Source organism: Pseudomonas sp. FW300-N2F2, from assembly GCF_017351655.1.
In the GTDB taxonomy this organism is placed as follows: domain Bacteria; phylum Pseudomonadota; class Gammaproteobacteria; order Pseudomonadales; family Pseudomonadaceae; genus Aquipseudomonas; species Aquipseudomonas fluorescens_AA.
The window spans coordinates 864,603-979,945 of sequence record NZ_JACNDQ010000003.1 but is presented as its reverse complement, the minus strand read 5'-3'; the positions used below and the strand labels follow the sequence as shown (position 1 = coordinate 979,945).

95 protein-coding genes, 3 pseudogenes and 1 riboswitch (2 of these 99 cut by a window edge) are annotated in these 115,343 nt (G+C 62.3%); of the genes and pseudogenes, 45 read left to right on the top strand and 53 right to left on the bottom strand.

Translation table 11 applies throughout. The features are described 5' to 3' along the window. A protein-coding gene (locus J4E63_RS24955) for a mandelate racemase family protein (RefSeq protein WP_207283637.1) crosses the window boundary here: on the bottom strand, positions 1–718 show its 5' portion. It extends 437 nt beyond the left edge of the window; 718 of the gene's 1,155 nt are visible here — the first part of the coding sequence; its start codon is at positions 716–718; its stop codon lies beyond the left edge, outside the window. Positions 719–1,231: 513 nt separating this feature from the next. On the opposite strand from J4E63_RS24955, the gene J4E63_RS24950 reads away from it, so the two are divergent. Together J4E63_RS24950 and J4E63_RS24945 are read left to right on the top strand one after the other, a co-directional pair. Continuing rightward, positions 1,232–2,227, top strand: a complete 996-nt coding sequence (locus J4E63_RS24950) for a TRAP transporter substrate-binding protein (protein WP_207283636.1) — start codon at positions 1,232–1,234, stop codon at positions 2,225–2,227. Between the two features lie 136 nt (positions 2,228–2,363). Beyond that, positions 2,364–4,271 carry an alkaline phosphatase D family protein gene (locus J4E63_RS24945; protein WP_207283635.1) on the top strand — a complete coding sequence of 636 codons (1,908 nt, stop codon included), beginning with the start codon at positions 2,364–2,366 and terminating at the stop codon, positions 4,269–4,271. A gap of 234 nt (positions 4,272–4,505) precedes the next feature. Here J4E63_RS24945 and J4E63_RS24940 read toward each other — a convergent pair whose 3' ends face one another. The 5 genes from J4E63_RS24940 to J4E63_RS24920 all read right to left on the bottom strand — a co-directional run bounded on the left by J4E63_RS24940 (position 4,506) and on the right by J4E63_RS24920 (position 13,450). Beyond that, positions 4,506–5,006 (bottom strand): methylated-DNA--[protein]-cysteine S-methyltransferase, encoded by a 501-nt coding sequence (locus tag J4E63_RS24940; protein ID WP_060739135.1) that lies wholly within the window; start codon positions 5,004–5,006, stop codon positions 4,506–4,508. 83 nt (positions 5,007–5,089) lie between these two features. Next, positions 5,090–7,825 (bottom strand): LuxR C-terminal-related transcriptional regulator, encoded by a 2,736-nt coding sequence (locus tag J4E63_RS24935; protein WP_207283634.1) that lies wholly within the window; start codon positions 7,823–7,825, stop codon positions 5,090–5,092. 364 nt (positions 7,826–8,189) lie between these two features. Beyond that, positions 8,190–9,554 carry a DUF1329 domain-containing protein gene (locus J4E63_RS24930; protein WP_060739137.1) on the bottom strand — a complete coding sequence of 455 codons (1,365 nt, stop codon included), beginning with the start codon at positions 9,552–9,554 and terminating at the stop codon, positions 8,190–8,192. A 25-nt stretch (positions 9,555–9,579) separates the two neighbouring features. Beyond that, entirely contained in the window at positions 9,580–11,436 is a 1,857-nt protein-coding gene (locus J4E63_RS24925) for a DUF1302 domain-containing protein (RefSeq protein ID WP_207283633.1), read from the bottom strand. 331 nt (positions 11,437–11,767) lie between these two features. Further along, complete coding sequence (locus J4E63_RS24920; protein ID WP_207283632.1) at positions 11,768–13,450, bottom strand: fatty acid--CoA ligase; 1,683 nt, start codon at positions 13,448–13,450, stop codon at positions 11,768–11,770. Positions 13,451–13,719: 269 nt separating this feature from the next. Here J4E63_RS24920 and J4E63_RS24915 point away from each other — a divergent pair, with 269 nt between their 5' ends. Together J4E63_RS24915 and J4E63_RS24910 are read left to right on the top strand one after the other, a co-directional pair. Beyond that, entirely contained in the window at positions 13,720–14,634 is a 915-nt protein-coding gene (locus J4E63_RS24915; RefSeq protein ID WP_207283631.1) for a glycosyltransferase, read from the top strand. Continuing rightward, positions 14,631–15,248, top strand: a complete 618-nt coding sequence (locus J4E63_RS24910; RefSeq protein WP_207283630.1) for a CatB-related O-acetyltransferase — start codon at positions 14,631–14,633, stop codon at positions 15,246–15,248. Before J4E63_RS24915 ends, J4E63_RS24910 begins: the two co-directional genes overlap by 4 nt. Positions 15,249–15,294: 46 nt before the next feature. On the opposite strand, the gene J4E63_RS24905 is transcribed toward J4E63_RS24910, so the two are convergent. Beyond that, positions 15,295–15,924 carry a LysE family translocator gene (locus tag J4E63_RS24905; RefSeq protein WP_060739142.1) on the bottom strand — a complete coding sequence of 210 codons (630 nt, stop codon included), beginning with the start codon at positions 15,922–15,924 and terminating at the stop codon, positions 15,295–15,297. A gap of 295 nt (positions 15,925–16,219) precedes the next feature. Between J4E63_RS24905 and J4E63_RS24900 the strand changes: the two genes are divergently transcribed. The 3 genes from J4E63_RS24900 (at position 16,220) to J4E63_RS24890 (ending at position 19,075) form a co-directional block, all read left to right on the top strand. Continuing rightward, the gene (locus tag J4E63_RS24900) at positions 16,220–17,185 is read left to right on the top strand and encodes a 2-hydroxyacid dehydrogenase (protein ID WP_207283629.1); all 966 of its coding nucleotides are present in this window, start codon (positions 16,220–16,222) and stop codon (positions 17,183–17,185) included. Positions 17,186–17,230: 45 nt separating this feature from the next. Further along, on the top strand, positions 17,231–18,229 hold the full coding sequence (locus J4E63_RS24895; RefSeq protein ID WP_060739144.1) for a class I SAM-dependent methyltransferase: 999 nt from the start codon (positions 17,231–17,233) through the stop codon (positions 18,227–18,229). A gap of 49 nt (positions 18,230–18,278) precedes the next feature. Further along, positions 18,279–18,400, top strand: a riboswitch (yybP-ykoY riboswitch). Between the two features lie 90 nt (positions 18,401–18,490). Next, entirely contained in the window at positions 18,491–19,075 is a 585-nt protein-coding gene (locus tag J4E63_RS24890; RefSeq protein ID WP_072410896.1) for a TMEM165/GDT1 family protein, read from the top strand. Positions 19,076–19,185: 110 nt separating this feature from the next. Here J4E63_RS24890 and J4E63_RS24885 read toward each other — a convergent pair whose 3' ends face one another. After that, the gene (locus J4E63_RS24885) at positions 19,186–20,001 is read right to left on the bottom strand and encodes a M48 family metallopeptidase (RefSeq protein ID WP_060739146.1); all 816 of its coding nucleotides are present in this window, start codon (positions 19,999–20,001) and stop codon (positions 19,186–19,188) included. A gap of 218 nt (positions 20,002–20,219) precedes the next feature. On the opposite strand from J4E63_RS24885, the pseudogene J4E63_RS31415 reads away from it, so the two are divergent. Together J4E63_RS31415 and J4E63_RS31410 are read left to right on the top strand one after the other, a co-directional pair. Continuing rightward, a pseudogene (locus J4E63_RS31415) lies at positions 20,220–21,500 on the top strand (HAMP domain-containing protein); the annotation flags it as partial. A gap of 15 nt (positions 21,501–21,515) precedes the next feature. Next, positions 21,516–22,358, top strand: coding sequence for a methyl-accepting chemotaxis protein (locus J4E63_RS31410; protein WP_370873798.1), 843 nt, complete (start codon positions 21,516–21,518; stop codon positions 22,356–22,358). 590 nt (positions 22,359–22,948) lie between these two features. On the opposite strand, the gene hisC is transcribed toward J4E63_RS31410, so the two are convergent. The 10 genes from hisC to J4E63_RS24830 all read right to left on the bottom strand — a co-directional run bounded on the left by hisC (position 22,949) and on the right by J4E63_RS24830 (position 30,921). Then, on the bottom strand, positions 22,949–24,001 hold the full coding sequence (gene hisC, locus J4E63_RS24875) for a histidinol-phosphate transaminase (protein WP_207283627.1): 1,053 nt from the start codon (positions 23,999–24,001) through the stop codon (positions 22,949–22,951). Position 24,002: 1 nt separating this feature from the next. Continuing rightward, positions 24,003–25,340, bottom strand: coding sequence for a histidinol dehydrogenase (hisD, locus tag J4E63_RS24870; RefSeq protein ID WP_192261478.1), 1,338 nt, complete (start codon positions 25,338–25,340; stop codon positions 24,003–24,005). Between the two features lie 123 nt (positions 25,341–25,463). Further along, a complete protein-coding gene (gene hisG / locus J4E63_RS24865; RefSeq protein ID WP_047228656.1) occupies positions 25,464–26,099 on the bottom strand; it encodes an ATP phosphoribosyltransferase in 636 nt (211 codons plus the stop codon). Between the two features lie 127 nt (positions 26,100–26,226). After that, positions 26,227–27,492, bottom strand: coding sequence for a UDP-N-acetylglucosamine 1-carboxyvinyltransferase (gene murA, locus J4E63_RS24860; RefSeq protein ID WP_018614024.1), 1,266 nt, complete (start codon positions 27,490–27,492; stop codon positions 26,227–26,229). Positions 27,493–27,514: 22 nt separating this feature from the next. Beyond that, positions 27,515–27,754, bottom strand: a complete 240-nt coding sequence (locus tag J4E63_RS24855) for a BolA family protein (RefSeq protein WP_007953556.1) — start codon at positions 27,752–27,754, stop codon at positions 27,515–27,517. Positions 27,755–27,868: 114 nt separating this feature from the next. Beyond that, complete coding sequence (locus J4E63_RS24850; RefSeq protein ID WP_072410951.1) at positions 27,869–28,174, bottom strand: lipid asymmetry maintenance protein MlaB; 306 nt, start codon at positions 28,172–28,174, stop codon at positions 27,869–27,871. An 8-nt stretch (positions 28,175–28,182) separates the two neighbouring features. Beyond that, the gene (locus tag J4E63_RS24845; protein ID WP_060739150.1) at positions 28,183–28,836 is read right to left on the bottom strand and encodes a phospholipid-binding protein MlaC; all 654 of its coding nucleotides are present in this window, start codon (positions 28,834–28,836) and stop codon (positions 28,183–28,185) included. Positions 28,837–28,847: 11 nt separating this feature from the next. Next, positions 28,848–29,315: an outer membrane lipid asymmetry maintenance protein MlaD gene (mlaD, locus tag J4E63_RS24840; RefSeq protein ID WP_003178020.1), complete on the bottom strand. Its 468-nt coding sequence runs from the start codon at positions 29,313–29,315 to the stop codon at positions 28,848–28,850. Then, complete coding sequence (gene mlaE / locus J4E63_RS24835; RefSeq protein WP_046063856.1) at positions 29,315–30,112, bottom strand: lipid asymmetry maintenance ABC transporter permease subunit MlaE; 798 nt, start codon at positions 30,110–30,112, stop codon at positions 29,315–29,317. The genes mlaD and mlaE overlap by 1 nt, the downstream gene beginning before the upstream one ends. Beyond that, entirely contained in the window at positions 30,112–30,921 is an 810-nt protein-coding gene (locus J4E63_RS24830; protein ID WP_092205009.1) for an ATP-binding cassette domain-containing protein, read from the bottom strand. Before J4E63_RS24830 ends, mlaE begins: the two co-directional genes overlap by 1 nt. Before the next feature lie 273 nt (positions 30,922–31,194). Here J4E63_RS24830 and J4E63_RS24825 point away from each other — a divergent pair, with 273 nt between their 5' ends. The 10 genes from J4E63_RS24825 to J4E63_RS24780 all read left to right on the top strand — a co-directional run bounded on the left by J4E63_RS24825 (position 31,195) and on the right by J4E63_RS24780 (position 38,199). Beyond that, positions 31,195–32,169 (top strand): KpsF/GutQ family sugar-phosphate isomerase, encoded by a 975-nt coding sequence (locus J4E63_RS24825; RefSeq protein ID WP_060739153.1) that lies wholly within the window; start codon positions 31,195–31,197, stop codon positions 32,167–32,169. Next, a complete protein-coding gene (locus J4E63_RS24820; protein ID WP_207283626.1) occupies positions 32,170–32,694 on the top strand; it encodes an HAD family hydrolase in 525 nt (174 codons plus the stop codon). A 7-nt stretch (positions 32,695–32,701) separates the two neighbouring features. Beyond that, a complete protein-coding gene (gene lptC, locus J4E63_RS24815) occupies positions 32,702–33,271 on the top strand; it encodes an LPS export ABC transporter periplasmic protein LptC (RefSeq protein ID WP_207283625.1) in 570 nt (189 codons plus the stop codon). Further along, positions 33,258–33,803: a lipopolysaccharide transport periplasmic protein LptA gene (lptA, locus tag J4E63_RS24810; protein WP_092205006.1), complete on the top strand. Its 546-nt coding sequence runs from the start codon at positions 33,258–33,260 to the stop codon at positions 33,801–33,803. The genes lptC and lptA overlap by 14 nt, the downstream gene beginning before the upstream one ends. Beyond that, a complete protein-coding gene (gene lptB, locus J4E63_RS24805; RefSeq protein ID WP_060739157.1) occupies positions 33,803–34,528 on the top strand; it encodes an LPS export ABC transporter ATP-binding protein in 726 nt (241 codons plus the stop codon). The genes lptA and lptB overlap by 1 nt, the downstream gene beginning before the upstream one ends. A 164-nt stretch (positions 34,529–34,692) precedes the next feature. Next, complete coding sequence (locus tag J4E63_RS24800) at positions 34,693–36,186, top strand: RNA polymerase factor sigma-54 (RefSeq protein WP_072410874.1); 1,494 nt, start codon at positions 34,693–34,695, stop codon at positions 36,184–36,186. 76 nt (positions 36,187–36,262) lie between these two features. Beyond that, positions 36,263–36,571 (top strand): ribosome hibernation-promoting factor, HPF/YfiA family, encoded by a 309-nt coding sequence (gene hpf / locus J4E63_RS24795; RefSeq protein WP_003178005.1) that lies wholly within the window; start codon positions 36,263–36,265, stop codon positions 36,569–36,571. Between the two features lie 12 nt (positions 36,572–36,583). Next, on the top strand, positions 36,584–37,048 hold the full coding sequence (gene ptsN / locus J4E63_RS24790; protein WP_060739159.1) for a PTS IIA-like nitrogen regulatory protein PtsN: 465 nt from the start codon (positions 36,584–36,586) through the stop codon (positions 37,046–37,048). A gap of 2 nt (positions 37,049–37,050) precedes the next feature. Further along, positions 37,051–37,908, top strand: a complete 858-nt coding sequence (rapZ, locus tag J4E63_RS24785; RefSeq protein WP_018613998.1) for an RNase adapter RapZ — start codon at positions 37,051–37,053, stop codon at positions 37,906–37,908. Positions 37,909–37,923: 15 nt separating this feature from the next. Further along, positions 37,924–38,199, top strand: a complete 276-nt coding sequence (locus J4E63_RS24780) for an HPr family phosphocarrier protein (protein WP_060739160.1) — start codon at positions 37,924–37,926, stop codon at positions 38,197–38,199. Positions 38,200–38,310: 111 nt separating this feature from the next. Here J4E63_RS24780 and J4E63_RS24775 read toward each other — a convergent pair whose 3' ends face one another. From J4E63_RS24775 to pmbA, 6 genes are all read right to left on the bottom strand, one after another. Then, positions 38,311–39,201: a ZIP family metal transporter gene (locus J4E63_RS24775; RefSeq protein ID WP_060739161.1), complete on the bottom strand. Its 891-nt coding sequence runs from the start codon at positions 39,199–39,201 to the stop codon at positions 38,311–38,313. Positions 39,202–39,220: 19 nt separating this feature from the next. Then, the gene (locus tag J4E63_RS24770; RefSeq protein ID WP_060739162.1) at positions 39,221–39,844 is read right to left on the bottom strand and encodes a superoxide dismutase; all 624 of its coding nucleotides are present in this window, start codon (positions 39,842–39,844) and stop codon (positions 39,221–39,223) included. 2 nt (positions 39,845–39,846) lie between these two features. Then, complete coding sequence (locus J4E63_RS24765; RefSeq protein WP_072410865.1) at positions 39,847–40,287, bottom strand: hypothetical protein; 441 nt, start codon at positions 40,285–40,287, stop codon at positions 39,847–39,849. Positions 40,288–40,314: 27 nt separating this feature from the next. Next, complete coding sequence (locus tag J4E63_RS24760; RefSeq protein WP_207283624.1) at positions 40,315–41,691, bottom strand: aspartate ammonia-lyase; 1,377 nt, start codon at positions 41,689–41,691, stop codon at positions 40,315–40,317. Further along, positions 41,684–42,079: a hypothetical protein gene (locus tag J4E63_RS24755; RefSeq protein WP_053118468.1), complete on the bottom strand. Its 396-nt coding sequence runs from the start codon at positions 42,077–42,079 to the stop codon at positions 41,684–41,686. The genes J4E63_RS24760 and J4E63_RS24755 overlap by 8 nt, the downstream gene beginning before the upstream one ends. A 279-nt stretch (positions 42,080–42,358) precedes the next feature. Next, positions 42,359–43,705, bottom strand: a complete 1,347-nt coding sequence (gene pmbA, locus J4E63_RS24750; RefSeq protein ID WP_060739165.1) for a metalloprotease PmbA — start codon at positions 43,703–43,705, stop codon at positions 42,359–42,361. Between the two features lie 108 nt (positions 43,706–43,813). Here pmbA and yjgA point away from each other — a divergent pair, with 108 nt between their 5' ends. Beyond that, positions 43,814–44,338, top strand: a complete 525-nt coding sequence (gene yjgA / locus J4E63_RS24745; protein WP_003197830.1) for a ribosome biogenesis factor YjgA — start codon at positions 43,814–43,816, stop codon at positions 44,336–44,338. A 156-nt stretch (positions 44,339–44,494) separates the two neighbouring features. Here the strand turns inward: yjgA and tldD are convergent, their stop codons facing one another. The 8 genes from tldD to mreB form a co-directional block, all read right to left on the bottom strand. After that, the gene (tldD, locus tag J4E63_RS24740) at positions 44,495–45,937 is read right to left on the bottom strand and encodes a metalloprotease TldD (protein ID WP_003197828.1); all 1,443 of its coding nucleotides are present in this window, start codon (positions 45,935–45,937) and stop codon (positions 44,495–44,497) included. Between the two features lie 5 nt (positions 45,938–45,942). Then, positions 45,943–46,806, bottom strand: coding sequence for a carbon-nitrogen hydrolase family protein (locus J4E63_RS24735; protein WP_207283623.1), 864 nt, complete (start codon positions 46,804–46,806; stop codon positions 45,943–45,945). Between the two features lie 138 nt (positions 46,807–46,944). After that, the gene (locus J4E63_RS24730) at positions 46,945–50,748 is read right to left on the bottom strand and encodes a YhdP family protein (protein WP_207283622.1); all 3,804 of its coding nucleotides are present in this window, start codon (positions 50,746–50,748) and stop codon (positions 46,945–46,947) included. A 60-nt stretch (positions 50,749–50,808) separates the two neighbouring features. Beyond that, the gene (gene rng, locus J4E63_RS24725; protein WP_018613976.1) at positions 50,809–52,266 is read right to left on the bottom strand and encodes a ribonuclease G; all 1,458 of its coding nucleotides are present in this window, start codon (positions 52,264–52,266) and stop codon (positions 50,809–50,811) included. Positions 52,267–52,322: 56 nt separating this feature from the next. Next, positions 52,323–52,919 carry a nucleoside triphosphate pyrophosphatase gene (locus J4E63_RS24720; protein WP_207283621.1) on the bottom strand — a complete coding sequence of 199 codons (597 nt, stop codon included), beginning with the start codon at positions 52,917–52,919 and terminating at the stop codon, positions 52,323–52,325. A 198-nt stretch (positions 52,920–53,117) separates the two neighbouring features. After that, complete coding sequence (mreD, locus tag J4E63_RS24715) at positions 53,118–53,606, bottom strand: rod shape-determining protein MreD (protein WP_003197820.1); 489 nt, start codon at positions 53,604–53,606, stop codon at positions 53,118–53,120. Further along, positions 53,603–54,742, bottom strand: a complete 1,140-nt coding sequence (gene mreC / locus J4E63_RS24710; RefSeq protein ID WP_207283804.1) for a rod shape-determining protein MreC — start codon at positions 54,740–54,742, stop codon at positions 53,603–53,605. Before mreC ends, mreD begins: the two co-directional genes overlap by 4 nt. A 141-nt stretch (positions 54,743–54,883) precedes the next feature. After that, a complete protein-coding gene (mreB, locus tag J4E63_RS24705) occupies positions 54,884–55,921 on the bottom strand; it encodes a rod shape-determining protein MreB (protein ID WP_002555108.1) in 1,038 nt (345 codons plus the stop codon). A 214-nt stretch (positions 55,922–56,135) separates the two neighbouring features. Between mreB and gatC the strand changes: the two genes are divergently transcribed. The 6 genes and pseudogenes from gatC to J4E63_RS24675 all read left to right on the top strand — a co-directional run bounded on the left by gatC (position 56,136) and on the right by J4E63_RS24675 (position 61,501). Beyond that, positions 56,136–56,423, top strand: a complete 288-nt coding sequence (gene gatC, locus J4E63_RS24700; protein ID WP_020297123.1) for an Asp-tRNA(Asn)/Glu-tRNA(Gln) amidotransferase subunit GatC — start codon at positions 56,136–56,138, stop codon at positions 56,421–56,423. Positions 56,424–56,439: 16 nt separating this feature from the next. Further along, on the top strand, positions 56,440–57,891 hold the full coding sequence (gene gatA / locus J4E63_RS24695; RefSeq protein WP_207283620.1) for an Asp-tRNA(Asn)/Glu-tRNA(Gln) amidotransferase subunit GatA: 1,452 nt from the start codon (positions 56,440–56,442) through the stop codon (positions 57,889–57,891). A gap of 143 nt (positions 57,892–58,034) precedes the next feature. Further along, positions 58,035–59,486 (top strand): annotated as a pseudogene (gene gatB / locus J4E63_RS24690) (Asp-tRNA(Asn)/Glu-tRNA(Gln) amidotransferase subunit GatB); the annotation flags it as partial. Between the two features lie 149 nt (positions 59,487–59,635). Continuing rightward, complete coding sequence (locus J4E63_RS24685) at positions 59,636–60,013, top strand: septal ring lytic transglycosylase RlpA family protein (protein ID WP_060739171.1); 378 nt, start codon at positions 59,636–59,638, stop codon at positions 60,011–60,013. 49 nt (positions 60,014–60,062) lie between these two features. After that, the gene (locus J4E63_RS24680) at positions 60,063–61,124 is read left to right on the top strand and encodes a calcium/sodium antiporter (RefSeq protein ID WP_103309004.1); all 1,062 of its coding nucleotides are present in this window, start codon (positions 60,063–60,065) and stop codon (positions 61,122–61,124) included. Further along, the gene (locus J4E63_RS24675) at positions 61,121–61,501 is read left to right on the top strand and encodes a carboxymuconolactone decarboxylase family protein (protein ID WP_025211835.1); all 381 of its coding nucleotides are present in this window, start codon (positions 61,121–61,123) and stop codon (positions 61,499–61,501) included. Before J4E63_RS24680 ends, J4E63_RS24675 begins: the two co-directional genes overlap by 4 nt. Before the next feature lie 136 nt (positions 61,502–61,637). On the opposite strand, the gene J4E63_RS24670 is transcribed toward J4E63_RS24675, so the two are convergent. The 5 genes from J4E63_RS24670 to kdgD form a co-directional block, all read right to left on the bottom strand. After that, positions 61,638–62,579: an AEC family transporter gene (locus tag J4E63_RS24670; RefSeq protein ID WP_192261468.1), complete on the bottom strand. Its 942-nt coding sequence runs from the start codon at positions 62,577–62,579 to the stop codon at positions 61,638–61,640. 262 nt (positions 62,580–62,841) lie between these two features. Then, complete coding sequence (gene garD, locus J4E63_RS24665; protein WP_192261467.1) at positions 62,842–64,395, bottom strand: galactarate dehydratase; 1,554 nt, start codon at positions 64,393–64,395, stop codon at positions 62,842–62,844. Between the two features lie 13 nt (positions 64,396–64,408). Then, entirely contained in the window at positions 64,409–65,773 is a 1,365-nt protein-coding gene (locus tag J4E63_RS24660; RefSeq protein ID WP_072341209.1) for an MFS transporter, read from the bottom strand. An 85-nt stretch (positions 65,774–65,858) separates the two neighbouring features. Then, positions 65,859–67,304 carry an aldehyde dehydrogenase family protein gene (locus J4E63_RS24655; RefSeq protein ID WP_072410836.1) on the bottom strand — a complete coding sequence of 482 codons (1,446 nt, stop codon included), beginning with the start codon at positions 67,302–67,304 and terminating at the stop codon, positions 65,859–65,861. Between the two features lie 116 nt (positions 67,305–67,420). After that, positions 67,421–68,332 (bottom strand): 5-dehydro-4-deoxyglucarate dehydratase, encoded by a 912-nt coding sequence (gene kdgD / locus J4E63_RS24650; RefSeq protein WP_014336610.1) that lies wholly within the window; start codon positions 68,330–68,332, stop codon positions 67,421–67,423. Between the two features lie 289 nt (positions 68,333–68,621). On the opposite strand from kdgD, the gene J4E63_RS24645 reads away from it, so the two are divergent. Beyond that, positions 68,622–69,005, top strand: a complete 384-nt coding sequence (locus tag J4E63_RS24645) for a hypothetical protein (RefSeq protein ID WP_060739178.1) — start codon at positions 68,622–68,624, stop codon at positions 69,003–69,005. 419 nt (positions 69,006–69,424) lie between these two features. On the opposite strand, the gene J4E63_RS24640 is transcribed toward J4E63_RS24645, so the two are convergent. The 4 genes from J4E63_RS24640 to J4E63_RS24625 form a co-directional block, all read right to left on the bottom strand. After that, positions 69,425–70,171 (bottom strand): FadR/GntR family transcriptional regulator, encoded by a 747-nt coding sequence (locus tag J4E63_RS24640; RefSeq protein ID WP_072410832.1) that lies wholly within the window; start codon positions 70,169–70,171, stop codon positions 69,425–69,427. Positions 70,172–70,448: 277 nt separating this feature from the next. Next, complete coding sequence (locus J4E63_RS24635) at positions 70,449–72,176, bottom strand: ABC transporter ATP-binding protein/permease (protein ID WP_207283619.1); 1,728 nt, start codon at positions 72,174–72,176, stop codon at positions 70,449–70,451. 251 nt (positions 72,177–72,427) lie between these two features. After that, entirely contained in the window at positions 72,428–72,988 is a 561-nt protein-coding gene (locus J4E63_RS24630; RefSeq protein ID WP_003177957.1) for a response regulator transcription factor, read from the bottom strand. After that, positions 72,985–74,244 carry an ATP-binding protein gene (locus J4E63_RS24625; RefSeq protein ID WP_060739181.1) on the bottom strand — a complete coding sequence of 420 codons (1,260 nt, stop codon included), beginning with the start codon at positions 74,242–74,244 and terminating at the stop codon, positions 72,985–72,987. The genes J4E63_RS24630 and J4E63_RS24625 overlap by 4 nt, the downstream gene beginning before the upstream one ends. A 231-nt stretch (positions 74,245–74,475) precedes the next feature. Here J4E63_RS24625 and J4E63_RS24620 point away from each other — a divergent pair, with 231 nt between their 5' ends. Continuing rightward, positions 74,476–75,195 (top strand): SIMPL domain-containing protein, encoded by a 720-nt coding sequence (locus tag J4E63_RS24620; protein ID WP_207283618.1) that lies wholly within the window; start codon positions 74,476–74,478, stop codon positions 75,193–75,195. 191 nt (positions 75,196–75,386) lie between these two features. Here J4E63_RS24620 and J4E63_RS24615 read toward each other — a convergent pair whose 3' ends face one another. After that, complete coding sequence (locus tag J4E63_RS24615; RefSeq protein ID WP_207283617.1) at positions 75,387–75,779, bottom strand: DUF6124 family protein; 393 nt, start codon at positions 75,777–75,779, stop codon at positions 75,387–75,389. A 1,238-nt stretch (positions 75,780–77,017) separates the two neighbouring features. Here J4E63_RS24615 and J4E63_RS24610 point away from each other — a divergent pair. From J4E63_RS24610 to J4E63_RS24570, 9 genes are all read left to right on the top strand, one after another. Beyond that, positions 77,018–78,619 (top strand): ABC transporter substrate-binding protein, encoded by a 1,602-nt coding sequence (locus J4E63_RS24610; protein ID WP_207283616.1) that lies wholly within the window; start codon positions 77,018–77,020, stop codon positions 78,617–78,619. A 255-nt stretch (positions 78,620–78,874) separates the two neighbouring features. Further along, a complete protein-coding gene (locus tag J4E63_RS24605) occupies positions 78,875–80,500 on the top strand; it encodes an ABC transporter substrate-binding protein (RefSeq protein ID WP_207283615.1) in 1,626 nt (541 codons plus the stop codon). 399 nt (positions 80,501–80,899) lie between these two features. Beyond that, positions 80,900–82,501, top strand: coding sequence for an ABC transporter substrate-binding protein (locus tag J4E63_RS24600; RefSeq protein ID WP_192261461.1), 1,602 nt, complete (start codon positions 80,900–80,902; stop codon positions 82,499–82,501). 170 nt (positions 82,502–82,671) lie between these two features. Beyond that, entirely contained in the window at positions 82,672–84,087 is a 1,416-nt protein-coding gene (locus J4E63_RS24595) for an OprD family porin (RefSeq protein ID WP_060739189.1), read from the top strand. A gap of 75 nt (positions 84,088–84,162) precedes the next feature. Next, complete coding sequence (locus J4E63_RS24590; RefSeq protein WP_207283614.1) at positions 84,163–85,758, top strand: ABC transporter substrate-binding protein; 1,596 nt, start codon at positions 84,163–84,165, stop codon at positions 85,756–85,758. Positions 85,759–85,832: 74 nt separating this feature from the next. Beyond that, positions 85,833–86,843 carry an ABC transporter permease subunit gene (locus J4E63_RS24585; RefSeq protein ID WP_053118417.1) on the top strand — a complete coding sequence of 337 codons (1,011 nt, stop codon included), beginning with the start codon at positions 85,833–85,835 and terminating at the stop codon, positions 86,841–86,843. A 10-nt stretch (positions 86,844–86,853) separates the two neighbouring features. Next, entirely contained in the window at positions 86,854–87,765 is a 912-nt protein-coding gene (locus J4E63_RS24580) for an ABC transporter permease subunit (RefSeq protein WP_060739191.1), read from the top strand. 10 nt (positions 87,766–87,775) lie between these two features. Then, the gene (locus J4E63_RS24575; protein ID WP_014336599.1) at positions 87,776–88,744 is read left to right on the top strand and encodes an ABC transporter ATP-binding protein; all 969 of its coding nucleotides are present in this window, start codon (positions 87,776–87,778) and stop codon (positions 88,742–88,744) included. Continuing rightward, positions 88,744–89,724, top strand: coding sequence for a peptide ABC transporter ATP-binding protein (locus J4E63_RS24570; RefSeq protein WP_207283613.1), 981 nt, complete (start codon positions 88,744–88,746; stop codon positions 89,722–89,724). The genes J4E63_RS24575 and J4E63_RS24570 overlap by 1 nt, the downstream gene beginning before the upstream one ends. A 200-nt stretch (positions 89,725–89,924) precedes the next feature. Here the strand turns inward: J4E63_RS24570 and J4E63_RS24565 are convergent, their stop codons facing one another. Both J4E63_RS24565 and J4E63_RS24560 read right to left on the bottom strand, forming a co-directional pair. After that, the gene (locus J4E63_RS24565; RefSeq protein WP_207283612.1) at positions 89,925–90,182 is read right to left on the bottom strand and encodes a hypothetical protein; all 258 of its coding nucleotides are present in this window, start codon (positions 90,180–90,182) and stop codon (positions 89,925–89,927) included. A gap of 413 nt (positions 90,183–90,595) precedes the next feature. Further along, on the bottom strand, positions 90,596–92,179 hold the full coding sequence (locus tag J4E63_RS24560; RefSeq protein WP_207283611.1) for a peptide chain release factor 3: 1,584 nt from the start codon (positions 92,177–92,179) through the stop codon (positions 90,596–90,598). 331 nt (positions 92,180–92,510) lie between these two features. Here J4E63_RS24560 and J4E63_RS24555 point away from each other — a divergent pair, with 331 nt between their 5' ends. The 6 genes from J4E63_RS24555 to J4E63_RS24530 all read left to right on the top strand — a co-directional run bounded on the left by J4E63_RS24555 (position 92,511) and on the right by J4E63_RS24530 (position 100,471). Further along, positions 92,511–93,227 (top strand): ABC transporter permease, encoded by a 717-nt coding sequence (locus tag J4E63_RS24555; RefSeq protein ID WP_207283610.1) that lies wholly within the window; start codon positions 92,511–92,513, stop codon positions 93,225–93,227. 25 nt (positions 93,228–93,252) lie between these two features. Next, positions 93,253–94,155, top strand: coding sequence for a glycine betaine ABC transporter substrate-binding protein (locus J4E63_RS24550; protein ID WP_207283609.1), 903 nt, complete (start codon positions 93,253–93,255; stop codon positions 94,153–94,155). Positions 94,156–94,170: 15 nt separating this feature from the next. After that, entirely contained in the window at positions 94,171–94,824 is a 654-nt protein-coding gene (locus J4E63_RS24545; RefSeq protein WP_060739198.1) for an ABC transporter permease, read from the top strand. Beyond that, positions 94,821–95,978: a betaine/proline/choline family ABC transporter ATP-binding protein gene (locus J4E63_RS24540; protein WP_207283608.1), complete on the top strand. Its 1,158-nt coding sequence runs from the start codon at positions 94,821–94,823 to the stop codon at positions 95,976–95,978. Before J4E63_RS24545 ends, J4E63_RS24540 begins: the two co-directional genes overlap by 4 nt. Before the next feature lie 477 nt (positions 95,979–96,455). Beyond that, positions 96,456–97,619 (top strand): type III PLP-dependent enzyme, encoded by a 1,164-nt coding sequence (locus tag J4E63_RS24535; RefSeq protein WP_060739200.1) that lies wholly within the window; start codon positions 96,456–96,458, stop codon positions 97,617–97,619. A gap of 326 nt (positions 97,620–97,945) precedes the next feature. Further along, positions 97,946–100,471 (top strand): sulfite reductase flavoprotein subunit alpha, encoded by a 2,526-nt coding sequence (locus tag J4E63_RS24530; RefSeq protein ID WP_207283803.1) that lies wholly within the window; start codon positions 97,946–97,948, stop codon positions 100,469–100,471. A gap of 132 nt (positions 100,472–100,603) precedes the next feature. On the opposite strand, the gene J4E63_RS24525 is transcribed toward J4E63_RS24530, so the two are convergent. From J4E63_RS24525 to ptsP, 4 genes are all read right to left on the bottom strand, one after another. Then, positions 100,604–102,145, bottom strand: a complete 1,542-nt coding sequence (locus J4E63_RS24525) for an alkaline phosphatase (protein WP_207283607.1) — start codon at positions 102,143–102,145, stop codon at positions 100,604–100,606. Between the two features lie 202 nt (positions 102,146–102,347). After that, a complete protein-coding gene (locus tag J4E63_RS24520; protein WP_207283606.1) occupies positions 102,348–104,090 on the bottom strand; it encodes a PTS fructose-like transporter subunit IIB in 1,743 nt (580 codons plus the stop codon). A 14-nt stretch (positions 104,091–104,104) separates the two neighbouring features. Then, on the bottom strand, positions 104,105–105,046 hold the full coding sequence (gene pfkB / locus J4E63_RS24515) for a 1-phosphofructokinase (protein ID WP_207283605.1): 942 nt from the start codon (positions 105,044–105,046) through the stop codon (positions 104,105–104,107). Continuing rightward, positions 105,046–107,910 carry a phosphoenolpyruvate--protein phosphotransferase gene (ptsP, locus tag J4E63_RS24510; RefSeq protein ID WP_207283604.1) on the bottom strand — a complete coding sequence of 955 codons (2,865 nt, stop codon included), beginning with the start codon at positions 107,908–107,910 and terminating at the stop codon, positions 105,046–105,048. The genes pfkB and ptsP overlap by 1 nt, the downstream gene beginning before the upstream one ends. Positions 107,911–108,198: 288 nt before the next feature. Here ptsP and cra point away from each other — a divergent pair, with 288 nt between their 5' ends. Continuing rightward, positions 108,199–109,194 carry a catabolite repressor/activator gene (cra, locus tag J4E63_RS24505; RefSeq protein ID WP_060739206.1) on the top strand — a complete coding sequence of 332 codons (996 nt, stop codon included), beginning with the start codon at positions 108,199–108,201 and terminating at the stop codon, positions 109,192–109,194. A gap of 20 nt (positions 109,195–109,214) precedes the next feature. Next, positions 109,215–109,991: a TatD family hydrolase gene (locus J4E63_RS24500; protein WP_207283603.1), complete on the top strand. Its 777-nt coding sequence runs from the start codon at positions 109,215–109,217 to the stop codon at positions 109,989–109,991. 101 nt (positions 109,992–110,092) lie between these two features. On the opposite strand, the gene J4E63_RS31405 is transcribed toward J4E63_RS24500, so the two are convergent. The 5 genes and pseudogenes from J4E63_RS31405 to J4E63_RS24480 form a co-directional block, all read right to left on the bottom strand. Further along, positions 110,093–110,797 carry a methyl-accepting chemotaxis protein gene (locus J4E63_RS31405; RefSeq protein ID WP_404943347.1) on the bottom strand — a complete coding sequence of 235 codons (705 nt, stop codon included), beginning with the start codon at positions 110,795–110,797 and terminating at the stop codon, positions 110,093–110,095. Positions 110,798–110,950: 153 nt separating this feature from the next. Beyond that, positions 110,951–111,154, bottom strand: a pseudogene (locus J4E63_RS31400) (HAMP domain-containing protein); the annotation flags it as partial. 1,270 nt (positions 111,155–112,424) lie between these two features. Then, positions 112,425–113,261: a regulatory signaling modulator protein AmpE gene (ampE, locus tag J4E63_RS24490; protein WP_207283601.1), complete on the bottom strand. Its 837-nt coding sequence runs from the start codon at positions 113,259–113,261 to the stop codon at positions 112,425–112,427. Beyond that, positions 113,258–113,818 (bottom strand): 1,6-anhydro-N-acetylmuramyl-L-alanine amidase AmpD, encoded by a 561-nt coding sequence (gene ampD / locus J4E63_RS24485; protein ID WP_092173299.1) that lies wholly within the window; start codon positions 113,816–113,818, stop codon positions 113,258–113,260. The genes ampE and ampD overlap by 4 nt, the downstream gene beginning before the upstream one ends. A 64-nt stretch (positions 113,819–113,882) precedes the next feature. Next, positions 113,883–115,343, bottom strand: the 3' portion of a protein-coding gene (locus J4E63_RS24480) for a DUF1631 domain-containing protein (protein WP_207283600.1). Its footprint extends 753 nt past the window's final position; 1,461 of the gene's 2,214 nt are visible here — the last part of the coding sequence; its start codon lies off the right edge, out of view — the gene reads right to left on this strand; its stop codon occupies positions 113,883–113,885.

Sequence of the window (115,343 nt, the reverse complement as noted above, 5' to 3'; positions counted from 1 at the left end):
CCGAGTCTTCCATCATCGGCTCTTCGAACCAGGCGAAATTCAGCTTTTGCAGGGCCTTGCCAATGGTCAGCGCATCCATGCGACTGTACCAGTGGTAACCGTCGAGCATCAGCGCGATGTCCGGCCCCACCGCCTCACGCACGGCGGCGCAGGCCTGGATGTCCATTTGTGGATTCGGCGCGAAGGAAATCGGCGGCATCCAGGTGTGCAACTTGATGGCCTTGTAGCCGCGCTGCACCAGTTTCTCGGCAAATTGGCCGTACTCGTCCGGTGTCGACAACCCACCCGGCAAATCGTCGCCGCACATCGTCGAGCCGTACGCCGGGACCTTGTCGCGATAACCGCCAATCAGTTTATGCACCGGCAACTTGAGCTTGCGCCCGGCCAGATCCCACAAAGCCTGCTCCACCAGCGCCAGCGCCCGGTCGGTGAACTGCCCGGCGCTGCCGCGCTGCCAGTGCGCCAGGTCTTGCCAGATGCTTTCACGGTCCATCGGATCGCGGCCCACCAGCACTTTGCGCACGAAGGATTCGATGATGTGCGGACGAATCAACTCAGGCGGGCCAAAGGCATAACCCTCGCTGCCATCGTCGCAGCCGATTCGCAGCAAGGCCATCTTGATCATGACCTCATCGCCCGGATGGGCGTGACCGGCGCTGTCCTGGGCACGGCGCGAAGGGGTGGAAAAGACTTCGACGTGAACGCCTGTGATTCTCATAGAAGGGAACACCCTGTTGTTATTGTTTATTTGTATGTCGTCATACAACGTAGCGGATTATTCTGACGTTTCACACGGGCTGTCAACCCACAAAATCAATAAAAATTAATGAAACATGGGACGGGACAGAGAAATGAGATTATTTTTCTTGAGAGAAATTTATAATGTCGTCATACCACACAGCAAAAGCAATACGACTCGCCCCGGGAGGGCCACAATGACGGGAGGACTGGAAACCGAGGCGGGAGAATAAAAATTGTGGGAGCGAGCTTGCTCGCGATAGCGGTGTACCTGGGCCGATGATGTTGGAGGTGCCGCCATCATCGCGAGCAAGCTCGCTCCCACAAGGGGGCCGTGAACACCCGCTCTCACCTGGCAGAAGCCCGATGGTTTGCCCGCCGGAACACCTCACCCGGCAGTGGATGGTTTTTCTCCTAGACTTGACGTTGTCTGCTGTACGCCGGGCTCCGAAGAGGCCCGTACGATGAATGTAAAGGCAAAGGGAATTTCGCAATGCTCAAACCTGTATGGAAAGCGCTCGCCTGCACCCTGGCTTTCGGCGTGTGGGGCACGGCCATGGCGGCTGAGCCGATTGTCATCAAGTTCTCTCACGTAGTAGGTGACCAAACGCCCAAGGGCCAGGGAGCGTTGATGTTCAAGAAGCTGGCGGAAGAGCGACTGCCGGGCAAAGTGAAGGTCGAGGTCTACCCCAACTCCACGCTGTACGGCGATGACAAGGAGATGGAAGCCCTGCTCCTGGGGGAGGTGCAGATCATTGCGCGGTCACTGGCCAAGTTCGATCAGTACACCAAGACCGTGCAGCTGTTCGACTTACCCTTTCTATTCGACGACATCGCCGCAGTAGACCGTTTCCAGCAAAGCCCCGAGGGCCAGAAACTGCTCAAGTCCATGGAAAGCAAGAACGTCACCGGCCTGGCCTATTGGCACAACGGCATGAAGCAGCTGTCGGCCAACAAGCCATTGCGCACCCCTGAGGATGCCCGTGGCCTGACGTTCCGGATACAGACCTCAGCGGTGCTGGAGGAACAGTTCAAGGCGGTGGATGCCAAAGCCAAACCGATGATTTTCTCGGTGGTGTACCAGGGGCTGCGCACCGGTCTGGTCCACGGCACGGAAAACACCTATTCGAACTTTTACAACCAGAAGCTCAATGAGGTGCAGAAATACGTCACCGAATCCAACCACGGCATACTCGACTACATGGTGATCACCACATCGGACTTCTGGAACGGCCTGCCGCCGGATATCCGCAGCGAGCTGGACAAGATCGTGGTCGAATCCACCGCCCATGCCAACCAGGAAGCGGAACGATTCAACCAACAGGACAAGCAGCACGTCCTGGACGCCAAGACCACCGAGATCATCACCCTCACACCGCAAGAGCGCAGTGTCTGGCGCGAACGAATGAAACCGGTATGGGCGAAGTTCGAGAAAGAGATCGGTCCGGACCTGATCAAGGCGGCCGAGGCTTCCAACAGCGCCCAGTGACATCACCAGGCTTGACACTTTCCTGTGGCGAGGAAGCTTGCTCCCTCGCCACAAAAGCACCCACTCCCCCATCCCCAGCGGCATAGCACATTGCGTTATGATCCCCGCCTCTCCCTGAACAGAGCTTTTTTCGCGAATGCTGTCGTCCACTCCAGACATGACCTCTACCCTGCCCCCTGTTCTGGTCGGCCCGCTGTTACGGCGCCTGGAGCCTGCGCGCCTGGTGATGTGGTTGGTGGGCACGCGAGCGTTGGCGTTGACGCTGCGCATTGACGGTGTCGGCGACCTGGCACTCGATGCATCACGTTGCACCGTGGTGCCGGTGGGGCAACGGGCGTTTGTGCACTTGATCGATGTGACGCTCGACGCGCCCCTACCCCAGGACGTGGCGATTGACTACGACCTTCTGGTGGACGGTGCACCCATCGCCGAGTGGGCGCCGCATCTGTTGTATGACGGCGCACAGTGCCCGAACTTCATGTTGCATTCGCGTATCGAGCAATTGGTCCACGGTTCCTGCCGTAAACCCCACTACCCGGCCAACGACGGCCTGCTCTGTGTCGACCGTCTGCTTGCGCAAGACCCGGCGCAACGCCCGGCTCTGTTGATGATGAGTGGCGACCAGGTCTATGCCGACGACGTCGCCGGGCCCATGCTGCGGGCGATTCATGGGCTGATCGAACGCTTGGGGCTGTTCGAGGAATGCCTGGACGGCGCCGTCGTGGAAGACAGCGCCAAGCTCTACCAACATCCGGCCAGTTATTACCATCGCGCCGATTTGCTACCGGCATTGGAGAGCAACGAAACCCTGCGCGAGCGCTTTTTCGGCGGGGCGCGCAAGCCGATCTTCACCAGCAGCAGCGCCGATAATCACTTGGTGACGTTCGCCGAAGTCATGGCGATGTACCTGCTGGTGTGGTCGCCGGTGCCCTGGACACTGATCGCTGTGCAGCCCCCCGAACTGACCGTCGAGCGGCGCCAGCGCTACGACCTGGAACAGCGACGCATCGACGCATTCAAGACCGGGCTGGACGGCGTGGCGCGGGTATTTGCGCACTTGTCATGCCTGATGATTTTCGACGACCACGACATTACCGATGACTGGAATCTGTCCGCGCAGTGGGAGGAAACGGCCTACGGACATCCGTTCTCCAAGCGCATCATCGGCAACGCCTTGATCGCCTACATGCTCTGCCAAGGCTGGGGCAACAACCCGGATGCCTTTGCGGACGTGCTCCCGCAAACCCTGGCCTTGAGCGACACCGCCCGCGACCGCTACCTCGACAGCGAACCACAGGATCAATTGATCGACACCCTGCTGGGTTTCCAGCAGTGGCATTACGTGCTGCCGAGCACCCCGGCCCTGGTGGTGCTCGATACCCGCACCCGACGCTGGCGCAGTGAGAACAACCTCAAGCAACCTTCCGGCCTGCTGGATTGGGAAGCCCTGAGCGAGTTGCAGCAAGAGTTGTTGGATCACCCCTCGGCCATCATCGTCTCACCGGCACCGATCTTCGGCGTTAAGCTGATCGAGACCGTGCAGCGGGTGTTCAGTTGGTGCGGTTATCCGTTGCTGGTGGACGCGGAAAACTGGATGGCCCATCGCGGCGCGGCCCAGGTGATCCTGAACATTTTCCGACATTCGCGTACACCGGGTAATTACGTGGTGCTGTCAGGGGACGTGCATTATTCCTTCGTCTACGAGGTGCTGATCCCACACCGCAAGGGCGGCCCGCGTATCTGGCAGATCACCAGCAGCGGCATCAAGAATGAATTCCCGCCCCTGCTGCTGGAATGGTTCGACCGCCTGAACCGTTGGCTCTACTCCCCGCGCTCGCCCCTGAACTGGTTCACCAAGCGCCGCAGCATGCGCATCGTCCCCCACACCCCGGAACACGCCGAAGCGGGCGAACGGCTGTGGAACAGCGCCGGCATTGGCCAGGTGTTCTTCAACGAACAGGGCCAGCCCACGAAGATCTACCAGCACAACGCCAACGGCCAACCACCGACACGCATGCTGCCTCCCAAATCCCCACCGACCTGAAAGCGCTGGCACAGCCAGCACCTAGGCAAGCTGACACTCCGCTTTCGCGAGCAGACTCGCTCCCACAGGGGGCTGGGGATGGATGCAAAATCCACAGTCACACCAAAACAACTGTGGGAGCGGACGGCACAGCCAGCACCTAGGCAAACTGACACTCCGCTTTCGCGAGCAAGCTCGCTCCCACAGGGGACTGGGGATGGATGCAAAATCTGCAGTCACACAGGGAGGTGGCAGTCAGAACGCCAACTGCAGGGTCTGTTGGCCTTCGAGGCTGAGCAGCAATTGTTTGGCCGCCAGGCCGCCAGCGAAGCCGGTGAGGCTGCCGGAGCTGCCGATGACGCGGTGGCACGGGGCGATGATCGAGATCGGGTTGCGACCGTTGGCGGCGCCGACCGCCCGGACCGCTGTCGGTTGGCCGATCTGGACGGCGATGTCGCGGTAGCTGCGGGTTTCACCGAAGGGGATGGTCAGCAGTGCGTGCCACACTCGGACCTGGAAATCAGTGCCGGCAAAGTCCAGCTCCAGTTCGAAACGGCGGCGCTGACCGGCGAAGTATTCCAACAACTGACGTTCGGTTTCCTTGAGGACCGGATGCTGGGTGTCTTCTTCCAAAGGCCCCAGGCGCACCCGGTTGAGCCGCTCGTTTTCCCACAGGATGGCCGCCAGTCTTGTCTCCCGGGCGACGAGGATCAACTGGCCGACGGGGGACGGGATGGTTTTGTACAGAGGCAACATCGAGGGATTCCTTGTCAAAGCCTTTGTGGCGAGGGAGCTTACTCCCTAGCCACAGTTTTTTCTCACCGCCCCCAAAACCTTGCTCAGCCCAACAGCCCCAACGCCTTTGCCCGCGCCACCGCCTGGGTGCGGCGCTCGACGCCAAGCTTGCTGTTGATGTGGCTGGCGTGGGTCTTCACGGTGTGCAGCGAAATGAATAATTGCTCGCTGATCTCCTGGTTCGAACAGCCTTGGGCAATCAGCTGCAACACCGCCCGCTCGCGACTGCTGAGGGTTTCGACAGGTGCCGCCGGGTCGACAGGCTGGGCCACCGTCGAGGGCAGGCGTTCGAGCAGATGTTCGCGCAACGTACTGGGCGGTGCATGCAGCAGTTGTTCGCGAAACCATTCACAGTGTTTGCCAAACAACCACTCGAAGGGCTGCAACACCCCGCCGCTGGCGGCTTCGAAAGCTTGGGCCAGGGTACGACGGGCTTCGGGCTCACGGCCGACGCTCAACAGCAAGGCGACCTTCTGGTTGAGCGCCATCACGCTGAGCATTTGCCGGCCGGTTTGCTGGCCGTGTTCAAGCAGGGCATCGAGTCGCCCTTCGGCAAGCATCGGTTGACCCCGGATGGATTCCAGCACCGCCTGCTGCAGTTCGACGTGCAGCGGCAGTTGCGGGTGGAATTCCGGCGGCGCGGCGGCCCGTTCGCCCGTGTAGGTCTGGCCCAAGCGGGCCAGCCAGGCTTCGGCCAGGTCGGTGCGACCCTGGGCCAGCCAGAGCTCGCATTTGACCAGGGTAATCATCGCCAGGTAGTAGATCGGCGGAACGTCCCAGATGTGCATCAGGCGCTCGGCTTCAGCCAGTTCGGCAAAGGCCCGGGCGAACTCGCCGCCATAGCCTTCGATACGCGCGATCACGCAATGACCGATCAGCACGCTGATGTCGCGGCAGGCGCGGGCTTCGGTGAGGCCTGCCTGCAACCGCGCCAGGCCGACCTGGGGTTGCATGCGCAAGGTCAGCAGGAACCCCTCGTACATGATCAACCGCGCCCGCACCGCATAAAGCCGCTGGGGCGATAATGCATGCAGACGTTGCAAACCCTGGTGCACTTCGTCCAGCGCCCGCAGGATTTCCCCCCGCGCCTGCAAGACCCGGGCACGATCGTAATGGGCCAGGGCCTCGAACAATGGGTTGCCGACCCGCTGCGCCAGCTCCAGGGAATCGCGGTTCAGGTTCCGGGCGCGCCACAGGTCGCCGTCGGCAATCGCCAGGTTCGACAAGGTGGACAGGCACATCAGCCGCTGGCCGTAGCGTTTTTGCGGCAGGCTCTCCAGGGCTTCGCTGCAATAACGCACGGTGGCCTCGCGATCGCCGCGGCCACGGGCGACGATGCCGCTCAGGGCCAGCCATTGGGCAAGCATGGATTTTTGCGCGGTGGCGGAAGGGGCCGGCAGGAAACGACTCAAGTGCGCGGCCAGCTCTTCGGCGGCGTCCAATTGGCAGGCCAGGCCCAATGCCCAGCTGTAGAGCACGATCAGCCGCGGCGTGCTGATGAGCAGGCTGTCGGGCAAATCCATTTTCCAGCGCAGCAACATGCCAACGTTCTGCTCGGCCAGCAGTTGCTCCTCCGAAAGGTTCTGCACCAGGTTCGCCGCCACGTCCAGGTGCCCGGCCCGCAACGCCTGTTCCACGGCTTCGTCGATCAGGCCCTGGGCGTTGAACCAGCGACAGGCCCGCAGGTGCAGGGTCGCGGCCGGGACCATGGCCGGCGCGCTGGGGCGACTGCGCAGCAGGTCGGAAAACAAGTGGTGATATCGGTACCAATGGCCGTGCTCGTCCAGCGGTACCAGGAAGACCTGGTGGGCCGCCAGGTAACGCAGGATTTCGCCACTGTCATGGGCTTCGCGCACGGCATCGCACAGCGCGCTGCAAAAACGTTCCTGAGGGGCCGTGTCGTAGAGGAACGCCTGCACCTCGGCGGGCAGGCAATCGATGACTTCTTCGAGCAGATAGTCGCGGATCAGCCCCTCCCCACCGTGCAGGGCCTGGGGCAGCAGGCCTTCGTTGCCGGCCTCGGAGGCGGCCAGCAACCAGAACCGCAGCCCGGCCACCCAGCCTTCACTGCGCTGGATGAGGTTTTCCAACGCTTCGCCGCGCAACGAGCTGCTGTGATGCTGGAGCAGGGTCAAGGCTTCGTCATGGGTCAGGCGCAGGTCTTGCTCGTTGAGTTCGAGCAATTGCCGCGACAGGCGCAGGCGCGCCAGGTGCCAGTCCGGACGCTGGCGGCTGGTGACGAGTACCAGCAAACCGTCAGGCAGGTGATTGAGGAAAAATTGCAGGCAGCGATCCAGCACCGGGCTTTGGGCCAGGTGGTAATCGTCGAGGACCAGCAACAAGGGATTGCGGGGCGATAAGTGCGCGGACAATTCGTCCAGCAAGCCATCGAGCCATTCTTCGAAGGCAAAGGGTTGATGGCGCTGGCGCATTTTCAGCAGCCCCAGTGCCCGGCCACCCAGTTGCGGGAAAAATGCCTGGAGCCCGTCGAGCAAGCGTTCCAGAAAACGTCCCGGATCGTTGTCCCGGGCACTGAGCCCCAGCCAGAGGCTTTGCCAATGGGCCGGCAGGCTCTGGCAGAACTCCACCGCCAGGGAGCTTTTACCGAACCCCGCCGGGGCACTGACCAACAGCAACCGCCCGCCGAGCCCGGCGCTCAAACGCTCGCACAACCGCGACCGCGCGACATGGCCGTCGGGCAAGGGCGGGCGGTAGAAACGCCCGTCCTGTACCGCGATGGCTGCGCGGGCAGAATCCGGAAGTGAAGACAAATCAGTCATGGCCGGCTCTTGTAGGAATGCGGGTGGCGGCGTTGCAGATGTCCGCAGACTAGCGGTAAACGAGAAGGTATTGAAGGGAGTGCTACAAATGGCTACAAAAAGACTACAAGCCGACCGACTTGAAAAAACTCAGGCAGCCAACGCTCTTGTGGCGAGGGAGCTTGCTCCCGCTGGGTTGCGAAGCAACCCGCAAGGCAGCGACTGCGTTGTACCTGACACAATGAGTAGGCTGGTTTGGGGCTGCTGCGCAGCCCAGCGGGAGCAAGCTCCCTCGCCACAGGGTTTTGTGTTGACTGATCGAACAAAAAAACGCCCCGAACCAGTCGGGGCGTTGTTTCGAGGATGCGGCCTCGGGTGGAGCGGTTTAGCGGATGCCGTCCTGGCGCAGTGCGTTCGGGGTAAAGTCGGCGGTGGTGGCGGTGAAGCCGAAGTCGTAGGCCGATTTCTCTTCGTTCTTCATGCCCAGCGCCAGGTAGCGGCCAGACTGCAGGTCGTAGAGGGTTTCCAGGGCGTACCACGGCACTTGCTTGTCGTAGTAGTTCTCGGCATGGGCCTCGGCCACGCGCCACAGTTGGCCACGACCGTCGTAGTGGTCGATCACCGCGGCTTGCCAGGTGTCTTCATCGATGTAGAAGTCACGCTTGGCGTAGATGTGGCGCTGGCCTTCCTTCAGGGTCGCGGTCACATGCCAGACGCGACGCAGCTCGTAGCGGGTCAGGTCCTGGTTGATGTGGCCGGCCTTGATGATGTCGGCGTACTTGAGTTGCGGCGAATCGATCCTGTAGCTGTTGGCGGCGATGTACAGCTCTTTCTTGCCTTCCAGTTTCCAGTCGTAGCGGTCCGGTGCGCCGTTGTACATGTCCAGGTTGTCGGAGGTACGCAGGCCGTCGGCGGCGGTACCCGGGCCGTCATAGGACACTTGCGGGGCACGGCGCACACGGCGCTGGCCAGCGTTGTAGACCCACGCCGAACGCGGCTCCTTCACTTGGTCGAGGGTCTCGTGCACCAGCAGCACGCCACCGGCCAGGCGCGCCGGCGCGGTCACTTGTTGCTTGAAGTAGAACAGGATGTTACCCGGGTTGGCCGGATCGAAATCCTTCATCTTGTCGCGGAACACGAACTGGTCGCGGAAGTACACCAGGCTGTACGAACCGTTGGGCTGTGGGGTGGCCTGGGTGACCAGGCGCGTCACGCTGCCGCCACGATAGCGGGTGATGTGGTTCCAGATGACTTCGACGCCGCTCTGGGGAATCGGGAACGGCACGGCCGTCTCGAAGTTCTCCAGGCCGTTGCCGCCGGAAACCAGCTTGGTGTTGACCGCATTCTTCTTGATGGAGGCGAACACCTCGTCCGGCACGGTGGCGCCGCGATGGGTCGGGTAGACCGGCATCTTGAAGGTTTCCGGGTAGCGCTTGAACATCGCGTACTGGCCCGGGGCGAGTTTGGCCTTGTATTGCTCGACGTTCTGCGCAGTGATGGTGAACAACGGCTTTTCAGTCGGGAACGGGTCGGCCAGGAAGCCCTTGCTGTCCACGGCACCGGCGTTCTTGGCCATGGGTTTCCAGGCCGAGATCGAGCCATCGGCATTGCCGGCCATCTCGGCGCCCATCGGCGTCAGGCTCTTGCCCAGCTTGTCGGCCTCGGCCGCGGGTACTGCCGCCATGACACTGGCGGCCAGCAGGGACAGCCCCAAGACACCGGCCTGCAACAGATTCTTTGTTACTTTCATAGTGTGTCGTCCTGAAATACGGTGCTTAGAAGGTCACGCCGACGCTGAGCGCCAGGAAGTCACGATCGTCCACAGTGCTGAAGTCGCCACCAAAGAAGTTGGTGTAGGCCAGGCTGGCGTTGTAGGTGTTCTGGTACTCGGCATCCAGCCCGAGGCTGACGGCTTTGCGGCCTTCTTCGAAGTTGCCGCCAGGGCCCGGCGAGTAACCCTTGACGTCATGGGACCAGGCCACGTTGGGCTTGAGGTTCACGCCAGCGAACACGTCCGGGTACTCCCAGATGGCGCGAGCGCGGTAGCCCCAGGACGTGGAGGTGGTGAAGCCGTCGTTGTTGCAGTTGCTGTTGACGTCGTTGATGGTCTGGCCGCCCCCCGTCGCAGTAGACGTATTGAGCGAGTTACAGAAACCGTTGGGCAGTTCACCCGGCCCGAACACCGGATCACGGCCATAGCGAGCGTCGGATTTGCTTTCCAGGCCACCGACATGGGTCACCCCTATTTCACCCACCAGGGTCAGGCGGCTGGCGCCCATGACTTGATCGAGGAAGTGCGTGAACGTGGTCTGGAACTGAGTGATCTCTTTACGGCTATAGCCGTGCAGGTCCTGGCCCGGCGTGCCCTGGAGCACCGATGCATTACCAAATCCGGGAAGTGGCGTCACACCGGCGAAGAGAATGTCAGTGGTGCTCAGTTGCACCGGTGCATTCGGCCGATAGCTGATCTCACCGCTCCACGCCGTACCGGTAGGCAGTGTCGTGGAGAAACTCAGGCCATAGAGGCGGATATCTTCCGGGTACTCGACGAAGTAGTTGGAGTTACCCGCCACGATCAGGGGACGCAGTGCCGCGATTGGCCCCGCGGTGTAGAACTGCTGCGCAGCCCCCTGGGCACTGAAAATCGGCGCACGGCTGTGGTAGTTCATGAAGTAGGCACCGAACTCGGTGTCCAGCGGTTCGAACATGTACTTCAACGATGCGCCCCACTGGCCGCTGTCGCGGGCATCGCGGTCCGGGCCACGACGTACCAGCACGCCTTCTTCGTTGATATCGACACCCTGGCCTTCCAATATTGGAAGAATGGCGCCCGGCAACGGAATGGTCGAACGTTTGTTGAGCACCCGCAGGTTATCGGTACAACCGTCGGCAATCACATCCGGCTGGGAGAAGAACGTACCGCAGTTATCCACCACGGTCTGGTCCCACTCAATCTGGTAGAACGCCTCGGCCGACAGGTTGTCGGTCAGGCTCTGGGACACGTAGAACATGTTGACCGGGATCAGGCCTTCCTTGATCTCGGCGCCAGGACGACGGAACGCGGACACGTCGACCGGGTTGATGGAGTTGATGCCGCCCTGGATGAACGTGCTTTCACCCCAGCTGACCACCTGCTTGCCCAAACGCACGGAGCCTGGCTGATCGGCAATGGAATAGTTGTGGTAGACGAACGCATCGAGGATCTGCCCGCCGGAGGACTTGGCGCCTTCCTTGCGGTTGCTGTCGCTGATGTCCTTGTACAGGCGGTGTTCGTCCTTGAGTTCGAAGTCGTACCAGTACTTGCCGCGCACGAACACGCCGGTATCGCCGTACTTCAGTTCCAGGTCATGGATGCCCTTGAAGATCTTCGAGAAGGTTTCCCCTCGCTTGAAGTTCAAGTGACCGTCATCGGAAGTCTGCGACAAGCCCTTGCCGCCATTGTTGACGCCGATCAGGTCCTTGTTGGCGTTGGCCGTAGACCAGCTCGCGCCGACCGACAGGGACGAGTCGAACTGGCCTTCGATTTCACCGATGTTGAAACTGACGCCGAATGCTGGCCCGGCGAGCGAAGAGGCGAGACTGACCGCCAGAGGCAGTTTTGCCCGGCGCCAGAACGTGGTTGCTGAGGTCATCGACGCTACTCCATGTGCATTATTGTTATGGCAATGGACATTTCAAAAACACCTCGGCGGCAGGGAGCGGCAGCGTCCCGATATCCGTCGAAGTCGCATCGCTCTTTCGTGCGTGCGCCCCGTTCTTGAGAATCCGTGAGCGGACTATAGCCAGCAGGTAGTACGGCTTGATCCCTCTAAAGTGTGATTTGCAGCCCGCGACCACTCTGGAACAGTCCTTTCGCCAGGCCGACAGATGTCGGCACGGCAAGGATGGCTGAAATTTGCGGTTTGACAAGGCAAGCGCTTGCTTGGTGGGGCTGCCGTGCCCTTTCGGGCACGGTAAAAAGGCCTAAAGCGTGGACAGGAAGGTGCTGTTGTTGCTCTGCCATTCGGTGATGTCGACGCGGATACGCTTCTTGTCGAGCTTGCCGACGCTGGTCTTGGGAATTTCCGTAACAAGGGCGATCTGGCTCGGGATCGCCCACTTGCTCAAATGCCCCAGCTCGACGAACGGCTTGAGGTGCTCCTTGAGTTCGCGAGCCCCGATCTCATGCCCTTCTCGAACCACCAGCAAGGCAAACGGCCGCTCGCCCCACTGCGGATCGGGAATGCCGACCACTGCTACTTCGCGTACCCCCGCATGACGACTGATGAGGTCTTCCAGGTCCAGGGAGGAGATCCATTCGCCACCGGTCTTGATCACGTCCTTGATCCGGTCGCGGATGTCGATGAAGCCCATGTTGTCCAGCGTGGCGACGTCGCCGGTATGCAGCCAGCCGCCGGCCCAGAGCTCGGCGCCCTTGTGCGGCTCGTTGAAATAGCCCTCGGTGAGCCACGGCGCGCGCAGCACCAGTTCGCCCTGGGTCTCGCCGTCGGCGGGCAGGAACCGTCCCTCGGTGTCGACGATCGCCGCCTCCACCAGCGGCCCCGGCACGCCGGCCTTGATCCGGTAGGTGGTGCGCTCGTCCTCGCTGCCGGCCATCAATTCGTCGTTGAGGTGGGCACAGGACACCAGCGGGCCGGTTTCCGACATGCCGTAGGCGGCGGTGAGCTGGATGCCCCGCGCCTTGGCCGCTTCGTACAGGCTGCGATTCAGGGCGCTGCCGCCAATGACGATCTTCCAGCCGCCGAAGTCGGTGTCCTGGGCGCCCTTGGCATTGAGGACCATTTGCAGAATGGTTGGCACGCAATGGGAAAAGGTGACCTTTTCCTTGCGCCACAGCTGGACCAGGAACTCGGGATCGTAGCGACCCGGATAGACCTGCTTGAGCCCGAGCATGGTCGCCACGTAGGGCAGGCCCCAGGCATGGACATGGAACATCGGCGTGATCGGCATGTACACGTCGTTGGTGCCCAGCAGCCGCACGCTGTCGATGGACCCCATGATGGTCGCCACGCCCATGGTGTGCAGCACCAGTTGCCGATGGGTGAAGTACACGCCCTTGGGGTTGCCGGTGGTGCCGGTGGTGTAGAACGTGGTGGCGACGGAGTTTTCGTCGAAATCCTGGAAGTCGTAGGTGGGCGCCGCGGCGGCCAGCAATTGCTCGTATTCACCCACCAGGTTCGGCAGGTCGGCGGTTTTTTCCGGCAGGTCGGTCAGCAGCAGGGTCTTGTCCACCGTGGTCAGGTGCCCGGCTATCGCCTGGTACAAGCCGACGAACTCGCTGTTGACCAGCACGAAGCGGTCCTCGGCGTGGTTCATGGTGTAGACGATCTGCTCCGGTGACAGGCGCACGTTGATGGTGTGGATCACCGCGCCGATCATCGGGATCGCGAACATGCATTCCAGGTAGCGATGGCTGTCCCAGTCCATCACCGCCACGGTATCGCCGGCCTTGACCCCCGCCTCGGTCAACACGTTGGCCAGGCGCGCGACCCGTTCGATCAGCGTCGGATAGCTGTAGCGCAACTGGTCACGGTAGACGATCTCGCGGGTTTTCTCGTAACGCGTACCGGACATCAGCAGCCGCTTGATCAGCAGCGGGTATTGATAGGCGCCTTCGGCTGGAGGAATAACGCGAGTCTGCAACATAAGAGTCCCTTTTCTGACTGCACGGTCTTGGCTGGAAGCAAGCACTCTAGAGCGCTTATACACGGATCAAATCAGCCAAAGGAATGATTTGATCCGCGCGCAAATACTAGCCTTGAGCCATCTCGCCCCCAGGTTTCGCAAGCATCGCGCAACCAAACTTGTCGGATCGGGGTCCAACAGCGGGCATAGGTATCACGCTTGCTACAAAAGCCTATGGGGAAAATGCCCTGGCAGGTCTTCAGCATGCCACCACTTCTTGACAGAAAATAATGAACAACGAACTGACCTCTTCCCAGGTCCCCGCGCCTCAAGGTGCGCCGCTTGTGTCGATCGTGGCCCCTTGCTACAACGCCGGGAAGTACCTGGAAGAGGCGATCCACAGCCTCTTTGCCCAGGACTACCGGAACGTTGAGGTCATCGTGGTCGACGACGGCTCCACCGACGACAGCCTGGCCAGGCTCCGGCAGTTGCAGCGAACCTACGCTTTCCAGCTCTACTCCCAGGAGAACCAGGGTGTGAGCGCGGCACTCAACCACGGGTTGAAATATGCCAAGGGCACGTATGTCGCCACCCCGGACCTTGACGATGTGATGCTGCCCCATTCGATCCGGGTCCGCGCCCAATACCTGGACGAACACCCACAGGTGGGCTGTGTCGGCGCGCTGGTCATCTACATCGACAGCGATAGCCGGACCATCAAGGAGCAACAGCGCGACCACATCCAGGTGCACACCTTCGATGACCTGCTGCGCAACGCCGCGGTCATCGGCGCGCCCACGGCCCTGTATCGCATGAGCGCCCTGCGGGACGCCGGTTTTTACGATCCGCAGCTAAGGGTCCAGGATTTTCAGATCACCCTGCGGATCGCCCGCCAGGGTTATGAGATCCATGAACTGCCGATCTGCGTCACGCGCTATCGGCGCCACCCCAATAACCTCTCGAGAAAGTACCGCTTGATGCTCAAGACGGACCTGCAGGCCATCGAGCCCTATCGGGACCACCCCGCCTACCAGTCGGCCCGCACGGTGCTGGTGCACAAAGCGCTGAAGTACGCCGTGGTCGAAGACCGGAAAGAAGCCTGGCGACTGTTGCGCAGCATCCCCTGGCGCCACTGGAACAAAACCAGTTTCAAACGCCTCAAGCGACTGGCCCTGCGAATGCCGATGACAAGGTCCCGATCATGAAGTTCTTGCAGAAACTCAAGGAACGCAAAGTACGAAAGCACCTCAAGCGCCTGGAAAAACTCGAACGAGCACCGGAAAAAATCCGTCTGCGTTATCCGAAGTACCAGGTCGGCGTAGGCACCTACGGCATTCCCGAGGTGATGGAGTTCGGCGACGACACGGTCCTCGAGGTTGGTTCCTATACGTCGATCGCCGAAGGGGTGAAGATCCTGTTGGGTGGCGGGCATCGCACCGACTGGGTCAGCACGTTTCCATTCCCACTGATGATCGATGAAGCCCGGGACATTCCCGGCAGCAACCCGACCAAGGGCGACGTGGTGATTGGCAGCGACTGCTGGATCTGCGCTGACGCGATGATCCTGTCGGGCGTGACCATCGGCCATGGCGCCGTGGTCGCCGCCGGCGCGGTGGTGACACGCGATGTCGAGCCTTACGCCATGGTGGGCGGCAACCCGTGCCGGTTCATTCGCTGGCGCTTCGAGGAGCCAGTGCGTCAGGCCCTGCTGGAGTCGGCCTGGTGGGAATGGCCGATGGAAGAGGTCAAGGCGGTGTCACCGCTGCTGTGCAGTGACAACATCGACGCTTTTCTGGATTACGCCCGCCAACGGCATTGATCGCCCCACACCCGCATGGAAGCGATCAGAGAAAAGATCAGAGCGGTCAGTGCGCCTCGGTAAACGCCAGTTTCACCCCGATGGCGACGAGCACCGCGCCCATGGTCCGGTCGAACCAATGGCCCATGCGCGCGAAACCGGCGCGCACCCGTTGCTGGCTGAACAACAGCGCCACCAGGCAGAACCAGACGGCCGTCGCCACCGCCAGGTACACGCCGTAACCGGCCTGGATCGCCAACGGCGTGTGCGGGTTGATTACCACGGTGAACAGCGACAGGAAAAACAATGTCGCCTTGGGGTTCAGGCCGTTGGTGACAAACCCCGAAATGAACGCGCCGCGGGCGGTCCGCTCACCGACTTCCTTGTGCAGGTTTTCCTCGGCCGGCTTGGCCGGTTGCGCCCGCAGTGCCTTGAAGCCGATGTACAGCAGGTACGCGGCGGCAGCCCACTTCAGTGCGTTGAACAGCACGATCGATTGCGACACGATCAGGCCGATGCCCAGCAACGAATAGCCCACGTGCAGGAAAATCGCCGTGCCGACGCCCAGCGCCGTCCAGGTCCCGGCGCGTCGGCCATGGGTCACGCTTTCGCGCACCACCACGGCAAAATCCGGCCCGGGGCTGGCAACAGCCAGCAGGTGGATCAGGGCGACGGTGAGGAATTCGGTGAGGTACATAGGGGCTCCTTGGCTAACTCAATCTCGAAACGAACATCAACTTTCTGGGGAGTGAACATGTGGCGAGGGGATTTATCCCCGCTGGGCCGCGAAGCAGCCCTGATACTTGAACACTCGGTGTGTCAGGCAAAAATCATTTCCAGGGCTTTTGGGACTGCTTCGCAGTCCTGCGGGGATAAATCCCCTCGCCACAGGGTTCCTCATGATCCCCAATATCGCGCCAGACCAAAGCAACAAACCATCTGATAGGCTCGCCACATTACGCCTTCGGTTCTTGACATAAAAGGTACAGCTGATGACGAACACCGCCCGCGCCGTTTTCCTCGACCACCCTTCCCTGGACCTCGGCGACCTGGACCTGAACCCGTTGCGCAGTTGCTTCGGCGAACTGCAACTGTTCGCCCGGACCACGCCGGAGCAGGTCATCGAGCGGCTCAAGGGAGCCACTGTGGCAATCACCAACAAAATCGTGATCGATGCCCAGGCCATGGCGGCCAGCCCTGAACTGAAGCTGATCCTGATCAGTGCCACGGGTACCAACAATGTCGACCTGGCGGCCGCCCGTCACCACGGCATCACGGTGTGCAATTGCCAGGGCTACGGCACGCCGTCGGTGGCCCAGCACACCCTCATGCTGTTGCTGAACCTGGCGACGCGCCTGGCCGATTATCAAAAAGCGGTGGGGGAAGGTCGCTGGCAGCAGGCTTCGCAGTTCTGCCTGCTGGACTATCCGATTGTCGAGCTGGAAGGCAAGACCCTGGGCTTGCTCGGCCATGGCGAATTGGGCAGCGCCGTCGGGCGGCTGGCCGAAGCCTTTGGCATGCGCGTGCTGCTGGGGCAGATCCCTGGGCGCCCGGCCCGGCCCGACCGCTTGCCGCTGGAGCAATTGTTGCCGCAAGTCGATGCCCTGACCCTGCACTGCCCGCTCAACGAGCACACCCGGAACTTCATCGGCGCCCGCGAACTGGCGCGGCTCAAGCCCGGCGCATTCGTGGTCAATACCGCCCGTGGCGGCTTGATCGACGAACAGGCTCTGGCCGAGGCACTGCGCAGCGGTCACTTGGGAGGCGCCGCCACCGACGTGCTCAGCGTGGAGCCGCCGCCCCAAGGCAACCCGCTGCTGGCCGGCGATATCCCACGGTTGATCGTCACCCCACACAACGCCTGGGGCAGCCGCGAAGCGCGGCAACGGATCGTCGGCCAAATGAGCGAAAACGCCCAGGGCTTTTTCAGCGGTACAGCGCGGCGTGTCGTCAGTTGATAAACTGCCGCACTTTTTTTTACCCGCTTTATCAAGGAGCAGACCATGGATCCGCGCAGTGAAGTACTGCTTCGTCAGGCCGAGTTATTCCAGGGTTCGGTGTTGTTGGCCGGCCTGCCCGCCGACGATTTGCTCGGCCGTTTGCCAGAAGCCCATGGCTGGTGCTGGCATGCCGGCGATCAGGCGGCGCTGGACGCTCGTTTTCCCGAGCGCAGCCACTTTGGCGTGACCGTGCCCGAGCGTGCGTTCGACACCGCCGTGGTGTTCCTGCCCAAGGCCAAGGACCTGACCGACTACCTCCTCAATGCCGTGGCGGCGCGCCTGGCCGGGCGCGAGGTGTACCTGGTGGGGGAAAAACGCAGCGGCATCGAAGGCGCGTCCAAGCAGCTCAATCCGTTCGGCAAGCCGCGCAAGCTCGACAGCGCCCGGCACTGCCAGCTGTGGCAGGTCACTGTCGCCAACGCGCCCGAGGCCAAGCCCCTGGAAAGCCTGGCCCAGACCTACGAACTGCCCCTGGCCGAAGGCCCGCTGAAGGTTATCAGCCTGCCGGGGGTGTTCAGCCACGGTCGCCTGGACCGCGGCAGTGCGCTGCTGTTGGAACACCTGGATAAACTGCCCAGCGGGCATTTGCTCGACTTCGGCTGCGGCGCCGGGGTGCTGGGGGCGGCGGTCAAGCGGCGCTATCCGCATAACACCGTCACCCTGTTGGACGTGGATGCATTTGCTGCCGCCAGCAGTCGCCTGACCCTGGCCGCCAATGGCCTGGAAGCCGAAGTGCTGACCGGTGATGGTATCGACGCCGCACCGATGGGTTTGAGCGCGATCCTGAGCAACCCGCCGTTCCATGTCGGCGTGCACACCGATTACCATGCCACGGAAAACCTGCTGCGAAAAGCAGCCAAACATCTGAAAAACGGTGGCGAACTTCGGCTGGTTGCCAATAGCTTCCTCAAGTACCAGCCACTGATCGAGGAGCATTTGGGCGTTTGCGCGATCAAGGCCGAAGGCCAAGGCTTTCGCATCTACCGGGCCAAACGCGGTTGAAGTTTTTTAGGAAACAGTACTTGCTCAATCGGGTTTGCCTAGGCAGAATCCGGTCCGTCCTAGGGGAGTAGTCTCCCGCGAGCGCCATGCTCGCCCGGCATACGTCAACATACTTGGTCAGCAGACCATGGCGTATGCGGCCCAAGCGTCCACGCAGATGGTCGCTGGGTTTGACAAGACCTATGACACGCACACCTTACCCGGGGCGGGAAGGCTGTACGTGTCATAGCCGTGTCGACCCGCCCCTTTAGGAAATCCCTGATGCTGGACTCACTCCTCGTACCTACGGCGATCGTTGCGCTGGCCGAAATCGGCGACAAGACGCAATTGCTCGCGCTCATCCTGGCGGCTCGCTTTCGCAAACCCTGGCCGATCATCGCCGGCATCGTCGCCGCGACCCTGGCCAACCATGCGGCAGCCGGCGCGGTCGGCGCCTGGGTCAGCGGTTTTTTCTCCAACGCGGTCCTGCACTGGATATTGGCGGCCAGCTTCACGGCCACGGCACTGTGGACGCTGGTCCCGGACAAACTGGACGATGAAGAAGCCAACACGGCACGCCGGTTCGGACCGTTCCTGACCACACTGATTGCGTTCTTCCTGGCGGAAATCGGCGACAAGACCCAGATCGCCACGGTGATGCTCGCCGCGCAATACCCGGAGTTGTGGCTGGTGATCATCGGCACCACCGTGGGCATGTTGATTGCCAACGTGCCGGTGGTCCTGGCGGGCAATTTCGCCGCCGAGAAGCTGCCCCTGACCCTGATCCGCCGCCTGGCCGCCTCGGCGTTCTTCGTCCTGGCGATCGTGGCGGTGTACAAGGCGATGCAAAGTAGTGGGTGGGTTTGATACCGCGTCATCGTTCATCGCGAGCAAGCTCGCTCCCACAGGGGCTGCAGATCATTGTGGGAGCGAGCTTGCTCGCGATGAGGCCGGCAAGCCTCACCACATGACAATGCTTACTTCTTGGCCTGCTGATACAGCGGCATCACCTTCGGAATCGCCGCTTGCAGCGAAGCGATACGACTGCTCGACGACGGGTGGGTGCTCATGAATTCCGGCGGCGCGCCTTCGGAAGCCTTGGCCATCTTGTTCCACAGGGTGATCGCCGCATTCGGGTCGTAGCCGGCGCGGGCGGCCAGTTCGAGGCCGATCAGGTCGGCTTCGTTCTCGTTGCCACGGCTGTTGGGCAAGGTCATGCCGTAGTTGGCGACGGTGTCGGCCAAGGCCAGGCTGTCCTGGCCGAGGCCGAACAAGGCACCGGCGCCCTGCTTGGCCATCTCGATGCCATAGGCCTTGGACATCGCTTCGCGCCCGTGCTCGCGCAGGGCGTGGGCGATTTCGTGGCCCATGATCGCGGCGATTTCAGCGTCGGTCAGCTTCAACTGGTCGATCAGGCCGGTGTAGAACATGATCTTGCCGCCAGGGCCACAATTGGCGTTGAGTTCATCGCTCTTGATCAGGTTCACTTCCCAGTTCCACTGGGCCGAATCCGGGCGGAACACCGGCGCCTGGGCAATCAAGCGATCGGCAATGACCTGGATGCGCTTGGCATCGTTGCTGGTCTTGTCCAGCGCACCCTGGGCTTTGGCCTCACCCATCGTCTTTTGATAGGACTGGGCGTACATCTGGTTGACCTCGTCGGTCGACAGCATGCTGAACATGTACTGCTTGCGCTCCACACCCACGGCTCCGCCGCTGGTGGTGTTGACCGACTGGCAACCGGCGAGCAGCAGCGCCGCGCTCAGAGCACTCACCATCAATGTCTTGTTCATGTAAAAGAAGCTCCCTGGAAACGTGGGCGTATCCTAGGCCTTGATTTGTATCGGCGCCAGATACACAACGAGGGATTAGCGTTTTTTCGGACAGATTCCACCGTGTCCATTTGCGACACCCACGCAGCTATAAGAGTCACCCGACGAACAGCGTCTCATGCCGCGCCACAGAAACGCCGATAAAGAGCCCAGACGTCATTTCCGCGGCCGGAGCCTTTATGAAATTCAAATCGATCCAGTTTTCCGTGGCCGCCCTGGCCGGCGCCATCGTGCTCAGTGTGGTTGGCGCCCTTGTGCTGTACGCGTTGTTTGCTGGCGCCCGCACCCAGGAGATGGTGCAACAGCGCACCAAGGCGCAGTTCGAGCAACTCATCGAACAACGCCTCAGTGCCCTGGCGCGCACCCAGGCCAGCCTGATCCAACGGGAACTGGAAGCCCCACTGCTGCTCGCCCGCGGCCTGGCCACCACGAATGCCTTGATGGGCATCAACGGCGCGGACGGCAACCCGCAACTGAAGGTGCCCCGCGAGCAGATGATCAGCCTGCTGCGGGAAACCGTGGTGCGCAACCCGAAGATCCTCGGCGCCTACATCGCCTGGGAGCCGAACGCCATCGACCACGACGACGCCAGCTATGTGAACAGCCCGGTGGTGGGCATGGAAACCAACGGGCGTTTCCTGCCGTGGTGGTTTCGCAACCAGGACGGCTCCCTGGGCCTGGAAAAACTCGCCGACGTGACCGACCAGAAACTGCTCTCCACCGGCATCCGCGCCAGTGAGTACTACCTGTGCTCCCAGGACAGCAAGAAAGCCTGCGTGATCGACCCGGCGCCCTATCGCGTCGGCAGCACGATGACCATGCTCGCCTCGTTCATCGAACCGATCATGATCGATGGCAAGTTCCAGGGCATCGTCGGCGCCGACCTGTCGGTGAACTTCATCCAGGACATGCTCGTGGCCGCCGATGGCAAGCTGTACGACGGCGCCGGAGAAATGGCCCTGCTCTCGAGCAACAACCGGCTGGTGGCTTTCACCAAGGACCCGAGCAAACTCGGGGAAAAGGCCAGCGACCTGCTGGATGCCAGCGAATTGGACAACCTGGCCAAGCTGGGCGTCGGCGAGGTGCGCTACGACATCGACGAAGAACACGGGCATATCGAGGTGTACATGCCGTTCGGCATCGGCGAGACCAACGCCCGCTGGACGCTGATGCTGCAGTTGCCGCTGAATGCGGTCATGGCCGACCTGCAAGCCTTGCAGCAAGACCTCGACCATCAGCGCCAGGCCGATATCTTCGGCATGGCGATGGTGGGCCTGGTGATTGCCGGCATCGGTCTGCTGGTGATCTGGCTGGTGGGCCATGGCATTGCCCGGCCACTCAAGCAAATGGTGGCGATGCTCGATGACATCGCCCAGGGCGAAGGCGACCTGACCCGTCGCCTGGTGAGCGACCGCGCCGATGAGTTGGGGGCGATCGCCAGGGGCTTCAACACCTTCCTGAGCAAGTTGCAGGGCATGATCACCCAAGTGGTGACCTCGGTGCAGAGCGTCAGCGATTCATCGGAGCACACCGCCGATATTGCGATCCGCACCAACCAGGGTGTGCACAAGCAAATGTCCGAGATCGATCAGGTCGCCACTGCGGTGCACGAAATGACCGCCACCGCCCAGGACGTGGCCCGCAACGCGACCCAAGCGGCCCAGGCCGCCAGTCATGCGGACCAGGCTGCCAGCCAGGGCATGCAGATCGTCCGGGACACCTCCACCTCCATTGGTGCCCTGGCCGTGGAGATCGGCAAGGCGGTGGGCGTGGTGCAGACCCTGGCCAAGGACAGCGAGAACATCAACGCGATCCTCACCGCCATCCGCGGGATCGCCGAGCAGACCAACCTGCTGGCCCTCAACGCGGCCATCGAAGCGGCCCGGGCCGGTGAACAGGGCCGTGGTTTCGCGGTGGTCGCCGATGAAGTGCGCAACCTGGCGCAGAAGACGCAGCAGGCGACCGAAGAAATCCAGGCGATGATCCAGCAACTGCAACAAGGCACCCGGGATGTGGTGCGGGTGATGGAAGACAGCCAGCACCGTACCGATGAAAGCGTGCAGCATGCGGCGAAAGCGGCCCAGGCCCTGGAAACGATTACCCAGGCCGTGTCGGTGATCAACGACATGAACACCCAGATCGCCAGCGCCGCCGAGGAACAAAGCGCCGTGGCCGATGACATCAACCGCAACGTGATCAACATAGGGCAAGTGGCGAACGAAGTGGCCAGCGGCGCCGACGAATCCAGCGCGGCCAGCGCCGGACTGACCAAACTGGCGGAGCAGCAGCGGCGGTTGATCAATCAGTTCAGGGTCTGATCCGAAGGCCCCATCGCGAGCAAGCTCGCTCCCACAGGGGATTAGCGCTGGAACGCCGATAGTGCGCCCCCCAAAACAACTGTGGGAGCGAGCCTGCTCGCGATAGCGTCAGTTCAGCCAACCATGAAGTGACTGGCACTACGCCTTCGCGAGCAGGCTCGCTCCCACAAGGGATTGGCGGTGACACGCCGACAGTGCGAACACCCCAAAACAACTGTGGGAGCGAGCTTGCTCGCGATAGCGTCAGTTCAGCCAACCTTGAAGTGACTGACACTACGCCTTCGCGAGCAAGCTCGCTCCCACAGGGGACTGGCGCTGGAACGCCGATAGTGCGAACACCCCAAAACAACTGTGGGAGCGAGCTTGCTCGCGATGGCGTCAGTTCAGCCAACCTTGGAGCGACTGACACTACGCCTTCGCGAGCAAGCTCGCTCCCACAGGGAATTGGCGCTGGAACGCCGATATTGCGAACACCCCAAAACAACTGTGGGAGCGAGCCTGCTCGCGATAGCGTCAGTTCAGCCAACCTTGAAGTGACTGACACTACGCCTTCGCGAGCAAGCTCGCTCCCACAGGGTCAATGCAAGGTTTCAGAGTTCGCCGAGGGCTTCGATCAGGGCCTGGTTCTGCTCCGGTGTGCCAATGCTGATCCGCAGGAATTGGGCAATCCGCTCCTGTTTGAAGTGCCGCACGATCACTCCCTGCTCCCGCAGTTTCGCCGCCAACCCTGCCGCATCGTGCCGGGGGTGGCGGGCGAAGATGAAGTTGGCCGCCGAGGGCAGCACTTCAAAGCCCTTGGCTTCCAATTGGGCCACGACCCATTCACGGTGCTCGATGACTAACCGGCAGGTCCGGTCGAAATACTCGCGATCATCGAACGCCGCCGCGCCGCCGACGTTCGCCAGGCGATCCAGCGGGTAGGAGTTGAAGCTGTTCTTGATCCGCTCCAGCGCTTCGATCAGGTCCGGATGGCCCACCGCCAGGCCCACGCGCAGCCCCGCCAGCGAGCGGGATTTGGACAATGTCTGGGTCACCAGCAGGTTCGGATAACGATCCACCAGACTGATGGCCGTCTCGCCGCCGAAGTCGATGTAGGCCTCGTCGACCACCACCACCGAATCCGGGCTGGCTTTGAGGATCCGCTCGACCGCCTCCAGCGCCAGCAGGCAGCCGGTCGGCGCGTTCGGGTTGGGGAAAATGATCCCGCCGTTGGGCTTGGCATAGTCCGCCGGATCGATCCGGAACTGTGCGTCGAGGGGCACGGCGTCGAACTGGATGCCGTACAACCCGCAATACACCGGATAGAAGCTGTAGCTGATGTCCGGGAACAACAGCGGTTGGTCGTGCTGCAACAGACCGTGAAAGATGTGTGCCAGCACTTCATCCGAGCCGTTACCCAGGAACACCTGGTTGCTCTGCACGCCGTAGTAGCGGGCCACGGCGCCTTTGAGCAGGTCACTGTTGGGGTCCGGATACAGGCGCAGGTTGTCGTTCAGTTCGGTCTGCATCGCCGCCAGGGCCTTGGGCGATGGGCCGTAGGGGTTCTCGTTGGTGTTGAGCTTGACCAACCGGGTCAGCTTCGGTTGCTCGCCCGGCACGTAGGGCACCAGGTTCTTGACGAACGGGCTCCAGAATTTACTCATTTCAGTTCCCCTGCCCTTCAACGGATTGCTCATCAAGAATACGGTACTCGGCGCTGCGGGCGTGGGCGCTCAGCGATTCGCCACGGGCCAGCACCGAGGCGGTCTTGCCCAGTTCGGAAGCACCCTGCTCGGAGCAGAAGATGATCGACGAACGCTTCTGGAAGTCATACACCCCCAGCGGCGACGAAAAGCGGGCGGTGCCGGAAGTCGGCAACACGTGGTTGGGCCCCGCGCAATAATCGCCCAGTGCCTCGCTGGTGTGGCGGCCCATGAAGATCGCGCCGGCGTGGCGGATCTGTGGCAACCAGGCTTGCGGATCGGCAACGGACAATTCCAGGTGTTCCGGCGCGATGCGGTTGGCGACCTCGATGGCCTGCGCCATGTCATCGACCTTGATCAGCGCCCCACGGCCGTTGATCGAGGTGTTGATGATCTCGGCGCGGTCCATGGTCGGCAGCAGCTTGTCGATGCTGGCGGCGACCTTGTCGAGGAACTCGGCGTCCGGGCTGACCAGGATCGCCTGGGCGTCTTCATCGTGCTCGGCCTGGGAAAACAGGTCCATGGCGATCCAGTCCGGATCGGTCTGGCCGTCGCACACCACGAGGATTTCCGAAGGGCCCGCGATCATGTCGATGCCGACCTGGCCAAACACGTGGCGCTTGGCGGTGGCGACATAGATATTGCCCGGCCCGACCACCTTGTCCACCCGTGGCACGCTTTCGGTGCCATAGGCCAGCGCAGCCACGGCCTGGGCGCCGCCGATGGTGAATACCCGGTCCACCCCGGCGATGCAGGCGGCGGCCAGCACCAGTTCGTTGATTTCACCCCGCGGGGTCGGGACGACCATGACCACTTCGGTCACGCCGGCGACCTTGGCCGGGATGGCGTTCATCAGCACCGAGGATGGATACGACGCCTTGCCGCCCGGCACGTACAGGCCGGCGCGGTCCAGCGGCGTGACTTTCTGGCCCAGCACCGTGCCGTCGGCTTCGGTGTAGCTCCAGGAGTCCTGTTTCTGCCTTTCGTGATAATCACGTACCCGCGACGCGGCTTTTTCCAGGGCTTCGCGCTGGGGCACGGTGATCCGGGTCAGGGCCAGTTCCAGGCGTTCGCGCGGCAGGATCAGGTCGGCCATGGACGCCACTTGCAGGCCGTCGAATTTCTGGGTGAATTCCACCAGTGCCGCATCGCCACGCTCGCGCACAGCCTTGATGATCTCCAGCACCCGCTGATTGACCGAGTCGTCAGACACGCTTTCCCAGCTCAGCAGATGATCCAGATGATGTGCGAAATCCGGATCGGCAGCGTTGAGTCGGCGAATCGAAGTGGGAGCGGTCATAGCGAGGGCCTCATTAATGGCAAATGCTCAGGCGCCCTAAGCTACCAGTCCATTCGCGTGGGCACCTGAGAAAATTGGCTATGACACGGATAGACGGGCGCGACTCAAGGTCGCGCAGGTGAATCAGCCGCGGTGTCGCGATTCCACTGCCTTGCGCAGGGTATCGATCAGAGCCTGGATACGAGCATGCTGCATTTTCATCGACGCCTTGTTGACGATCAGCCGGGAGGTGATGTCAGCAATGAAATCCTGGGGTTCCAGACCGTTGGCCCGCAGGGTGTTGCCGGTGTCGACCACGTCGATGATCTTGTCCGCCAGGCCGATCAGCGGCGCCAGCTCCATCGAACCGTACAGCTTGATGATGTCGACCTGACGGCCCTGCTCGGCGTAATAACGCTTGGCAATGTTGACGAACTTGGTCGCCACGCGCAAACGCCCCTTGGGCTCCGGCGCGCCGACTTTACCGGCGGTCATCAGCTTGCAACGGGCGATCCGCAGGTCCAGGGGCTCGTACAGGCCCTGGCCGCCGTATTCCATCAGCACGTCCTTGCCGGCAACGCCCAGGTCGGCGGCACCATGCTCCACATAGGTCGGCACATCGGTGGCACGCACGATCAGCAAGCGCACGTCGGCCTGGGTCGTGGGGATGATCAGCTTGCGGCTCTTGTCCGGATTCTCGGTCGGCACGATGCCCGCTTCAGCCAGAAGCGGCAGGGTGTCGTCAAGGATGCGGCCCTTGGACAGTGCGATGGTCAACATGGGAAACGTCAGTCCTTATCAAGGTACTCATGCCCGGTCGCAAACGGCGCCGGACACACATCGAGGGTGCAAACACCCTCGATAAAACGAAATCAACGGACGCGTCCCTGCGCCCATGCAGCCGGAACTAGCCCGGCACGCGGCGGATCTTGGCGCCGAGCATCTGCAGTTTTTCTTCGATGCACTCGTAGCCACGGTCGATGTGGTAGATGCGGTCGATCAGGGTATCGCCTTCGGCAACCAGGGCCGAGATGACCAGGCTGGCCGACGCCCGCAGGTCGGTGGCCATGACTGGCGCGCCCTTGAGCTTCTCGGTGCCAGTGACGATGGCCGTGTTGCCTTCGACCTGGATCTTGGCGCCCATGCGGTGCAGTTCGTAGACGTGCATGAAGCGGTTTTCGAAGATCGTCTCGATGACCGCGCCCGTGCCTTCGGCAATGGCGTTGAGGGAGATGAACTGCGCCTGCATGTCGGTCGGGAACGCCGGGTATGGAGCGGTCCGCACGTTGACAGCCTTGGGCCGCTTGCCGTGCATGTTCACTTCGATCCAGTCTTCGCCGCAGGTGACTTCGGCACCGGCTTCCTTGAGCTTCTCCAGGACGGCTTCGAGGATGGTCGGATCGGTGTCCTTGACCTTGACGCGGCCACCGGTAACGGCAGCGGCCACCAGGTAGGTACCGGTTTCGATCCGATCGGGCATCACCTTGTAGGTGGCCGAATGCAGGCGCTCGACGCCGTCGATGGTGATGGTGTCAGTGCCGGCACCGCTGATCTTGGCGCCCATGGCGATCAGGAAGTTCGCCAGGTCGACCACTTCAGGCTCGCGGGCAGCGTTCTGCAGCACGCTACGGCCCTTGGCCAGTGCGGCGGCCATCATGATGTTCTCGGTACCGGTCACGCTGACGGTATCGAAGAAGAAGTGCGCGCCGCGCAAGCCGCCTTCCGGCGCCTTGGCCTTGATGTAGCCGCCTTCGACGTCGATCACCGCGCCCATGGCTTCCAGGCCGCGGATGTGCAGGTCCACCGGACGCGAGCCGATGGCGCAACCGCCAGGCAAGGCGACTTCGGCTTCACCGAAACGGGCGACCATCGGGCCCAGTACCAGGATCGACGCACGCATGGTCTTCACCAGCTCGTACGGGGCGATCAGGGTCTTGATGGTGCGCGGGTCGATCTCGACGCTGAGCTTCTCGTCGATCACCGGCTCGATGCCCATGCGGCCGAACAGCTCGATCATCGTGGTGATGTCGTGCAGGTGCGGCAGGTTGGCCACGGTCACAGGACCATCGCACAGCAGGGTTGCGGCCAGGATTGGCAGGGCGGAGTTCTTTGCCCCGGAAATACGGATTTCGCCATCAAGACGAACGCCGCCGGTAATAATCAGTTTATCCATAAGAATCTCGAGGCCCTTGGGCTCAGGTGCGCTCGGCCCAGGCCGCGCTGCTGAAAAATTTCATCGTGACCGCGTGGATGCTGCCATCGGCAATCCATGGGTTCAAATGGGCATAGATGCTCTGCTGGCGCTTCACTGGGCTCAATGCCGCCAGTTCATCGCTGATCACGTTCAGCTGGAAGTTGCAGCCTTCGCCTTCAACTTCCACCTGCGTACCAGGCAGCTTTCCTTCAAGGAAGCTCTTCACTTCTACAGCCTGCATGCTCAACCTCAATCGGCGCCCTGTGCGCGCGGGTCGCACATCATACAAAAAAGCCCCGCGCCTGCGAACCCCGCGAAGCAGGACTCTGACGGGGGGACTTTTCCAACAATGTGGTCAGGAGTGCGCCAACAGCTCGGTCAGCTCGCTGACCTGGGCTATTTCGCGCATGTCTTCGGGCATCCCACGGATGCTCCACGTTTTGCCGGCCGCCTTGGCGTCCCGCATGAAGCACAGCAGCAGCGACAAGCCGACACTGCTGGACTTCTGCACCGCCGAGCAGTCAATGACCACCTCGGCGGCACCGACGGACTTGATCAGCGCCTGGCCCTGCTTGCGCAAGGCCGGGCCGGTGCGGTAGTCCAGCACGCCACTGAGCAGCAGCTCACCGGCGCCGCCCAGACGAACGGCCGACTCACTCACCGACTCGATCATTGTTCCTGCTTCTCTTTGGCTTCTTCGGTCACTTCCTTGGCCTTGGCGACTTCACCGGCCCAACCGTCGATGGTCTTGTCCAGGTCGTTGCCATTGCGCTGCATCGCGTCGGCGAACTGATCGCGGAACAGCTTGCCAATGTTGATGCCGTTGATGATCACGTTGCGCACTTTCCACTCGCTGTTGATCTTCTCCAGCGTGTAGGACACAGGATAGACCGCGCCGTTGTTGCCCTTGACCTGCATGTCGACACTGGTGCGGGTGCCGCTTTCGTCCTTGGCCGGGGAAACGGTGATGCCCTGGTTGTTGTATTCGAGCAAGGCGTTGCCATAGAACTGCATCAGGCTGCGCTTGAAGTTCTCCTGGAAGCGGGTCATCTGCGCCGGGGTTGCCTTGCGCGAGTACTTGACGGTCATGATGCTCTTGGAGATGCCATCGGCGTCCACCACAGGGCCGACGATGCCGTTCAGCGCGTCATAGAACGCGCTGGGGTCCTGCTTGTACTTCTCTTTATTGGCGGCAAGGTCCGCCAACAACCGGGTGGTCGTGTCCTGGATGATGTCATGGGCCGAAGGCGCGGCCACGGCGTTGGCCATCAACGGCAGCGCCGCGAGCAGCACCAACAGGCTACGTCGCAAGATAGAGATCATTCAAAAGCTCCTCATTTGGCGTCTTTGCTAACGGTATTGAGCAGGAATTTACCGATCAGGTCCTCGAGCACCAGGGACGACTGCGTGTCATGGATGACGCCGCCGTCCTTGAGCACGGTGTCTTCCCCTCCCACGCTGATGCCAATGTATTTCTCGCCCAGCAGTCCGGCCGTGAGGATAGATGCCGTGGAGTCAGTCGGCAGGTTGTCCACGCGCTTTTCCAGCTGCAGCGTCACCCGACCGGTGAAATCCTCGCGGTTCAGATCGATTGCCGTGACCTTGCCGATGGTCACACCGGCCATGGTCACCTTGGCTCTGACCGTCAAACCGGCGATATTGTCAAAGTTGGCATAAAGTTTATAAGTATCGGTGCTTGCCGTCGGCGCCAGGCCACTGACCCGCAAGGCCAGCAGCAGCAAAGCCAGGATGCCAGCCAGCAAGAAAAGGCCGACACCGATTTCCAGGGTGCGGTTTTGCATCAGAAATCTCCAAACATCAAGGCGGTCAGAATAAAGTCAAGGCCCAGGACCGCCAGCGAGGCGTACACCACGGTCTTGGTTGTGGCACGGCTGATCCCCTCTGAAGTGGGCTCACAGTCATAGCCTTGAAACACGGCGATCCAGGTCACGACGAACGCGAACACGGCACTTTTGATCACGCCATTGAGGACATCGTCGAGGAAGTCGACGCTGTTTTGCATGTTCGACCAGTAGGAGCCTTCATAGACCCCCAGCCAGTCGACGGCCACCCAGGAGCCACCCCAGATCCCCACGACGCTGAAAATCATCGCCAGCACCGGCAGGGAAATGAAGCCGGCCCACAGGCGCGGGGCAATGATGTACTTGAGCGGGTCGACACCGATCATTTCCAGGCTGGACAACTGCTCGGTGGATTTCATGTTACCGATTTCAGCCGTCAGCGCCGAACCGGCTCGCCCGGCGAACAACAGCGCAGTCACCACGGGGCCCAGCTCACGCAGCAGCGTCAGGGCGACCATCTGCCCCACCGCCTGCTCCGAACCGTAGCTGGACAAAATGCTGAAGCCCTGCAGCGCCAGCACCATGCCGATGAAGATCCCGGAGACCACGATGATCACCAGGGACATCACGCCCACCGAGTGCAACTGCTTGACCAGCAGGCCAAAGCCGCCGCCCGTCGAGTTGCGACCGAGCAAGGCGTGCATCAGGAACAACGAGGAACGGCCCAGCACCGCCACCACATCGATGCCGGAGCGACCGAACAGACGAATTCTTTCCAACAGTGATTTCTTGCGCATCAGCGCTTCCCCAGCAGATCGGTACGGTAATCCGTGGCCGGAAAATGGAACGCCACCGGCCCGTCCGGATCACCCTTCATGAATTGGCGAATACGCGGGTTGTCCGAATCCGCCAGTTCCTGCGGTGTGCCCTGCCCCAGCACCTGGCCATCGCCGACCACATAGATGTAGTCGGCAATGCTGGCGGTTTCGGCCAGGTCGTGGGAGACCACGATACTGGTGATGCCCAGCGCATCGTTGAGCAGGCGGATCAGGCGTACGAGCACACCCATGGCGATCGGGTCCTGGCCGACGAAGGGTTCGTCGTACATGAGGATCTTCGGATCGAGGGCAATCGCCCGCGCCAGCGCGACCCGCCGCTTCATGCCGCCGGACAGCTCGTCCGGCATCAGGTCGATGGCGCCACGCAGCCCGACGGCCTGCAACTTGAGCAGGACGATGTCGCGGATCATCTCTTCCGGCAGGTCGGTATGGACCCGCAGCGGAAACGCCACGTTCTCGAACACATCGAGGTCGGTGAACAGCGCGCCGCTCTGGAACAGCACGCCCATGTGCTTGCGCGCATCGAACAGGTCGCTGCGAGACAATTGGGGAAGATTCTGGCCATTGACCCAGACTTCGCCGGCGCTGGGACGCAGCTGCGCGCCCATCAGCCGCAACAGCGTGGTCTTGCCACACCCGGAGGGCCCCATGATGCCGGTGACCTTGCCCCGTGGTATGCGAATATCGATGTCATTGAAAATGCTGCGCGTCCCTCGCTTGAAGGACAGTCCCTTCAGCTCGACCGCGTAGGCGTTGTCGGCACTCATCTAAACTCCTTGCGATGCAGCCTCACATTCGAATGCCCTGGGCAGCCGACAAGCGCCGGTACCGCCGGGCACGCGAACCGGCGGCGAACTATATCACTGCAACAGCCAAGCGCCCAAGGCCAACGCCCCGCCCGTTAAGCCTGGCTTAAGGTAAAAGCCACATTTTATGTCAAACGTTGCGGCCCCTTGAACAAAGCATGACGAACTTACGTGAGGGAATTGTTCATTACCGCTATAATCGCCGCCTTTTCATCGGGCTATACGATTTCAGACATGAGCCAATCCAGCGACCTGATTCAATCGGCACAACGTACCATCCGCCTCGAGCTCGAAGCCGTGCAAGGCTTGCTGCCCCATATCGACGCTGATTTCGTACGCGCCTGCGAGATGATTCTGGCCAGCAAGGGCCGCGTCGTCGTGGTCGGCATGGGCAAGTCCGGGCACATCGGCAACAAGATTGCCGCCACCCTCGCCAGCACCGGTACCACGGCCTTTTTCGTCCATCCGGCCGAAGCCAGCCATGGGGACATGGGCATGATCACCCGGGACGACATCATCCTGGCCCTGTCCAACTCCGGCTCCACCAACGAAATCATCACCCTGCTGCCGCTGATCAAGCGCCTGGGCATCCAGTTGATCAGCGTGACCGGCAACCCCGACTCGCCGCTGGCCAAGGCCGCCGAAGTGAACCTCAATGTGCATGTCGAGCACGAGGCCTGCCCATTGAACCTGGCGCCAACCTCCTCCACCACCGCGGCCCTGGTCATGGGCGACGCCCTGGCCGTGGCGCTGCTGGAAGCCCGGGGCTTCACCGCGGAAGACTTCGCCTTTTCCCATCCCGGTGGCGCCCTCGGCCGTCGCCTGCTGCTGAAAGTCGAAAACGTGATGCACGCCGGCCAGGAACTGCCACAGGTCGTGCGAGGCACGCTGCTCAAGGACGCGCTCATGGAGATGACCCGCAAGGGCCTGGGCATGACGGTTATTCTCGAAGCCGACGGCAAGCTCGCCGGAATCTTCACCGACGGCGACCTGCGTCGCACCCTGGACCGCACCATCGACATCCACAGCGCGACCATCGAGCAAGTCATGACGCCCCACGGCAAGACCGCCCGCGCCGAGATGCTCGCCGCCGAGGCCCTGAAAATCATGGAAGACCACAAGATCAGCGCCCTGGTGGTCGTCGATGACGAAGACCGGCCAGTGGGCGCCCTGAACATGCACGATCTGCTGCGTGCGGGAGTCATGTAAATGAACACAGACCTGTTGCAACGTGGCAAAGCCATCAAGCTGGCCGTGTTCGATGTGGACGGCGTGCTGACCGACGGCCGCCTGTACTTCCTCGAAGACGGCAGCGAATTCAAGACCTTCAACACCCTCGACGGCCAAGGCATCAAGATGTTGATGGCCGCCGGCGTACAGACGGCTATCATCAGCGGCCGCAAGACCCCGGTGGTCGAACGGCGTGCGAAGAACCTCGGCATCCCGCATCTTTACCTGGGGCGCGAAGACAAACTGGTGGTGCTGGACGAGCTTCTGGGTCAACTCAACCTAAGCTATGAACAGGTGGCCTACCTCGGTGACGACCTGCCAGACCTGCCGGTGATTCGCCGGGTCGGCCTGGGCATGGCGGTCGCCAACGCGGCCAGCTTCGTGCGCGAGCATGCCCACGGCATCACCACGGCGCGAGGCGGCGAAGGTGCTGCCCGCGAATTCTGTGAACTGATCCTGCGCGCCCAGGGCCGCCTCGAAGCGGCCAACGCCGCGTACCTGTGAGCCATTTATGCTGAGCAAAAAGATTCGCACCGTTGTGGTGTTTGCCTGTATCGCGGCGATTTTCGCCGCGGTGGGCTATTGGAACATCAGCCCCGAACGGTTTCTCGACCGACCCGCGGCCCAGGTCGAGGAACGGATCGACTGGTATGCGACCAACACCCATACCCTGCAGTACTTGCCCGACGGCAAAGTGCAATATGAGATGACGTCCGACAAGGTTGACCACGTAAAAGCCACTGACATTACATTGGTCACCAAGCCGGACCTGAACATGTTCCGCGGCACCGAATTCCCGTGGCACGTGCAGAGCGAGCACGCCGAAGTCAATTCCGGCGGCACCGAAGTGGAACTGATCGACTCGGTACGCGTCGCCCGAACCGACGAGAAAAACCGCACGACCATCATCACCAGCACACGCATGACCGTGTTCCCACAGCAAGAATATGCGCAGACCGAGCAACCCGTTAGAATCGACGGCGCCGGGGGTGTATCGACCGGCACGGGAATGAAAGCGTATTTGAAGGAAAGCAGGATACACCTGCTATCGAACGTAAGAGGACAGTATGAAGCTCGCTAAAACCCTCCCTATTTTGCTCAGTCTGGGCGCAGCACTGGGAAGCGCGAGCGCCTGGGCTCTTCCCAACGACCGCGATCAGCCTATCCGCATCCAGGCCGACGACGCCCAACTCGACGACAAGAATGGCGTCGCCACCTATAAAGGTGATGTGATCATCACCCAGGGTTCGATGAAGGTCACCGGCAACACCGTGACCATCACCCGCACCCCGACCGGCGATATCGATGTGGTGACCTCGGTGGGTAACCTGGCCTATTTCGAGCAACTGCAAACTGCGGGCGATACCAAGCCGGTACAAGGCTACGGGGTGACTATCCAGTACCACGCCGCCCAGGATCGCGTGGTCCTGATCGACCGTGCCAAGGTCGTCGACAAGGACAACAACGTCACCCAGGGCGAAAAAATCGTCTACGACACCGTCAAGAAACTGGCCAGCGCCGGCCGCGCCACCGGCAGCAAAGTGACCGAGCAGCGTCCGCGGATCGACATGGTGATCCAGCCTAAAAAGAAAACCGAGCAGAAGGCCCAGTAATGGCAACTCTGAAAGCCCAGCACTTGGCCAAGAGCTACAAGGGCCGGCAAGTCGTGCGTGATGTCAGCCTGTCCATCGACAGCGGCCAGATCGTCGGCCTGCTCGGCCCCAATGGCGCGGGCAAGACCACCTGCTTCTATATGATCGTCGGCCTGGTCCAGGCCGATCAGGGGCGCGTGCTGATCGACGACCTGGATGTCAGCCACCAGCCGATGCACGGCCGGGCGAAGGCCGGGATCGGCTATTTGCCGCAAGAAGCGTCGATCTTCCGCAAACTGTCGGTTGCCGACAACATCATGGCGATCCTCGAGACCCGCAAGGAGCTCGACAAGGCCGGCCGTCGCCAGGAACTGGAAAGCCTGCTGCAGGAATTCCACATCAACCACATTCGCGACAACCTGGGCATGAGCCTGTCGGGTGGCGAACGGCGCCGTGTGGAAATCGCCCGCGCCCTGGCCACCGCACCGAAGTTCATCCTGCTCGACGAACCGTTCGCCGGCGTGGACCCGATCTCGGTGGGCGACATCAAGCAGATCATCCATCATCTCAAGGCCAAGGGCATCGGCGTGCTGATCACCGACCACAACGTGCGCGAGACCCTGGATATCTGCGAAACCGCCTACATTGTCAATGACGGCCAATTGATCGCCGAAGGTGACTCCGCCGCGATCCTGGCCAACGACCTGGTCAAGGAAGTTTACCTGGGCCATGAGTTCCGTCTGTAAGCACACGTGTCTGGCGAATTGCCCGAGCGTCGTTTAATTTTATTATGGCGACGCTCTAGGCAAACACTTCAGTTTCAGGCATATAATTTGCTTAAGTTTGGCGCTCCGGCGCCCTGTAGTGGATGGCGCATGTGCGCCGGCGAATAAGGTGTTAAGCCCCTGCCATGAAACCATCGCTAGTCTTGAGAATGGGCCAGCAGCTGACGATGACACCGCAGCTGCAACAGGCCATCCGCCTGCTCCAATTGTCGACCCTGGACCTGCAACAGGAAATCCAGGAGGCCCTGGAGTCCAATCCGATGCTCGAACGCCAGGAAGAAGGCGACGACTTCGATAACACCGATCCGCTGGCCGACAACGTCGAGCAGAAGACCAATACCGAGATCCCGGAACCGTCCTACCAGGAAGCCGCCCCGACGGTGGATAACCTCGAGGATGGCGAATGGAACGAGCGCATCCCCAACGAGCTGCCCGTGGACACGGCCTGGGAAGACGTCTACCAGACCAGCGCCAGCAACCTGCCCAGCAGCGATGACGACGAGTGGGACTTCACCACCCGCACCTCGGCCGGCGAAAGCCTGCAAAGCCACCTGCTGTGGCAACTGAACCTGGCGCCGATGTCCGACACCGATCGCCTGATCGCCGTGACCCTGATCGACTGCATCAACAACCAGGGCTACCTGGACGAGACCCTCGAAGAGATCCTCGAAGCCTTCGACCCCGAACTCGACATCGAGCTGGACGAGATCGAAGCCGTCCTCCATCGCATCCAGCAATTCGAGCCGGCCGGCATCGGCGCCCGCAACCTGGGCGAGTGCCTGCTGCTGCAACTGCGCCAGTTGCCTGCCAAGACGCCATGGCTGGCCGAAGCCAAGCGATTGGTCACCGATTACATCGACCTGCTGGGCGGTCGCGACTACAGCCAGTTGATGCGGCGCATGAAGCTCAAGGAAGATGAGCTGCGCCAGGTCATCGAGCTGGTACAGAGCCTCAACCCGCGCCCCGGCTCGCAGATCGAATCCACTGAGCCTGAGTACGTGGTGCCCGACGTGATCGTGCGCAAGCACAACGATCGCTGGCTGGTGGAGCTCAACCAGGAGTCGGTGCCCAAGCTGCGGGTCAACGCCCAGTACGCCGGCTTCGTCAAGCGCGCCGACACCAGCGCCGACAACACCTTCATGCGCAACCAGTTGCAGGAAGCCCGCTGGTTCATCAAGAGCCTGCAAAGCCGCAACGAAACCCTGATGAAAGTGGCCACCCAGATCGTCGAGCATCAGCGCGGCTTCCTGGAGTACGGCGATGAGGCGATGAAACCGTTGGTCCTGCATGACATTGCCGAGGCAGTGGGCATGCACGAGTCGACGATTTCCCGGGTGACCACCCAGAAATTCATGCATACCCCCCGGGGCATCTATGAATTGAAATACTTTTTCTCCAGCCATGTCAGCACCTCCGAAGGCGGCGAATGCTCGTCCACGGCCATCCGCGCGATCATCAAAAAACTGGTGGCTGCGGAAAATCAGAAAAAGCCGTTGAGTGACAGCAAGATCGCTGGTTTACTGGAGGCACAAGGCATTCAGGTGGCCCGCCGTACCGTCGCCAAATACCGCGAATCCCTCGGGATCGCGCCTTCGAGCGAACGCAAGCGGTTGATGTAACAGGCCACGCCACAGCGTTCCAGTGGCAGGCATTTCTGCCTGCCGCTTTATGCACTGGCAACGAAGGAGAAGCTGTATGCAAGTCAACATCAGTGGACACCAACTGGAAGTGACCGAACCCCTGCGCACCTACATCGGCGAAAAACTCGACCGGTTGGAGAGGCATTTCGACAAGATCACCAACGTGCAAGTCACGATGAACGTCGAGAAGCTGCTGCAGAAAATCGAAGCCACGCTGCATATCCCCGGCGGAGAAGTGGTCGCCAACGCAGAGCACACAGACATGTATGCCGCGATTGACCTGCTGACCGACAAGCTGGATCGCCAACTCAAAAAGCATAAGGAAAAGACCCAGAGCCTCCTCCAGGGCGCAACCGGTCGTTAACCCCCCCAATCCATGATCCGACTAGAAAAGATCCTGACCCCCGGCCGTTCCCTAGTGAACGCGCCGGGCGGCAGTAAAAAGAAAGCCCTCGAACAAACTGCCAACCTGATCCACCGCGAAGTGCCGGATCTGGGAATGCAGGACGTCTTCGAGGCGCTGGTTGCCCGTGAAAAACTCGGTTCCACCGGTTTTGGCAACGGCATCGCCATTCCCCATTGCCGCCTCAAGGGTTGTACCGCGCCCATCAGCGCACTGTTGCACCTTGAAGCCCCCATAGATTTCGACGCCATCGACGGCGCCCCGGTCGACCTGCTGTTCGTATTGCTGGTTCCGGAAGCGGCGACCGATGCGCACCTCGAGCTGCTGCGCCAGATCGCCAGCATGCTGGACCGCAAGGAAGTGCGCGAAAAACTGCGCAGCGCGCCGAGTAACGAAGCTCTGTACCAGGTGGTCCTGGACGAGCAGAACGGTCATTAAACATGCGCATGATCATCGTCAGTGGCCGCTCCGGCTCCGGTAAAAGCACGGCCCTCAACGTGCTTGAGGACAGCGGCTACTATTGCATCGACAACCTGCCCGCCGGCCTGCTGCCGGAACTGGCCGAGCGCGCCCTGATCCACACCGAGCTGGCGCAGCCGCTGGTGGCGGTGTCCATCGATGCGCGCAACCTGCCGAGCCATCTGTCGCGCTTTCCCGAACTGCTGGAGGAAGTGCGCAGCCGGCATATTCAATGCGATGTGTTGTACCTGGATGCCGATGAGGAGACGCTGCTCAAGCGTTTTTCCGAAACCCGCCGGCGTCACCCGCTGAGCAACGCCAACCGCTCCCTGGCCGAAGCCATCGAGGATGAAAGCCAGCTGTTGGGGCCGATCGCCGACCTGGCGGACCTGAAGGTCAACACCACGCACCTGAACCTGTATCAGTTGCGCGACACCATCAAGCTGCGCCTGCTGAACCAACCGGAGCCGGGCACGGCGTTCCTGGTGGAGTCGTTCGGCTTCAAGCGTGGCATGCCGGTAGACGCCGACCTGGTGTTCGATGTGCGTTGCCTGCCCAACCCTTATTGGAAACCGGAACTGCGCGAGCAGTCCGGGCTCGATCAGCCGGTGATCGACTACCTGGCCGCACAGCCGGACGTCGAGGAAATGTACCAGGACATCTCCAGCTACCTGCTCAAATGGCTACCCCGCTTTGCCGCGAGCAACCGCGCCTATGTCACGATCGCCATCGGCTGTACCGGCGGTCATCACCGCTCCGTCTACCTGACCGAACGCCTCGGTCAGCTCCTGCAACAATCCCTGAAGAATGTCCAGGTTCGCCACCGCGACCTCAGCTAAAGGATTCACACCGCGATGCCTGCTCAGGAAATTGAAATCATCAACAAGCTGGGTTTGCATGCCCGAGCGTCGGCCAAGTTTGTCGGAGTCGCGGGACAGTTCAAGGACACCACCATCAGGGTCGGCCGCACGCCGGAGTCCACGGTCGACGGCAAAAGCATCATGGCAATGATGATGCTCGCCGCCGGCAAGGGCACCAAGATCCACCTGAGCACTGAAGGGGATCAGGCGCAGGAAGCGATGAATGCCCTGGTGGACCTGATCAACCGATACTTCGACGAAGGCGAATAACGGCCCAAGCCAGGCGAGCTTGTTGGGTTGACGGAGCTGGCTTTTGTGGCGAGGGAGCTTGCTCCCTCGCCCCCCCCTTGCAACAAAAAGCCCACTCCCCGCAGACCTGCATCACGCCAACGCCGTATCCAGCACCATCATCAGGCAAAACCCCACCAACAACCCCAGGCTCGCCAGTTTCTCGTGACCATTGCGGCGGGATTCGGGAATGACTTCGTGGGTCACCACCAGCAGCATCGCCCCAGCCGCCAACGCCAGGCCCAGGGGCAAGAGCATCTCGGCCAAGCTCACCAACCAGGCGCACAGCAGCGCGAACACGGGCTCGACCAGCCCTGACGCCGCGCCAATCAGGAACGCCCTGACCCGCGACATACCCGCCGTGGCCAGCACCAGCGCGATCACCAGCCCTTCAGGGACATCCTGCAAGGCGATGCCCATCGCCAGGCTGTCGGCATCCGGCATGCCGCCGCCCGCCGACACGCCCACCGCCATGCCTTCTGGAATGTTGTGGGCGATGATGGCGAACACGAACAACCAGATCCGCGGCGCAATGATCGGGCGTCCCGGTGCCGCCACCAGCCTTTCGGGGCTGGCCGAAACCTTGCGGTCCACCAGGTACAGCCCGAACGCCCCCGACAGAATGCCAAAGCAGATAAGGCCGCTGGCCGCCCAAGGCGTGAATCCCAACTGCTCTGCCGCGGCAATGCCCGGCACGATCAGCGAAAACGCCGTGGCCGCGAGCATCACTCCGGCACCGAAGCCCAGCAGCGAATCGCTCACGGCCTGGGGCATGCGCCGGATGACCAGCACCGGCACGGCCCCCAGCGCGGTGCCCAAGGCACAAAGTCCACCGCCTTGCAGGGCTCGCAACAGCCTGGGCTCCAGGTCCAGCCACGCCAGGCCTTGGGCCGCCAACAACGTCATCCCGGCCAACAGCAGCAATGACCCCAAGGCATAGCGGAACATCCGCCCGCTTCCAATCGCCAGTGTTTGAGTATCCATAGTCAGCCTTGGAGGGTGTTCATGAAGGACTCGACGCCAGCGCCGCCTGATAGCGTCGGGCGACTTCAGGCCAATTGATCACGTTGTAGAAGGCGCTGATGTATTCAGGACGACGGTTCTGATAGCGCAGGTAATAGGCATGCTCCCAGACGTCCAGGCCAAGAATCGGCGTGTTGCCATTCATCAGCGGACTGTCCTGGTTGCCGCTGCTTTCCACTACCAGGGTCTTTTGCGGGGTCACGCTCAACCACGCCCAGCCGCTGCCGAAACGGGTCAGTGCCGCTTTGGTGAACGCTTCCTTGAAACGCTCGATACCACCCAGTTGCGCATCGATCGCCGCCGCCAGGGCGCCCTCGGGCAGGCCGCCGCCCTGGGGCGTCATCACCTCCCAGAACAACGAATGATTGGCATGGCCACCGCCCTGGTTGATCACCGCCGCCTTCAGGCTGGGCGGCAACTGCTCCACGCTGGACACCAGTTTTTCGACGGGCCACCCGGCGTATTCGGTGCCGTCCACCGCCGCGTTGAGGTTATTGATGTAGGTCTGGTGGTGCTTGGTGTAGTGGATCTCCATGGTTTGCGCATCGATGTGCGGTTCCAGGGCGTCGTAGGCGTAGGGCAATGCAGGCAAGGTAAAAGCCATGTTCAATGAACTCCATAATGAAGAGGGGCATTGCGCTGCCGGGGCGTAGCGGCATTGCAATGCAGCAGGCGCTGGGTGCGTGGGTACTCACCGTGCTCGCTGATGAAATTCAGCAGTTCGACGTAGGTCTTGTGGCTCTGGCGTTGCGCGGCCGCGCGCAGGGCCGGTGCCAGGCGTTCGTCCTGCATCGTCTGCAACAACCGTTGGTGGATCGCACACAAGTATTCGGCGCTCTCTTCCGGCTGGTTCAGGCGCAAGTGCAGGTCCGCCAGGTTGTGATGGGAGACGACGCAAGCAGCGACTGCTTCGTCGGCATCCGCCCAGCGCTCGAACAACACTTGGGCCAGCGCCAGGGCTTGCAGGTAGGCTTCGCGGGCATCCACCAGCTCGCCCAGCATGAAACAGCGATTGGCCCGTTCGATCGTACGTTTCCAGTGTTCCATGGTGAGTCCTCCACACAGGTGTCGGGGTTACACGCCGCCAGCGGTGAGCTTCTCCGGGTCCAGCAGGACTTCGAGTTCACTGCGAGACAGGTCGGTGTGTTCCAGGGCGACATCGATGACCGGTCGGCCTTGCTGATAAGCCTTCTTGGCGATTTCAGCGGCCTTCTGGTAACCGATGATCGGATTCAGCGCGGTCACCAGGATCGGGTTGCGCGACAACGCTTCCTTGAGCCTGGCTTCGTTGACCTTGAACGTGGCGATGGCCTTGTCCGCGAGCAAGCGGCTGGCGGTGGACATCAGGCCGATGCTGCTCAGCAGGTTCTGGGCGATGATCGGCAACATCACGTTCAATTCGAAGTTGCCCGATTGACCGGCAATGGTGATCACCGTGTCGTTACCGATCACCTGGGCCGCGACCATCGCGGTGGCTTCAGGAATGACCGGGTTGACCTTGCCGGGCATGATCGAGGAGCCCGGCTGCAGGCCTTCGAGTTCGATCTCGCCCAGGCCCGCCAGCGGCCCGGAGTTCATCCAGCGCAGGTCGTTGGCGATTTTCATCAGCGACACGGCCGTGGTCTTGAGCTGCCCGGAAACCGCCACGGCGGTGTCCTGGGAGCCAATCAGCGCGAACAGGTTCTTGCCCGGGGTGAATTGCACCTGGGTCAATTGTGTCAGTTGCTGGCTGAACAACTCGGCGAAGCGTGGATGGGCATTGACCCCAGTGCCGACCGCCGTACCACCCTGGGCCAGGGATTGCAGGCTCGGCAGCAGGTCCTGCAAGTGGCCGATATTGGCCTTGAGCTGTTGCGCCCAACCGTCGAGCACCTGGCTCAGGCGCACCGGCATGGCGTCCATCAGGTGGGTGCGACCCGTCTTGATGAACGGGTGGACTTCTTCGGCCTTGCGCTCGATCACCTGCACCAGGTGCAACAACGCCGGCAGCAGTTGCTCATGCAAGGCCAGCGCGGCACTGACATGAATGCTGGTGGGGATGATGTCGTTGCTGCTCTGGCCGCAGTTGACATGGTCGTTCGGGTTGATCGCTTCTCCCAGCAGGCCGCTGGCGAGGGTGGCGATCACTTCGTTGGCGTTCATGTTGGAGCTGGTGCCGGAGCCGGTCTGGAAGATGTCCACCGGAAAATGATCCATGAAACGGCCTTCGAGCAGCCCCAGGGCGGCATCGACGATGGCCTTGCCCTGGGCCGCGCTGATCTGTTCCAGCTCCACGTTGGCCCGGGCGGCCGCAGCCTTGGCCAGGATCAGGGCGCGGATGAATGGCGCTGGCATGCGCTGGCCGCTGACCGGGAAGTTATCCACGGCACGCTGGGTCTGGGCGCCATAGAGGGCGTCCACCGGGACGTGCAGCTCGCCCATGCTGTCGCGTTCGATACGGGTATTACTCATCGGGAGATCCTTGCACCAGTTCAATAAGGGGAATCGATGGCGCCAGGGCGCAGGTCGCCAGCGCCCAGGCATGGCTCTGCCAGCGCTTGAGGCGGCAGCGGCACAGTGATTGGCGTTCGAGGTCACGCAGGGGGCGCCAGGCCTGGTCGAGGCAGAGGCTGCGCCAATGCCAGGGCAGCGCGACATCCGAAGCGGTGTCGAGCAACAGGCGGAAGGCGGTTTCGGAGATCATCCACGGCGAGGTGGCGGTGCAACACGCCAGGTAGCGGCCCTCGGCCAGGTAGTGCTCGATCAACCGCGGCTCGTCCGGGTTCATCGCGCAACGGATCTGACGGCTCATCCAGCGCCAGCTTTCAAGGTAGGGTTGTTCGTGCAGGGCAGAACTCATGACCGGGGCTCACTCGGCGAATGAGATTCATTATTAGATGATAATAAGAAGCAACACAACTGTAAGTCGGTACAAAATTCACCGTGGCGAGGGAGCTTGCTCCCGCTGGTCTGCGAAGCAGACCCTGTCTACCAGGGCCTTAATGTCTTTCGCTGCTGTTGATATTTTTGCGGCTGCTGCGCAGCCGAGCGGGAGCAAGCTCCCTCGCCACAGGGATCTGCGAACATAAAAAAGGCGCGTCATCCCATGGATGACACGCCTTTTTTCTGCGATTGAAGGTCAGCTACCCGCCACCGTCATCCGCTCGATCAGTACCGAGCCGGTGCGGATGTTGCTGCGCAGTTCCAGGTCATTCCCCACGGCCACGATCTGCTTGAACATGTCGCGCATGTTCCCGGCGATGGTGACTTCCTGGACAGGGAACTGGATCTCGCCGTTCTCGACCCAAAAACCCGCCGCGCCACGGGAATAGTCACCGGTGACCATGTTCAGGCCATGGCCCATCAGCTCCGTCACCAGCAGGCCCCGGCCCATGCGCCGCAGCAAGGCGGCCTGGTCTTCTTCGCCATGGGTCACGAACAGGTTATGCACGCCACCGGCATTGGCGGTGCTCGGCATGCCGAGTTTGCGCCCCGAATAGGTACCGAGGATGTAGGACACCAGTTCGCCCTTTTCCACGAACGGCTTGGCATAGGTGGCCAGGCCATCGCCATCGAACGCGGAGCTGCCCATGGCCTGCATCAGGTGTGGACGCTCGTCGATGGTCATCCATTCCGGGAACAGTTTCTGGCCCAGCGCGCCCTCGAGGAACGACGATTTGCGGTACAGGTTGCCGCCAGACACCGCCGACAGGAAGCTGCCGAACAGGCCACCGGCCAGCTCGGCAGAAAACAGCACTGGCACTTCGCAGGTCGGCACCGGCCGTGCCCCCAGGCGGCTGGCCGCCCGTTGTGCGGCTTTCTGGCCGATGCTCACCGGGTCCGCCAGCAAGGTGCCCTGGCGGTTGACGTCGTACCAGTAATCACGCTGCATCTGGCCGTTGGCTTCGGCGATCATGACGCAACTGAGGCTGTGGCGGGTCGATGCATAACCGCCGATGAAACCGTGGCTGTTGCCGTAGACGCGGCAGCCCTGGTGGGTATTGAGCGTCGTACCGTCGGCATTCTTGATCCGCGAGTCGGCATCGAACGCCGCCGCTTCGCAACGCAGCGCCTGTTCGATGGCCTGTTCAGGGGTGATGTCCCAGGCGTGAAACAGGTCGAAGTCCCGCAGCTCCTTGCACATCAGCGCGGCATCGGCCAGGCCCGAGGCTTCGTCTTCGGAGGTGTGCTGGGCAATCGCCAGTGCCGCGGCGACGGTTTCGCGAATAGCGTCCGGGCCGCTGGCCGACGTGCTGGCCGAGCCTTTGCGCTGGCCCACGTACAAGGTGATGCCAAAGCCCTGGTCGCGATTGAATTCGACGGTTTCCACCTCGCGCTGGCGTACCGACGTCGACAGGCCTTGCTCCAGGGAGACCGCCACCTCGCACGCACTGGCGCCTTGTCGCTTGGCCTCGGCGAGGATCTGCTCGACTTGTTCCTGCAGTGCCGGCAATGCTTGCGGGCCGACGCTTTGAACTGCACTCATGGTGTTCTCCACTCAAATTCTGTTTTCGGTGATGGCCATCGAGCGACCGGGCCGGACAAGCGGCCCCCGACTGGTTATCATGGCGGCGTTTCTTTGCGGACTGCCACCATGGTTGATTCTTACGACGACTCCCTCTACGAGGGTGAAAAAAGCAAATCCCAGGTCAAACGCGAGCTGCATGCTCTGGTTGACCTCGGCGAGCGCCTGACAACACTCAAGCCTGACTTGCTGGCCAAACTGCCTTTGACCGACGCCTTGCGTCGGGCCCTGGCCGATGCGCCCAAGCACACCGCGAATATCGCGCGTAAACGGCACCTGCAATTCATCGGCAAACTGATGCGCGATCAGGACACTGACGCCATCCTGGTGCTGCTCGATCAACTCGATGCCTCCACCCGGCAGTACAACGAACGCTTCCACAACCTGGAGCGCTGGCGCGATCGCTTGATCGCAGGCGACGACGGCGTGCTGGAAAAATTCGTCATCGACTACCCGGAGGCCGATCGCCAGCAATTGCGCTCCCTGATCCGTCAAGCCCAGCACGAACTGGCGCAGAACAAGCCACCGGCTTCGAGCCGTAAAATCTTCAAGTACATCCGTGAGCTGGACGAGACTCAACGCGGCTTGCGCTGATCGCCCACTGGCTCACCAAACCCTTGCCGGGGTAGCAATTACCGTGGCGAGGGAGCTTGCTCCCGCTCGGTTGCGTAGCGACCGCATTGGGGCTACTGCGTAGCCCAGCGGGAGCAAGCTCCCTCGCCACGGATTCACGCAAGCCCCTGAATATTTTCATGCGCCCGTGCCACCCACGGTAATCGCATCGATCTTCAGGGTCGGCTGGCCGACGCCAACCGGTACCGATTGCCCGTCCTTGCCGCATGTGCCCACGCCGCTGTCCAGCGCCAGGTCGTTACCGACCATCGACACCTTGCTCATCGCCTCCGGCCCGTTGCCGATCAGGGTCGCACCCTTGACCGGTGCGGTGATCTTGCCGTCTTCGATCAGGTAGGCCTCGCTGGTGGAGAACACGAACTTGCCACTGGTGATGTCCACTTGGCCGCCGCCGAGGTTGGCGCAATAGATGCCTTTTTTCACCGAGGCGATGATTTCCGCCGGGTCGCTTTGGCCACCCAGCATGTAGGTGTTGGTCATGCGTGGCATCGGCAGGTGCGCATAGGACTCACGACGGCCGTTGCCGGTGCGGGCCACGCCCATCAACCGGGCGTTGAGCTTGTCCTGCATGTAACCCTTGAGCACCCCGTTTTCGATCAGCGTGGTGCATTCGGTTGGCGTGCCTTCATCGTCGACGCTCAGGGACCCACGACGTCCGGCCAGGGTGCCGTCATCGACAATGGTGCAGAGTTTCGAAGCGACCATTTCCCCCATGCGCCCGCTGTAGGCCGAACTGCCCTTGCGGTTGAAATCGCCTTCCAGGCCGTGGCCCACCGCTTCGTGCAGCAGCACACCGGACCAGCCGGAGCCGAGCACCACCGGCAATGTGCCGGCCGGGGCCGGGATGGCTTCCAGGTTGACCAGGGCCTGGCGCAGCGCCTCACGGGCGTAGCCCATGGCGCGGTCTTCACTGAGGAAATAACGGTAATCGGTGCGCCCGCCACCGCCATGGCCGCCACGCTCGCGACGACCGTTCTGTTCGACGATCACGCTGACGTTGAAGCGCACCAGCGGCCGTACGTCCGCCGCCAGGCCGCCGTCGGTGGAAGCCACCAGGATCCGCTCCCAGACCCCGGCCATGCTGACCGACACCTGCTGGATGCGCGGGTCGAGGGCGCGGGTGGCGACGTCGATGCGCTTGAGCAATTCGACTTTCTCGGCGCGGCTCATGACTTCCAGCGGGTTGTCCGGGGCATAGAGCTGCGCAACGTCCTGGCTGCTGAACGCCTGGACCGTGCCATTCTGCCCGGCGCGGGAGATCGAGCGGGCCGCACGGGCCGCAGCGCCGAGGGCTTCGAGGGTGATGGCGTTGCTGTAGGCAAAACCGGTCTTTTCCCCGGACTGGGCGCGCACGCCCACACCCTGGTCGAGGTTGAAACTGCCTTCCTTGACGATGCCGTCTTCCAGCGACCAGGACTCGGAAATCTGGCCCTGGAAATACAGGTCGGCGGCATCGATGCCCGGGCCGGCCAGGTCGCCCAGCACGCCTTGCAGGCTTTCAAGCGTTACGCCGCCAGGGGCTAAAAGGTGTTCACTGACTGAGGATAACAACCCGCTCATATGTTTTACGCCTTGAATTCGTCGTCTTGGACAGGCCGCTGTCGAGCGCCCTGCGAGAAAAAGCGCCGATGGTTGGCCACCGGCATGCGCGCCCGGATGGACGCTTGTTCGCTGCTGTCGCGCTCGGCCACCAGCACGGCCTCGCCTTGATCCTGTTGTGCCAGCACGCGGCCCCACGGGTCGACAATCGCGGCATGGCCAAAGGTTTCCCTAGGCCCCGGATGCACGCCACCCTGGGCGGCCGCCAGCACGTAGCACTGGGTCTCGATGGCCCGGGCGCGGATCAGCACGTCCCAATGGGCCGCGCCGGTCACCGCGGTAAACGCCGACGGTGCCGTGATCAACTCGGCCCCGGCCGCCCGCAGCTCGCTGTAGAGCTCCGGGAACCGCAAGTCATAACAAACCGTCAGGCCCACCCGGCCGACGGGGGTATCGGCAACCACCACGTTGGCACCATAAGCATAGTCATCCGACTCGCGATAGCGCCCGCGATTGTCCGCCACATCCACATCGAACAGGTGCAGCTTGTCGTAGCGCGCCACGATCTGGCCCTGGTCGTCCACCAGCAACGAACAGGCATGGGACCTGGCCTCGGGCTGGTCCACCGGCGGCAACGGCAGCGTACCGGCCACAATCCATAACTTGAGGTCACGGGCGACCTGTTTCAACCACGGCAGGATCGGTCCCTGACCAAAGGCTTCGGCACGGCCGATATCGGCAATGTCCCGTCGCCCCATCGCCGAGAAATTCTCCGGCAGCACCGCCAGCCTCGCGCCGCCGGCGGCAGCCTGCTCCAGCAGCACCCGGGCACGGGCCAGGTTGGCGAGCACGTCGCTTTGGCTGACCATTTGAATCACGGCGACTGGCATGGAGCTTCCCTCATTTTTTGCATCATTCCCCTGTGGGAGCGAGCTTGCTCGCGATAGCGCAGGATCAGCAAAGGAAATGTGACTGATACACCGCTATCGCGAGCAAGCTCGCTCCCACAGGGGTTATCCCATCGTCTGTCAGAACGGCTTGTCGAAAGTGATCTTCGGCTCTTTCCACGGCCCCTTGACGTCGTATCTTACGCTGGCAAAACGCGCCACGCGGTCGCCGATCAGTTTGTCGATCAGAAACAGCGCCCCGCCCACCGCCGGTGCACCGACGATCAGCGCGGCGATCGGCAGGTTGTTGGTCACCGGCAACGTCACCAGCAGCTTGGCGTCGACGCGGTCGGCCACCATGTCCAGCGTGCCGTTGAGTTCCAGGTTGCTCGACGGCCCGGTCAGGGTAATGGGTTCGCGGGTCACGTACACCCCATCGCTCGCCACCAGCAGCCCCTTGACCCGGTCGTAGCTCAAGCCCTTGCCGAACAGATCGGAGAAGTCCAGGCGCAGGCGTCGGCCGATGGAGTTGAAGTTCAGCAGGCCGAATACCCGCAACGCCTGGGCGCTGCCTTCGACTTCGACGAACTGGCCCTTGGTCAACGACGCGTCGAGGCTGCCGGAGAAGCGTTTGGTGGCGACCCACGCCGGCGAACCGGGCCAGCGACCATCGACATCCAGGCGGAAGGCCTGGCTGGTCACGCTCGGTGCGAACCCCCAGCCCTTGAGCACATCGCCCAGGTTCTTGCCGCCGATCCGTCCCTTGTACCAACTGCTGGTGGCGCCAGGCGTACCTTCCCAGCCACCGCCGCCGTTCAACACCATGCCCTTGAGGCCCATATCCAGATTATTCAGCGCGATGCCCTTGGCGGTCGGTCGCACTTGCAACGACCACGCGCCGATGAGGTCAGGGCCCTGGAACAATTGGGCGATGGCGATATCCATCGCCGGGATCTTGCCGGGATCGACCGACGCCAACGGGTCCGGGGCGTTTTCATCTGCCTGGACCGTCGGGTCTGGGGCCGGCAGGCGAACGTAGTCAAGCTTGATGCCAATCGCAGCGGCCTTGGCGTCTGGCAGGTTGACATTGCCCTTGGCCTGCTGGCTGTCGAGCCGCAAGGCCCAGGCGTCCGGCTTGCGATCCAGTTGCACCGACGCCTGGTCCAGGGTGGTGCCCATGGCCGTGAGCTTGCCGACGTTCAGATCGACGCTGCTGAGCAGTTGCTTGGCACTGCCGCCCGGATCCTGGCCGGCGTACTTGTTCACCAGGTCCTGCCAGGGACTTACGTCCAGTTCCGACAATGTGCCGCGCAGTCGCAGCCCCTTGGCGCCAGGCAGCACCGCATCGCCGGCGCCCAACAGCAACTCGCCGCGACCGTCGGCGAATTTCCCGCTTGGCGCGGCGTAAGTGAAGCTGGCCAGGTCACCATAATCGACCCAATAACGCCGTTCCGGCCCCTGCAGGGTCATGCGAAACACCGTGTCGCGCCCGACATCGGCGGCCATGCCGAAGGGGGCCGGCAGGTCGACGGCCACGCCCTTGAGGCTGGAGCTGACCGACAACTGGCTGTCGGCGCCGTCGAGGATCACTTGCAACTGGTAGGGCACGACGCCCGATACCGGCAACGGTTGGGTGACGTTCAGCCAACTGGTGAGCTTCTTGATCTCCACCTGCCCGGACGCGGCGACCCGCGTGTTGAGCGCACCGGCACGGCCCTCGGCGAAAATCTGCGCGGTCACGGGCCGGTCGAATGCCCGGGCGCTGATGCCCTTGCCGCTCAGGCCCTTGTTGCTGTCGAAGCGGAAATCGCCCTTGAGCTGGGTCAGTTCCAGCGCCGGCTCACTGAGCTTGAGACGAGCCTGGTCAGTGGCAAAGTCCACCAGGATCTTCGGTTGCTCGCCTTTGACCAGCGGGATATCCAGCTTCACGCTGCCTTTCAGGTCGCCCTCGCCTTCCCAGCCGGCAAACGTCTCGGCGGTCCCGATCGGTGCGCTCTGGAGGATTTTCAAACCATCGCCCAGCCCACCGGCGAACCCGCCGTCCAGCAGCAGATGAGAGCTCTGGCCGGTCGGTACATGGGGAATGTTCACCGAAACATCCTTGACCTGGGTATCGAGCAACTGCCCCTGGCTGGCATAGATGCGCACGCCGCTGTCTTCGACGAAGACATCGCCGCTGACCTTGCTGACCGAAGGCCAGCCCGGCTGGAACGCCAGTTCGGCGTCGTGCACCTTGAAAAACAGGCTGATGCTGCGCGCCGCGTCCCCGGCACCGTGATTGAGCGAGCCTTGATACTGGAAAAAGCCTTGGTCCACCGCGCCCTTGACGATGGCCGTGCGCAGCCACTCATCCAGCGCCGGACTGAGGACCGCCGGCAGGTACTTGGCGGTGTAGCGCCCGTCACCGTCCACCAGGCCGACCCGCAGGTCCATGTAGTCCTCCTGGCTGTGGTCCAAATGCAGGCGAATCAGGAAGTCGCCGGCAATCCGGCCTTCCTCGCCCAGCACCTTCAGGTAGGGCGCGATCAGGGTGAAGCTTTGCTTGTCGAGCTTCCAGGTCAGCCGGGCATTGGCCTGCAAGTACTGCCAGGGCTTGGCGAAGATCGGGTCCAGGTGCAGGGAAAAGTCCTTGCTGTCCATGCGCAGTTCGCCGCCGCCCAGGTCGCCGCTCAGGCTCCCGGAGACGTTGCGCGCCGCCGGAGCGCCGCGATAGGCATCAAAGCCGACGGTGTCCAGGTTGGTGGCGAAGCTGACTTTCTGGTCACCGGTGTTCTGCGGCCGGTAGTCCAGCAGCACGTTGCGCAGGCCACCGGTCACCTTGAGCCGGTCAATCGTCGTGGCCAGGCCTTCGGGCAACGGCGCCAGGGCATTGAGCAAAGGCGTGAGCGGGGTCAGGTCGAGGCGGTCGGCCTGCAGGTGCCAACGCTCCTCGACCTGCTCGGTGGCGGCGGTTTGTTGCAGTTGCAGGTGCGATTCCCAGCGGGTCTCGCCCAGGTTCATCGCCAGGGAATCGAAGGTCGCGGTGAACCCTTGGCTACCGCGCTGGAAATAAGCGTTGAGGGCCAGGTTGTGAATCTGCACCGGCTTGCGTTCGCCGTAGGCGCCCTGGAGCTGCGGCGCGTTCAGGCGCATGGCCGCGCTTTGCACCGTGCCCTCGCCCCAACTGAGCCAGAACTCACCACCGGCCTGGATCCGGGAGAAATTCCATTGCTGGGTCAGGCGCTTGGGCAGCCATTTGGACCAGTCGCTTTGCGGCAGGCTCAAATAGGCATCGGCCTGGCCGTTCTTCCAGTCGCTGGCGCGCAGGCGGGTGCGCAGGTTGATCGCCACCGGCTGCCCGTCAGGCAGGGTCAGGCGTGCGTCCAGGCGCTGGCGGGTGGCGCCGGTACGCAGGCTCAAGCCGACGTAGGTCAGGGTCAGCGGCGGTTGCTCGACGGGTTGCAAGGTCACCTGGCTATCGAGCACCGAGAACTTGGAGACCACTTGCATGCGTTCGAGCAGTTGCTGCGGATCGAGGGGCTGCTCGTCCTTCACCGGCAGGCCTTCCAGCGCCCACTTGCCGTCGGCGCCCTCCTTGAGGCTGATCTTCAGGCCACTGACTTCCAGGTGGGCGATGCGCACCTGACGCGCCAGCAGGCTGCCCCACAGGTCAGGCACGGCCCGCACCTGGTCCAGGTGCAAGGCATTGGGGCCCTCGCCGACCACCACGTCGCGCGCCGCCAGGATCGGTGCCAAAGCGTCCCAACTGCCGTCCAGGCTACCGATGTGCACAGGCATGCCCAAGGCGGCACCCGCGCGGGTCTCGACCTCGGCGCGGTATTCGGCCACCAGCGGGACCAGCTCGCGACCGAGGCTGACGTACAACGCCAGCAACACCAGCAACAGGGCGCAAAGCCCCAGCCCCCAACGGGTCAGCGTCGCGATCAAGCGTGTCAGACGCTCCATGTCAGTGGGCTCCCCTGGCAAAGATAATCAAATCCGCGGGCCCGCCGCTTCCCAAGCTCTTCAGAGCAACACCACGTCGTATTGTTCCTGGGAATACATGGTTTCGACCTGGAAACGAATCGTGCGCCCGATAAACGCTTCCAACTCCGCGACATTGCCTGACTCCTCGTCGAGCAGGCGATCCACCACTTTCTGGTTGGCCAACACTCTATAGCCGGTCGCCTGGTAGGCGCGCGCCTCCCGGAGGATTTCCCGGAAGATTTCGTAACACACGGTTTCCGGGGTCTTGAGCTTGCCGCGCCCCTGGCAACTGCTGCACGGCTCGCACAGCACCTGCTCGAGGCTTTCGCGGGTGCGCTTGCGGGTCATCTGCACCAGGCCCAGTTCGGTGATCCCGATGATGTTGGTCTTGGCGTGATCGCGTTCGAGTTGTTTTTCCAGGGTCCGCAGCACCTGGCGCTGGTGCTCTTCATCTTCCATGTCGATGAAGTCGATGATGATGATCCCGCCCAGGTTACGCAGGCGCAGTTGGCGGGCAATCGCCGTGGCGGCTTCCAGGTTGGTCTTGAAGATGGTTTCTTCCAGGTTGCGATGGCCGACGAACGCTCCGGTGTTGACGTCGATGGTGCTCATGGCTTCGGCCGGATCGACCACCAGGTAACCGCCGGACTTGAGCGGCACCTTGCGCTCCAGGGCTTTCTGGATTTCATCCTCGACCCCGTACAGGTCGAAAATCGGCCGCTCGCCAGGGTAATGTTCCAGGCGATCGGCGATTTCCGGCATCAGTTCGGCGACGAACTGCGTGGTTTTCTGGAAGGTTTCCCGGGAGTCGATGCGGATTTTCTCGATCTTGGGGCTGACCAGGTCGCGCAAGGTCCGCAGTGCCAGGCCCAGGTCTTCGTAGATCACGCTGGGGGTGGCGATGGTCTTGATCTGCGCGGCGATCTGGTCCCAAAGCCTTCGCAGGTAGCGGATGTCCATGAGGATCTCATCGGCCCCGGCCCCTTCGGCGGCGGTGCGCAGGATAAACCCACCGGCTTCCTTGATGCCTTCTTTTTCCACGCAGTCGCTGACCACCTGCTTGAGACGCTCGCGCTCGGCTTCGTCTTCGATTTTCAGGGAAATGCCGACGTGGGCAGTGCGCGGCATGTACACCAGGTAGCGCGACGGAATCGACAACTGCGTAGTCAGGCGGGCGCCCTTGGAACCGATGGGATCCTTGGTGACCTGCACCACCAGGCTCTGGCCTTCGTGCACCAGCGCGCTGATGCTCTCCACGGCCGGCCCTTCACGCATGGAGATTTCCGACGCATGGATGAACGCCGCGCGGTCCAGGCCGATGTCGACGAAGGCCGCCTGCATGCCCGGCAGCACCCGCACCACCTTGCCCTTGTAGATATTGCCAACGATGCCACGCTTTTGCGTGCGCTCGACGTGGACCTCTTGCAGCACACCGTTTTCAACCACCGCCACGCGCGATTCCATCGGCGTGATGTTGATCAGGATCTCTTCACTCATGGCAGGGTCTCGTTCAGGCATGTTCACGATAATGGCCGCATCAAGTCAGACGGCGCTCAGCGCGCGCTCAAGGTTTGCCAACAGGGTATGCCGAAATGGCCCAGCAGTTCTGCGGTTTCGCACAGGGGCAGGCCAACCACGGCCGAATAGCTGCCTTCGAGCCCGGCGACGAACACCGCGCCCAGCCCTTGGATACCATAGCTGCCGGCCTTGTCCCGGGGTTCGCCGCTGGCCCAATAGGCCAGCGCTTCCTGTTCGGTGATGGGACGAAAACGCACCCGACTGCGCACCACCCGTGACTCGCAGCGCGAGCCGTCCAGCACGGCAATGGCGGTCAGCACTTCATGGTCGCGACCGGATAGGCTCAGCAGCATGGACAAGGCGTCGGCCTGGTCCACTGGCTTGCCGAGAATCCGCCCCTCCAGCACCACGGCGGTGTCCGCGCCGAGCACGCAGCCATCCACACCGGCGTCCAGGGCTCGCCGCCCAGCCTCGGCCTTGCCGCGCGCCAGGCGCTCGACATAGGCCGAGGGGGTTTCGTGATCCAGGGGTGTTTCATCGATGTCCGCGCCAATGGCGGTAAAGGGCACGCCGATCTGCGTGAGCAGCTCACGCCGACGCGGCGAGCCTGAGGCGAGGTAAAGCGGTTTCATCAAGACATCTCCCTCTCAAAGCACAGCCATCCAGACAAAAACAGCTTTTGTGGCGAGGGCGCTTGCTCCCGCTGGGCCGGTCCGACGCTTCGGGCGTAGCGGCCCCAACTTTTACGGTCGCTACGCAACCGAGCGGGAGCAAGCTCCCTCGCCACAGGGATGTAAGTCATCAGAAAAAGTGTAGGTATCCTGACCGAATCAGTTGATTTTGAAACGCAGGCGCAGGCCACGCAAACCGAAGCTGACCCATGGCCAGAGCAAGGCACTGACCAGGGCTGGCAAGACCAGCGCCAGGGTTGGCTGGCGATTGCCGGTCAACGCGCTGAGCCACAGCTGCACCAGTTGCGCCAGACCGAAGATCACCAGAATCACCAGGCACTGCTGCCACATGGGGAACATCCGTAGGCGTTGTTGCAGCGACAGCACCAGGAAGGTAATTAGCGTCAGGATCAACGCGTTCTGCCCCAGCAGCGTGCCGTAAAGCACATCCTCGGCCAGGCCCAGGCACCAGGCGGTAACCATGCCGACCTTGTGGGGCAACGCCAGCGCCCAGAAGGCCAGCAACAGGGCCAGCCACAGGGGGCGCAGGATTTCCATGAACTGCGGCAACGGCGAAACGCTGAGCAACAGGCCGATGGCGAAGGTCAACCAGACCATCCAGCCGTTACCGGATTGGGTACTGCTCATTCTTCTCGTGCTCCCCTGGTGGCTGGCGCGGTGGCCGGCGTGGAGGCTGGCGGTTTGGCGGCGGGCCGGGCCGGCTGAGCAGGCTGCGCGGCGGGCGCGTGGGTGGCCGACCGGGTCGGTTTCGCAGCAGGTGTGGCCGGGGCGGCAGCCGGCGTCGCTGCCGGAGCCGCCGGAGCCGGTGCAGGCACGGGTGGTTTTGGCACGATGGCAGGGACTGGCGCCGGCACAGCCGTAGCCGGGGCGGCCGACTCGCCGCCCTGCCGGTCCTGGGCTTCCTGGGCCACGGCGGCGTCGTTGGCGCGCTCTTCGGGCGTGCGGTTGTCGCTGAAGACCAGCAGCAGGTAGCGGCTGCGATTCAACGCCGCCGTCGGCACCGCGCGCACAATGGCGAACGGCTGGCCGGAGTCATGGATGACTTCCTTGACCGTCGCCACCGGATACCCGGCCGGGAAACGCTGGCCGAGGCCGGAGCTGACCAGCAGGTCGCCTTCCTTGATATCGGCGGTATCGGCCACGTGCCGCAGCTCCAGGCGCTCCGGGTTGCCGGTGCCACTGGCAATCGCCCGCAGGCCGTTGCGGTTGACCTGCACCGGAATGCTGTGGGTGGTATCGGTCAGCAACAGCACGCGAGATGTGTAAGGCATCAACTCCACCACCTGGCCCATCAGGCCCCGGGCATCGAGCACCGGTTGACCAAGGACCACACCGTCGCGCTCGCCCTTGTTGATCAGGATGCGGTGGGTGAAGGGGTTGGGGTCCATGCCGATCAACTCGGCCACTTCGACCTTCTCGTTGACCAGTGCGGAGGAGTTGAGCAACTCGCGCAGTCGCACGTTCTGCTCGGTGAGGGCCGCCAGCTTCTGCATGCGCCCCTGCAACAGCAGGTTTTCGGTCTTGAGTTTTTCGTTTTCGGCGACCAGTTCGGTCCGGCTGCCAAATTGGCTGGCGACACCTTGCCACAAGCGCTGCGGCAGGTCGGTGATCCAATAGGATTCCATCAACACCAGCGACATCTGGCTGCGTACAGGCTTGAGCAGCGTGAAGCGGGCATCGACCACCATCAGCGCGACCGATAGCACGGTCAGCACCAACAGGCGCACGCCCAATGAGGGGCCTTTGGCGAAAAGCGGTTTAATAGGCCGCTCCTCCCAGGCAAATGTTTTCTTTATTCATACGGCATCAGACCGGCCTGGATACGAATGACAGAAGATAAACGCCAACGGGCAGCACTGCAAAGTGCTGCCCGAGAGCGAACAACATAGACCACCCAGCCAGACTTATTCGCTGGAGAGCAGGTCCATGGTGTGCTTGTCCATCATTTCCAATGCACGGCCACCGCCGCGGGCAACGCAGGTCAACGGGTCTTCGGCAACGATCACCGGCAGGCCGGTTTCCTGGGCCAACAGCTTGTCGAGGTCACGCAACAGCGCGCCACCACCGGTCAGCACCAGGCCGCGCTCGGCGATGTCCGATGCCAGTTCCGGCGGCGACTGCTCCAGGGCGCTCTTGACGGCCTGGACGATGGTCGCCAGCGACTCTTGCAGCGCTTCGAGCACTTCGTTGGAATTGAGGGTAAAGGCCCGTGGAACGCCTTCGGCCAGGTTGCGACCGCGCACGTCGACTTCACGCACTTCACCGCCCGGGTAGGCTGTGCCGATTTCCTGCTTGATACGCTCGGCGGTGGATTCGCCGATCAGACTGCCGTAGTTGCGACGCACATAAGTGATGATCGCTTCGTCGAAACGGTCGCCGCCCACACGTACGGATTCGGCGTAGACCACACCGTTGAGGGAGATCAGCGCGATTTCAGTGGTACCGCCACCGATGTCGACGACCATCGAGCCGCGGGCTTCTTCCACCGGCAGGCCGGCACCAATGGCAGCGGCCATGGGTTCTTCGATCAGGAACACTTCACGGGCACCGGCACCGAGGGCCGATTCGCGGATAGCGCGACGCTCTACCTGGGTGGACTTGCATGGAACGCAGATCAACACACGAGGGCTGGGCTGCAAAAAGCTGTTTTCGTGAACCTTGTTGATGAAGTACTGCAGCATCTTTTCGCAGACGCTGAAGTCGGCGATCACGCCGTCCTTCATTGGGCGAATGGCCGCGATGTTGCCCGGTGTACGGCCCAGCATGCGCTTGGCTTCCGTACCGACAGCCACGACACTCTTCTGGTTACCGTGGGTGCGGATGGCCACGACCGAGGGTTCATTCAGGACGATACCGCGCTCGCGCACGTAAATAAGGGTGTTGGCAGTGCCCAGGTCGATGGAAAGATCGCTGGAAAACATGCCACGCAGTTTCTTGAACATGGGAAAGGGACCCTAGGCAACGCGTGGGTAAAAAAGTGCGGCAAACTCTAACAACGACAGGGATTTTGGGCAAGGCGCCAATATGTTAAATTGGCCGCTTTTCTGTGCACCAAACCCCACAATCGCGGCCGTAAGACCGTAGAAATGCGGTAGTGTTCCGACAATCTAACACACGGACAGACTGCGTCCGTTTTGTTTTCCACTGGAGAATCCCATGGCGCTTGAACGCTCCGACGTGGAAAAAATCGCTCATCTGGCCTGTCTGGGCCTCAATGAAGCCGATCTTCCACACATTACTTCTGCCCTGAACAGCATTCTGGGGCTGGTCGACGAGATGCAGGCGGTCGACACCGACGGTATCGAACCGCTGGCCCACCCACTGGAAGCCAGCCAGCGCCTGCGCGCCGACGTCGTGACCGAGTCCAATCACCGCGAGGCCTACCAGTCCATCGCACCAGCGGTCGAAAACGGCCTGTACCTGGTTCCGAAAGTCATCGACTAAAGGGAAAGAGCCTCTCATGCATCACATGACCCTGGCCGAGATCGCCCGCGGACTCGCCGATAAAAAGTTTTCCTCCGAAGAGCTGACCCAGGTCCTGCTGGCGCGCATCGCCCAGCTCGACCCGCAGCTCAACAGCTTCATCAGCCTCACCCAGGAGCTGGCCCTGAGCCAGGCCAAGGCCGCCGACGCCCGCCGCGCCAATGGTGAAACCGGCGCCCTGCTCGGTGCGCCGATTGCCCACAAGGACTTGTTCTGCACCCAGGGCATCCGCACCAGCTGCGGCTCGAAGATGCTCGACAACTTCAAGGCCCCGTACGATGCCACCGTGGTCGCCAAGCTGGCCGCCGCCGGCACCGTGACCCTGGGCAAGACCAACATGGACGAATTCGCCATGGGCTCGGCCAACGAGTCGAGCTACTACGGCGCGGTGAAAAACCCCTGGAACCTGGAACACGTACCGGGCGGCTCGTCCGGCGGTTCCGCCGCCGCCGTGGCCGCGCGCCTGTTGCCGGCCGCCACCGCCACCGACACCGGCGGCTCGATTCGCCAGCCAGCGGCGTTCACCAACCTCACTGGCCTCAAGCCGACCTACGGTCGTGTCTCGCGCTGGGGCATGATCGCCTACGCCTCCAGCCTCGACCAGGGCGGCCCGCTGGCGCGCACCGCCGAAGACTGCGCGATCCTGCTGCAAGGCATGGCCGGCTTCGACCCGAACGATTCCACCAGCATCGATGAGCCCGTGCCGGACTACAGCGCCAGCCTCAACGGCTCGCTGCAAGGCCTGCGCATCGGCGTGCCGAAGGAATACTTCAGCGCCGGCCTCGACCCGCGCATCGCCGAGCTGGTCCACAACAGTGTCAAAGAGCTGGAGAAGCTCGGCGCGGTCATCAAGGAAATCAGCCTGCCGAACATGCAGCACGCGATTCCGGCGTACTACGTGATCGCCCCGGCGGAAGCGTCCTCGAACCTGTCGCGCTTCGACGGTGTGCGCTTCGGTTATCGCTGCGAGAACCCGGAAAACCTGATCGACCTGTACAAGCGCTCCCGTGGCGAAGGCTTCGGTGCCGAAGTGCAGCGCCGGATCATGGTCGGCGCCTATGCGCTGTCCGCCGGCTACTACGACGCCTACTACCTCAAGGCGCAGAAAATCCGCCGCCTGGTGAAGAACGACTTCATGGCCGCCTTCAACGAGGTCGACATCATCCTCGGCCCGACCACGCCGAACCCGGCCTGGAAGCTCGGCGCCAAGAACAGCGACCCGGTCGCCGAATACCTGGAAGACGTCTACACCATCACCGCCAACCTCGCCGGCTTGCCGGGCCTGTCCATGCCGGCCGGTTTCGTCGATGGCCTGCCGGTGGGCGTGCAACTGCTCGCGCCGTATTTCCAGGAAGGCCGCCTGCTCAACGTGGCTCACCAGTATCAGTTACACACTGACTGGCACACCCGCACCCCTCAGGGGTTTTGAAACTGCTGCGCTCGGTAATGCTGCGTTGAAAACTGGTTCGAAATGCTCATTGACTACAGTCAACTCCGCTTTCTCACCAGTTTTCGCCTTGCCTTACCTTCGCTCGCGACGTTTCAAAATCCCCTGATAAGACTTCTGAGGAGAAACACATGCAATGGGAAGTCGTGATCGGGCTGGAGATTCATACCCAGCTCACCACCCGGTCGAAAATCTTTTCCGGTAGCTCCACCACGTTCGGCTCCGAGCCCAACACCCAGGCCAGCCTGGTCGACCTGGGCATGCCCGGCGTGCTGCCAGTGCTCAACGCCGAAGCCGTGCGCATGGCGGTGATGTTCGGCCTGGCGATTGACGCCGAGATCGGCCAGCATAACGTGTTCGCCCGCAAGAACTACTTCTACCCGGACCTGCCCAAGGGCTACCAGATCAGCCAGATGGAACTGCCGATCGTCGGCAAGGGCCACCTGGACATCGCCCTGGAAGACGGCACGGTCAAGCGTGTCGGCATCACCCGGGCGCACCTGGAAGAAGATGCCGGCAAGAGCCTGCACGAAGAATTCAACGGCGCCACCGGCATCGACCTGAACCGTGCCGGCACGCCGTTGCTGGAGATCGTCTCCGAGCCGGACATGCGCAGCGCCAAGGAAGCCGTGGCCTACGTCAAGGCGATCCACGCGCTGGTGCGCTACCTGGGCATCTGCGACGGCAACATGGCCGAAGGCTCGCTGCGCTGCGACTGCAACGTGTCGATCCGGCCCAAGGGCCAGGTCGAGTTCGGCACCCGCTGCGAGATCAAGAACGTCAACTCGTTCCGCTTCATCGAGAAGGCGATCAACAGCGAGATCCAGCGCCAGATCGAACTGATCGAGGACGGTGGCAAGGTCATCCAGCAAACCCGCCTGTATGACCCGAACAAGGACGAGACCCGTCCGATGCGCAGCAAGGAAGAAGCCAACGACTACCGTTACTTCCCCGACCCGGACCTGCTGCCGGTGGTCATCGAGGACTCGTTCCTCAATGACGTGCGCGCCACCCTGCCGGAACTGCCGCCGCAGAAACGCGAGCGCTTCCAGGCACAGTTCGGCCTGTCGAGCTATGACGCCAACGTCCTGGCCACCAGCCGCGAACAGGCCGATTACTTCGAAAAAGTCGTGAGCATCGGCGGCGACGCCAAGCTGGCGGCCAACTGGGTGATGGTCGAGTTGGGCAGCCTGTTGAACAAGCAGGGCCTGGAAATCGATGAGTCGCCGGTCTCGGCCGAGCAACTGGGCGGCATGCTGCTGCGGATCAAGGACAACACCATTTCCGGCAAGATCGCCAAGATGGTGTTCGAAGCCATGGCCAATGGTGAAGGCAGCGCCGACGAGATCATCGAGAAGCGCGGCTTGAAACAGGTCACCGACACCGGGGCGATCAGCGCCGTGCTCGATGAGATGCTCGCGGCCAACGCCGAGCAGGTCGAACAATACCGCGCGGCAGACGAAGCCAAGCGCGGCAAGATGTTCGGCTTCTTCGTCGGCCAGGCCATGAAAGCCTCCAAGGGCAAGGCCAACCCGCAGCAGGTCAACGAACTGCTGAAAAGCAAGCTCGAGGGCTGATGGACATGGAGCCAGTCTTGCTGTCTGGCTCAATTCCCTGTGGGAGCGAGCTTGCTCGCGATAGCGGCATGACAGTCAACACAGATGTTGAATGTGATGACCTCTTCGCGAGCAAGCTCGCTCCCACATTTGGATTTGGAAAACCCTACATGAAGCGTCTCCTCGGCGCCTGCGCCCTGCTGTCCCTGCTGGCCGGTTGCGCCAGCCAGAGCGGGACGGTCGATCCACACGGCTACGACCAGACCGGCGTCGCCTCTTATTACGGTGCCAGGCACCATGGCAAGCGCACCGCCAGTGGCGAGCGTTTCAACCAGCACGGCCTGACCGCCGCCCATCGCCAGTTGCCGTTCGGCACTCGGGTGAAAATCACCAACCTGGGCAACAGTAACAGCGTGGTGGTGCGCATCAACGACCGTGGCCCATACTCCCGAGGCCGTTTGATCGACGTGTCCCGCGAAGCCGCCGAGCAACTGGGCATGCTGCGCAGCGGCACCGCACGGGTGCGCGTGCAAGCCCTCGACGATTGATAGACGGAGCCCGGCCATTTCCCTACTCACCGCCCTACCGCTGCTCAGCCTGATCGAATTGTTCGGCGCCCTGCTGTTGCTGATCGGCGGCGCCGAACTGCTGGTGCGCGCCGCCGTGGGCCTGGCGGCACGCTTGCAGGTACGACCGCTGATCATCGGCCTGACCGTCGTCGCCTTCGGCAGCAGCGCGCCACAAATGGCCGTCAGCCTGCAGGCGACCCTGGCACAGAACGCCGACATCGCCGTGGGCAGCGTGATCGGCAGCGGCATCTTCAACATCCTCGTCACCCTCGGGTTGTCGGCGCTGATCATTCCGTTGCGCGTCTCGCGCCAACTGGTACGCCTGGACATCCCGCTGATGATCGGTGCCAGCCTGCTGGTGTTCGTGCTGGCCTGGAATGAAGAACTGACCCGGTTGGACGGCGTCTGGCTTCTGCTGGCCCTGGCGGTGTACCTCGGGCTGTTGCTGCGCCAGTCACGGCATTCGGGGCGACCGCACCCGATGGGGGGCGACGTGGCCCAGCTGTCCTGGGTCAAGAGTGTGTTGATGATCGCGTCGGGCCTGGCGATGCTGGTTTTCGCCGGACACCTGTTGCTGGGGGCGGCGGTGGAAGTGGCGACGGACCTCGGGCTCTCGGAACGCATCATCGGCCTGACCATCGTCGCCGTCAGCACCTCGCTGCCGGAACTCGCCACCTCGCTGATCGCCGCCTTGCGGGGCCAACGGGACATTGCGGTGGGCAACGTGATCGGCAGCAACCTGTTCAACCTGCTGGGCGTGCTGGGAGTCACCGCACTCGCCGCGCCCACGCCACTGTCGGTCTCGCCGAACGCCCTGGATTTCGACCTGCCGGTGATGCTCGGCGTGGCGGTGCTGTGCCTGCCGGTGTTCTATTCCGGTTATCGCGTCACCCGCGCCGAAGGCCTGTTGTTCCTGGGCTTGTACCTGGCCTACGGGCTGCACGTGGTGTCGTTCACCACCGGCATGCCCCTGGCCGGCCAACTGGAACGGTTGATGCTGTTCTATGTGCTGCCGGCCCTGCTCGCGTTTTTGCTGTTCACCTCCCTGCGCGCCTGGCGCCGCCAACACCACAAGAGGGATTTGCCATGACCGACACTCCAAAAACCGGCCTGGACATGCGTCGCCAGGTCATGGGCGACGCGTTCGTCGACCGTGCCCTGGGCAATGCCACCGAATTTACCCAGCCGTTGCAGGACTTCGTCAACGAACATGCCTGGGGCAGTGTCTGGCAACGCGAGGGGCTGCCGCTGAAGACCCGCAGCCTGATCACCCTGGCCGCCCTCACCGCCCTCAAGTGCCCGCAGGAACTCAAAGGCCATGTGCGCGGCGCGCTGAACAACGGTTGCACGGTGGAAGAGATTCGCGAGGCGTTGCTGCATTGCGCGGTGTACGCGGGCGTGCCGGCGGCGATCGATGCGTTTCGGGCGGCGCAGGAAGTGATCGATAGCTACCAGAAGCCGGAGTGATCGTTAGATCGCTATCGCGAGCAAGCTCGCTCCCACAGTTGACCGGCGCTGAACACAAAATTTGTGTACGCCACGAACCTCCTGTGGGAGCGAGCTTGCTCGCGATTGGCCCTCAAGCACACCGCCCTCTCAGAACCTAGATCCACCCACCCCACTGCAACACAAAGATCCCCAGGTTGGTGGTAATCGCCGCCATCAAAGTGGTGATCACGATGATCGCCGCCGCCAGTTCATGGTTGCCATCGGCCGCCCGGGCCATGACGAAGCTCGCGGCGGCGGTGGGGCTGCCGAAGTACAGGAACAGGATCCCCAGTTCCGCCCCGCGAAAGCCCCAGAGCCAGGCACCGAGGGTGGCCACCAGCGGCAGGCCGACCATTTTCACCAGGCTCGAACTCAGGGCCATCTTGCCGCTCTTGCGCAGGGCCGCCAGCGACAGCGTACCGCCGATGCAGATCAGCGCCAGGGGCAAGGTCATTTGCGACAGATACTTGGCCGAAGTCTCGAACCAGTTCGGCAGGCCGATCTGCCAATAGGCGAACGGCGCGGCGACAATCACGCTGATGATCAGCGGATTGCTGATCACGCTTTTGCAGATGCTCCACGGATCGGACTTGATCACCGGGCTGTAGACCGCCAGCACGATGGTCGACAAGGTGTTGTAGAACAGGATCACCAGCGCCGCGAGAATCGCCCCCAGGGAAATCCCGTAGTCGCCATACATGCTCGCCGCCAGCGCCAGGCCGATGACCCCGTTGTTGCCGCGAAACGCACCCTGGGTGTAGATGCCGCGATCTTCCCGCGGGCAACGCCAGATCGCCCAGCCCCAGGCCATCGCAAAGCTCACCAGGGTGGCGATAGCGAAATAGATCAACAGATCCGGCTGCAACGCCGCATGCAGGTCCGCGTGCAGGATACCGAGGAACAACAGCGCCGGCATGGTGACGTTGAACACCAGGGACGAGGCGATATGGATGAAGTTATCGTTGATCCAGTAAATGCGCTTGAGCAACACCCCCAGAAACAGCATGGCAAACACCGGTGCGGTGATGTTCAGGGTTTCGAGAAAAATTGCCAGCATGCCGTGGACCTTGAAAGGGGTGTCGTTAGGTGGCTAATGATAAGCCACTAACGACGTTGGCGTCTGGTGAAGCGCTATCGCGAGCAGGCTCGCTCCCACATTGGTTCTTTGGTAAACGCAGAATCCACATTCACCGCAGCCCCCCCTGTGGGAGCGAGCTTGCTCGCGAAGACGGCGGCACATCCAACATCAATGCTAGCTGAACCACCGCCATCGCGAGCAAGCTCACCCCCACACCGGGTCTCCAACAATCACGAAATCATCAGGTAATCGGCGCGGGGTTGAACAAGGTGATGTCGTTGTACAGCTTGTGCCGCTCGGCCCAGGTCTGCTTCTTGCCGCTGGCCACGTCCAGGTAGTAGTGGAACAGCTCCCAACCCAACTCTTCGATGGTCGCCCGTCCGGTGGCGATCCGGCCGGCGTCGATGTCGATCAGGTCCGGCCAGCGCTGGGCCAGTTCGGTGCGGGTCGAGACCTTCACCACTGGGGCCATGGCCAAGCCGTACGGCGTACCCCGGCCGGTGGTGAACACATGCAGGTTCATCCCCGCCGCCAGTTGCAAAGTGCCGCAGACAAAATCACTGGCCGGTGTGGCGCAGAAGATCAGGCCCTTTTGCTTGAAGCGCTCGCCCGGGCCGAGCACGCCGTTGATCGCGCTGCTGCCAGACTTGACGATCGAGCCCAGGGATTTTTCGACAATGTTCGACAGCCCGCCCTTCTTGTTGCCCGGCGTGGTGTTGGCACTGCGATCGGCCTCGCCCTTGGCCAGGTAACGGTCGTACCAGTCCATTTCCCGCACCAGCTCCTGGGCGACTTCCTGGGTTTGCGCCCGGGAGGTCAGCAGGTAGATCGCATCGCGCACTTCGGTGACTTCGGAAAACATCACCGTCGCCCCCGCACGCAGCAACAGATCCGAGGCATAACCCAGCGCCGGATTGGCGGTGATGCCGGAAAACGCATCGCTGCCGCCGCACTGCATGCCCAGGATCAGCTCCGAGGCCGGCACGGTTTCGCGACGGCGCAGGTCGAGTTTCTTCAGGCGGGTCTCGGCCAATTCCATGATCTGCTCGATCATTTCGGTGAAACCGTGACTGGAATCCTGCAAGCGATACAACCACGGCTCGCTGAGGTCCACCGAACTGTCGCCCTCATGCATCACCTGCCCGGCCTGCAATTTCTCGCAGCCCAGGCTGATCACCAGCGCTTCACCCCCCAGGTTCGGGTTGCGTGCCAGGTTGCGCACGGTACGAATCGGGATGTACGCATCGGTGGCGGTGATCGCCACCCCACAGCCATAGCTGTGGGTCAGCGCCACCACGTCATCGACGTTCGGATACTTGGGCAGCAGCTCATCCTTGATGCGCTTGACCGCATGGTCCAGCACCCCGGTCACGCACTGCACCGTGGTGGTAATGCCCAGGATGTTGCGCGTGCCGACGGTGCCGTCGGCGTTGCGATAACCCTCGAAGGTGTAGCCCTCCAGCGGCGCATCGGCCGCCGGCACGTCGGTGGACAGCGGCAAGCTGTCCAGCGGCGGCGCGGTGGGCATGCGCAGCTGGTCTTCCTTGACCCAACTGCCACGGGGGATCGGTTGCAATGCGTAGCCAATGACCTGGCCGTAGCGAATCACTTCGCCGCCCTCGGGAATATCCTCCAGGGTGACCTTGTGGCTCTGGGGTACAAAGTCCACGGTAACCAGGCCGTCCGGGAACTCGGTCCCGGCCGGTACGCCCTGGTCATTGACGACGATCACCACGTTGTCCCGCTCATGCAAGCGGATGTAACGGGGCGAATCGGCATGTTCAATCAGTTGCATTGACGCCGCTCCTTCAGGATTTCGCTTCAGACAGGCTGGAGATGCCGGCATCCTTGGCCGTCGGTTCCTTGAGTACCACACGCTTGATCGGTCCAACGATGACCAGGTAGCTGAACACCGCCACCAGCGCGTTGCAACCCACGAACACCAGTGCCCACTTGAACGAACCGGTGGCGCTGATGATGTAGCCGATGACGATCGGAGTCGTGATCGACGCCAGGTTACCAAAGGTGTTGAACAAGCCACCGCTCAAACCGGCGATCTGTTTTGGCGACGTGTCGGAAACCACGGCCCAGCCCAGCGCGCCGACGCCTTTACCGAAGAACGCCAGGGCCATGAAGCCCACCACCATCCATTCGATGTCCACGTAGTTGCACGCCACGATGCTGCTGGACACCAGCAGGCCGGCGATGATCGGCGCTTTGCGGGCGAAGGTCAGCGAGTGGCCCTTGCGCAGCAGGTAGTCGGAAATCACCCCGCCCAGCACGCCACCGATGAAACCACAGATGGCCGGCAAGGACGCGATGAAACCGGCCTTGAGGATGGTCATGCCGCGTTCCTGCACCAGGTACACCGGGAACCAGGTCAGGAAGAAGTACGTGATGCCGTTGATGCAGTACTGGCCCAGGTAAACGCCGAGCATCATGCGATTGGTCAGCAGTTGACGGATGTAATCCCACTTCGGACCGTCGGCTTTCTTTTCCTTGCCCTTGTCCTGGTCCATGTCGACCATCGCGCCGTTGGCGGCAATGTGATTGAACTCGGCCTCGTTGATCATCGGGTGCTGACGCGGGCTGTAGATCACTTTCAGCCAGATCAGCGAGAACACGATACCGATCACGCCCATCACGATGAACACGTGCTGCCAGCCGAAACGGTAGACGATCCAGCCCATCAGCGGTGCGAACAACACGGTGGCGAAATACTGCGCCGAGTTGAAGATCGCCGAGGCGGTGCCGCGTTCTGCGGTGGGGAACCAGGCGGCGACGATCCGTGCGTTGCCCGGGAAGGACGGCGCTTCGGCCAGCCCAACCAGGAAGCGCAGCATGAACAGCGCAACCACGGCCGTGGACATGCCGAATTCACCCACATAGCCTTGCAGCACGGTGAACAGCGACCAGGTGAAAATGCTCAAGGCATAGATTTTTTTCGACCCGAAACGGTCGAGCAGCCAGCCGCCAGGAATCTGCCCGGCCACATAGGCCCAGCCGAAAGCGGAGAAGATGTAACCGAGGGTGACGGCATCGATGCCGAGGTCTTTTTGCAGGCTGGAGCCTGCGATGGCGATGGTGGCACGGTCGGCATAGTTGATCGTCGTCACCAGGAACAGCATGAGCAGGATCAAATAGCGGACGTGTGTCGGCTTGGTCGCTTGCATGTAGATGTACTCCCACTATTTATTTTTATGCGGGTTAGCAGATTGTGACGCCAGGACGGGATCACCCGCCCTGGCGGTGTCGCACTTACGATCCGATGTAAGAAGTTTTAACCACGGTGTAGAACTCTTGCGCGTAGCGACCTTGCTCACGCGAACCATAGGACGAACCTTTGCGCCCGCCGAACGGCACGTGGTAATCCACGCCGGCGGTCGGCAGGTTGACCATCACCATGCCCGCCTGGGAATGGCGCTTGAAGTGGTTGGCATACTTCAGCGAGGTGGTGGCGATACCAGCGGACAGACCGAACTCGGTGTCGTTGGCCATCGCCAGCGCCGCCTCGTAGTCGGCCACGCGCACGACGTTGGCCACCGGGCCGAAGATCTCTTCGCGGCTGATGCGCATCGAGGCTTCGCTGTCGGCGAACAGGGTCGGCGCCAGGAAGTAACCTTCGGTGTCGCACGTCACCAAACCACCACCGCTCACCAGCCGCGCGCCTTCGCTCTGGCCGATGTCGATGTACTTCAAGTCCTGGTTGAGCTGGGCTTCGGAAACCACCGGGCCGATGTCGGTGCCGGCCTTCAACGCATGACCGACCTTGATCGATTGCATGCGCTCGGCCATGGCCGCAACGAACTTGTCGTGAATGCCAGCGGTGACGATCAGGCGACTGGAGGCCGTGCAACGTTGGCCGGTGGAGTAGAACGCGCTCTGCACCGCCAGTTCGACGGCTTGCTTGAGGTCGGCGTCGTCGAGGATGATCTGCGGGTTCTTGCCGCCCATCTCCAACTGCACCTTGGCCTGGCGTGACACGCAGTTGACCGCGATCTGCCGGCCCACGCCCACGGAACCGGTGAAGCTGATGCCGTCGACTTTCGGGCTGTTGACCAGGACTTCACCGACCACGCGGCCGCTGCCCATCACCAGGTTGAACGCACCGGCCGGGAAACCGGCGCGGGAAATGATCTCGGCCAGGGCCCAGGCACAGCCCGGCACCAGCTCAGCGGGCTTGATCACCACGCAGTTGCCGTAGGCCAGGGCTGGGGCGATCTTCCATGCGGGGATGGCGATCGGGAAGTTCCACGGGGTGATCAGGCCGACCACACCGAGGGCTTCACGGGTGACTTCGACATTGACGCCTGGGCGCACTGACGGCACGTAATCGCCCGACAGGCGCAGGCATTCACCGGCGAAGAATTTGAAGATGTTGCCGGCGCGGGTCACTTCGCCGATGGCTTCAGGCAGGGTCTTGCCCTCTTCCCGGGCCAGCAGTTGGCCGAGTTCTTCGCGGCGGGCGAGGATCTCGCTGCCGACTTTGTCCAGCGCATCGTGACGGGCCTGGATGCCCGAGGTCGACCAGGCCGGGAAGGCGGCGCGGGCGGCTTCGATGGCGGCATTGACTTGCGCTGCGTCAGCCTTGGCGTATTCACCGATGACATCGGACAAGTCAGACGGGTTGATGTTGGTGCAATAGTCGGCACCGGCCACCCACTGACCGTTGATGTAGTTATCGAAACGCTTTGAATCTGCCACGGATGCTCCTCCTAACAAAAAGCCTGTCTGGTCTTGAGGCGTTCCCCCGCAGCGCGTGGGAACGATCAAGCCTTACGCAAAAAGCCGCTGATTACTCAGCGGCCTTGTCGGGTCTGTTATTGCTTGCCTTGCTTGTCGATCAGCGCGGCCAGGGCTTCGTATTCTTCTGGCAGCAGATCGGTCAGCGGCGTGCGCACAGGACCTGCGTCGTAGCCAACGATTTTCGCGCCGGCCTTGACGATGCTCACCGCGTAACCGGCCTTGCGGTTGCGGATGTCCAGGTATGGCAGGAAGAAGTCGTCGATGATCTTGCCGACGGTCTCGTGATCGTCGCGGGCAATGGCGTGGTAGAAGTCCATCGCGGTTTTCGGGATGAAGTTGAACACCGCCGAGGAGTAGACCGGCACGCCCAGGGCCTTGTAGGCCGCGGCGTAGACTTCAGCGGTCGGCAGGCCGCCCAGGTAGCTGAAACGATCGCCGAGGCGACGACGGATCGACACCATCAGTTCGATATCGCCCAGGCCATCCTTGTAGCCGATCAGGTTCGGGCAGCGCTCGGCCAGTTGTTCCAGCTGGGTGGCGTTCAGGCGGCAGACGTTGCGGTTGTACACCACCACGCCGATTTTTACCGATTTGCACACGGCTTCAACGTGGGCGGCAACGCCGTCCTGGCTGGCTTCGGTCAGGTAGTGCGGCAGCAGCAGCAGGCCTTTGGCACCCAGGCGCTCGGCTTCTTGAGCGTATTCGATGGCCTGGCGGGTGGCACCGCCAACACCGGCAAGGATTGGCACGCTGGTGGCGCAGGTATCGACGGCGGTCTTGATGACCTGCGAATACTCGCTGGCGGCCAGGGAGAAGAATTCACCGGTGCCGCCCGCTGCGAACAATGCAGAGGCGCCATACGGGGCCAGCCACTCGAGGCGCTTGATGTAGCTGTCGCGATTGAAATCGCCTTGGGCAGTGAAATCGGTGACCGGGAACGACAGCAGGCCAGACGAGAGGATGGACTTCAGTTCTTGTGGATTCATTATTCGAACACCCTGGGACGCAAATGATTGTGTGAGATGGTTAAGCTTCGGCCAGAAGTTGTAGGTCATCGTACAACTTAAATAATCTGCGTCAACTGCATTTCGTCATCGAAGGGTAAAAAAGGCCGACGGACCGTTCGTCAGCACTGTCGACTCTGCCAGTAGGCGTGACGGTGTGTTGCAGGCATAACGCAGCAGTGGCCGTGCGACCGCCCGGCCAGTGTTTTCTGGCTTGCTATCTAACAGTGAGTCACCGTATGCGCACGGTCGCCTCACAGGGAGAGACACCATGGCGAACTTTGCACTGCCCATCCTCACCCAGTTCTCAGGCAACAAACCCGCCGAGAAGGTCACAATCAACCTTTCGAAGCTGGGGGCCAATCTGGAAGTCCAGATTCCTGACTCGAATGAAATCTCCGCCGATTGGTCGGTCTACCCGATTCTCGGCGCCAACAAGGATCATCCCGACTGGTCCGGCCAGCAGGTGGCGGCCGGCACCTGGGACGATGCCAACGACGGCATGGTGAAACTGACGGGGCTGAAAGTCACCGTGCCCAAGGCAGAACTGCAAAAGTACCTGGGCCGACAGGTTGAACTGCGCTACCGGTTTGCCAATGAATCGGGGTATGACTTGTATTCCGATCCGTCGGTGAAGTTGAAGATCGAGCCCTAGGCGCCCAGGCACGGCGGCGGTTGACCCGACGCCATCGCGAGCAGGCTCGCTCCCACAGGGGGATTGTGGCGGACCTGAATCCAGAGACCACAGGAGATCAATTGTGGGAGCGAGCTTGCTCGCGAATAGGCCGCTACATCCAGCCTATCTATAAGCTGACCCACCGCCATCGCGAGCAAGCTCGCTCCCACAGGGGGATTGTGGCGGACCTGAATCCAGAGACCACAGGAGATCAATTGTGGGAGCGAGCTTGCTCGCGAATAGGCAGCTACATCCAGCCTATCTATAAGCTGACCCTCCGCCATCGCGAGCAAGCTCGCTTCCACAGGGGGATTTTGTGGCGGACTTTAATCCAGTGATCACAAGAAATCACTGTGGGAGCGAGCCTGCTCGCGATAGCGGTGGCTCGACTGGTCAGATCAACCCTGGGCCTGGGCCTCTTCATGGGCCTGGCGCAAGCGCTCGCGGCTGTTGGTCAGATGCAGGCGCATGGCCGCACGGGCCGCGTCGGAGTCCTGGCGGGCGATGGCTTCGTAGATTTCCTCATGCTCGCGGCTCAGGCGATCCATGTAGTGCTGGTGGTCGTCGTGGGCCAGGCGCGCCGAGTTCAGCCGGGTACGCGGGATGATGCTGGTGCCCAGGTGGGTCATGATGTCGGTGAAGTAGCGGTTGCCGGTGGACAGGGCGATTTCCAGATGGAAGGCGAAGTCCGAGGCCACTGCGTCGCTGGCGTGGGCGGCACTTTCCTTCAAGGCGTCGAGGGCGGCGCGCATCGTCGCCAGTTGCTCGTCACTGCGGCGCTGCGCCGCGAGCCCGGCGGACTCCACTTCCAGGCTGATGCGCAACTCCAGGATCGCCAGTACGTCCCGCAAAGTGACCACCGTGGCCGGGTCGATGCGAAAACCGCTCGGGCTGGGCGTGTCCAGCACGAAGGTGCCGATGCCATGGCGGGTTTCCACCTGGCCGGCGGCCTGCAACCGGGAAATCGCCTCGCGCACCACCGTGCGGCTGACACCATGGGCTTCCATGATCGCCGACTCGGTGGGCAATTTATCGCCACGCTTGAGCAAGCCGTCGCGAATCTGCTCGGTCAGCACCGTCACCAGCTCCTGCGCCAGGCTGCGGCGCTTGCGGGGAAGGCGGGGTACGTCGATCGGGTTTTCCATTGTGTCTGTGTCTCGGCAAGCGGTTGAATGACAACATCATAGCGCAACGTGGTTGTACGATCACCGTGGGTGCAGTGGCGAGTCGGGTGCTGACGCCGAGTCGCCTTCATCGCGAGCAAGCTCGCTCCGACATTGGATCGGTTGTGGACATGAACATCCGATTCACCACAAACCCTTGTGGGAGCGAGCTTGCTCGCGATGGCGGAGGGTCAGCCACATAAACATCAACTGATACACCGCTATCGCGAGCAAGCTCGCTCCCACAGGTTTTGGGTGTTTATGCTGTCACGGTGCGCTCCACCAGTTGGCCATTTTCGATACGCACATGTCGCGGATGGAAACGTTTCAAACTGCTTCGGTGGCCGACGCTGACGATGCTCAGGCCCGGCAACTGGTCGATCAGCGCCTGGTACAGCGTCGCCTCGTCTTCTTCGTCCATCGCCGACGTGGCTTCGTCCATGTACAACCATTGCGGTGCATAAAGCAATGCGCGGGCAAAGGCCAGGCGTTGTTGCTCGCCAGGCGAGAGCATGCGCTGCCAGTGGTTGCTTTCATCCAGCCGCGGGATCAGGTGCGGCAGGCGGCAGGTTTCCAGCACCTGTGCATAACGTTCGTTGGGATAGACATCGCCGGCCTGTGGATAACTCAACACTTCCCGCAGGCTGCCAATGGGCAGATAGGGCTTTTGCGGCAGGAACAGGTAACGCGCCGCCGGAAGCCGGATCGTTCCGTGCCCTGCGGGCCACAAATGTCCCATCGCGCGAAACAGGGTCGACTTGCCACTGCCGGAACGACCGCTGAGCATGACCCGCTCACCCGGCGCCACGTTCATATCGGCGTTGTCGAGCAGATGACGACCGTCGGCCAGATCCAACCCGAGGTTGTGAACCGTCAACGCGCTACCCTGGTTCTGCACATCGATGGCTGGCACGCGGTCTTCGTTGTCACTCATGGCCTGGCGGAAGCTCAACAGACGATCACAGGTGGCGCGCCACGCGGCAAGGTCGGCGTAGGCGCTGATGAACCAGCTGAAGTTCTCCTGCACATTGCCGAAGGCCGAGTTGATCTGCATGAGTTCGCCCAGCTGGATCTTGCCGGCGAAGTAGCGCGGCGCAGCAACGATGAACGGGAAGATGATCGCGATCTGGCCGTAGCCGGAGGTGAAGAACGTCAGGCGCTTGGACACCCGCATGATGTCCCAGAAGTTATGCCAGACCAGGCCGAAGCGCCCGCTCAGGCGGCGGTTCTCGTTCGGTTCGCCGTTGTACAGCGCAATGCTTTCGGCGTTTTCACGCACCCGGACCATGGAGAAACGCAGGTCGGCTTCGAAGCGTTGCTGATTGTTGTTCAGCCCGATCAGGCGTCGGCCGATCAGGTGCGTCAACCAACTGCCCACCGCCGCATACACCAGGGCGCACCAGAACATGTAGCCGGGGATGGTGTAGCCGAACACTTCGATGCTGCCGGACACGCCCCACAAGATGATCGAGAACGACACCAGGCTGACCACGGTGCGCAGCAATCCCAGCCCCAGGCCCAGGGTATTGGTGGTGAAACTGTTGAGGTCTTCGGAGATCCGCTGGTCCGGGTTGTCGGTATAGCCGCCCTGCTCCAGCCGGTAGTAATTCTTGTTGCCCAGCCAACGGGCGAAATGCTGCTCGGTGAGCCAGGCCCGCCAACGAATGGTAAGCATCTGCGTGAGGTACAAGCGATAGACGGCGCCGAGGATCGCCACCGCCGCGATGCCGCAGAAATACAGGATCAACTGCCAGAACGCTGCGCTGTCCTTCTCTTGCAGGGCGTTGTAGAAATCCTTGTACCAACTGTTGATCCACACCGAGATCGCCACGCTGAACAGCGACAGCGCGATGACGGCGATCAACAGCGTCCAGGCCTTGCCCTTCTCCTCACTGCGCCAGTACGGCGTGGTCATTTGCCAGACACGGCGGAAAAACTGCCCGCGCACCGCGTCATTGACCGCGGAATATTCAGCGTTCTGATTCATGGTTAAGGCTCGATAAAGAAAAGAACTAGTGTCATGTTTCGCAAATACGTTTCTTTTTGACGAGTGGCTGTTGTCGTCAGGCAAGGCGCCGCGACGAGTCATAGCCCGCTATGGCGAGGAGCGGCAACGCAGCATGACGGCAACAGACGCCGTCAAAAAGGAACAGTATTTGTGATACATGACGCTGGGGCCGATCATAAAGCAACGGCCCGATGTGTCGCGAGGGTGGACAACACCTGTTCAGCGCAGGTTCAGCGACGCACGGGACGCTTTTGCAATTTGCGCTGCAAGGTCCGCCGGTGCATGCCCAGGGCGCGGGCCGTGGCGGAGATATTGCCCTCGTGCTCGGTCAGCACCCGCTGGATGTGCTCCCATTGCAGGCGATCCACCGACATGGGGTTTTCCGGCACCAGGGTGTCGAGGTCGGCGTGCTCGGACAACAGCGCCGCCAATACGTCATCGGCATCCGCCGGTTTGCACAGGTAATTGCAGGCGCCGCGCTTGATGGCTTCGACCGCGGTGGCGATGCTCGAATAACCGGTGAGGATCACCACGCGCATCTCCGGGTCCAGCTCCAGCAACTTGGGCAACAACACCAGGCCGGAATCGCCGTCCATTTTCAGGTCCAGGGCGGCGTAGTCCGGCAGGTCGGCCTGGGCGATGGTCAGGCCTTCCTCGGCGGAACCGGCGGTGCTGACGCGAAAGCCGCGACGGGACATGGCCCGGGCCATGACGCGGGTGAAGGTGGCGTCGTCATCCACCAGCAACAGGTGCGGCAGTTCTTCGCCGTCGACTTGGATCTCGTCACTCATGTTTCGTCTCCTCGGTCGGCATGGGGCAGGCGCAGCTCGGTGAGCGTGCCGCCTTCCTCATGGGGGTAGAGTTTCACCGAGCCGCCGGCGCGTGTCACGCTGGCTTTGCTCAAGAACAGGCCCAGGCCGAAACCTTTGCCCTTGGTGGTGTAGAACGGCTTGCCGATCTGCTCGGCAATCGCCAGCGGCACACCGGCACCGTGGTCGCGAATGCAGATGGTCAGTTCATAAGCGTTCCAGTCCAACGCCACTTCCAGGTTGTCGGGACAGGCATCGGCGGCATTGTTCAGCAGGTTCAACAGCGCCTGGGTCAGGTCTGGCGGCGGCGCCATGCGCGGCACCACGCCCTTGCCCAGGCACTGGAAGCGATAACTGGCTTCCGGGCGCATCAGGTGCCAGCGGTTCAGCGCATCGTCGAGCCAGAAGGTGACCGCCTGCATGTCGATGTCCAACCGGCGATTGGCCTCGGCGGCACGCACCAGGTATTGCAGGGTTTCCTTGCAGAGCTTGACCTGGTCCTGGAGCACGCTGAGATCGTCCTGCAGCGCCGGGTCGTGATGGTCCTGGCGCATTTCCTTGAGCAGCACGCTCATGGTCGCCAGCGGTGTACCCAATTCATGGGCGGCACCGGCAGCCTGGGTTGCCACGGCCAGCAATTGCTCGTCCCGCAGGCCCTCTTCACGACGGATGGCCCGCAGCTCTTCCTGGCGGCGCAGCTCCTCAGCCATGCGCGCGGCAAAAAACGTGATGACCGCCGCCGCCAGGGCGAAACTCAGCCACATGCCGTAGATCTGCAGGTTCTCCCGGGCGATGGGAAAGGTTTCCAGCGGGTAGAACCGCGCCAGCAGCAAGGTGTACAGCGCCAGGGCGATGCCGGAAAGGATCAGCGAAAACCGCCACGGCAACGTCACCGCGGCGATGGTCAGCGGCACCAGGTAATAAGAGACGAAGGGGTTGGTGGAGCCGCCGGAGAAATACAGCAACGCGCTGTGGATAAACAAGTCGCCGGCCAGCTGCACGGCATATTCCAGCTCGGTCACCGGCCACGAGGCACGCAGGCGAATCGCCGTCAGCGCGCACAGCACGCTGGAACAGACCAGGGTGATCGCCAGCTGCAGCCAGGGCAGCGGCAGCAGGTCGAACCAATAGGCGAGCCCCACGGAGCCGGCCTGGGCCGCCAGGACCAGAATACGGATAAACGTCAGGCGCCAGAGGTTCTGGCGGGAAGCGGAAGTCATTTGCAAAGGGGCGAGCATGAGCTCTCCTGATGAGCGCTCCAGGCGGATCGCACGGAGTATAACCAAGGCGGGGGTTGCAGCGGCAGATATGCGGCAAAGCGCCACAGCCCCAAATGCCACAGGAGATCTTCATTGGCTTCAGGTATCTGTATAGAAGTTGTAACTGTGCGAACCCACCCATAAAAGCTAGAGTCTTATCCTTCACGCAGGCCCGGACCTCACCCCTGCGCCTCATCCCAAGGAGCTTTCATGCACACGTTCAGTCGCCACGTCGCCCTGCTCGCCTTCAGCCTCGGCACCGTCGCCAGCCTGCCGGCCCTGGCCGCCGACGAGCTTCACTACAACCAGATTTCCCTGCGCGCCGAAGTCAGCCAGGAAGTGGCCCGCGACCTGATGATCGTCACCCTCTACACCGAAGAACAGAACACCGATCCGGCCAAACTCGCCGCCACTGTCAGCACCACGGTGAACAAAGCCATCGGCCAGGCCAAAGAGGTCAAGGACATCACCCTGCGCCAGGGCAGCCGCAACAGCTACCCGATCTACGACAACAAGGGCCAGAAAATCACCGGCTGGCGCGAGCGCGCCGAACTGCGCCTGGAAAGCGCCAACTTCGCCGCCCTGTCCAAACTCACCGGCGAGCTGCTGGGCGACATGAAGATGGGCGGCATGGACTTCGCCATCGCCACCGCCACCCGCCAGAGCAGCGAAGACGCCCTGCTCAAAGACGCCGTCAACGCCTTCAAGGCCCGCGCTCAACTGGCCACCGAAGCCCTGGGCGGCAAGGGTTACAAAATCGTCAACCTGAACTTCAATACCAACGGTTATCCACAACCCTTCATGCGCGCGCCAACGATGATGATGAAAAGTGGTTCCATGGATGCTGAATCCGTGACGCCTGACGTGGAAGCGGGTACCAGTAAAGTGATCATGACGGCGGATGGGGTGGTTGAGGTGTTGATGCAGTAACCCGCCTGATCGTTCCCACGCTCCCGCGTGGGAATACCTCACCGCGACCCTGTGGCGAGGGAGCTTGCTCCCGCTGGGCCGCGAAGCGGCCCCAACAGCAGCGACTCAATCTGTCTGACGCACCGAGGTGTCAGGTTTGGGTCTGCTGCGCAGCGGGAGCAAGCTCCCTCGCCACAGGACGGTGCCCGACCTCAAGTGGGCGGGCAGGCCGAACTGGCCGGTGCCTCGACCTGATCCAACGCCTTGTCCACCAGCAACTGGCACAGCTCCACCAACTGATGAATCCCCAACGCCACGCTCCGACGCGTGCCCTCCACTTCGAAAGCCAGGTCTTCGGCCATGGCTTTTATCGAGGCCAGGGTTTCCGAGGTGCTGGTGAGCAGCGTATCGGTGTCGGCTTTGGCGGTGACTGAAAACAGGCTATCGATGCGCTGATCGGTGCTTGGCTCTGTTTTTTTTGGATTCAGGTAATGATCGAGGGCGCGCTCGGCGGCGGCGCGGTCTTTTAGGAGGTCTTCGATGGCGTCGAAGCCGGAAAGGGGATTGGTTTTGTTGAAGGGTGGGTCGGGGAGTGACTTATCCATTGATTTGTACCTATTTAGTGATGAGGACCATCACTTGCCGTTTCTCACTCGGCAAAGTGGTGGCAGCTATGTGCAGGGGTGAGAAATCCGAGAATAGGTACTCGGCCAGACCGAGGCCTGCCCGCACACAGCCGCCATAACGCATCTACTACAGGCAGCGGATAAGCTGGCGGCAATTATGCAGGTACAGAGGCTGGATGCCTATTATTCGGGTTTCTCACGCCCGGTCGCTGAATGGCAGCGACAGGAAAAAGGTTAGAGAGCCCACTTCCGAGGGACAACCTTAAAAACTTGTCGGATGTTTCGTTCTGAGGAGCGGATCCTTCCGACGCACCTGAATGATTTATGCAGCCTTCCGACCCACCGCAAACCCGTGGCGAGGGAGCTTGCTCCCGCTGGGGCGCGAAGCGGCCCTAAAAGCAGCGACTCCATCCAACTGATACAACGCGGCGCTTGGGTTGGGTCTGCTGCGCAGCCCAGCGGGAGCAAGCTCCCTCGCCACGGGGTTAGGTGTTCGACGAGACGGAAGCGTATTGCTTCAACCAGTGAATCGGGTACACCCGAGGGAACCAGGCCGGCTGTCAGGCCGCCTTCGCGGGCAAGCCCGCTCCCACAATTGAATCGGAGTACGACTGGGAGAACCAGGTCGGCTATCAGGCCGCCTCGCGAGCAAGCTTTGCTCCCACAGATCTGACAGGTGTACGAGCGGGAGAGCCAGGCCGGCTGTCAGGCCGCCTCGCTTTTGATCTTGATCTGGGGCGCCCCGTTAACCACGCTGGCCGAACGCAGGCATTGTGGAGTGGGCATCCCGGCATGGATGCCGGGATAGCCGCGCTGGGCCATGGATGGCCCTTCGCGGCGGGCCCACGGAGCAATGCCGGAGTGAGGGCACACCGAGCCTAGGCGAGGTGCCGAGTGTGGGGCAAAAAGCGTTTTGCTTACTTTTGCGCTTCTCAAAAGTGAGCCGCTGTAAGAGCGGAACCCTAAGTGGCCGTTACCGCAGCAATGGATATGTACACAGTCAAAAAACCTTGATCAACCGTAAGGCCGCCATCGCGAGCAAGCTCGCTCCCACAAATTGGATCGGAGCACGACCGGGAGAGACAGGTCGGCTATAAGGCCGCCTCGTCCAAAAGCGCTATACCCAAACCCAACGGTCCCCCTCACTTTTCGATATTTCCAACACCCCCACCCGCAACGCTACTCTCCTGAAAACCTCACCACCCCCAAGGGATTTCATGGACAGAACCACCCTCAAGCCCCTCCTGCTCACCCTGGCCCTGATCAGCAGCGCCCCAATGGCCCAAGCCGCCACCACCCTGGTCTACTGCTCCGAAGCCAGCCCCGCCGGGTTCGATCCCAGCCAATACACCAGCGGCACCGACTTCGATGCCTCGGCCGAAACCGTCTTCAACCGCCTCACCCAGTTCAAGCGCGGCGGCACCGAAGTCGAACCCGGACTAGCCACGAGCTGGGACGTATCCGCCGACGGCCTGGTCTACACCTTCCACCTGCGCAACGGCGTGAAATTCCACACCACCGACTACTTCACCCCCACCCGCGACTTCAACGCCGACGACGTGTTGTTCACCTTCCAGCGCCTGCTCGACCCGCAGCACCCGTTCCGCCAGGCCTACCCCACCGAGTCGCCGTACTTCACCGACATGGGCCTGAACACCACGATCAGAAGCGTCGAAAAAGTCGACGAGCACACCGTGCGCTTCAACCTGAACAACGTCGACGCCGCCTTCGTGCAGAACCTGGCGATGAGTTTCGCCTCCGTGCAGTCCGCCGAATACGCAGCGCAGTTGGTGAAGGAAGGCAAGGCTGGCGACCTCAACCAGAAACCCGTCGGCACAGGGCCGTTCGTGTTCAAGCGCTACCAGAAGGACTCGCAGATCCGCTACGCCGCCAACACGACGTACTGGAAACCCGAGGACGTGAAGCTCGACAACCTGATTTTCTCCATCACCCCGGACGCCGCCGTGCGCCTGCAAAAGCTCAAGCGCGGCGAATGTCAGGTCAGTGGCTACCCACGCCCGGCCGACATCGAGGTGATCGAGCAGGATCCGAACCTGCAAGTGCTCAAGCAGCCGGGTTTCAACCTGGGTTTCCTGGCCTACAACGTGACACACCCGCCCCTGGACCAGCTCAAGGTCCGCCAGGCGCTGGACATGGCCATCGACAAGCCGGCGATCATCAAGGCCGTGTACCAGAGCGCCGGCCAACTGGCGCAGAACGCCTTGCCACCGGCCCAGTGGTCGTTCGACCCGAGCATCCAGGACGCCCCCCACGACGTGACCAAGGCCAAGGCGCTACTCAAGGAAGCCGGGGTTGCGCCGGGTACCACCCTCAATTTATGGGCGATGACGGTGCAACGCGCGTCCAACCCCAATGCGCGAATGTCGGCACAGATGATCCAGCAGGATTGGGCCAAGATCGGCATCAAGGCCAACATCGTCAGTTATGAATGGGGCGAGTACATCAAGCGTGCAAAAAATGGCGAACATGACGCAATGATCTACGGCTGGACCGGCGATAACGGCGACCCCGACAACTGGCTGGGGGTGCTGTACAGCTGCGCGGCGGTCAAGGGCAGCAACTACGCCAAGTGGTGCGACCCGGCCTACGACCGTTTGATCCAGCAGGCCAAGGTGTCCACCGACCGCCAGAAACGGATCGATTTGTACCAACAAGCGCAGAAAATCCTCAAGCAACAGGTGCCGATCACCCCGATCGCCAACTCCACGGTATTCCAGCCGATAAACAGGCAGGTGGTGGATTTCAAACTCAGCCCATTCGGCCTCACACCCTTCTACGGCGTGGGTTTGAAGAAGTAATACCCGCCCCCTTCCGGCGCATCGAAGCCCCGCGATGCACCGGAAAAGGGCGCAATTCGCCCCTAAAAAACGCGCGCAAACGATCAAATGCGTCGGAAGTTACACAGATGCGACATTAAGGTACGTTCGTGCCACTGTTTCGGACTTGTGACCGCTCTGGATCTTGCATTGGGTATGGGGCCTGCATAAGTATCCGCAGGACGACTCACGAGGTCGCCCTCAAATCAAAAAATGACAACAAATCATGAGGCCAACATGCTTAAACAAGCGGTCATCCCGTTTTTAGTCGGCGCGAGCTTATTAGCCAGCGCATCTTTCGCCCAAGCCGCGACTAACCTGGTGTTCTGCTCCGAAGGGAGCCCAGCCGGTTTTGACCCTGGTCAGTACACCACCGGAACCGACTTCGACGCCTCTGCAGAGACCGTATTCAATCGTCTGACCCAGTTTGAACGCGGCGGCACCGCTGTGATTCCTGGCCTGGCGACCAAGTGGGATATTTCCGAAGACGGCCTGACCTACACCTTCCACCTGCGTGAAGGCGTCAAGTTCCACACCACCCCGTACTTCAAGCCGACCCGCGAGTTCAACGCCGACGACGTGCTGTTCACCTTCAATCGCATGATCAGCAAGGATGACCCGTTCCGTAAGGCGTACCCGACTGAATTCCCGTACTTCACCGACATGGGCATGGACACCAACATTGCCAAGGTCGAGAAGCTCGACGACAAGACCGTCAAGTTCACCCTCAACGCCGTAGACGCCGCGTTCATCCAGAACATGGCCATGCACTTCGCCTCCATCCAGTCCGCCGAGTACGCCGCCCAGTTGCTCAAGGAAGGCAAGCCTTCCGACATCAACCAGAAGCCGATCGGGACTGGCCCGTTCGTGTTCAAGAGCTACCAGAAAGACTCGAACATCCGCTTCACCGGCAACAAGGAATACTGGCTTCCGGAAGACGTGAAGATCGACAACCTGATCTTCGCCATCACCACCGACCCGTCGGTGCGTATCCAGAAGCTGAAAAAGAATGAATGCCAGGTCACGCTCTTCCCACGCCCGGCCGACCTCAAGGCGATCAAGGAAGACAAGAACCTGAAGATGCCGGACCAACCGGGCTTCAACCTGGGCTACATCGCCTACAACGTGATGGACAAGATCAAGGGCAGCGACCAGCCCAACCCGATGGCCCAGCTGAAAGTGCGCCAGGCACTGGACATGGCCGTCAACAAGCAGCAGATCATCGACTCGGTGTACCAGGGCGCCGGCCAACTGGCCGTCAATGCCATGCCTCCGACCCAATGGTCCTACGACACCACCATCAAGGACGCCGCGTACAACCCGGAGAAAGCCAAGGAGCTGCTCAAGGAAGCCGGTATCAAGGAAGGCACCGAGATCACCCTGTGGGCCATGCCGGTCCAGCGTCCCTACAACCCGAACGCCAAGCTGATGGCCGAAATGCTGCAATCGGACTGGGCCAAGATCGGGATCAAGGCCAAGATCGTCACTTACGAATGGGGCGAATACATCAAGCGTTCCAAAGGTGGTGAAAACGGCGCCATGCTGATCGGCTGGAGCGGCGACAACGGTGACCCGGACAACTGGCTCAACGTGTTGTTTGGCTGCGACTCGCTGCAAGGCAACAACTTCTCGAAATGGTGCGACAAGAAGTTCGACGACATCGTCAAGCAAGCCAAGCGCACTTCGGATCAATCCAAACGCACCGAGCTGTACAAACAGGCGCAGCACATTCTCAAAGACGCTGTTCCGATGACCCCCATCGCTCACTCGACGGTGTTCCAACCCATGCGCGCCAACGTGCAGGACTTCAAGATCAGCCCATTTGGCTTGAACTCCTTCTACGGCGTCAGCGTCAGCAACTAAGGTGACCTGTGGCGAGGGAGCTTGCTCCCGCTGGGCCGGTCCGACGCTTCGGACGTAGCGGCCCCTCTTTTGAGCGCGATGGCGGAGCGATAAGCAACGCCATCGCGAGCAGGGCTCGCCCCCACGGCATACCGTTGCTTTACGCCAAGACCTAGGAAAACGCCTACATCCAAAAGCACTGCGTACCACAGCAGTTGGTTTGGGACGTATCGCCTTTTCCCACAAGTCTTTCAGGCATTACGCATTTACCGCCCGGCCCACGGCTCATACCGTCGGCACTTGGACGACTTGCCAGCCCTGCGGCATCGCTACGCAATGGAATGAACTCAGTGCCCCGGACCTGTCCCCGGAAGGACACCGGTTCACTGTTAAAACACCCCGAACGAGAGAGGGAGCGTCATGCGCCATACCTTGGTTTTATCCGCATTGCTGGGCACCGGCCTGTTGGCCGCGACGTCCGCCACCCAGGCCGCCGGCGGTAGCCTGGTGTTCTGTTCCGAAGGCAGCCCCGCCGGTTTCGACACCGCGCAATACACCACGGCCACCGACAACGATGCCGCCGAACCGCTGTACAACCGCCTGGCCGAGTTCGAAAAAGGCGCGACCAACGTCGTCCCAGGCCTGGCAACCCGCTGGGACATTTCCGAAGACGGCTTGAAGTACACCTTCCACCTGCGCGAAGGGGTGAAATTTCACACCACCGACTACTTCACGCCGACCCGGGATTTCAACGCCGACGACGTACTGTTCACCTTCAACCGCATGCTTGATCCGCAGCATCCGTTCCGCAAGGCCTACCCCACCGAGTTCCCCTACTTCAACGGCATGAGCCTGAACAAGAACATCGCCAAGGTGGAAGCGACCGGGCCATTGACCGTGGTCATGACCCTCAACAGCGTGGACGCCGCGTTCATCCAGAACATCGCCATGAGCTTCGCCGCGATCCTGTCGGCCGAATACGCCGATCAATTGCTCAAGAGCGGCAAGCCGAGCGACATCAACCAGAAGCCGATCGGCACCGGGCCGTTCGAGTTCAAGAGCTACCAGAAAGACTCCAACATCCGCTACGTCGCCAACCAGCAGTACTGGGCGCCGGAGCGGGTGAAGCTGAACAACCTGATCTTCTCCATCAACACCGACGCCTCGGTGCGGGTGCAGAAGCTCAAGGCCAACGAGTGCCAGGTCACCCTGCATCCGCGTCCCGCCGACGTGCCGGCCTTGAAGAACGACCCCAAGCTGCAACTGATCGAAAAACCGGGCTTCAACCTCGGCTACATCGCCTACAACACCCGCCACAAGCCGTTCGACCAGGTCGAAGTGCGCCGTGCGCTGGACATGGCGGTGAACAAGCAAGGCATTCTCAATGCGGTGTACCAGGGCGCAGGGCAACTGGCGGTCAACGCCATGCCACCGACGCAGTGGTCCTACGACGACACCATCAAGGACGTCGCCTACAACCCGGAAAAAGCCAAGGAGTTGCTCAAGGCCGCCGGGGTCAAGGAAGGCACCGAAATCACCCTCTGGGCCATGCCCGTGCAACGTCCGTACAACCCCAACGCCAAGCTGATGGCCGAGATGCTCCAGGCCGACTGGGCGAAGATCGGCTTGAAAGTGAAGATCGTCAGCTACGAATGGGGCGAGTACATCAAGCGCACCAAGAACGGCGAGCACGACGTCAGCCTGATCGGTTGGACCGGTGACAACGGGGACCCGGACAACTGGCTCGGCACGCTGTACAGCTGCGACGCCATTGGTGGCAACAACTACTCCATGTGGTGCGACCAGGACTACGACAAGCTGATCAAGCAGGCCAAGGTCGTCACCGACCGCGACCAGCGCACCGTGCTCTACAAACAGGCCCAGCAGTTGCTCAAGCAGCAAGTGCCGATCACCCCTGTTGCCCACTCGACGGTCAACCAGCCGCTGAGTGCCAAAGTCGAAGGGTTCAAAGTCAGCCCCTTCGGTCGCAATGTCTTTTCGGGCGTCAGCCTGAACCCATAACCGTTAGCCACACAGCGCGGGCTTCCTATGGAAGCCCCACGCCGACGTATTGCCGTAATTCGCCAATCAGGCACCAGGCAAACGTTTGCAAGCTGTGAATGAGTTGTAAAACCGATAGCCGTATCACCAAAAAAGAACGGCATTAAAAAGAAAGAAAAGGAGCGTTACCGATGAAACTGAGCAACACCGCGATACTGGCCTTGGCCATCAGCAGCATCAGCGCAACAGCGTTTGCAGAATCCCAGAGCCAGGCGGTCACCCCGGTGACCCTCAAGACCACCAGCGAGCAAAGCGAAGCCAAGGGTTTCATCGACGGCCAGTCCATCACGGGCACCACGCGCAACTGGTACGCCAACGAGCAATTCAAGCGCGGCACGAAACTCACCTATCGCAAGAACGGTGAAGCACGCGAGACCGACCGCCGGATCAACTGGCTGCAAGGCACCATCATCAAGTACAACTCGGGCTTCACCGAAGGCACCGTGGGCTTCAGCACTGAACTGGCCGCCTACAACGCCATCGCCCTGGACCAGGACCGCAAGGACCTGGCGTCCAACAACGGCGGCGCGCCGACCACCCGTCCTGGCGCCGGCAACAACCGTACCCTGACCCGCGAAGGCGGCGACGCCGTGGGCCAGTGGAGCAAGCTGGGCCTGGCGAACGTCAAGGCCCGCGTTTCCAACACCACCCTGACCGCCGGCCGCCAGAACTTCAGCAGCCCGATGGTCGACGTCATCGGCAACCGTGCCCTGCCCTCCAGCTTCCAGGGTGTGAGCCTGCACAGCGAAGAATTCGAAAACCTGGGCTTCGACATCGCCACCTTCGACCGCAACTCGCCGCGTACCGAAGAGAGCCTGCGCAAGTTCCGCTCCGAATACGGTGACAGCAGCGTCGAGACCGATCACGTCAACACCGCCGGTATCACTTACCAGCCACTGGCCAGCCTGAAGACCAGCCTCTGGGCGACCCAGGCCGAGGACATGTGGAACCAGTACTACTTCGGCGCCACCCATGAGCTGGGCGACAGCTCGGTGCTGAGCCTGACCACCGGCCTGAACTACTACAAGACCGTGGACTCGGGCAAAAGCAAGCTGGGCGAAATCGACAACGACACCTACTCCCTGTCGTTCGGCCTGACGCACCAGGCCCACAGCCTGACGTTCTCGTACCAGGAAGTGAACGGTAACGAGTACTTCGACTACCTGCACGAAACCAACGGCATCTACCTGGCCAACTCCCTGCTGTCGGACTTCAACGGCCCGAACGAGAAATCCTTCCAGATCGCCTACGGCCTGAACATGGCTGAATACGGCGTGCCAGGCCTGAAGTTCAACATCTACCAGGCGCGCGGCTGGGGTATCGACGGTACGCACTACAACAGCACCGGTTACAGCGATGTCCGGGCGATGGACGGCGAGCACCACTACGAATACGGCGTCGGTGCGTCCTATGCCGTACAGAGCGGCCCTCTGAAAGCCACCGCAATCCGTGCGACCTACACCGCACACCGCGCCAGCGAAAACCAGGCCGACGGCAGCCTCAACGAGTTCCGCCTGGTCACCACCATCCCGTTCAACATTCTCTAAACTGCCACCGGGCGGTCGACTCACGAGGTCGTCCGCCTGGTCTTTTGCCACTGACCCGATTGCAGAGGATTGACGATGAACATGATTCCCCTACGCGCCGCCATCGCCGCCGCATTGCTGAGCGTCGCCGTTGGCGCCACAGCCAAACCCCTGGTGGTTTGCACAGAAGCCAGCCCGGAAGGCTTCGACATGGTCCAGTACACGACTGCAGTCACTGCCGATGCCGTGGCGGAAACCATTTTCAATCGCCTGGCCGATTTCAAGCCCGGCACCACCGAGGTGATTCCGGCCCTGGCCGAATCCTGGGACATCAGTGACGATGGCCTGACGTACACCTTCCACCTGCGCAAGGGCGTCAAGTTCCACACCACCGAATACTTCAAGCCGACCCGCGACATGAACGCCGACGACGTGGTCTGGAGTTTCCAGCGCCAGCTGGACCCGAACCACCCGTGGCACAAACTGTCGAGCGTGGGCTTCCCCTACTTTGAAAGCATGGGCTTCAAGGAACTGCTCAAAAGCGTCGAGAAAGTCGACGAGCAAACGGTCAAGTTCAGCCTGACCCGCCGCGAAGCGCCCTTTCTGGCCGACATCGCCATGGCCTTCTCCTCGATCTACCCGGCCGAATACGCCGACCAGTTGCTCAAGGCCGGCAAGGCCGGCGACCTCAACAGCAAGCCGGTCGGCACCGGGCCGTTCGTCTTCCAGCGCTACAACAAGGACGCCCAGGTTCGCTTCAAGGCCAACCCGGACTACTTCCGTGGCAAGCCACCGGCCGATGCGCTGGTATTGGCCATCGCCATCGACAACAACGTGCGCATGCAGAAGCTCAAGACCAACGAGTGCCAGATCGCGCTGTACCCCAAACCCGATGACATCCCCAGCATCAAGAAAGACCCGAACCTGAAGGTCGCTGAACTGGACGCGATGACGGTTTCCTACACGGCCCTGAACACCAGCCACAAATACATGAGCGACGTGCGGGTGCGCAAAGCCATCGACCTGGCCTTCGACAAGGAAGCCTACGTCAATGCGCTGTTCGGCAAGGGCAACGCCACCGTGGCGGTCAACCCGTACCCGCCAACCCTGCTGGGTTTCAACCACGACCTGAAGAACCCGCCCCGCAACCTCGACAAGGCCCGCGAGCTGCTCAAGGAAGCCGGCGTGCCGGAAGGCACCGTGTTCACCCTGTTCACCCGCAACGGCGGCGGCCCGACCAACCCCAACCCGATGCTCGGCGCGCAGATGATGCAGGCGGACCTGGCGAAGGTCGGGATCAAGGTCGACATCCGCGTGATGGAATGGGGCGAAATGCTCAAGCGCGCGAAAAACGGCGAGCACGACATGGTCTCCGCCGGATGGGCGGGTGATAACGGCGACCCGGATAACTTCCTGACGCCTATGCTCAGTTGCGAGGCGGCCAAGAACGGCGAAAACTACGCGCGCTGGTGCAACGAGAAATTCCAGGCACTGATCGACCAGGCTCGCGCCACAGTGAACCCCGAGGAGCGTATCAAGCTCTATGAGCAGGCCCAGGTGCTTTTCAACCAGGACCTGCCTTGGATCAGCATGGCCCACACCCGTATGTTCACGGCCATGCGCAACAACGTAGAGGGTTATGTGATTAGCCCGCTCACCACCAACAACTTCGCCACCACCCAGGTGAAGTAGATAAGAAGACGCCCGGCAACCCTAACCCAGGGATTGCCGGGCACGCCTAACCGGCTGATGAGGTACACCTGAAGATGTTTAGTTTTATTGCCCGCCGACTGGGATTATTGATCCCCACGTTCTTCGGCATCACCTTGCTGACCTTCGCGTTGATTCGCATGATCCCCGGCGACCCCGTGGAAGTGATGATGGGCGAACGTCGGGTCGATCCCGAAATGCATGCACAGGCAATGGAACGCCTTGGCCTCAATAAACCGCTGTATGCCCAGTACCTGGACTACATCGGCAAGCTGGCCCAGGGCGATCTCGGCGAATCGCTGCGTACCCGTGAAAGCGTATGGACCGAGTTCAGCTCCCTGTTTCCCGCGACCCTGGAACTGTCCATGGCCGCCCTGTTGTTCGCCGGTATCCTGGGCCTGCTGGCCGGGGTGATCGCGGCACTCAAGCGAGGATCCCTGTTCGACCATGGGGTGATGGGCATCTCCCTGGCGGGGTATTCGATGCCGATCTTCTGGTGGGGCCTGATCCTGATCATGTTCTTCTCGGTGTCCCTGGGCTGGACGCCGGTGTCGGGACGGATCGACCTGCTCTACGACATCGAGCCGAAAACCGGCTTCATGCTGATCGACACGCTGTTGGCCGACGAGCCGGGCGCGTTCCTCGATGCCCTGCACCACCTGATCCTGCCGGCCATCGTGCTGGGCACCATTCCGCTGGCGGTGATCGCCCGCATGACCCGCTCTTCGATGCTCGAAGTGCTGCGTGAAGACTACATCCGCACCGCCAAGGCCAAGGGCCTGTCGCCGTCGCGCGTGGTGTTCGTGCATGGCCTGCGCAACGCACTGATCCCGGTGCTGACCGTGGTCGGCCTGCAAGTCGGCACGCTGCTGGCCGGTGCGGTCCTGACCGAAACGATCTTCTCCTGGCCGGGCATCGGCAAGTGGCTGATCGAAGCCATCGGCGCCCGGGACTACCCCGTGGTGCAGAACGGCATCCTGTTAATCGCCTGCCTGGTGATTCTGGTCAACTTCGTCGTGGACATCCTCTACGGCTTTGCCAACCCACGCATCCGTCACCAGCGCTGAGATCAAAACCATGAGTACTCCAACTACCGCGGTAGCAGTCGATCAAAGCCTGCTGTACCCGTCCCCGTACAAAGAATTCTGGCACGCGTTTTCCCGCAACAAGGGCGCCGTGGCCGGGCTGCTGTTCATGATCCTGGTGGTGTTCTGCGCGCTCTTCGCGCCGTGGGTCGCGCCTCACGACCCGAGCGAGCAGTACCGCGACTTCCTGCTGACGCCGCCGGCGTGGCTTGAAGGCGGGCAGATCCAGTTCCTGCTGGGCACCGACGAACTGGGCCGCGATTTGCTGTCGCGCCTGATCCAGGGTTCGCGCCTGTCGCTGCTGATCGGTTTGTCGTCGGTGGTGATGTCGCTGATCCCGGGCATCCTGCTGGGGCTGTTCGCCGGGTTCTTCCCGCGCATCCTCGGCCCGACCATCATGCGCCTGATGGACATCATGCTGGCCCTGCCTTCGCTGCTGCTGGCCGTGGCGATTGTCGCCATCCTCGGCCCAGGCCTGATCAACACCGTGATCGCCATCGCCATCGTCTCGCTGCCGTCCTACGTACGCCTGACCCGCGCCGCCGTGATGGGCGAACTGAACCGCGACTACGTGACCGCCGCGCGCCTGGCCGGTGCCGGCCTGCCGCGCCTGATGTTCATCACCGTGCTGCCCAACTGCATGGCACCGCTGATCGTCCAGGCGACGCTGAGCTTTTCCTCGGCCATCCTCGACGCCGCCGCCCTGGGCTTCCTCGGCCTCGGCGTGCAACCGCCAACCCCGGAGTGGGGCACCATGCTGGCCTCGGCCCGGGACTACATCGAACGCGCCTGGTGGGTCGTGAGCCTGCCTGGCTTGACCATTTTGCTCAGCGTGCTGGCAATCAACCTGATGGGCGACGGTCTGCGCGATGCGCTGGACCCGAAACTCAAGAATGCCGCCTGAGGAGATTCCCATGTCACTGCTAGAAATCAAGAATCTCAACGTTCGTTTCGGCGACGCCACCGCCGTGCCGGTGGTCGATGGCCTGGACCTGAGCGTGGAAAAAGGCGAAGTCCTGGCGATCGTCGGCGAATCGGGCTCGGGTAAATCCGTGACCATGATGGCGCTGATGGGCCTGATCGAGCACCCCGGCATCGTCACCGCCGATGCGCTGAACTTCGACGGCAAGAACATGCTCAAGCTGAGCAACCGCCAGCGCCGGCAGATCGTCGGCAAGGACCTGGCGATGGTCTTCCAGGACCCGATGACCGCGCTCAACCCCAGCTACACCGTGGGTTTCCAGATCGAAGAAGTGCTGCGCCTGCACCTGAAAATGTCCGGCAAGGCCGCCCGCAAGCGCGCCATCGAACTGCTGGAAAAAGTCGAGATCCCGGGCGCTGCCAGCCGCATGGACGCCTACCCGCATCAGCTGTCCGGCGGCATGAGCCAGCGCGTGGCAATTGCCATGGCCATTGCCGGCGAGCCGAAACTGCTGATCGCCGACGAACCGACCACCGCCCTCGACGTGACCATCCAGGCCCAGATCATGGACCTGCTGCTGGCCCTGCAAAAAGAACAGGACATGGGCCTGGTGCTGATCACCCACGACCTGGCCGTGGTGGCTGAAACCGCCCAGCGCGTGTGCGTGATGTACGCCGGCCAGGCCGTGGAAGTGGGCCAGGTGCCGCAACTGTTCGACATTCCGGCCCACCCGTACAGCGAAGCGCTGCTGGCGGCGATTCCGGAGCACAGCATGGGCGCCGAGCGCCTGGCGACCCTGCCGGGCATCGTGCCCGGCCGCTACGACCGTCCGCAAGGCTGCCTGCTGTCGCCGCGCTGCCCGTACGTGCAGGACAACTGCCGGCAACAACGCCCGGCCCTCGATCCGAAATCCAACAGCCTCGCCCGCTGCTTCTACCCGTTGAACCAGGAGGTGGCGTGATGGCCGTCGTACTTACCGCCCGTGACCTGACCCGTCATTACGAAGTGTCCCGCGGCATGTTCAAGGGCCATGCGACCGTGCGCGCCCTCAACGGTGTGTCGTTCGAACTGGAAGCTGGCAAGACCCTGGCCGTGGTGGGTGAATCCGGTTGCGGCAAATCCACCCTGGCCCGGGCCCTGACGCTGATCGAAGAACCGTCTTCCGGCTCCTTGAAAATCGCCGGCCAGGAAGTGACCGGCGCCAACAAGGCCGAACGCAAGCAACTGCGCAAAGACGTGCAGATGGTGTTCCAGAGCCCCTATGCATCCCTCAACCCGCGGCAGAAGATCGGCGATCAACTGGCCGAGCCGTTGCTGATCAACACCAACCTGTCGGCTACCGAACGGCGGGAAAAAGTCCAGGCGATGATGAAGCAGGTGGGCTTGCGTCCCGAGCATTACCAGCGCTACCCGCACATGTTCTCCGGCGGCCAGCGCCAGCGCATCGCCCTGGCCCGTGCCATGATGCTGCAACCCAAGGTGCTGGTGGCGGACGAACCGACATCGGCGCTGGACGTGTCGATCCAGGCGCAGGTACTGAACCTGTTCATGGACTTGCAGCAGGAATTCAATACCGCCTACGTGTTCATTTCCCACAACCTGGCGGTGGTGCAGCACGTGGCCGACGACGTGATGGTGATGTACCTCGGCCGCCCGGTGGAAATGGGCCCCAACGAGAACATCTACAGCCGCCCGTTGCACCCGTACACCCAGGCGCTGCTGTCGGCCACGCCGACCATCCACCCGGACCCGAACAAGCCGAAGATCAAGATCGTCGGCGAACTGCCCAACCCGCTCAACCCACCGTCCGGCTGCGCCTTCCACAAACGCTGCCCGTACGCCACCGAGCGCTGCAAGACCGAAGAACCGGCGCTTCGCCCGCTCGATAACCGTCTGGTGGCCTGTCACTACGCCGAGCGGTTCCTCGAAGGCGCGGCGTAAGGCAAAAGGCAGATAGAGCACGTGTGGCGAGGGCGCTTGCTCCCGCTGGGCCGCGAAGCGGACCCTCCTTTTGGGCCTGCTGCGCAGTCCAGCGGGAGCAAGCTCCCTCGCCACGGGTAATGCATCAAACTGAACACCTGAAAAACCCTCCGTCCGACGAAGCAACAGCCGGGCAGGAGGGTTTTTTATTGGTCTCGACTCTACGTCTGGCTATCGCCCTCGTCGCCCTCACCACTATCCCCGCCGTCGTCGGGCTCCTGGTCGATGGTCGAGTCATCATCGTCCTGATCACCCGGTTCCTCTGTGGTGGTCACGGCAAGCATCATCTCGCCTTGCGCCACTTGCCCACTCGACGCGTGCTGCTCATGCTCATCGCATTCGGCCCATGCGGCGGTAGAGCCCAGGGACAGCATCACCAAAACCTTCAGCAAAAACATCATGCGTAGAAGCTTGTTCATAGCCAACTCCTTCTTTTCCGGATGAAGCCGAGGCCGACGGCGCTCAAGAAATCTAGTTCTGAACAGGCCGGTTCACCAGATAGGACGCCGCATAACAACCAGAAATGCCGCAGCTCGACAGATTGGTTTCGAATAAGGGTTATCTCCAATCCAACTAACCGCCAAAACCCAGTGTGGGAGCGAGCTTGCTCGCGATGACGGCAGCTCATCCAACATCCAGGCAAGCTGACCCACCGCTATCGCGAGCAAGCTCGCTCCCACAGGGGTCACGAGTGACCGAGAGATTGAGGATTGGCACAAAGCCAATGTGGGAGCGAGCTTGCTCGCGATAGCGGCTGCATATCCAACATCAGGCAAGCTGACCCACCGCCATCGCGAGCAAGCTCGCTCCCACAATGGGTCACTCTTGATGTTTAGTGATGCTCACGGGTCGCGCGGAATTTCACATCCGGCCAGCGCTCTTCCATCAGCGCCAGGTTGACCCGGGTCGGGGCCAGGTAGGTCAGGTGACCGCCGCCGTCCAAGGCGAGGTTTTCCACAGCCTTGTTGGAGAATTCCTCGAGCTTTTTCTTGTCGCCGCATTCGACCCAACGGGCGGAGTACACGGTGATTGGCTCGTAGGAGCATTCAACCTTGTATTCCTCTTTCAAGCGGCTGGCGACCACATCGAACTGCAGCACACCGACGGCGCCGAGGATGATGTCGTTGCTGCGCTCCGGGAAGAACACCTGGGTGGCGCCCTCTTCGGCCAACTGCTGCAGGCCCTGGCGCAACTGCTTGGACTTGAGCGGGTCCTTCAGGCGTACGCGGCGGAACAGTTCCGGGGCGAAGTGCGGGATGCCGGTGAAACCCAGGGCTTCGCCTTCGGTGAAGGTGTCGCCGATCTGGATGGTGCCGTGGTTGTGCAGGCCGATGATGTCACCGGCGAAGGCTTCTTCCAGTTGCTCGCGTTCCGAGGAGAAGAAGGTCAAGGCGTCGCCGATGCGCACGTCCTTGCCGGTGCGCACGTGGCGCATCTTCATGCCCTTGTCGTATTTGCCGGAGCAGATGCGCATGAAGGCGATACGGTCGCGGTGCTTGGGGTCCATGTTCGCCTGGATCTTGAACACGAAGCCCGAGAACTTCTCTTCCACCGGCTCCACGGTGCGCTCGTTGGCGACGCGTGGCAGCGGGCGCGGGGCCCAGTCCACAACGGCGTCGAGCACATGGTCCACGCCGAAGTTGCCCAGGGCGGTACCGAAGAACACCGGGGTCAGTTGGCCGTCGAGGAATTCCTGCTGGTTGAACTCATGGCAGGCGCCCTGCACCAGCTCCAGTTGCTCGACGAAACGATCGTACTCATCGCCCAGGTGCGCGCGGGCCTCGTCGGAGTCGAGCTTCTCGATGATCTTCACCTCGGTACGCTCGTGCCCGTGACCGGCGGTGTAGACGATGATGTAGTCGTCGGCCAGGTGGTACACGCCCTTGAAGTCGCGGTAGCAACCGATCGGCCAGGTGATCGGCGCCGCCTTGATCTTCAGGACCGCTTCGATCTCGTCGAGCAGTTCGATCGGGTCACGGATGTCGCGGTCGAGTTTGTTGATGAAACTGACGATCGGCGTGTCCCGCAGGCGGCAGACGTCCATCAGCGCGATGGTCCGTGGTTCGACGCCTTTACCGCCGTCGAGGACCATCAAGGCCGAGTCCACTGCCGTCAGGGTGCGGTAGGTGTCTTCGGAGAAGTCTTCGTGGCCCGGGGTGTCGAGCAGGTTGATCATGTGGTCGCGATACGGGAACTGCATGACCGACGTGGTAATGGAGATACCCCGCTGCTTTTCCATTTCCATCCAGTCGGAGGTGGCATGGCGATCGGACTTGCGAGACTTCACCGTGCCGGCGACCGCAATCGCCTTGCCCATCAGCAAGAGCTTTTCGGTGATGGTGGTCTTACCGGCATCGGGGTGGGAAATAATGGCGAAAGTGCGGCGTTTCGCGACTTCGGCGGCCTGTTTGGTCATGGGAAATCGCCTGGCAGGTGATTCAAAAAAGGGCGGCGATTATAGCTCAACTTGTGCCAGGAACCGAACCGTTGAGCACATCCAGGGTGGCCAGATCATCCCTTCCATGGGAACCTTTTGCCGCGTGGAGGCGTCCACCACCCTGATACGAGCAACCGTCAGGGTCTGAAAAATCAGCAAGTTAGCCTGACGGGGCTGCGCTCATGGCTCACTTCGACGACCGTTTACCGGCCTCGAAAAGAGCTGCTTCTCGCGAACGTTTTTCCGGCAACCAGTGATGGTTTGCCGCCCGGGAAAGCGTGCGCCGACTGAAAGACAAAGGAGTCCGCCTGTGGCTATCCGCTATGGCAAAGGGCTTATCGGGGGTGCGGTCGTCGTCGCGCTCCTGGCCCTGTTGATCCACTGGATCGGCATCGATACGATCCAACGCTACCGCGACGATCTGCTGTTTTACCTGCAAGCGCACCTGATGCTTGTATTGGCCTCCATGCTGGCGGCCCTGGTTGTCGGCATCCCCGCCGGCATCGCCCTCAGCCGCCCCGGCCTGGTCGGGCGCGCCGAACGCTTCATGCAAGTGTTCAACATCGGCAATACGGTACCGCCCCTGGCCGTGCTGGCCATCGCCCTGGGTGTCCTGGGCATCGGCAGCGGGCCTGCCATCTTCGCCCTGTTCCTCGCCTCGCTGCTGCCCATCGTGCGCAACACCTATGAAGGCCTGAAGAATGTCCAGGGCTCCCTCAAGGAAGCTGCCGTCGGCATCGGCATGACCCCACGCCAGGTGCTGTGGAAAGTCGAGTTGCCCAACGCCGTGCCGATCATCGTCGGTGGCGTGCGCGTGGCGCTGGCGATCAACGTCGGCACCGCGCCCCTGGCGTTCCTGATCGGCGCCAACAGCCTCGGCAGCCTGATCTTCCCCGGCATCGCCTTGAACAACCAGCCGCAGCTGTTGCTCGGCGCGGCCTGCACCGCCCTGCTGGCGCTGCTGCTCGACGGCCTGGTGACACTGGCCAGCCGCCTCTGGCTGGAACGCGGTCTGCGACCGTCATAAGCCGGCTGGAAAAAGGAAATCGTTTATGAAGAAGTTGAGCTTGATACTGGGCTGTGTCCTGCTGTTCGCAGGGTTCGCCCAAGCCGCTGAAAAACCGCTGATCCGCCTCGGCGCCCGGGTATTCACCGAGCAGACACTGCTGGCGGAAATCACCGCGCAATACCTGCGCAGCAAAGGCTACGACGCGCAGATCACCGGCGGCCTGGGCAGCAACCTGGCCCGCAGCGCCCATGAAACCGGGCAATTGGACCTGCTGTGGGAATACACCGGCGTGTCGCTGGTGGCCTACAACCACGTCACGGAAAAACTCGACAGCGCCCAGTCCTACGCCCGGGTGAAAGAACTCGACGCCAAAAAGGGCCTGGCCTGGCTGGCACCGTCGAAATTCAGCAACACCTACGCCTTGGCGCTGCCGGAAAAAGTCGCGCAGCAATATCCGCAGATCAACTCCATCAGCCAGTTGAACACGGTGTTGCAGGCCGAAGCCGATGACAATCATCTGGTGGCCCTGGACACCGAGTTCGCCAACCGTTCCGACGGCCTGGCGGGCATGGTGGAGCAGTACGGCATGAACCTGACCCGCAAGAACATCCGGCAGATGGACGCGGGCCTGGTCTACACCGCCCTGCGCAACAGCCAGGTGTTCGCCGGCCTGGTGTACACCACCGACGGCCGGCTGAACGCGTTCAAGCTGAAGTTGCTGGAAGACGACAAGCACTACTTCCCCGACTACACCGCCGCGCCGGTGGTACGCCAGGCGTTCCTCGACACGCACCCGCAACTGGCCGCGCAGCTCAAGCCCCTGGCCGAGTTGTTCGACGATGCAACCATGCGCCAGCTCAACGCCCGCGTGGACGTCAACCATGAAAGCCCCTCCGCCGTTGCCGCCGATTTCCTGCGCCAACATTCGCTGCTCTCAACCCAATGACCTGGAGGAAAAGCCATGGATTTTCTTGACGCCTTTTCCCATCTGGACTGGCCGCTGGTGCTGCACCTGACCTGGCAGCACATCACCCTGGTGGGCATCGCCGTGACCCTGGCGATTGTGGTCGGCGTGCCCCTGGGCATTTTCATGACCCGCTTCCCGGCGCTCGCCGGCCCCTTGCAGGCCAGCGCCACGGTGCTGCTGACAATTCCGTCGATTGCCCTGTTCGGCCTGTTGTTGCCGTTCTATTCCAAGTTCGGCCAGGGCCTGGGGCCGATGCCGGCGATCACCGCAGTGTTTCTCTATTCGTTGTTGCCGATCATGCGCAACACCTACCTGGCCTTGACCGGCGTCGAACCGGGCATCCGTGAAGCCGCCCGCGGCATCGGCATGACCTTCGCCCAGCGCCTGCGCATGGTCGAACTGCCCATCGCCGTGCCGGTGATCCTGGCCGGCGTGCGCACCGCCGTGGTCATGAACATCGGCGTCATGACCATCGCCGCCACCATCGGCGCCGGTGGCCTGGGCGTGCTCATTCTCGCTTCCATCAGCCGCAGCGACATGTCGATGCTGATCGTCGGCGCCGTGCTGGTCAGTCTCCTGGCCATCTTCGCCGACCTGCTTCTGCAATGGCTGCAACGCTCGCTGACCCCAAAAGGACTATTGAAATGATCGAACTTCAAAACCTCAGCAAAACCTTCAAGAGCAACGGCAAGGACGTCAAGGCCGTCGACTCGGTGAACCTGATCGTCAACGAAGGCGAGATCTGCGTGTTCCTCGGGCCGTCGGGCTGTGGCAAAAGCACCACGCTGAAGATGATCAATCGCCTGATCCCGCCCACCTCGGGCAAGGTATTGATCAACGGCGAAGACACCACCGACCTGGACGAAGTGACCTTGCGCCGCAACATCGGCTACGTGATCCAGCAGATCGGCCTGTTCCCGAACATGACCATCGAGGAAAACATCACCGTGGTCCCGCGCCTGCTGGGCTGGGACAAGCAGAAATGCCACGACCGTGCCCGCGAACTGATGAGCATGATCAAGCTCGAGCCCAAGCAGTACCTGCATCGCTACCCTCGCGAGCTGTCGGGCGGCCAGCAGCAACGGATCGGCGTGATCCGGGCCCTGGCGGCCGATGCGCCGCTGTTGCTGATGGACGAACCGTTCGGCGCGGTGGACCCGATCAACCGCGAGATGATCCAGAACGAGTTCTTCGAGATGCAACGGGCGTTGAACAAGACCGTGATCATGGTCAGCCACGACATCGACGAAGCCATCAAGCTGGGGGACAAGATTGCGATCTTCCGCGCCGGCAAGCTGGTCCAGTGCGATCACCCGGACACGTTGCTGGCGCATCCGGCCGACGAGTTCGTCAGCAGCTTCGTCGGCCAGGACAGCACGCTCAAGCGCCTGTTGCTGGTCAAGGCCGAAGACGCCGCCGACAACGCGCCGTCGGTCAGCCCGGAAACGCCGGTGAATGAGGCGCTGGAGCTGATGGACGAACATGACCGTCGCTACGTGGTGGTGACCTGTGCCGAGAACAAGGCCCTGGGCTATGTGCGACGGCGCGACCTGTACCGCCAGACCGGCACCTGCGCGCAATACCTGCGGGAATTCAACGCCACCGCGGCCTACGACGAACACCTGCGGATCCTGCTGTCGCGCATGTACGAGTTCAACCGCTCGTGGCTACCGGTGATGGACGCCGAGCGGGTGTTCCTCGGGGAAGTGACCCAGGAATCGATTGCCGAGTACCTCAGCTCCGGCCGCTCGCGCGGCGGCAAGACCAGCATTGTCTCGCCGGCCGAGACCGCCTCTGCCTGACCGGGCACAACAGCTTTTGTGGCGAGGGAGCTTGCTCCCGCTGGGTCGCGAAGCGGCCCCAAAAAGCGATGAGCGCTTCGCACTCAAGCGGGAGCAAGCTCCCTCGCCACAAAAGCACATTCGATAGCCTGAAAAACCGATCCAAGGGAACATCAATCTGTCACGCAGGTCGGTTACATCATGAGCTGTCGCGGGCCGCACGACGGATGTGTGCAAAAACGCGACATTTTTAGTTGATCTCAGGCCCCTCACGCCCTAAAGTTCGCGCCGAACGTCCATGCTGGAAACGATCCATCCGGCTCAAGTACTGACGACGAGACAGCAAGGCCAAGGGAATCATGTATCCCATGGCCTTTTTGCTTTCGGCGACATGCCTTGGGAAGTAGGCGAACCAAAGTGGGGATACGGAGGACGTTCACGAGGGCTGCTTGCCCTCACACCCATTGATCCTGATGTTTGCCAGTAGGAGTCCCAAGTATGTCGATCCAGGTCGAAGATTATTTCGCGCGCGAAACTTTCCAGAAAATGAAAGCGTTCGCCGACAAGCAGGAAACCCCGTTCGTGGTGATCGACACCGCGATGATCTCCCAGGCCTATGACGACCTGCGCGCCGGTTTCGAATTCGCCAAGGTCTACTACGCCGTCAAGGCCAACCCGGCGGTGGAAATCATCGACCTGCTCAAGGACAAAGGCTCGAACTTCGACATCGCCTCGATCTACGAGCTGGATAAAGTCATGAGCCGTGGCGTGGGCCCGGACCAGATCAGCTACGGCAACACCATCAAGAAATCCCGCGACATCCGCTACTTCTACGAGAAGGGCGTGCGCCTGTACGCCACCGACTCCGAAGCCGACCTGCGCAACATCGCCAAGGCCGCGCCGGGTTCGAAGGTTTATGTGCGGATCCTCACCGAAGGCTCGACCACCGCTGACTGGCCGTTGTCGCGCAAGTTCGGCTGCCAGACCGACATGGCCATGGACCTGCTGATCCTGGCCCGCGACCTGGGCCTGGTGCCGTACGGCATTTCGTTCCACGTCGGCTCGCAACAGCGCGACATCAGCGTCTGGGACGCGGCCATCGCCAAGGTCAAGGTAATCTTCGAGCGTCTGAAGGAAGAAGACGGCATCGTCTTGAAGCTGATCAACATGGGTGGCGGCTTCCCGGCCAACTACATCACCCGCACCAACAGCCTGGACACCTACGCCGAGGAAATCATCCGCTTCCTCAAGGAAGACTTCGGCGACGACCTGCCGGAAATCATCCTGGAGCCGGGCCGTTCGTTGATCGCCAACGCCGGTATCCTGGTCAGCGAAGTGGTGTTGGTGGCGCGTAAGTCCCGTACCGCTGTCGAGCGTTGGGTGTACACGGATGTGGGCAAGTTCTCTGGCCTGATCGAAACCATGGACGAAGCCATCAAGTTCCCGATCTGGACCGAGAAGAAAGGCGAGATGGAAGAAGTGGTCATCGCCGGGCCGACCTGCGACAGCGCCGACATCATGTATGAAAACTACAAGTACGGTCTGCCGTTGAACCTGGCCATTGGTGATCGCCTGTACTGGTTGTCGACCGGGGCCTATACCACCAGCTATAGCGCGGTGGAATTCAACGGCTTTCCGCCGCTGAAATCGTTTTACGTGTAATGCGTTCGGGCGCTTGAACGTCCATCGTTCCAGCCCTGTCGCGTAATAGAAAACGGCGTTTTTCCAGAAATGGAAAGCGCCGTTTTTTTTGCTCTCGATGAAACCGCGTTTCCCCTGTGGGAGCGAGCTTGCTCGCGATAGCGATGGATCAGCCAGAAGAACAGTGACTGACACACCGCTATCGCGAGCAAGCTCGCTCCCACAGGATTTTGTCGCTCACCTCATCACTGATCGGCACCTTTTAGGTGTGTTTATGAATGCTTCTCGATAACACACGGCATAATGCGCACCGTGATGAACAGTAATAGATGAACAAGGCGGGCGACGTGTTGAAGAAAACCCTGTTCCAGTTGCACTGGTTTTTCGGCATCAGTGCCGGGCTGGTCCTGGCGTTGATGGGCGTTACCGGGGCAGTGGTGTCGTTTCAGGATGAAATCCTGCGGGCCTTGAACCCGCAGGTGCTGACGGTCGAGAAGCAACCGGCCGGTGTGTTGCCGCCCGCCGAACTGGTGGAGCAGATCGAAGCCGCCTCCGGCAAGACCGTCGCCCTGCTCTGGGTCGAGACCGACAGCGGCAACGCCGCGCGGGTGATCTTCGCGGCGCCGCCCGGGGAAAAACGTGATGCCATGCGCTATTTCGACCCCTACACCGCACAGTTCATGGGTGAGGTGACCGGCCAGGATTTCTTTGGCCTGATGCTCAGGCTGCACCGCGTGTTGACCCTGGATGACGTGGGCCGGCAAATCACCGGGGCCTGCACGCTGATCCTGGTGTTCTTCTGTCTGTCCGGGCTGTACCTGCGTTGGCCGCGCCAATGGAAAAGCTGGCGCGCCTGGCTGACCCTCGACTGGGGGAAAAAAGGTCGTAGCTTCAATTGGGACCTGCACTCGGTGGCGGGCACCTGGTGCCTGGTGTTCTATCTGCTGGCGGCACTGACCGGGCTGACCTGGTCCTACGACTGGTACAACAAAGGCGTGACCCGCCTGCTCTCCGACGCGCCGGAAGAGGAACGGGTGCGCAATCGCGGCCCGGCACCCAGCGGCCCACTGCCCGTGGCCGATTACCGAGCCATGTGGAGCAGCATCTACAGCGCCGCCGGCCCAGGCCTGTCCGCCTACAACGTGCGCATGCCGCCCGTGGCCGGGCAGCCGGCGACCGTGTTCTACCTGCTGAAAAACTCACCTCACGACCGGGCGCTGAACCAGCTCATCCTCGACCCGACCACCGGCGTCATCAGCCGGCATAGCCGCTACAGCGACAAGAGCCTCAAGGCGCAGTTGCTGACCAGTGTCTATGCCCTGCATATCGGCAGCTACTTCGGCCTGGTCGGGCGGATCCTGGTGACCGTCGCCGCGCTGACCATGCCGCTGTTCTTCATCACCGGCTGGTTGCTGTACCTGGACCGCCGCCGCAAGAAACGCCAGGCCAGAAACGCCCGCCAGGCCCTGAGCGCCAACCCGACCGATGCGCCGGCCTGGCTGATCGGTTTCGCCAGCCAAAGCGGTTTCGCCGAGCGACTGGCCTGGCAGACTGCCGGCCAACTCCAGGCCGCCGGCTTGCCGGTGAAGGTCCAGCCATTGGCCGATGTTCGCGAGCAAGACCTGAACAACGCCACCCACGCGCTGTTCGTCGTCAGCACCTTTGGCGACGGCGAAGGGCCGGACAGTGCCCGCGGTTTCGAACGCAAGGTGCTGGGCCAGGCCTTGAGCCTGGAGCGCTTGCAGTATTCGGTACTGGGCCTGGGCGACCGGCAATATGAACACTTCTGCGGTTTCGCCCGGCGCCTGCACGCCTGGCTGGCGGAACACGGCGGCAAGACCCTGTTCGCGCCGGTGGAAGTCGACAGCGGCGACCCTTACGCCCTGCGTCACTGGCAACAACAACTGGCCGAACTGACCGGACAGGCGCCTGCCGACACCTGGCAGCCCCCCAGTTTTGAAAACTGGACGCTCAGCCAACGCACCCTGCTCAACCCCGACAGCAGCGGCTCGGGCGTGTACCTGCTGGGCCTCACCGCCCCCGGGCCGAGCAGTTGGCTGGCCGGTGACCTGGTGGAGATCCTGCCGCGCAATGACCTCTGGGCCATCGAACATTTCCTCGATGGCCTCGGCCTCTCCGGCCAGGCACGCGTGCAAGTCGACGGCCTGTCCCAGAGCCTCAATCAGGCCCTGGCGACCCGCCAGTTGCCGGAAAACCGCGCCCACCTGGTCGGCCTGCATGCCCAGGCGCTGGTGGAGGCACTGGCACCGCTGGCCATGCGCGAATACTCCATCGCCTCGATCCCGGCCGACGGCGTGCTGGAGCTGATCGTGCGCCAGGAACGTCACGTCGACGGCAGCCTGGGCGTCGGTTCCGGCTGGCTGACCGAACACGCACCACTGGGCAGCGCCATCAGCCTGCGGCTGCGCCGCAACAGCAGCTTCCATCTGCCGCCCCAGGGCGTGCCAATGATCCTGCTGGGCAACGGCACCGGCCTGGCGGGCCTGCGCAGCCTGCTCAAGGCGCGCGTCACCGAGGGCATGCAGCGCAACTGGCTGCTGTTTGGCGAGCGCAACCGCGAACACGATTTCCACTGCCGCGATGACTTGCAGGAATGGGTGACCTCCGGCGACCTGGAACGCCTGGACCTGGCCTTCTCCCGGGATCAGAAGCAGAAGATCTACGTCCAGGACCGTCTGCTGGAATCGGCCGCGCTGCTCAAGCAATGGGTGGCCGACGGCGCGGCGATCTATGTTTGCGGCAGCTTGCAGGGCATGGCATCCGGGGTCGATCACGTGCTCAACAACGTGCTGGGGCGCGAGGAAGTGGAGCGACTGATCGAGCAAGGGCGGTATCGGCGGGATGTCTACTGATCCTGACCGCAACATCAACCCTGTGGGAGCGAGCTTGCTCGCGATAGCGGATCTTCAGTCAACACTTCATTGACTGACACACTGCTATCGCGAGCAAGCTCGCTCCCACAGGGGTCGTTGCGTGGCTGACATTCACACGGGCTGCAACTTCTTCTCGAACACCGCCACCCCTTCCAGATCCCGCAGCACCACGCTCATCTCCCCGCTCGGCCCATCGATGTTCACCTCGCCAAAGAATTGATACCCGGCGAACGGTGAAGTGTTCTGGGCCGGGGGGGCTTTCTGGAATACCACCTCCGGGCCGAAGGTCTTGTCCAGGGCGTTGGGCCCGAAGCTGCCGGCGTTCAATGGCCCGGCGACGAACTCCCAGAACGGTTCGAAATCCTGGAACGCGGCGTGTTCGGGGTGGTAGTGATGGGCGGCGCAATAGTGGACGTCGGCGGTGAGCCAGACGTAGTTGCGCACCTGATGCTTGCGCAGGTAACCCAACAGTTCGGCGATCTCCAGTTCACGCCCCTGGGCCGCGCCCGGGTCACCGTTGGCGACCGCTTCCCAACGCGGCACGCCGGGGCTGACCTCGCCATCCGGCACACCCAGGCCGATGGGCATGTCGGCGGCGATGACTTTCCACTGGGCGCGGGATTGCTTCAACTCGCGCTTGAGCCAATTCAATTGCTCACGCCCCAAAAACGGTTTGGCCGCGCCGAGGTTGGCGTCGTTGGCTTCGCGGTAACTGCGCATGTCCAGCACGAACACATCCAGCAGCGGCCCGTAACCGAGCTTGCGATAGATCCGTCCGCCACCGTCGGCCTTTTGCCGGCGCATCGGCGCGTATTCCAGCCAGGCCTGTCGCGCACGCCCCACCAGGGTGTGGATATCCTTGGTCTGGTAACGCTCGTCCAGTTGCTTGCCCGGCGACCAGTTGTTGACCACCTCATGGTCGTCCCACTGCCAGATCTGTGGCACTTCGGCATTGAAGCGGCGTACGTTTTCGTCCATCAGGTTGTAGCGATAGTTGCCGCGATACTCATCCAGGGTTTCGGCGACCTTACTCTTGGCGTCGGTGGTGAGGTTGCGCCAGATGCGCCCACCCTCGGCGGTGATTTGCGCCGGCACCGGGCCGTCGGCGTAGATGGTGTCGCCGCTGTGGATAAAGAAATCCGGCAGGCGCAGGCGCATGGCTTCGTAGATGCGCATGCCGCCGATGTCCGGGTTGATTCCGAAACCTTGGCCGACGGTGTCGCCGCTCCAGACAAAACGGATGTTGCGCTTGAACTGCGGCACGCTGCGCAGGTGGCCGAGCCAGGGTTCGCTGGCAACCCCGCTTTGGGCGTCTTCGAAATGCACACGGTAGAAAATCGCCTGGTCGCGGGGCAGCCCGGTGAGTTCGACCCGAGCGGTGAAATCACTGCGGGCGTCGGCCATGGGCGAGACGAAGCGACGGGGATTGGTGAACTTGCTGCGGGTGTCCCACTCCACCACCATCCGCGCCGGCCGGTCGCTGCGGCTCCAGATCATCGCCCGGTCGCCCTGCAAGTCGCCAGACTGCACACCGTCGGTGAGCACCGGACGATCCTTGACCGAAGCCATCACTGCCGGCGCCAGCCCCGGCAACAATATCCCCGCCCCCACGGCTTGCATCACCCGACGACGGCCCAGGTCGAATTCGCTCATGGTGTTCTCCCTTGAAATGGGAAAACTTAAGCATGGCTGTGTGAAGTGGGTGTGACAGGGATTTCATGCACGCCCAAAACCAACTGTGGGAGCGAGCTTGCTCGCGATGGCGGAGTGTCAGGCAACCCAGTTGTCGACTGATACACCGCTATCGCGAGCAAGCTCGCTCCCACAAGGGGATTTCATTGCTTCAAAGAAGCGATCAGGCCTTGGCCGGCTCCAACGCCATCTCCACCACCTCAGGCCGCTTGAGCAGCGCGTACGCCACTGCCGTCAGCAGGCTCCCCGCCACGATCGCCAGCAAGTACAACAACGCATGGTTGATGGCGTTGGGGATCAGCATCACGAACAGGCCGCCGTGGGGAGCCATGAGCTTGCAGCCGAAGTACATCGACAGCGCACCGGTCAGCGCACCGCCGGCGATGCTCGCCGGGATCACCCGCAGCGGATCCTTGGCCGCGAACGGGATCGCGCCTTCGGAGATGAAGCACAGTCCCAGCACCAGTGCCGCTTTACCGGCCTCGCGCTCGGTCTGGGCAAATTTGCGCCGGGCGATGAACGTGGCGATGCCCAGGCCAATGGGCGGCACCATGCCGGCAGCCATGGCCGCGGCCATCGGTGCGTAACTCTGCGAAGCCAGCAGCCCCACCGAAAACGCATAGGCGGCCTTGTTGATCGGTCCGCCGAGGTCGACGCACATCATCGCCCCCAGCAGCACGCCCAGCAGAATCGCATTGGTGGTACCCATGCTGTCGAGGAAGTGGGTCAAGGCTTCGAGCATGCCCGCCACCGGTTTGCCGACGATGTAGATCATCACCAGGCCGGTGAACAGGCTCGCCAGCAGCGGGATGATCAGGATCGGCTTGAGCGCTTCCAGGCTCTGGGGCAAGCGCGCGTAGCGGCTGATCGCCTTGGCCGCGTAACCGGCCAGGAAACCGGCGATGATCCCGCCAATGAAGCCGGCACCCAGGGTGCTCGCCAGCATCCCGCCGATCATGCCTGGCGCCAGGCCTGGACGGTCGGCGATGGAGTAGGCGATGTAGCCGGCCAGCAACGGCACCATCAATTTGAACGCGGTCTCGCCGCCGATCTGCATCAGCGCGGCCGCCAGGGTTCCAGGTTCCTTGAAGGCCTCGATGCCGAACACGAACGACAAGGCGATCATCAAACCACCGGCCACCACCATCGGCAGCATGAACGACACGCCCGTCAGCAGGTGCTTGTAGGCGCCGGTCTTCTCCGACTTGGCCGGGGCGCTCGCGCCGCTCGACGCACTTTCCTGGCGAGCTTCGACCAGCGCTTTGTTCAGCGTCGCTTCGGCCTGTTTCAAGGCGATGCCCGTGCCGCAACGGTAGATCTTCTTGCCGGCAAACCGCTCGGTGGCGACTTCAATGTCGGTCGCCAGCAGCACCACGTCCGCTTCGGCGATGGCCTCGGCGCTCAACGGATTGCGCGCCCCCACCGAACCCTGGGTTTCCACTTGCAGGTCGTAGCCCAGTTTCGTCGCCGCCTGCTGCAAGGCCTCGGCGGCCATGAAGGTATGGGCAACACCTGTTGGGCATGCGGTGATGGCGACCAGCCGCGGAGCACGCTCGGCCGACGCCGCCGGCGCTTGCGCGCAAGCGTCTGCCTCGCCCAGAACCTCAGCCTCTACGGCGCCACGACGCAGCACCGCATCAACGTCCTGGAGGGCCAGGGCCGGTGTGCTGCGGAACACCCGCTTGCCGACGAACCGCGACAGGTCCACCGGGCCGCTGGCGACCAGCAACACCCACTCCGCCGCTTCAAGGGTCGCCGCCGACAACTGGCGTTCCGGATGGGCCGCGTCATGGACCTCGACGCTGGTACTCCAACCCTGGCGCTGCGCCGCGGCGTCCAGCAGGCGGGCGCACAACACACTGGTAACCATGCCGTTCGGGCAGGCCGTCACAATGGCTAGTTTCATTCTTGCGAACCCTCTTATTGTTCTGTCAGGGGGCGCACGCGCACGCCCTGTTCAAGCGACGCCAGCACCGCGGTGTCGTGAATGCCAAAACCGATCTGCGTGACCGCCATGGCGGCGATGGCCGTGGCAGTGCGCAGTGTCTGTTCCGGGGTGTCGGCGCTGAGCAGGCCGTGGAGCATGCCCGCCAGCAGCGAATCCCCGGCGCCCACGGTACTGGCGACGCTGACCTTGGGCGGCGAGGCATGCAACGCCGCACCGACGCTGAACCAGTTCACGCCATCGGCACCGTGGGAAATCACCACATGCTCGATACCCTGGGCATGCAGGCGCTGCGCCGCTTGCGCCTGGGCCGCTTCGCTCACCACCTCGCACCCTAGCGCATCGGCCAGTTCCTCGGTGTTCGGCTTGATCAGCCACGGCCCCGCCGCCAGGGCAACGCGCAAAGCTTCGCCACTGGTGTCGAGGGCCACGTGCAGGCCGAGTGTCTTCAAGCGTGCGATCAATGCCTGCAACCACTGCGGGCTGACGCCCCGGGGCAAGCTGCCCGCCACCACGACCACGTCGTGGCCGGGGGCGATCTGCTCCAATCGCGCCAGCAAGGCCAGCTGTGCGCCGGCATCGACCACCGGGCCCGGCCCGTTGAGGTCAGTGATGCGCCCGTCCTGCTCGGCCAGCTTGATATTGCTGCGGGTTTCGCCGGGGACACGGATAAAGGCGTCGACAAAACCCCGTTGGGCGAACAGCGTCTCGAACACCTGGGCATTGTCTTCGCCCAGAAAGCCACTGACCGTCAGCGTATGACCCAGATCGGCCAACACCTGGGCCACGTTCACGCCCTTGCCAGCGGCGTGGGCATGCATGGCGTCGCTGCGGTTGACCTGGCCCGGCTCCAGGCGCGCCAACTCTACCGTGAGGTCGAGCGCCGGGTTGAGGGTCAGGGTTAGAATCTTCGCCATTACAGCGCCTCCACTAATGCGCGCACGTCATCGGCGCTGCCCACGGCCAAGGCCGCTTGGGCCAGGGTTTGTACTTGCGCCAGGCTCAGTTCGCGAACCCGCGCCTTGACCTCGGCAATGCTACGGGCCGAGACACTCAGCTCGTCCACGCCCAGGCCCACCAGCACCGGCACCGCCAGCGGATCGGCCGCCAGCTCACCGCAGACACCGACCCATTTGCCATGGGCATGGGCGGCGCGCACGGTGATGTCGATCAGTTGCAGCACCGCCGGGTGCAAGCCATCGGCCTGGGCCGAAAGGGTCGGATGACCCCGGTCGATGGCCAGGGTGTATTGCGTCAGGTCATTGGTGCCGACGCTGAAGAAGTCGACTTCCTTGGCCAGCACCGGCGCGAGCAACGCGGCGGACGGCACTTCGATCATGATACCCAGTTGCAGATCCGCCACCGGGATTTCCAGGCGCAGACGCTCGGTCATGGCCCGGGCCTGGCGCCACTCGTCGACGCTGCCCACCATCGGGAACATGATCCGCAACGGACGGCTGTCCGCCGAGCGCAGCAAGGCCCGCAATTGCGCTTCCATGACTTGCGGGCGCTGCAAAGTCAGGCGAATGCCACGCACGCCGAGGAACGGGTTTTCTTCTTTCGCGATCGGCCAGTACGGCAGCGGCTTGTCGCCGCCCACATCGAGGGTGCGCACCACCAGCGGCCGCCCGGCCAGGCCATCGAGCACCTTGCGGTATTCGGCTTCCTGGGTCGCTTCGTCCGGCGCCTGGCTGTGGGCCATGAAAATCAGTTCGGTGCGCAACAGGCCAATGCCTTCGGCGCCCTGCTCCACCGCGCTGGCGACGCCGGCGCTTTCACCAATATTGGCGAACACCTCCACGGCATGCCCGTCACGGGTCAGCGCCGGTTCGTGGCGCTGCTCGGCCGCGACCTTGAGACGCTGTTCGCGGGTATCGCGTTCTTCCTTGGCGCGCTGCAACGTGGCGGCGTCAGGGTCCACGTGCAGGCGACCGCGCTGGCCATCCAGCAGCAAGGACGTGCCCGGCGCCAGCAGCAATACCGCCGCACCGGCACCCACCAGCGCCGGAATGCCCAGGGCGCGGGCGACGATGGCGCTGTGGGCGGTGGCGCCGCCACGAGCGGTGAGAATCCCCGCCACACGGGTCGGGTCCAGGCGGGCCACGTCGGACGGGCCGACTTCGTCCATCACCAGGATGTAGGGTTGATCGGGTTCGTTCGGGGTTTCGACGCCACACAGTTGCGCCAGCACCCGACGGCCGACGTCTCGCAGATCGGCGGCCCGTTCGGCCAGCAAGGCATCCTGCAAGGCTTCCTGCTCTTTGGCGGCGGCTTCGATCACGCCCATCCACGCCGCTTGCGCACTCTCGCCCAGCTTCAAGCGAGTGTCGACTTCGTCGGTCAGTTCCGGGTCGTCGAGCATTTCCTGGTGGGTGATAAAGATTTCGCGGATGGCCTTGGCCTTGGCGCGTTCGATCAGGCCTTGGATATCACTGCGCACCTGGTTCAAGGCGTTCTGCAGGCGCTCGCGCTCGATGGCCGCCGATTCACCGCGCAGCGGATAGTCGATGGCCTGCAATACCTGGATGTGGGCCGGGCCGATGGCGATGCCCGGGGCGGCGGCGACGGCCTGGATCAGGCTGCCGGATTCGGGCGCCAGCATGACGGTCGCGACCTCGGCCATCACGGTTTCCCGTGGTGCACTCGGTGGCGGCAGCGGTTCGACCTCTTCGCCCAGGCCTTCTTCGATGGCGGCCAGCAGTGCCGGCAACGCGTCGTTGGCAATGCTCGGTTCGGCGATGAACTCCAGGACCTGGCCGCGACGGGCGCCCAGGCTCAGCAGTTTGCTCAAGCTCTTGGCCGACACGGCGCTGTCCTGGCCGTCGACAATGCGCACACGGATTTCGCCTTCGAAGCTTTTCGCCAACTGGGCGAGGATCTTCGCCGGGCGTGCATGCAGACCATGGGCATTGGCCAGGCCGATGCGCGCGCTGGGCCAGTCGGCGGGCAATTCGCCGCCGAGTACTTCCAACACCTTGCGGCTGCTGGTGGCGCGGCCCAGTTCGTGGCCGCGGCCTTCGATCAGCAAGGCGCAGAGCCTTTCCAGCAAGGCCTGGTGGGCCTCGCCGAGGCTGGCGAGGCAGAACAGTCCGCTCAGCGGTTGGCCCAGGTAACGGATGGGTTTGTCCGGGGTGACGAACGCCAGGCCCGGGCGCTTGACGGTCTGCTCGCTGTGCAGCCACCACAAGCCATCGCCCAGGGGCAGCGCATCGACTTGCTGCAGCACGCCGGCAAAGCCGTTGCTCACGCAGTCGGCCTGGCGCAACAGGCGGGCGCCGCGCCATACCAACTCTTCAAAATCGTCAGCCGACACACCGAGGCCGATCATCTGGGCATCCAGAGCCAGTTCCTGCGGCGCACCTTGCAGCAGCTTCAGCAGCGCTTCGGCAGAACCGGCGCGGCGCAAGGCCTGGCCCAGGTCCGTCTCGCCGAGGGCGCGGGTCAGCAGTTGCAGCAGGCGCAGGTGTTCGTCGGACTTGGCGGCGATGCCGATGGCCAGGTAGACAATCTGACCATCGCCCCAGTCCACGCCTTCGGGGAATTGCAGCAGGCGCACGCCGGTGGAATAGACCAGGTCGCGGGTCTGCGGGGTGCCGTGGGGGATGGCAATACCTTGGCCAAGAAAGGTCGAACCTTGGGCTTCACGAGCCTGCAAGCCGGCGAGGTAACCCTCGGCTACCAGGCCATCGGCCACCAGTTTGTCGGCGAGCAGTTGCAGTGCAGCGTCTTTATCCACAGCCGTCTGCGCCATGGATATCTGCTCTAGAGTGAGCTCGAGCATGCTTTCTCCTTTTTGGCGTCCGGTTGGCGCCAGGTATTGTTTTGAATGAATCAGCTTAGCGCTACAGGAGGGCTTTTGGCGGTATCGCGGCAGCACGGCCAAAAATCCTGCTAGCCTTGAAAATACGCTTGCTGAAACGTTTAATCTAGAAAGATTGGCACGTTACTCGATAATCTCTCATCGTTGAAGTGCAACTTGTCGTAAGCGCTTGGGCGGTAACCGTCAGCTTGAATCGGGTAGGATGGCCCTTATCCTCGGGGCTAACTCGAAAAAACAAGGAAAACCGGGTTGAAACTCAGTGATATTGCTCAATTGGCCGGTGTGTCTGTAACCACCGCCAGCTATGTCATCAATGGCAAGGCCGAACAGCAACGCATCAGCAGCGCCACCGTCGAACGGGTGCGGGCGGTGGTCGAGGAACACGGCTTCACGCCCAACCCCCAGGCCGCCGGGCTGCGCAGCCGACACACCCGCACCCTGGGCTTCATCCTGCCAGACCTGGAAAACCCCAGTTACGCACGCATCGCCAAGTTGCTGGAACAAGGCGCACGGGCACGGGGCTATCAGTTACTGATCGCCAGCTCCGATGATGCGCCCGACAGTGAACGGCAACTGTTGCAACTGTTCCGCGCCCGGCGCTGCGATGCGCTGATCGTCGCCAGCTGCCTACCGGCCGGCGACGACAGCTACCAGCAGTTGCAGGCCAAGGGCATTCCGATCATCGCCATCGACCGGGTGATGGAACCGGCGCATTTCTGCTCGGTAATCAGCGACGACCGCCAGGCCAGCCTGCACCTGACGCGCAGCCTGCTGGAGACCCACCCTCGGCAAATCGCCTTGATCGGCGCCCGTCCCGAGTTGAGCATCAGCCAGGAACGGGCCGCAGGTTTTCGCGAAGCCTTGGCCGGGTTCGAGGGCCAGGTGTTGATCGAGCATGGCGAGTCGTTCAGCCGTGAATGCGGCCGTCAGTTGATGGATGAAATGCTCGCGCGCCTGGGGCATCTGCCCGATGCGCTGATCACCACGTCCTATGTGCTACTCCAAGGGGTGTTCGACGCCCTGCATGATTTCCCGCTCAAGTCGCGGCCATTGCGCCTGGGCACGTTTGGTGACACGCAGTTGCTGGATTTCCTGCCGCTGCCGGTCAATGCCATGTCCCAACAACATCAGTTGATCGCCGACAAGGCCCTGGAACTGGCCCTGGCAGCCATCGAAAACGATGACTACCAACCTGGCGTGCAGGCCATCGCGCGGACGTTCAAGCAACGGATCCACCAGGGCTGACGTTTCCTCAGGATTGATGAATGGAGCTGATCGACACCCACACCCACCTGGACTTCCCGGACTTCGACGCGGACCGCCCGGCGCTGCTGGCCGAAAGCCGCGCCTTGGGCGTTCGGCAAATGGTGGTGCTGGGCGTATACCGGGACAACTGGCAGCGGGTCTGGGACCTGGTGCAAAGCGACCCGGACCTGCATGCCGCCCTGGGCCTGCACCCGGTGTACCTCGACCAGCATCGACCCGACGACGTGGCGCTGTTGCGCGACTGGCTGAGCCGCCTGGCCGGGCACCGGCAATTGTGTGCAGTGGGCGAGATCGGCCTGGACTATTACATCGAGACCCTGGACCGTGACCGCCAGCAAGCACTGTTCGAAGCGCAGCTGGAACTGGCCGTGGAGTTCGAACTGCCGGCACTGATCCACGTGCGCCGCAGCCATGCCGCCGTGATCGCGACCCTCAAGCGCATCAACCCCACCCGGGCAGGGATCATCCATGCCTTCGCCGGCAGTTTTGAAGAGGCCCGCGAATACCTCAAGCTCGGCTTCAAGCTCGGCCTCGGCGGTGCGGCGACCTGGCCTCAGGCCCTGCGCATGCACCGGGTGCTGGCGAAACTGCCGCTGGATGCGGTGGTGCTGGAAACCGACTCACCGGACATGGCCCCAGCGATGTTTCCTGGACAGCGCAACAGCCCGGCGCACTTGCCGGCGATTTGCGAGGCACTGGCCGGGATCATGGCTGTGCCCCCCGAGCGACTGGCCGAGGCCAGCACCGCCAACGCCCGCCAACTGTTCAACTGGTAAAAAACCTGTGGGAGCGAGCTTGCTCGCGATAGCGGTGTATCAGTCGAAAAACAGGTCGCCAGACACTCCGCTATCGCGAGTAAGCTCGCTCCCACAATGGTCTACACCCGAAACGCATTGATCAGTTGCTTGAGCTGCACCACCTGGGCAGACAGCTCACGGCTGGCGTTTTCGGTCTGGTGCGCGCCTTCGGCCGTGCGTTCGCCTGCGCGGTTGATCTCGACGATGTTCTGGTCGATGTCATGGGCCACGGCCGTCTGCTGCTCCACGGCGGCGGCGATCTGCTGGTTCTGGTCGACGATCATGCCGACCGCACCGAGGATATTTTCCAGGGCCTGTTGGACCTTTTCCGATTGACCGACCGTGCCGCTGGCCATCTCATGACTGGTGCCCATCGCCTTGACGGCGGCACCGACACCGCCGTGCAGGCGGGTGATCATCGCTTCGATTTCTTCGGTCGATTGCTGGGTCCGCTTGGCCAGGGTCCGCACTTCATCGGCCACCACCGCAAAACCCCGACCCTGTTCACCGGCACGGGCGGCTTCGATGGCGGCATTGAGGGCCAGCAGGTTGGTCTGCTCGGCGATGCTCTTGATCACATCCAGCACGCGGCTGATGGCCTGGCTATCGGTCGCCAGTTGGTTGATCACCTGTACCGACTGATCGATCTCACTGGCCAAGCGGGCGATGCTGCCCTGCTGCGACTCCACCAGCCCGCGCCCGCTGAGGGTCTCGTCGTTCACGCTGTGGGCACTGCTCACGGCAGCGGCGGCACTGCGGGCCACTTCCTGGGCCGTGGCCGACATCTGGTTCATCGCCGTGGCCACCAGTTCGATCTGGCTGCGCTGGCCGGCGACGGCCTGGTTGCTCTGGGCCGATACCGTTTCCACCTGCCCGGCCTGGCGTTCGACTTCCGCGACGGTGCGGCCAACCTGTTCGATCAGGTCATGGATCTTCGCCACCGTACCGTTGAACACTTCACCCAATTCGCCCAGTTCATCCTTGCTGCGCGCCACGAAATTGACCGTCATGTCCCCCGCCGCCACTTTGTCCATCATCTGGCCCAAGTGCTGGAGGGTGGTGCGGGTCGACGCGTAGAAGCCGGCGTACAGGTAAAAAATCAACAGGAACACCGCCACCAGCGCCACGGCTTGCAGCACCATATGGCTACGATTCTGCTCAAGCCGCTGCTGCAACTGCACACCGAGAAAACCCTGGGTCGCTTCGTTCAGCCGATACGTCTGCTCCATCAGGCCGCTGACCTGCTCGAAGAACGCCGGCCACGGTGCATCGAGGGTGTCGGCCATCACCACTTGCTCCTCAATCAGCTCCGACGCTTTCTTGAGGCTGCTCTTGCTACCGTCGGCCTGAGCGCCAAGGGTTTGCCCGGCGGCCACGCTGGAGCCGAGGGCGTCCTGCAGTTTCAGGTCGTACTCGCCCTGGAGCTTTTCGATCTGCGCCAGCAACTCGTCGAAGCGGGTGCTCGATGCCGAATTGAGAAACCCCAGCCCCAACGAGGACGCGCCCAGCGCCCGGCCATCGCCAAGGATCTGGGTGACCTTGGGGGTGGTACCGATGATCAGTTCGCTGAGTTGGCGGATGTCGCTCTGGTTGTCGCGGCTCAGCCCCGCCTGGCTGGCGATGATCTGGCTGAACATCTGGGCGCTGTTGAGCAACTTGCCGATCAGCGCACTTTTGCTCTGCAGGGAGTTTTCCGCCTGCTGGGCCTTGAAAGCAGCGATCATCTCATCGCGCTTGGCCTCGAAGGCACTGACCTGCTCGGGCTCGATGGCCATGGCGGTCATGCCTTGCAGGCGCGTGAGGACCTGTTGTTCCAGGCTGCCGATCTTCGCTTCGACATCACCAGCCTTGCCGGACTGGCCCAGGCTGGCGTTGATCTGCACCAGGTTGTTGAGGGTTTCCAGGTCCCGGCGCAGGGCCAGACTGCTGCCCAGCAGGTCGAGGCTTTGCAGCTCCACTTGGGTGCCCTGGAATTCCCGATAGGAATCACGCACCAGAAAGAAGTTGGTCACCAGCATGGGTAGCAGGAACAGCACGCTGATCAGGCTGAACTTCATGCCGAAGCTCAGGCGGTTCATCAGCGCGACGGCGGGCCAGAGCAAACTCTTCACAAGGAAGCCTCCCGGTAGTGTTCTTATTGTTATGAGCTCGCGCACGGAGACAGCAGAAAGCCACTATTCGGGCGCTGTCCCTGTATAGCCTAAATCGGCGGGGAGATTTGTAACTTAAGGTTAACGAGCCTGGTCGTGACTCAATCCCTTGTGGCGAGGGAGCTTGCTCCCGCTGGCCTGCGAAGCGGGCCCCGAGTGCCTTCAGGAAAATCGCTTACCAAGGTTTGCGGTTGCTGCGCAACCGAGCGGGAGCAAGCTCCCTCGCCACAAAAGCGCCTGGCCACAACCCTGCTTACGTTGATCAGGCCAACACCGTCCACAACGCAAACCCGGCATACCAGAGCACCGCCGCACGCAGCAGCAATTCCCACAGGCGGTCCAGGCTATTGATGCCATCCGGCCCGGCGACGGGCCTGGGGATTTCGCCAGCCACCAGGCCGACCTTGTCGATGAGATCGGCGGCGCTGATGTTCCAGTTCAACAGCTCATGCAGCATGACCCGGCTGACCGCGACGAAATTGCCCACCAGGGCGAAGCTTGCCGCCAGCAACCGCACCGGCACCCAATCGAAGGCATGGCGCATTTGCGCGGCCCGCTCGGCCACGCCGGGGTTCTGGCTGTGCTCGGCGGCCAACGCCAGCAGTCGATAGCTCAAGGCCGCGACCGGGCCCAACAGGAAGTACCAGAAAATCACCGCGAAAAAGCTCTGGTAGGCCTGCCACAACAAATGCCCCTGGACCCGCTCCAGCAATTGCTCACCGTCATCGGCCTCAATGTCCAGGTCGCGCTTGGCCACATGGGCCGCCGCTTGCAGGTCCTCCCGACGCCAGGCGTCACGAAACGGCCCGAGGGCGGCCAGCAGATCACCGCGCCCCAGGCTGTAAATCACCACCAGCAAATGCACCGGCAGCGCCAGCAGACCGTAGGCCACGGGCTCCAGCACCCACAAAAGCAGCGCCAGCAGGGCCACCGGCAGCAGGACCATTACCGTCAGCACCAGCCAGGGTCGGTTGACCCACCGTGGGCTCGCCTCGAGCTTGCTCAGCTCGAGCAGCCAACCACCGTCGCGCTGGACCCGCTGGCGCAAGGCCGAGAATTTCTCGATCCAGACGGCCAGCAGCAACACCAGAAAACTCATTGTCCTTCCCCTTCTGTCAGGGCCGCGCGATAGCGCGCCCAGTCGAATGCCGGTCCCGGATCGGTCTTGCGCCCCGGTGCGATGTCGCTGTGCCCGCAGATACGCTGCACAGTGATCGCCCTGAACGCCGCTTGCAACTGCCGGGTCAGGTCCACCAATGCGACATATTGCGCGTCGGTGAACGGCAGATCATCCGTGCCCTCAAGCTCGATGCCCAGGGAAAAATCGTTACAGGTCTCACGCCCCTCGAAGCACGAGACACCCGCATGCCACGCACGATCCAGACAAGAGACAAATTGGGTCACGGCGCCGTCACGCTCGATCAGAAAATGCGCAGAAACCCGCAGGTCGGCGATACCGGCAAAGTAGGGATGTTCCGTGACATCCAGACGATTCTGAAAGAATTCCTGCACCTTGCCGGTGGCGAATTGTGCCGGGGGCAGGCTGATGTTGTGGATCACCAGCAGGGAGATTTCGCCCTCGGGGCGCGCATTGAAGTTGGGCGATGGGCAATGACGCACCCCTTCGCACCAACCGCTCGCGGAGTCCAACTGCATACAGGTTCCTTCGATGACGACGGTGAATGCCGTCAGTATGCCGTGATCGGACCGGGCTGCGCGATCACTTGCCGCGATTGAGCTGGCGCAGATTGCCCAGCACCGACTCCAGCGCCCGGTCGAACAACAGGGTGTCGTCCAATAGCCTCACCGCGCCGCGACGAAACTCCAGGGCCAGGCTGGTGCGGCTGTGCTCCAGCACCTTGAGGCCGGTGCGATTGACGAAAACGTATTTGCCGGTGGCCTCGATGATCGCCGCCAGCTTGCAACGCAGGGTATTGTCGTCGTCCTCCTGGAACTCGACCCAGCTCCCCAGGTGCAACTGGTCGACTTGCAGCAGGCCGACATCATCCGCCGGCAAATGCACCGCCACGCTCTCCCCCGCCGTTTTTTGCGGAGGGCGCAGGACGATTTTTTCCAGCACCTCGACCATCGCCGGCGAATCGAACGGCTGGGCCTGTTCCGTTGCCTGGCCCGTGCGTTCGAGCGCCTGCACATGCAGGACTTCCAGCTCACTGAAAAACTCGCTGGTGGCGAACGGGTCGAACGCCGAACGGCTCAGGCCGTCACGCAGGGCCTTGAGCAGCTCCGGCACCATTGCCAGCAAACGCAGGCCGGCGTCGGGCTCGTCGTGAGGCTGGACGCTCCAGATCAATTGCTCCAGGGTCAGGACGTCGGCCTGCCACTCGGCGGAATACTTGCCGTGCTTGAAGCAGGTCAGCAGCAACACCTGGCTCCAGGCGTGTTGCACGAACTCCACCACAGCTTGCGGCAAGACTTTGCCCAGCATCACCTGGTTCAGCGCTCCTTCGACCCGCTGGCGCGCCAGTTCGGCCTTGGCCCGGCCCTCTTCGGCGTCGCGGATACGCTGCTCAAGCAACTCGCTGCGGCGCCGCTCGTCACTGGTGAAGGCCAGGAAATCGGCCAGCAGCTCGGAGAAAATCGCCGGGTCATCGACGAAATCATTCAGCAGGCGCTGCACGACTTGTTCGATGCGCAAATACAAGCTGTCGCGCTGATGGTCGTCGCAATCGCCCCAGCCCATGGCGGCGGCGGCGATTTCGTTCAGCAGTCGCCGGGCCGGATGATTGCCGCGGCTGAAGAAGCTCTTGTCCTGCACCGCGACCTTGAGCATCGGGATCTGCAGGCGGCCGATCAGGGCCTTGAAGGAGTCTGGGAGGTTATGGTCGTCGAGGATGAATTCGAACATCATCGAGATCAGGTTGATCACGTCTTCATCGGCGCCTTCGACCACCCGGGACTTGCCACTCCTGACGCTGACCCGGGTCAACAGTTGTTCGAGCTGACTACGCAGGTCGAATTCGTCCCGCACGGCAGGCGCTGGCACGTACTGCTGCAAATGCGAGAGCAACCGCAGCAGGTCACGGGTCGAGATCGGCTGGGGCGGCGCGCTGGCTTCCAGGGTCGGCGCCACACTGCCACGCACTTGCATCAACAGCTTCTGCAAGGCGGCGAACACTTCCTGCACGCTGTCGTCGACCTCGGCATCGCTGGGCTTGGCAGC

Bases quoted from the DNA above. Each gene is read 5' to 3' on its own strand.
- J4E63_RS24950 (WP_207283636.1), top strand. From the start codon at position 1,232: ATGCTCAAACCTGTATGGAAAGCGCTCGCCTGCACCCTGGCTTTCGGC.
- J4E63_RS24945 (WP_207283635.1), top strand. From the start codon at position 2,364: ATGCTGTCGTCCACTCCAGACATGACCTCTACCCTGCCCCCTGTTCTG.
- J4E63_RS24940 (WP_060739135.1), bottom strand. From the start codon at position 5,006: ATGTTGCCTCTGTACAAAACCATCCCGTCCCCCGTCGGCCAGTTGATC.
- J4E63_RS24935 (WP_207283634.1), bottom strand. From the start codon at position 7,825: ATGACTGATTTGTCTTCACTTCCGGATTCTGCCCGCGCAGCCATCGCG.
- J4E63_RS24930 (WP_060739137.1), bottom strand. From the start codon at position 9,554: ATGAAAGTAACAAAGAATCTGTTGCAGGCCGGTGTCTTGGGGCTGTCC.
- J4E63_RS24925 (WP_207283633.1), bottom strand. From the start codon at position 11,436: ATGACCTCAGCAACCACGTTCTGGCGCCGGGCAAAACTGCCTCTGGCG.
- J4E63_RS24920 (WP_207283632.1), bottom strand. From the start codon at position 13,450: ATGTTGCAGACTCGCGTTATTCCTCCAGCCGAAGGCGCCTATCAATAC.
- J4E63_RS24915 (WP_207283631.1), top strand. From the start codon at position 13,720: ATGAACAACGAACTGACCTCTTCCCAGGTCCCCGCGCCTCAAGGTGCG.
- J4E63_RS24910 (WP_207283630.1), top strand. From the start codon at position 14,631: ATGAAGTTCTTGCAGAAACTCAAGGAACGCAAAGTACGAAAGCACCTC.
- J4E63_RS24905 (WP_060739142.1), bottom strand. From the start codon at position 15,924: ATGTACCTCACCGAATTCCTCACCGTCGCCCTGATCCACCTGCTGGCT.
- J4E63_RS24900 (WP_207283629.1), top strand. From the start codon at position 16,220: ATGACGAACACCGCCCGCGCCGTTTTCCTCGACCACCCTTCCCTGGAC.
- J4E63_RS24895 (WP_060739144.1), top strand. From the start codon at position 17,231: ATGGATCCGCGCAGTGAAGTACTGCTTCGTCAGGCCGAGTTATTCCAG.
- J4E63_RS24890 (WP_072410896.1), top strand. From the start codon at position 18,491: ATGCTGGACTCACTCCTCGTACCTACGGCGATCGTTGCGCTGGCCGAA.
- J4E63_RS24885 (WP_060739146.1), bottom strand. From the start codon at position 20,001: ATGAACAAGACATTGATGGTGAGTGCTCTGAGCGCGGCGCTGCTGCTC.
- J4E63_RS31410 (WP_370873798.1), top strand. From the start codon at position 21,516: ATGATCACCCAAGTGGTGACCTCGGTGCAGAGCGTCAGCGATTCATCG.
- hisC (WP_207283627.1), bottom strand. From the start codon at position 24,001: ATGAGTAAATTCTGGAGCCCGTTCGTCAAGAACCTGGTGCCCTACGTG.
- hisD (WP_192261478.1), bottom strand. From the start codon at position 25,340: ATGACCGCTCCCACTTCGATTCGCCGACTCAACGCTGCCGATCCGGAT.
- hisG (WP_047228656.1), bottom strand. From the start codon at position 26,099: ATGTTGACCATCGCACTGTCCAAGGGCCGCATCCTTGACGACACCCTG.
- murA (WP_018614024.1), bottom strand. From the start codon at position 27,492: ATGGATAAACTGATTATTACCGGCGGCGTTCGTCTTGATGGCGAAATC.
- J4E63_RS24855 (WP_007953556.1), bottom strand. From the start codon at position 27,754: ATGCAGGCTGTAGAAGTGAAGAGCTTCCTTGAAGGAAAGCTGCCTGGT.
- J4E63_RS24845 (WP_060739150.1), bottom strand. From the start codon at position 28,836: ATGATCTCTATCTTGCGACGTAGCCTGTTGGTGCTGCTCGCGGCGCTG.
- mlaD (WP_003178020.1), bottom strand. From the start codon at position 29,315: ATGCAAAACCGCACCCTGGAAATCGGTGTCGGCCTTTTCTTGCTGGCT.
- mlaE (WP_046063856.1), bottom strand. From the start codon at position 30,112: ATGCGCAAGAAATCACTGTTGGAAAGAATTCGTCTGTTCGGTCGCTCC.
- J4E63_RS24830 (WP_092205009.1), bottom strand. From the start codon at position 30,921: ATGAGTGCCGACAACGCCTACGCGGTCGAGCTGAAGGGACTGTCCTTC.
- J4E63_RS24825 (WP_060739153.1), top strand. From the start codon at position 31,195: ATGAGCCAATCCAGCGACCTGATTCAATCGGCACAACGTACCATCCGC.
- J4E63_RS24820 (WP_207283626.1), top strand. From the start codon at position 32,170: ATGAACACAGACCTGTTGCAACGTGGCAAAGCCATCAAGCTGGCCGTG.
- lptC (WP_207283625.1), top strand. From the start codon at position 32,702: ATGCTGAGCAAAAAGATTCGCACCGTTGTGGTGTTTGCCTGTATCGCG.
- lptA (WP_092205006.1), top strand. From the start codon at position 33,258: ATGAAGCTCGCTAAAACCCTCCCTATTTTGCTCAGTCTGGGCGCAGCA.
- lptB (WP_060739157.1), top strand. From the start codon at position 33,803: ATGGCAACTCTGAAAGCCCAGCACTTGGCCAAGAGCTACAAGGGCCGG.
- J4E63_RS24800 (WP_072410874.1), top strand. From the start codon at position 34,693: ATGAAACCATCGCTAGTCTTGAGAATGGGCCAGCAGCTGACGATGACA.
- hpf (WP_003178005.1), top strand. From the start codon at position 36,263: ATGCAAGTCAACATCAGTGGACACCAACTGGAAGTGACCGAACCCCTG.
- ptsN (WP_060739159.1), top strand. From the start codon at position 36,584: ATGATCCGACTAGAAAAGATCCTGACCCCCGGCCGTTCCCTAGTGAAC.
- rapZ (WP_018613998.1), top strand. From the start codon at position 37,051: ATGCGCATGATCATCGTCAGTGGCCGCTCCGGCTCCGGTAAAAGCACG.
- J4E63_RS24780 (WP_060739160.1), top strand. From the start codon at position 37,924: ATGCCTGCTCAGGAAATTGAAATCATCAACAAGCTGGGTTTGCATGCC.
- J4E63_RS24775 (WP_060739161.1), bottom strand. From the start codon at position 39,201: ATGGATACTCAAACACTGGCGATTGGAAGCGGGCGGATGTTCCGCTAT.
- J4E63_RS24770 (WP_060739162.1), bottom strand. From the start codon at position 39,844: ATGGCTTTTACCTTGCCTGCATTGCCCTACGCCTACGACGCCCTGGAA.
- J4E63_RS24765 (WP_072410865.1), bottom strand. From the start codon at position 40,287: ATGGAACACTGGAAACGTACGATCGAACGGGCCAATCGCTGTTTCATG.
- J4E63_RS24760 (WP_207283624.1), bottom strand. From the start codon at position 41,691: ATGAGTAATACCCGTATCGAACGCGACAGCATGGGCGAGCTGCACGTC.
- J4E63_RS24755 (WP_053118468.1), bottom strand. From the start codon at position 42,079: ATGAGTTCTGCCCTGCACGAACAACCCTACCTTGAAAGCTGGCGCTGG.
- pmbA (WP_060739165.1), bottom strand. From the start codon at position 43,705: ATGAGTGCAGTTCAAAGCGTCGGCCCGCAAGCATTGCCGGCACTGCAG.
- yjgA (WP_003197830.1), top strand. From the start codon at position 43,814: ATGGTTGATTCTTACGACGACTCCCTCTACGAGGGTGAAAAAAGCAAA.
- tldD (WP_003197828.1), bottom strand. From the start codon at position 45,937: ATGAGCGGGTTGTTATCCTCAGTCAGTGAACACCTTTTAGCCCCTGGC.
- J4E63_RS24735 (WP_207283623.1), bottom strand. From the start codon at position 46,806: ATGCCAGTCGCCGTGATTCAAATGGTCAGCCAAAGCGACGTGCTCGCC.
- J4E63_RS24730 (WP_207283622.1), bottom strand. From the start codon at position 50,748: ATGGAGCGTCTGACACGCTTGATCGCGACGCTGACCCGTTGGGGGCTG.
- rng (WP_018613976.1), bottom strand. From the start codon at position 52,266: ATGAGTGAAGAGATCCTGATCAACATCACGCCGATGGAATCGCGCGTG.
- J4E63_RS24720 (WP_207283621.1), bottom strand. From the start codon at position 52,919: ATGAAACCGCTTTACCTCGCCTCAGGCTCGCCGCGTCGGCGTGAGCTG.
- mreD (WP_003197820.1), bottom strand. From the start codon at position 53,606: ATGAGCAGTACCCAATCCGGTAACGGCTGGATGGTCTGGTTGACCTTC.
- mreB (WP_002555108.1), bottom strand. From the start codon at position 55,921: ATGTTCAAGAAACTGCGTGGCATGTTTTCCAGCGATCTTTCCATCGAC.
- gatC (WP_020297123.1), top strand. From the start codon at position 56,136: ATGGCGCTTGAACGCTCCGACGTGGAAAAAATCGCTCATCTGGCCTGT.
- gatA (WP_207283620.1), top strand. From the start codon at position 56,440: ATGCATCACATGACCCTGGCCGAGATCGCCCGCGGACTCGCCGATAAA.
- J4E63_RS24685 (WP_060739171.1), top strand. From the start codon at position 59,636: ATGAAGCGTCTCCTCGGCGCCTGCGCCCTGCTGTCCCTGCTGGCCGGT.
- J4E63_RS24675 (WP_025211835.1), top strand. From the start codon at position 61,121: ATGACCGACACTCCAAAAACCGGCCTGGACATGCGTCGCCAGGTCATG.
- J4E63_RS24670 (WP_192261468.1), bottom strand. From the start codon at position 62,579: ATGCTGGCAATTTTTCTCGAAACCCTGAACATCACCGCACCGGTGTTT.
- garD (WP_192261467.1), bottom strand. From the start codon at position 64,395: ATGCAACTGATTGAACATGCCGATTCGCCCCGTTACATCCGCTTGCAT.
- J4E63_RS24660 (WP_072341209.1), bottom strand. From the start codon at position 65,773: ATGCAAGCGACCAAGCCGACACACGTCCGCTATTTGATCCTGCTCATG.
- kdgD (WP_014336610.1), bottom strand. From the start codon at position 68,332: ATGAATCCACAAGAACTGAAGTCCATCCTCTCGTCTGGCCTGCTGTCG.
- J4E63_RS24645 (WP_060739178.1), top strand. From the start codon at position 68,622: ATGGCGAACTTTGCACTGCCCATCCTCACCCAGTTCTCAGGCAACAAA.
- J4E63_RS24640 (WP_072410832.1), bottom strand. From the start codon at position 70,171: ATGGAAAACCCGATCGACGTACCCCGCCTTCCCCGCAAGCGCCGCAGC.
- J4E63_RS24635 (WP_207283619.1), bottom strand. From the start codon at position 72,176: ATGAATCAGAACGCTGAATATTCCGCGGTCAATGACGCGGTGCGCGGG.
- J4E63_RS24630 (WP_003177957.1), bottom strand. From the start codon at position 72,988: ATGAGTGACGAGATCCAAGTCGACGGCGAAGAACTGCCGCACCTGTTG.
- J4E63_RS24625 (WP_060739181.1), bottom strand. From the start codon at position 74,244: ATGCTCGCCCCTTTGCAAATGACTTCCGCTTCCCGCCAGAACCTCTGG.
- J4E63_RS24620 (WP_207283618.1), top strand. From the start codon at position 74,476: ATGCACACGTTCAGTCGCCACGTCGCCCTGCTCGCCTTCAGCCTCGGC.
- J4E63_RS24615 (WP_207283617.1), bottom strand. From the start codon at position 75,779: ATGGATAAGTCACTCCCCGACCCACCCTTCAACAAAACCAATCCCCTT.
- J4E63_RS24610 (WP_207283616.1), top strand. From the start codon at position 77,018: ATGGACAGAACCACCCTCAAGCCCCTCCTGCTCACCCTGGCCCTGATC.
- J4E63_RS24605 (WP_207283615.1), top strand. From the start codon at position 78,875: ATGCTTAAACAAGCGGTCATCCCGTTTTTAGTCGGCGCGAGCTTATTA.
- J4E63_RS24600 (WP_192261461.1), top strand. From the start codon at position 80,900: ATGCGCCATACCTTGGTTTTATCCGCATTGCTGGGCACCGGCCTGTTG.
- J4E63_RS24595 (WP_060739189.1), top strand. From the start codon at position 82,672: ATGAAACTGAGCAACACCGCGATACTGGCCTTGGCCATCAGCAGCATC.
- J4E63_RS24590 (WP_207283614.1), top strand. From the start codon at position 84,163: ATGAACATGATTCCCCTACGCGCCGCCATCGCCGCCGCATTGCTGAGC.
- J4E63_RS24585 (WP_053118417.1), top strand. From the start codon at position 85,833: ATGTTTAGTTTTATTGCCCGCCGACTGGGATTATTGATCCCCACGTTC.
- J4E63_RS24580 (WP_060739191.1), top strand. From the start codon at position 86,854: ATGAGTACTCCAACTACCGCGGTAGCAGTCGATCAAAGCCTGCTGTAC.
- J4E63_RS24575 (WP_014336599.1), top strand. From the start codon at position 87,776: ATGTCACTGCTAGAAATCAAGAATCTCAACGTTCGTTTCGGCGACGCC.
- J4E63_RS24570 (WP_207283613.1), top strand. From the start codon at position 88,744: ATGGCCGTCGTACTTACCGCCCGTGACCTGACCCGTCATTACGAAGTG.
- J4E63_RS24565 (WP_207283612.1), bottom strand. From the start codon at position 90,182: ATGAACAAGCTTCTACGCATGATGTTTTTGCTGAAGGTTTTGGTGATG.
- J4E63_RS24560 (WP_207283611.1), bottom strand. From the start codon at position 92,179: ATGACCAAACAGGCCGCCGAAGTCGCGAAACGCCGCACTTTCGCCATT.
- J4E63_RS24550 (WP_207283609.1), top strand. From the start codon at position 93,253: ATGAAGAAGTTGAGCTTGATACTGGGCTGTGTCCTGCTGTTCGCAGGG.
- J4E63_RS24545 (WP_060739198.1), top strand. From the start codon at position 94,171: ATGGATTTTCTTGACGCCTTTTCCCATCTGGACTGGCCGCTGGTGCTG.
- J4E63_RS24540 (WP_207283608.1), top strand. From the start codon at position 94,821: ATGATCGAACTTCAAAACCTCAGCAAAACCTTCAAGAGCAACGGCAAG.
- J4E63_RS24535 (WP_060739200.1), top strand. From the start codon at position 96,456: ATGTCGATCCAGGTCGAAGATTATTTCGCGCGCGAAACTTTCCAGAAA.
- J4E63_RS24525 (WP_207283607.1), bottom strand. From the start codon at position 102,145: ATGAGCGAATTCGACCTGGGCCGTCGTCGGGTGATGCAAGCCGTGGGG.
- J4E63_RS24520 (WP_207283606.1), bottom strand. From the start codon at position 104,090: ATGAAACTAGCCATTGTGACGGCCTGCCCGAACGGCATGGTTACCAGT.
- pfkB (WP_207283605.1), bottom strand. From the start codon at position 105,046: ATGGCGAAGATTCTAACCCTGACCCTCAACCCGGCGCTCGACCTCACG.
- ptsP (WP_207283604.1), bottom strand. From the start codon at position 107,910: ATGCTCGAGCTCACTCTAGAGCAGATATCCATGGCGCAGACGGCTGTG.
- J4E63_RS24500 (WP_207283603.1), top strand. From the start codon at position 109,215: ATGGAGCTGATCGACACCCACACCCACCTGGACTTCCCGGACTTCGAC.
- J4E63_RS31405 (WP_404943347.1), bottom strand. From the start codon at position 110,797: ATGTCGGCCACGGCCCAGGAAGTGGCCCGCAGTGCCGCCGCTGCCGTG.
- ampE (WP_207283601.1), bottom strand. From the start codon at position 113,261: ATGAGTTTTCTGGTGTTGCTGCTGGCCGTCTGGATCGAGAAATTCTCG.
- ampD (WP_092173299.1), bottom strand. From the start codon at position 113,818: ATGCAGTTGGACTCCGCGAGCGGTTGGTGCGAAGGGGTGCGTCATTGC.